The sequence below is a fragment of the Aeromonas sp. FL131 genome, from assembly GCF_049860615.1.
GTDB lineage: Bacteria > Pseudomonadota > Gammaproteobacteria > Enterobacterales > Aeromonadaceae > Aeromonas > Aeromonas hydrophila.
Genome location: NZ_CP187595.1, coordinates 3,964,268 through 4,077,842, shown reverse-complemented (window position 1 = coordinate 4,077,842; position 113,575 = coordinate 3,964,268). Strand labels below are relative to the sequence as shown.

The window sequence follows — 113,575 nt, the reverse complement described above, 5'->3', positions numbered from 1 at the left end:
CACTACCGCGGCCGCTTCTATGTGCGCTCCAACAAGGACGGCAAGAACTTCGGCCTCTACGAGACCAAGGAGAGCCCGGTGGATCGCTGGAAGGCGGTGATCGCCCCCAATCCGGACGTGCTGCTGGAGAGCTATGCCCTGTTCAAGGAGTGGCTGGTGCTGGAGGAGCGCAGTCAGGGGTTGACCCGGCTGCGTCAGGTCAACTGGCAGAGCGGCGAGCAGAAAGAGATCGCCTTCGACGATCCGGCCTATGTCACCTGGCTCGCCTACAACCCGGAGCCGGATACCAGCGCGCTGCGCTATGGTTACTCCTCCATGACCACCCCCTCGTCCACCTACGAGCTCGACCTGGACAGCGGCAAGCGCACCCTGCTCAAGCAGCAGCCGGTGGCGGGCTTCAAGGCCGATCAATATGCCAGCGAGCGGCTCTGGATCACCGCCCGTGACGGTGTGGCCGTGCCGGTGTCGCTGGTCTATCGCAAGGACAAGTTCAAGCAAGAGGGGGCGGGTGCGCACACCAATCCGCTGCTGGTCTACGGCTACGGCTCCTACGGTGCCAGCATGGACCCGGATTTCAGCAGCGCCCGGCTGAGCCTGCTGGACCGCGGCTTCGTCTACGCCATCGCTCACATCCGCGGCGGCGAGGAGTTGGGGCGCCACTGGTATGAAGATGGCAAGCTGCTGAAAAAGCAGAATACCTTCAACGACTTCATCGATGTGACCGAGGCGCTGGTGGCGCAGGGCTACGGCGCCAGGGATCAGGTCTACGCCATGGGCGGCAGCGCCGGTGGCCTGCTGATGGGGGCCATCATCAATCAGGCGCCCCAGCTCTATCGCGGCGTGGTGGCCCAGGTGCCGTTCGTCGACGTGGTCACCACCATGCTGGACGAGTCCATTCCCCTCACCACCGGGGAGTATGACGAGTGGGGCAACCCGAACCAGAAGCGCTACTACGACTACATGAAGGCCTACAGCCCCTACGATCAGGTCAAGGCGCAGGCCTATCCCAACCTGCTGGTGACCACCGGGCTGCACGACTCCCAGGTGCAGTACTGGGAGCCGGCCAAGTGGGTGGCCAAGCTGCGCGAGCTGAAGACGGATGATAACAAGTTGTTGCTGAGCACCGACATGGACGCCGGCCACGGCGGCAAGTCGGGTCGCTTCAAGGCCTACGAGGATATCGCACTGGAGTTCGCGTTTATTCTGGATCTGGCCAAGCCACAAGCATAAGTCACCACAGTTGCAGCCCTTGCCAGTCAAGGGCTGCAAAAGAATCTCCCTCCTCCCACTCTGTCTGCCGACGGGTAGCACATTCAATTAATCCCTGATCAGCAAATTAATGATCGGCTTCAAATTTCTCGTCATCCATATCCATCATTTTGTGTTTTTGTTTGATTTATGTTGGCGCCGTGTGCTTAATCGAAGCCGTTATGACTCTTTAATTGGCCCCCTCGGGGCCAATTATCTTCGGTTGGCATGACGCCGACTGTCTCACCACAGGATGCTGGTGGCTTTTTGGGGAACGTTCGCCGTTCACCCGCTTCCTCATATCGAGGTCATGGGCAACCGCCGACGCAGAACGGTGGTTTGTCCGGCATTCGCCCGTGGAACGGGCGAGCTGAATCAATCAAAAAGGATGAACAACATGAAAGGATTATCCCTGGCGTGTGCCCTGTCGGCTGTGCTGGCCGGCGTCTCGTTCGGTGGCCCGGTGCAGGCGCAGGAGCGCTTCGTGACCATAGGCACCGGCGGTCAGACCGGTGTCTACTACGTGGCGGGCCAGTCCATCTGCCGCTTCCTCAATCGCGGCGCCGCCGATCACCAGATCAAGTGCAACGCCCCGGCCAGTGGTGGCGGGGTGGCCAACGTCAACGGCATCCGCAGCGGTGAATTCAACTTCGGCATCATGCAGTCCGACCATCAGTACAAGGCGATGAAGGGGCTGCCGCCATTCCAGGCCGAGGGGGCCATGGACGACATGCGCGCTGTCTTCTCCCTGCAGAGCGAAGTGTTCACCATCCTGGCCCGCAAGGACGCCAAGATCGCCGGCTTCGACGATCTCAAGGGCAAGCGGGTCAACATCGGTAACCCTGGCTCCGGCCAGCGCGATACCTTTGAAGAGATCATGGCGGTTAAGGGCTGGAAGAAGGGCGACTTCGGCCTGGTCTCCGAGCTCAAGCCGGCCGAGCAGGCCTCAGCATTGGGTGACAACAACATCGACGCCATGAGCTACTTCGTCGGTCATCCCAACGGAGCCATCCAGGAAGCCTCCACCACCACCGACGCCGTGCTGGTCCCGGTCACCGGTGCCGACATCGACAAGTTGCTGGCCGAGAAGAGCTACTACAGCAAGGCCGAGATCCCGGGCGGCATCTACAAGGGCAGCGACCAGCCGACCCCGTCCATCGGCGGCAAGGCAGTGCTCTCCACCAGTGCCAAGGCCGATCCGGAAGTGGTCTATCAGCTGGTCAAATCCGTGTTCGACAACCTGGATCGTTTCAAGCGCCTGCATCCGGCCTTCGCCGACCTCAAAGAGGCCGACATGATCAAGGTGGGTCTCTCCGCCCCGCTGCATGAAGGGGCTGCCCGCTACTACAAAGAGCGCGGCTGGCTCTGATAGCGGGCCCAAGGGCCGCTGTCACTCTCTTCGACACCCGTCTGCCGCAGCCCGTGGTAGCGGGTGTCGTGTCGTTGTACTCGTTGGCACAAGTTAACCCCTATGCAAGATAAACAACTCTCTACCGAGGAACTGATCGCCCAGGATGTGGGGGCGCGTCTGCCGCTCGGCATCATGGGTGGGTGCATCACCACCCTGGCGCTCGCCTGGTCGCTGTTCCAGCTCTGGATCGCCTCGCCCCTGCCCTTCATGCTGGGCTTCGGCGTGCTCAATGACACCGAGACCCGTGCCATTCACCTCACCTTCGCCCTGCTGCTGGCCTATCTGGTGTTCCCGGCCTTTCGCCGCTCGCCGCGCGACCGGGTGCCGCTCGGCGATCTGGCGCTCGGGCTGGTGGCCGCCGGCGCCGCTTCCTATCTGTTCGTGATGTACGAGGCGCTGGCCCAGCGGCCGGGCAACCTCACCACCGCCGATCTGGTGACCGCCTGCATCGGCATCCCGCTGCTGCTGGAAGCGGCCCGCCGTGCGCTGGGGCCGGCCCTGGCGGTGATCGCTCTGGTGTTTCTCGCCTACAGCCTGGCGGGGCCCTGGATGCCGGGCCTGCTGGCCCACCGCGGGGTGAGCTTCACCGCGCTGGCCAACCACCAGTGGATCACCACCGAGGGGGTGTTCGGTATCGCCCTCGGCGTCTCCACCAGCTTCGTGTTCCTGTTCGTGCTGTTCGGTGCCCTGCTGGAGCGGGCCGGTGCAGGCCACTACTTCATCCAGTTGGCCTTCAGCCTGCTTGGCCACCTGCGCGGTGGCCCGGCCAAGGCGGCTGTGGTGGCCTCTGGCCTGACCGGCCTCATCTCCGGTTCCTCCATCGCCAACGTGGTGACCACTGGCACCTTTACCATTCCCATGATGAAGAAGGTGGGGTTCAGCGCCGAGAAGGCGGGGGCGGTGGAAGTGGCCTCCTCGGTCAACGGCCAGATCATGCCGCCGGTGATGGGGGCCGCGGCTTTCCTGATGGTGGAGTACGTGGGCATTCCCTACGTAGAGATCATCAAGCACGCCTTCCTGCCGGCAACCATCTCCTACATAGCGCTGCTCTACATCGTCCATCTGGAGGCGCTCAAGCTCGGCATGCAGCCCATCGGCGACCATCAGCCCAAGCCCTGGCTGCGCCGGTTGACCGGCTTTGCCTTTGGCGCCGCCCTGATCAGCGGGCTGTCGATGGCGGTCTACTACGGCCTGGGCTGGCTCAAGCCGGCGCTGGGCGACTATGCCCTGCCCGGCATCGCCCTGCTGCTGGCCGCCACCTATCTGGGGCTGTTGAAGATTGCCGCCAGCAATGAGCCACTGGCGGCGGAAGATCCGGACAAGCCGCTGACCGAACTGCCCAACACCCGTACCGTACTGCTCTCCGGCCTGCACTTCCTGCTGCCGGTGGTGGTACTGGTGTGGTGCCTGATGGTGGAGCGGCTCTCGCCCGGGCTGTCGGCCTTCTGGGGCACCGTCATGCTGGTGATCATACTGCTGACACAGCGGCCGCTGCTCAACTGGCTGCGCAGCGATGGCCGGCACGATTACGGCTCCCTGCAGGACGGCTTGATCGATCTGCGAGAGGGGCTGGTGGCCGGCGCCCGCAACATGATCGGCATCGGCATCGCCACCGCTACGGCGGGGATCATCGTCGGTGCCGTCTCCCAGACCGGGGTGGGCCTGGTGCTGGCGGATCTGGTGGAGATGCTCTCCATGGGCAACCTGCTGCTGATGTTGCTGCTGACCGCCCTGCTGAGTCTGATCCTCGGCATGGGGCTGCCCACCACCGCCAACTACATAGTGGTCTCCAGCCTGCTGGCGCCGGTGGTGGTGACGCTCGGGCAGCAGAACGGACTGATCGTGCCGCTCATCGCGGTGCATCTGTTCGTGTTCTACTTCGGCATCATGGCCGACGTGACGCCGCCGGTGGGGCTCGCCTCGTTCGCGGCGGCGGCCGTCTCCAAGGGCGATCCCATCAAGACCGGCATCACTGCCTTCTACTACAGCCTGCGCACCGCGGCGCTGCCGTTCCTGTTCATCTTCAACACCGACCTGCTGCTGATCGACGTGGACTTTGCCCACGGGGTGCTGATCTTCATGGTGGCCACCGTTGCCATGCTGATCTTCGCCGCCGCCACCCAGGGTCATTTCCTGGTGAAGAGTCGCTGGTACGAGAGCGTGCTGCTGTTGCTGGTGGCCTTCACCCTGTTCCGCCCCGGTTTCTGGATGGACATGGTGCACGATCCCTATCGCGAGACGCCGCCGGCCCAACTGGCCCAGACCCTGGGCGAGGTGGAGGCGGAGAGCACCCTGCGGCTGCGGATCCAGGGTGAGGATGCGGTGGGCAAGCTGCGTCAGTCGACCGTGCTGCTGGCGGTGCCGGCAGGGGAGGACGGGGAAGCCCGCCTCGCCAGCCTGGGGCTCGCGCTCTATGAGCAGGATGGCAAGACCCTGATCGACAGCGTCACCTTCGGTAGTCCGGCGGCGGCCGCCGGCATGGAGTTTGACCAGGAGATCCTGGTGGTCAAGGCCCCCACCGAACGCTGGCGCAAGGAGCTGATGTGGCTGCCCGGCTTCCTGCTGTTTGCACTGATCGTCTGGCTGCAACGGCGCCGGGTGGTGCGAGCATAACCAGGGTCAATAAAAACGGCGCCATCATGGCGCCGTTTTCATGCTCCCCGCTGGGGGTTTATTCTTGCGGATCCTGTTCCTGCAGCAGGTTCAGGGTCTGTTGTCCCACCTGGCTCAGGCCAAGCTGCTCGCAGGCTTGCTCGACGCTGATGCCTAGGTGGCACACCATGATATCCATCACCGGGAGGGATTATTCCTGCGGATCCTGCTCCTGCAGCAGGCTCAGGGTCTGTTGTTCCACCTGGCTCAGGCCCAGCTGTTCACAGGCTTGCTCGAAGCTGATGCCAAGGTGGCACATCATGATATCGATAGCGGGCAGATAGTTTTTCATTGCGTCTTCCATGGTGATCCTCCGGACCCGTCCCTTATGCCCGAACAGGGTGGGCGGGACAATTAGACTTTAGGCGTAGACTGCTCGTTTGCTGAGCGCCTCTGCCACTGGGCGGGGGAATTTGTTACTCTGCTTGTCAGCAAGAAGATGTTGCCGTATGACTGCGAGCAACACGTGAGGAGCAGGGCATGTTATTGAGTTTCTTGATCATCGCATCGGGCTGGTGGCACATTCGTGCGGCCTATGGCTCAGACTCCCGTCAGTTCTACATCAGCAAGCCGTTGACCATGCTGCTCATCATAGCGCTGGCCTTCGGCTATCAGAGCTATGACCACGACGGTTCCCACGCCTGGATCCTGCTCGGTCTCTGCCTGTCGCTGGCCGGCGACGTGCTGCTGATGTTGCCGAGCGACCGCTTCATCCAGGGGCTGGCTGCGTTTTTTGTCGCGCACCTCTGTTACATCGTCGGCTTCGCCCAGGGGCCGCTGGTGCTGAATCTGGTGGATGGTCTGCTGTTGCTGCTGGTGGCCGGCATGGTGTTCGGCCTGCTGTGGGGCAAGCTCGGGGAGATGAAGGTGCCCGTGTTCTGCTACATGCTGGTGATCATCGGCATGGCCTGGGTTGCCGCCGGCGCCTGGCATGCCTCCCTCACCGCCGGCAGTGCCGCCGCCCTGGTGGGTGCGCTGATGTTCCTCTTCTCCGACAGCATGCTGGCGCTGGACCGCTTCCGCCGCCCCTTCCCCCATGCCACCGCCTGGGTGATGACCAGCTACTTCGCTGCCCAGTTTCTGATTGCCGCCTCGCTGGCGGGGTGACTGTGGCTGAGTTGTCTCCTCGCCAAGGGGAGTGCGCAGACAAAAAAACGGGCCATCAGGCCCGTTTTGCTATGCCATTCCCACCGTTTTTCACGCCTCGAGTGGTTCGGCATCGGCTGCCCTGGGGGCGGGCTGCTTGAGCAGCAGCATCAGGCCGCTGGCGAGCAGCAGGAAGATGCCCATTACGAAGAACACCTGGTTGTAGGCCATGATGGCCGCCTCCCGGCTGATGGTGTTCGACAGCATGGCCTGGGCCTGCTGGCGGGCCAGCTCGGGACCGGAGCCCTGCGCCATCATGGTCTGGGCCAGCTGCAGCAGGTAGCTCTGTCCCTCTATGCTGCTGGCGGCCAGGGTGCTGCTGATCTGGCTGACATGGATGCGGGTGTCGTTGTCGATCAGGGTGGCGATGATGGCGATGCCGAAGGCACCGCCCAGGTTGCGCAGCACGTTGAGCAGGGTCGAGGAGGAGGGGATCTCGTCGTGGGTCAGGCTGGCGGTCGCCACCAGGGAGAGCGGCACCATGATGAAGGGCTGGCCCAGCGCCCGCACGATGAGCGACTGGATCAGCTGGGGCCCGGCGTAATCCGCGCTCATGTTCATGTTCATGAAGCAGCTGACGGCGAACACCAGAAAGCCGAAGCTCACCAGATAGCGCGGATCTATCTTGTGGGTCAGTCTGGGCACCAGCGGCAGTACCAGCAACTGTGGCAGCCCCATCCACATCAGCACCTCACCGATTTCCAGCGCGTTGTAGTTGTGGATCTGGGTCATGTAGAGCGGCAGCACATAGATGGAACCCATCAGCGCCATGCCGAGCACCAGATAGGCGAAGCAGGCCAGCGCGAAGCGCGGGTTGTGCAGCAGCCGCAGGTTGACCAGCGGGTGGCGCCGCAGCAGCTGGCTGATGACGAAAAACACCAGCGCCACCACCGAGATGACGGTGAGCCGCACGATGAAGCTGGAACCGAACCAGTCCTCCCGGTTGCCCTCTTCCAGCACCACTTCCAGCAGGCCCAGTCCCACCGCCATGGTGACGATGCCGATGAGATCCACCCGCTTGATCACCTCCCAGTCCACCGGCTTCTTGTCGAGCCCGTGGGCCAGCATGGCCATCACCAGTAGTCCCGGCGGTACGTTCATGTAGAAGATGTAGTGCCAGGACATCTGCTCGGTCAGCCAGCCGCCCAGGGTCGGCCCGATGGCGGGGGCGAAGGTGGCGCACAGGCCGAACAACGCCATGCCGGTGGCCCGTTTGTGCAACGGCAGCAGGCTGACGATGAGGGAGAAGGCCATCGGGATCAGGGCCCCGCCGGTGAAGCCCTGCAGCGCCCGAAAGACGATCATGCTGGTGAGGTTCCAGCTGAATGAGCAGAGCACGGAGGCGACGATGAAGGCGCCGGTGGTCCACAGCAGGTAGCGCCGCACGCTCAGCCCCCGGCTCAGCCAGCCGCTCAGCGGGATGGCGATCATCTCCGCCACCAGATAGGAGGTGGAGATCCAGGAGCTTTCGCTCAAGGTGGCCGACAGGGCCCCCTGAATGTCCTTCAGGGAGGCGTTGGTGATCTGGATGTCGAGGATGGCCATGAAGGCGCCGATGAGGCCCCCCATGACCGCGATCCAGTTGCGACGCGGGATGGGTTCCATCAGTGGGCCGCAACCACGGGATCAGGACTGCGGGTGTCGACGATCACCTCGGTGGAGAGGCCCGGCAACAGCTTGCCCGCCAGCGGCCCCGGCTCCGGGATGCGGATCTTGACCGGCACCCGTTGCACGATCTTGGTGAAGTTGCCGGTGGCGTTCTCCGGTGGCAGCAGGGCGAACTTGGCGCCGGTGGCGGGGGCCAGGCTGTCGATGATCCCCTCGACCGGCTGATCCGGATAGGCATCCAGGATCACCTCCACCTTCTGGCCGGGCTGCATGTGGAGCAGCTGGGTCTCCTTGAAGTTGGCTTCGACCCACACCTGCTGCAGCGGCACCAGGCTGGCCACCTGCATGCCGGACTGGACGTAGAGCCCCGCCCGCAGACTGCGCTTGCCGATGATGCCGTCGGCCGGAGCCCGCAGCTCGGTATAGGCCAGCTCCAGCTTGGCCTGCTCCAGTTGGGCGGCGCTCAATGCCAGCTTGGCCTGGTTCTGCTTGGCCTCGGCATCCAGCACCAGCAGCCGCTCGCGGGCGGCCTGCAGGGCCGCTTTGGCCTCCTGCTCCTGGGCCTGATTGACCTGCAGACCGGCCCGTACCTCGTCCAGGCTGTCCTGGGAGCTGTAGTGGCGCTGGTTGAGCTGGCTGACGCGGCGCACCTGTTGCTGGGCCCGAACCTGTTCGGCATTGGCCGAGCTGACTTTGGCTTCGGCCTGGCGAATGAGGCTCAGCTGCTGGGTGCGGGTGGCGGCGAGATTCTCCGCCGTCGCCTGATTGAGGCGCAGGTCGGCTTCGGCCTCGGCCACCTTGGTCTTGTACTCCCGGTCGTCGAGGCGGGCGATGAGCTGGCCGGCCTTGACCGGCTGGTTGTCGGTCACCAGCACTTCGCTGATGTAGCCGGACAGCTTGGAACCGATGCCGGTGACCTCGCTCTGCAGGTAGGCGTTGTCGGTGCTCTCGAAATAGCGGCCGTGCAGATACCAGTAACCGGCAAACAGCAGACCGAGCAGGGCCAGGATCATGGCTGCCAGCAGGGGGATCTTCTTGTGTTGACTCATGTGGGGGATTCCTGAACTTAAGAGAGGCAGGCTAACACTGGCCGACTGTTTCGATTAGTATCCATTTATGAGATATACAGTTTCACTGGTGCAACAATGGATCTGAACGCTGCATTGATTCTAGTGCGGATCGTCGACAAGGGTTCCTTCACGGCGGCCGCCCAGGAACTGGGCATGACCAAGGCGACGGTGAGCCGGCGCATCGCCGAGCTGGAGCAGCGCCTCGGCGTGCGGCTGCTCTACCGTTCGACCCGCCAGCTCACCCTGACCGAGGCCGGCGAGCAGTACTATCTGCGCTGCAGCAAGGCGGTGGACGAGCTGGCCCAGGCCGAGCTGATGGTGAGCGCCAGCCAGCAGGAGGTGACCGGCACCCTCAAGCTGGCGGTGCCCATCGAAGCGGGGCAGCTGGTGGTGGGCAGGCTGGTGGCGGAGTTTCTGCAGGCCTATCCCGGCCTGCAGGTGGAGCTGGAGCTGACCAATCGCATCGTGGATCCCATCAACGAGGGGCTGGATGCGATCGTGCGGATCGGCGACATGAGCGACTCGAACCTGGCGGCGCGGCGGCTGTGGAGCAACGCCCGCCTGATCTGTGCCAGCCCGGCATACCTGGCGCGCAGCCCCGCCATCACCCATCCCGAGGATCTGGTGCATCATGAGCGGGTGGCGGTGACCAGCGGCTTTCTGGCGTCGCACTGGTGCTTCGAGCGGGATGACAGGGAGGTGCTGGTTGACCCTCCCTCCCGCTTTCGGGTTAATAATATAACCTGTGCCAGAGAGGCGGCGAAGGCCGGGCTGGGGCTCGCCTCCCTGCCCGCCATGCTCTGCCACGAGGAGCTGGCGAGCGGGACCCTGGTGTCCGTGCTGCCCGAGTGGCAGCAGCCCAGGGTGCCGATTTACCTGCTGTTTCCGGAGCGGCGGCTGATGCCGCGAAAATTGCGGGTGTTCATCGACTTCATCGTGGCCAAGGGGGCCGACTACGGCATCGATACTCTGCTGTAGCCGGTCAGAGGCGGTGCCGTGGTCACGGCATCGTGAGTGAATCTGAGGGGGAAGACATGGATCACTGGATCAATCTGTATCGGGCTTCCCATTCGCTGGAGGCCCATGCCCTGAAAGGGGCGCTGGAAGTGGAGGGGGTGCCGGTGCGGCTCAATGGCGAGGCGCTGTCGGGCGCCCTGGGCGAACTGCCGGTGGACCTGCTGCAGGTGACCCTGATGGTGCGCGAACAGGATCGCAGCAAGGCAGGGCGGGTCATCGAGCGCTATCAGCAGCGCCAGGGCAACGGCTGGCTGTGTGGTCAATGCGGGGAGGAGAACGGCGCCAACTTCGATGTCTGCTGGCGCTGCCACCACGATCCCCACGAAAATTAATCGCTCGCCCTGCCTCAGCGCAGGGTGAAGTCGATGTCCTCGCCCGCGCTGGCGTCGTGATAGGTCGCCAGATCCAGCTCCCGCTCGCTGCGGGCAATCAACACGGATACCAGAATATCGCCGGAGACGTTGACCGTGGTGCGCGCCATGTCGAGGATCCGGTCGATCCCGGCGATCAGTGCCACCCCTTCCAGCGGCAGTCCCACCGCGGTCAGCGTCAGCGTCAACAGCATCAGGCCGGTGCCCGGCGTACCCGCCGTGCCGATGCTGGCCAGGGTGGCGATGCTGATGATGGTCAGGTAATCCACCATGTGCAGATCCACCCCGAAGGCCTGGGCCACGAACAGGGCGGTCACCCCCTGATAGAGCGCGGTGCCGTCCATGTTGATGGTGGCGCCGATGGGCAGCACCTTGGCGGTGATGGCGGGAGAGACCCCGAGCCGGCGCTCGGCGCAGGCCAGGCTGATGGGCAGGGTGCTGTTGCTGGAGCTGCTGGTGAAGGCCACCGCCTGGGCATCGACGATGCTCTTGAAGTAGTGCAGCGGATTGAGGCGGGCCAGCAGGAGCAGCAGGCTGCTGTAGACGCCGAGCACGTGCAGCAGGCAGCCGAGGTAGACGGCGCCGATCACCTTGAGCAGCGGCAGCAGCAGGCTCATGCCGTACTTGCCGGTCATCCAGGCCATCAGGGCGCAGACGCCGTAAGGGGCCAGCGCCATCACCATCTGGGTCAGCTTGAACATCCCCTCCGCCAGCGAGGTGAAGAACAGGATGGCGGGGCGGCCGCGCCGACCGGTGGCGTTGAGGGCGAGGGCGAGGGCCACCGCGAACACGATCACCTGCAGGATCTTGCCGTCCACCATGGCCTGCACCGGGTTGCGCGGCACCAGGTGGCTCAGCACGCTGGCCAGGGTGGGGGACTCCGCCATGCCGACCCGCTCATAGGGCCCCATGTTGGCGCCCATGCCGGGCTCCAGCAGCCAGCCCATCATCAGGCCGATGCAGATGGCGACGGCGGTGGAGCAGAGGTAGAGGCCGATAGCCTTGCCGGCGATCCGATCGAGGGTCTTGCCCTTGAGCAGCGAGGTGAGGCCGGCGATGACCGAACAGAAGATGAGGGGCACCATCAGCATCTGGATGGTGTTGACGAACAGCACGCCGATGGGCTTGAGCAGCAACGCCTGCTCGCTGAAACCGGCGCCGAGCCCGATCCCCGTCAGCATGCCGAGCAGGGTTTTCAACCAGAGCGGGCGGCGGGTCCAGATCCGCCAGGGCTTGAAAGCCAGTCCATGGAACAGCATGACGCCAATGTCCTTATATTCGGTCTGCGGTGGCAAAAAGGGGCGTTAGTGTAGCCATCCCCTGCTCAGGTTGCCACATTATCGACAAAGCCGCGGCCATCACCAGTACGGACGCAGGGAAATCGGCAATTTGTTGGCCTATATCAAGGTCGTCGGCAGTGGGGCAGGATTTAATAGGCATCAAATATGTCTATTCAAGAGGTTTGCAATGACTCAATCGGTACACGGTCACGAAGTGATGGAGATGATGCTGGCGCATGGCGGCCAGTTTACCCGGGCCAGCCTCAAGCAGGCCATCGACGAGCGCTTCGGCGCCGAGGCCCGTTTCCACACCTGCAGCGCCAGCGAGATGGATGCCGAGGCTCTGATCGACTTCCTGGCCAAGCGCGGCAAGTTCATCGAATCGGAGCAGGGTTTCCAGACTCATGTCGACAAGATCTGCAACCACGGTTGATCCCCGCCGGCGAGCGCCCGCCGTGCTCGCCGAATCCCGCCGCCTTTGTTATATTTCGCCCTCTTTCCCCTCCTTTTGTTGAAGGCTTAGCCTGGGCGTTGTATGGACACTTTCTCCGCTGCCGTCATGTTGTTTCTGATCATGGATCCGCTGGGCAACCTGCCGGTCTTCCTGTCGATCCTGCGTCATATCGATCCCAAGCGGCGCCGCAAGGTGATGATGCGGGAGCTGCTGTTTTCACTGGTGATCATGATGGCCTTCCTGTTCGTCGGCCAGCAGATCCTCAATTTCCTCAACCTGCGGCAGGAGGCGGTCAGCATCGCCGGCGGCATCATCCTGTTCCTCATCGCCATCAAGATGATCTTCCCGAGTGAGGGCGGAGTGACCGGGCTGGCCGCGGGTGAGGAGCCCTTCCTGGTGCCCATGGCCATCCCCATGATTGCCGGCCCCTCGATCCTAGCGTCCTTGCTGCTGCTGGCCAACCAGGAGCCGACCCGGATGGCGGACTGGTCGCTGGCGCTGTTGATGGCCTGGGGCGCCAGCGCGGTGATCCTGATGTTCTACGAGGTATTCAACAAGCTGCTGGGTGAGCGAGGACTCACCGCGGTGGAGCGTCTGATGGGCATGCTGCTGGTGATGATCTCGGTGCAGATGCTGCTCGACGGGGTGCACCACTACCTGGCGGTAACCGGTCAGAACTGACCGGCCAACAGAAAAGACACGGGGCTCGACGAGCCCCGTTTTTTTGCCTGTGATCCGGCGTTGTGACCGTCAGGGTCTTTCGGCCCGGTACTGATATCAGGACGGTTCGGCAGCAGTGGGCTCCAGCTTGCCCATGATGAGGGTCAGCAGGGTTTCCCGCAGCCAGCGGTGGCCCGGATCCTCCTCATGGCGCTGATGCCAGATCAGCAGGTGGGAGATGCTGTCGAGGGCGATGGGCAGCGGCAGCGGCACCAGCGGATAGACCTGGGTGGCGTGGCGGGCGTAGAGCCGGGAGAGGGTCACTATCATGTCCGAGTGCATGCCCATCCGCAGCGCCGCCTCGAAGGAGGGCACGGTCGCCTCGATGCGGCGATAGAGATCCTGCTCCGCCAGCTTGTGATCCAGCATCCAGCGATCGCGCCCCTCGCAATAGGTCTGCACGTGGGGATAGGCCAGGTAGCGGGTGAGATCCCACTCGGGTTCGTGCAGGGCGGGGTGGTCGTGCTGCACCAGGCAGGTCAGATCGTCGATGGCGAGCAGCCGCTGGCAGATGGCGTTGGGCAGGGTGTCGAGCCGAAAGTCCGAGTTGATGCAGTTCTCCCGCACCGTGAAGGCGATGTCCACCTGACCCTGGCTCATCTCGGTCAGGCTGTTCTCGGTCCACTCCTCGTAGCGCAGCCGGATGCCGGGGGCCTGCCGTTTCAGCTCGCTCAGGTAGAGCGGGGCGAACAGGGTGAAGGCGCTGTCCATGCTGGCGATGACGAACTCTCGCTCGGTGGTGGTCGGGTCAAAATCCGGTGGCTGGATCAGGTTGTCGAGCGACAGCAGGATGGGCTGCAGTTGCTGCTGCAGGCTGAGGGCGCGAGCGGTGGGTTCCAGCCCGTAGGCCGAGCGCACGAACAGGGGGTCGTCGAAGGTTTCCCGCAGCCGGCCGAGCGCCTTGCTGACGGCAGACTGGCTCAGGTGCAGCCGACGGGCCGCCCGGCTGCCGTTCCGCTCTTCCAGTAATACTTGCAGGATAATCAATAGATTGAGGTCGATGCGCCCCAACTGTTCCAGCAACATGATATGAATCCTCTTCAATTCTTAGATGAATTTATACCATTTGTTTTCATATCTAGGCGAATTTATGCTCGAAACGTCTCTCGCCTTCGATGGCGGCTGGTACAGGATGTAGTGGTTGAGGGGACAAGTAGCATCAAGCAATACGGCGACCCTGGGTCGCCGTATTTTTTGAGTGATTTATTTGCAAACTTGCACCTGTCTTGATTTTGCCCAACAATCTTTGCGCCTTCTTTTGATACAAACAATCGGTATCTATCAGTCAGGAGTATCCCTATGGGACTCGGTGGAATTCATATCTGGCATTTGTTGATCCTGCTCGTCGTCGTGGTCGTGGTGTTTGGCAGCAAACGCCTGGCTGGCGCCGGGGAAGATCTGGGCACCGCCATCAGGGATTTTCGCAAAGCCTTGCGTGACGATGAATCACAGCCGAAATAAGTGGGAGTTGAATGATGTCCGTAGAAGAGAAAGTGGAATTGAACGAGACCTGTGACAGCTGCGGCTGTTTCGCCGAAATTGGTACCATCATCGGCGAAGGTGACGATGTGATGGAGCTGGTGATCGAGGCCGCTGCAGAAGCCGATGCGCGCGCCAAGCTGGCCGCCTACGAGGCGCTGGCCAAGCAGGTCACTGCCGAAGCTACAAGCAGCAGCGAACTCAGTCAGGGCGCCAACGGCGTGATCCTGAAAGCCCGCCTGCAATTCACCTGCACCGCCGAAAAACTCATTTTCGAGATGCGTGCCCGCTCTATCTGAGCCTGCTGATGACACGGCAGGCTTGCCTGCCGTGTTGACCCTTCTGCTGTGGGTCCGCGTTCTATAGTTAGTTATCCCACAGACGGTTTTGCCCGACGCGAGTCGGCCAACAGAAGGCGATCTCATCATGGTTCAGCGCTGGCTCTTCGCCATTTTCCCCACCTTTGTTCGCCATCCGTTTGACGAGCACCCGCTCGCTTCGAAGCAACCGCAGGCGCTTGCATCATGAGACGGCGCTGGCTTTGGGGTCTGCTCGCTCTGTGTGCGCTGCCGCTGCTGGCAGCGGATCTCAAGCCGCAACGGCTACCCCAGCCCGGGGATCTCGCCAGCATATTGCAAAAGAAAGAACTCAGGGCCCTGGTGGTCTATGAGCGGGGTTTCTTCTTCTTCGACAAGGGAGCCCAGCACGGCATCCTGGTCAACCAGCTGCAGGGGTTCGAGCGCTGGCTGAATCAGACCTACCTGGCCAAAGAGAAGATCAAACTCAAGATCATCTACATCCCGGTGCGCCAGGACAAGCTGCTGGACTACCTCACCGAGGGGCGAGGGGATCTGGTGGCCGCCAACATGACGGTGACGCCGACCCGGCGCGAACAGGTGACCTTCTCCAACCCGGTGATCGCCCCCATCGAAGAGTGGGTGGTGAGCCAGCACAGCCTGCCGACCTTCAACCGCATCACCCAGCTCTCCGGTCGGCGGGTCTGGGTGCGGGCCAGCTCCAGCTATTACGAGAGCCTGCGCCAGCTCAACTGGCTGTTTCGCGAGTTGGGGCTGCCGCCCATCTATATCGAGACGGTGCCTGAATATCTGCAGGACGGGGATCTGCTGGAGATGGTGGCGGCCGGCATCATACCGCTCACCGTGACCGACAGCTTCAAGGGGCGGATCTGGCTCGGCATGATCAGCGGGCTGCGGGCCCACAAGCTGATCCCGCTGCGAGACAACGGCCGCAGCGCCTGGGCCCTGCGCAACAACAGTCCCGAACTGCTCAAGGCGGTCAACGACTATCTGGCCGATGCCGGCAAGCGCACCCTTTACAGCGACATGGCTTTGCGCCGTCTGCTGGCGCGCAACGACCAGATGAGCAACATACTGGCGCCGGATCCGCTGGGCAGGCTGTCGACCATCCGCAAGGTGCTGGAGCAGCAGGCCGACAAGTACCGGCTGGACTGGCTGATGCTGGCGGCGCTGGCTTACAAGGAGTCGGGGCTCAATGCCAACATCCGTTCCGAACGGGGGGCGGTGGGGATCATGCAGCTGTTGCCGAGTACCGGTGGCGAGGTGGGCATTCGCGGCGCCCGGCTTGCCAGTCTGGAGGGCAATGTGGAGGCGGCTTGCCGCTATATGCGGCTGATCCTCGACACCTATTTCAATGATCCCAAGCTGGATGTGCTCAACCGCCACCTGTTTGCGCTGGCGGCCTACAATGCCGGCCCGAACCGGGTACAGGCGCTCAGGGCCAAGGCCGAGGCCGCCGGGCTGGATCCCAACGTCTGGTTCGGCAACGTGGAGCAGCTGGTGGCCAATGAGGTGGGCCAGGGGCCCATCAACTATGTCAGCACCATCTACAAGTACTATGTGGCCTACCGTTTCAGCCTGCCCCAGCTGGAGGGCAAGGCGGCCGCCATCGAGGCGGTGGCCCAGCCCTGACGTCCTGCTAGTGTGGTTGGGCGGGCGGGGCGAAGGGCTGCCAGGCCTGATCCCTATGTTGCAGATACCAGGGGGCCAGCTGGCCGCTCGGCGAGGGATTCGGCTCACTGACCTGCGGTCTGTGACTGATGGCGGGGCGATCCGTGAGTTCCATGGTAAATTCCTTCATCCTGTTGCTACGAGGCCCTTAGCCAGCGTTATGCCATTTCCTCATGACAGGCGGATGACGCCATGATCCCCGCTGAATTCGCTCTGATAGACCAGCCCGAGCTGGCGCTCAAGCTGCGCTGTCAGCTGATCCGCGGCGCCAGAAGCCGGATCCAGGCCCAGTACTACAGCTGGGAGGAGGACAGCAGCGGCAAGCTGCTGTTGTCCGAGTTGCTGCATGCCGCCCGGCGCGGGGTGCGGGTACAACTGCTCATCGATGACCTCTATGCCGGCGACAACCGCTTTCTGGAGATGGTGGCCCATCAGCCGGGCATCGAGGTGCGCCTGTTCAATCCCTTCTGGCTGCGCGGCTGGCGACCGCTGACCCTGCTGCTGGAAGGGCTGCTCAGCTTTCGCCGCATCAATCATCGCATGCACAACAAGCTGCTGCTGGTGGATGGCAGTCAGGCGGTGATCGGCGGTCGCAACATCGGGGACCGTTACTTCGGGCTCGGTAGGGCGCCCCAGTTCGTCGATCTGGATCTCGCCTGTCGCGGCCCGCTCTGCCAGCAGGCCGAGCAGGGTTTCGATCAATTCTGGCGCAGCCGCTGGAGCCACCCGATCCGCCGTCTGCTGCGGCGCCCGCTGCAACGGGCCGAGGTGCAAGTGGTGAACGACTTTCTGCTGACGATGAACGAGCCGCAGGTGGCGGCCGTCTATGACCTGCCCGCTAGCCTGTTCGATCCCGAACCCGTCCCTCTGTGCTGGCATGCCGGAGAGGCAGAAGTGTGGTTTGATCGACCCGGCAAGGGGCTGGTGTCTCGACCCACCACCGCACGCCTGCTCTGGCGCAAGCTGGCCGACAACCAAGGCACGCTGAGTCTGGTCACCCCTTATCTCATCCTGACCCGGGGGTTGCGCCGCCGGCTCAGGCAGCAGCGGCAGGCGGGGGTGAACATTGACATCCTGACCAACTCCCTGGCCAGCACGGATGTGCCGCTGGTATACGGCGCCTATCGCCGTCACCGTCCCTGGTTGGTACGGCAGGGCATCGCGCTGTCGGAACTGGAGGGGGAGTCGCTCAGTCTGCACGCCAAGTTGATCCTGGTGGGGGAGGAGGAGGCGCTGCTCGGCAGCTTCAATCTGGATCCGCGCTCTCTGTTGCTCAACACCGAGCTGGTGCTGCATCTGGCTTGTCCCGCATTGTGTGCCGAGTTGCAGCAGTGGCTGGCGACCTGGCAGCAACGCTCTTCCCACTCGGTGGTGGCCCCGCCCTCCACCCTGCGCCGCCTGCTGGCCAGGGTCAGTGACTGGTTGCCGCTGCAGCGCTGGTTGTGAGCGGGCCGAGCGTGTGCGAGATCTCGCAAAGCCTTGTGCGCCTTCGAGGATAACGTTTGCCATCCTATGGCGATAAACTGGTTTATCGTATTGTTTTTAATCGGATTGTTTTCTTACTGAAGTTCCATGAACGGCTGCAGCTTGCATACATGGGCGCATAAAACGGTTTTTTATTTTATTTATCTGCGTAATATTTCAACTGCAAGGACAACACGGTGGCTTGCCGCCGTGCGGAAGAGGGTCGTGAAGGGAACTGGCTGACTGGATTGCTCCAGCAGGCACCTGCTTCAGATGGGTAGCGGAAACTCAGGAAACAGGGGCAGCACCCGACAGGACCGGATTCCAATATGGAACATGCTATTTGCGAGGGGGTGACATGCGAGTGTCACCCCATTTTTTATGGTTCGCTGGCTGAGTCGTGCCCAGAAAAAGACCGCCGATTGGCGGTCTTTTTCTTTGTTCAGCCCGACGTTCCAGGGTCAGGCGATGCCTGCCAGCAGTCGGCTCCAGTTGCGTTTGGCGACGATGAAGGCATCGTGCAGGTTGCGATACTCCAGCTGCAGCTTCAGTTTGTCGTAGCGGGCCAGCGCCTTGCGCTTGCGCTGCTCCAGCAGGCGTTTGCGGCTGGCGTAGTAGTGCTGCAACTGCTGGTTCAGCTTGTCGTACTCCTCCTGCAGCAGGGCCTGCCACAGCTCCCGGTCATCCTGCTTGCGCAGCTTGGCCTGGGCCCGTTTCAGCTGCATCTCCAGCCTGGCCTGTTCGATCCGCTCTTCCGGACAGGCGCGCAGATCCCTGGTCAGCCCGCACCAGGAGGCACTGCGGATCAGCCATTTGGTGGGATCGAACTGCCACCAGTGGATGCCGTTGCGATAGTCGTTCTCGAACAGGTGGTGAAAGTTGTGGTAACCCTCGCCGAAGGTGAAGAAGGCCAGGATGCCGTTGTCCCGTGCGCTGTTGCGGTCGGTGAAGGGCTGGCTGCCCCAGATGTGGGCCAGCGAGTTGATGAAGAAGGTGGTGTGATGAGTCATCACCATGCGCAGCACCCCGGCCAGCAGCAACATGCCGAGCAGATCGCCGTGGACGAGCCCCAGCAGCAGCGGGATGCCGATGTTGGTGGCCAGGGTCAGCGCCAGATAGTGCTTGTGCTGAAAAACGACGATGGGGTTGTTCTGCAGATCCCGCACATTGCTGTAGTCGTGATAGGTGTCACCCTGATACTCGCGCAGCATCCAGCCGATGTGGGAGTACCAGAAACCGCGTCCCGCACTGTAGGGATCCTGCTGGTTGTCATCCACATGGCGATGGTGGCGACGATGGTCGGAAGACCAGTGCAGGGCCGAGTTTTGCAGGGCGAGAGCGCCGCCGATGGCGAAGATCCACTGCAGGATCGGGTGGGCCTTGTAGGCCTTGTGGGACCAGAGCCGGTGGTAGCCGGCGGTGATGGAGATGCCGCAATAGCAGAACAGCAGCAGGAAGCTGCCCCACTGCCAGAGGTCATAGCCATGGGTCATGCCGTACCAGGGCACGGCGATCAGTGCGGTCAGCCCGGAGAGGGCAAACAGCAGGGTGTTGGTCATGATGATCGGGGGGCGTTCCATCTCACTCGGTTCCTTTCAGCGAACAGCTGTGCGCCATTCTCCATGCAGCCAGAATTCGGGTCAATGGTAAAAAAGTAGGAGACAAACCTGATCCTGGCGCAGCCTTCGGGTTATCATTTGGCCTCGATAACCTGAAGGTGACTGTTTTCGTGGGTATTCGCGCGCAACAAAAAGAAAAAACCCGGCGTACTCTGATCGAGGCGGCGTTCAGCCAACTGTGCGCCAACCGCAGTTTTTCCAACCTCAGCCTGCGGGAAGTGGCGCGGGAGGCCGGCATCGCGCCCACCTCCTTCTATCGCCACTTTCGTGACATGGAGGAGCTGGGGCTGACCCTGGTGGATGAAGGCGGTCTGACCCTGCGCCAGCTGATGCGCCAGGCGCGCCAGCGCATCGCCGGGGGCGGCAGCGTCATCAGTACCTCGGTGCAGACCTTCATGGAGTTCGTCGAGAACAATCCGAACATCTTCCGGCTGCTGCTGCGTGAGCGCTCCGGCACCTCAGCGGCATTCCGGCAGGCGGTGGCGCGGGAGATCCAGCACTTCATCGCCGAGCTGACCGATTACCTCGAGGCCACCACGGGGGCGCCGCGGGAAGAGGCCTACATCCAGGCCGAAGCCATGGTGACCATCGTCTTCAGCGCCGGTGCCGATGCCCTCGACATGACCAGCGAGGAGTGCCGGGCCCTGTCCGATCGCACCATCCGTCAGCTGCGCATGATCGCCATGGGTGCCGAGGTCCAGAACCAGAAGCGCCGTGAACCTCTCTCTTAAGTCAAAGGATGGACAGCTCCATGCATGATCAGAACCCGATCCCGAAGAAACCCCTGCTGCTGGCCCTGCTCATCGGCATCTGTGGTGATGCCTCTCTGACGGTCTTGTCGGAGTCGGTGGTGCCCTTCTCCTTCTTCCCGATGATCGCCCTGGTGCTGGCTGCCTATCAGCTCTACCAGCACTATCGTCATGTCTCGCTGGAGGGCAACACACCCGTTTGCATGCTGCTCTGCTTCTTCATCGGCGTGTTCGGCCACTCTGCGCTGGTCAAGGTGCAGTACCCCGAGCTTGGCAGCAACTTCTTCTCGCTGATCATGATGTTGCTGCTGCTGGCCGTGCTCTCCATCAAGCTCGGCATCAGCGTGGGGAAAAAAGAGAAGGAGTGACCAGCACTCCTTCCAGAACCACCATGACAGAGCCGGGATCACCCGGCTTTGTTGTCTGTGCCGCGCTGTTTGGCATCGACGATGGCCTGCAGTCTGGCGCGGATCTCCACCATGCCGAACACCCCGAACACCAACACCTGGGTGAACTCGAGTCGGCTCACCGCGAAGTAGGGCTTGCAGGCCGCCTTGACCATGCTGGCTTGCACCCAGTGCATCAGGGCCACGATCACGCCGCACACCGGCAGAAAGCCGTTGAGCTTGCCCGGCAGTGGGGCGATCAGGCTGACCAGCACGCCAAACCAGAAGAACAGGATGAGGCCCATCGCCAACAGATTAAACACCCGCTTCATCGTTTACCTCCCGCAGATAGAGTTGATAGCAGACTTGGATTTGATCGACCTGCTTGTCCTTGAGCCGTTGTCCAAATTGACGGGGAGGGGCACCGCGCCCATCTCCCCCCTTTAAACCGCAGCGTCATGCTTGGTGTCTCGCAGATAGAGCTGATAGCAGACCTGATTTGATCGACCTGCTTGTCCTTGAGCCGTTGTCCAAATTGACGGGGAGGGGCACCGCGCCCATCTCCTCCCTTTAAACTGCAGCGTCATACTTGGTGTCTCGCAGATAGAGTTGATAGCAGACCTGGCCTGCCTGTTTGTCTTTGAGTAGTTGCCAGCTGGCCGGCAGCGGCAGGTCGGCCATCTCCTTCTCCCGCTCCAGATAGATGAGGGCATCCGGTGCCAGCCAGCCGCGTTGCTCCAGCAGCTCGCACACCTGAGGCAGCAGTTCGCGGCGAAAGGGGGGATCCAGAAACACCAGATCGAACGGCGTGGCCGGCCCCTGCAGCCAGCTGACGGCATCGGACTGGATCACTTGGCCCTGGCCGCTGCCAAGGGTGGTCAGGTTCTTCTTGATCTGGTCGGCGGCACCTTTGTCCATCTCGATCAGGGTGACCTGCTCGGCATAGCGCGACAGCGCCTCCAGCCCCAGGCCGCCGCTGCCGGCAAACAGATCCAGACAGCGGGTGCCACGGACATGCGGAGCCAGCCAGTTGAAGATGGTCTCCTTGACGCGATCCGTGGTGGGTCTGAGTCCTTCCACATCCCTGACCGGCAGTTTGCGGCCTCGCCACTGACCGCTGATGATTCTTACAAAGCCCGATTTCCCCTGCGGGGCTGGGCTCTTGCTCGGGCCGTTACGGCTGGATTTCACTCTGGGCATCGCGTTTCGTCGTCAGAAAATAAAGTGGTAGTATAAGGCGGTTCATTTTTATGCCGACCCGCCGAGGGACGGCTATCTTAGCAGTCAGCCTTTGATGTGAGTATTTTTAGATGGCAAAAGGTTTGTTTTCCTGGCTGGGTTTCGGCCGCAAGAAAGAAGAGGCTGAGGCTGTCCAACCACAGACACCGCAAGCCACCCCGATTACCGCTGAGCCCGAGGTCGCTGCTGCCCCCGCTCCCGTTTCCGATCCTACGCCAGCCGTCGCGGCTGAAGTGCCCGCCAGCGCACAGAATTCCGTTTTGCACGATGATTGCTGCCCACCTGCCGAGCTGGACGACCATGGTCCGCTGGTGGTGGAGGAGTGTGCCTCCGATCTGGAGCCGGTGATCGTCAATGAAGCCCTGCTGGCCGAAGAGGAGCGTGCCGCTGCGAAAGCGCAGGCGCAAGAGGCTGACCGTGTTGCTGCCGAGCTCAAGGCTGCGCAAGAAGTTCGTATTGCTGCCGAGGCCCGTGCCGCAGAAGAGGCGCGTCTTGCTGCCGAAGCCCGCGCCGCAGAAGAGGCTCGCATTGCTGCCGAAGCCCGTGCCGTAGAAGAGGCCCGCATTGCTGCCGAAGCCCGCGCTGTGGAAGAGGCTCGCATTGCTGCTGAAGCCCGTGCCGCAGAAGAGGCTCGCATTGCTGCCGAAGCCCGCGCTGCGGAAGAGGCTCGTATTGCTGCCGAGGCTCGTGCCGCAGAAGAAGCTCGTATTGCTGCTGAAGCTCAGGCTGCAGAGGAGGCGCGTATTGCTGCCGAGGCCCGCGCTGCAGAAGAGGCGCGTATTGCCGCCGAAGCGCAGGCTGCCGAGGAAGCTCGTCTCGCCAAAGAGGCCCAGCGAGCGGAAGATCTGCGCCTGGTCGCCGAGATGGAGGGTGAGGCCGCTGCCCTGGCCGCCCTGCCGCTGGCCGCCAAGGTGGATGACGACACTCAGGACAAACCGCAGCGGGAAGGCTTCTTTGCTCGCCTCAAGCGCAGTCTGGTGCGCACCCGGGAGAATATCGGCTCCGGCTTCTTCGGCCTGTTCCGTGGCAAGAAGATCGACGACGAGCTGTTCGAGGAGCTGGAGACCCAGCTGCTGACCGCCGATCTCGGTGTCGATACCACCAGCCGCATTATCGAAGGGTTGGTGCAGCACGCGGATCGCAAGCAGCTCAAGGATGCCGAGGCGCTCTACGGCCTGCTCAAGCAGGACATGGGTGAAATGCTGGCCAAGGTCGAGCAGCCGCTGGTGATAGACACCAGCAAGAAGCCTTACGTGATCCTGATGGTAGGGGTGAACGGCGTCGGCAAGACCACCACCATCGGCAAGCTGGCCAAGCAGTTCCAGGCCGAAGGCAAGAGCGTGATGCTGGCCGCCGGCGATACCTTCCGTGCCGCCGCCGTCGAGCAACTGCAGGTGTGGGGCCAGCGCAACAACATTCCGGTGATCGCCCAGCACACCGGCGCCGACTCCGCTTCCGTCATCTATGACGCCATCGAGGCTGCCCGTTCCCGCGGCGCCGACGTATTGATCGCCGACACCGCCGGCCGCCTGCAGAACAAGAGCAACCTGATGGAAGAGCTCAAGAAGGTGGTGCGGGTAATGAAGAAGCTGGACGATGCGGCGCCCCACGAGATCATGCTGACTCTGGATGCAGGCACCGGCCAGAACGCCCTGAGCCAGGCCAAGTTGTTCAGCGAAGCGGTGGGCCTGACCGGTATCACCCTGACCAAGCTGGACGGTACTGCCAAGGGCGGCGTCATCTTCGCGGTGGCCGACAAGTTCCAGATCCCGATCCGTTATATCGGGGTGGGCGAGGGGATCGACGATCTGCGTCCGTTCGTCGCCAACGACTTCATCGAGGCGCTTTTCAGTCGCGAGGAGTGATCTCCTTCGCGATGAGCAAGCTCGGGCGCCGCGAGTCGTGCGCCCCCAGCCCCGACCCTGGTCGGGGTTGGTCACTGTCAGGGAACCGTTATGATCCGTTTTGACAAGGTCAGCAAGGTCTACAGCGGCGGCCATCAGGCGCTGCAGAAGGTCAGTTTTCACCTGCGCAAGGGGGAGATGGCCTTCCTGACCGGGCACTCGGGTGCAGGCAAGAGTACCCTCCTCAAGCTCATCAGCGTGATGGAACGGCCCACCGACGGCCGTGTTTTCTTTCATGGCGACGACGTCAGCCATATCAAGCGGGGGGAGATCCCCTACGTGCGCCGCCAGATCGGCATGATCTTCCAGGATCACCGGCTGCTGATGGACCGCACCGTGTTCGACAACGTGGCGTTGCCGCTGGTGATCGACGGCTACAGCCATGCGGACATCAACAAACGGGTGGCGGCGGCGCTCGACAAGGTGGGGCTGCTCGGCAAGGAACGCTACCAGCCGCGCATGCTCTCCGGCGGTGAACAGCAGCGGGTCGGCATCGCCCGCGCCATCGTCAACAAGCCGCCGCTGCTGCTGGCGGATGAGCCGACCGGCAACCTGGATCCCCAGCTCTCCATGGACATCATGCGACTGTTCGAGGAGTTCAACCGCTTCGGCGTCTCCGTGCTGATTGCCACCCACGATCTGGGGCTGATCGCCCGCATGCGTTATCGCACCCTGACCCTCAAGGCGGGTCGCATGTATTCGGCAGGGGAGGAGCTCTGATGGCTATCGTTCGTCATAAACAGCCACCGCTACGGCGCTTCATGATGTACTGGGTCGACCACGCCCGGCAGGCTTTTTCCAGCCTGGGGGAGCTGTGGCGCAACCCGCTCGCCTCGCTGATGACGCTGGCGGTGCTGGGGGTCAGCCTGGCGTTGCCCTCCTGCTTCCACGTGCTGCTGAAAAACGCCGAGGTGGTAGAGGGCAGCTGGCAGACCAGCTCCCAGATCTCCCTCTATCTGCGCAAGGATCTGCCCGAGCAGAACATCCTCGACATGAAACAGCGGATCCTGCTCTACCCGGAGGTAGAGTCGGTCACCTACATGAGCCGGGATGAGGCGCTCAAGGAGTTTCGCGAGATCTCCGGGTTTGGCGATGCGCTCGACTACCTCGACAGCAACCCGCTGCCGCCGGTGCTGAGCGTGATCCCGGATCCGCGCTGGCAGAACCCGGAAGGGGCGGCCGAGCTGCTCAACAAGCTCAACAACGAAGACGGGGTGGAACAGGGCAAGCTGGATCTGCAGTGGTTGACCCGGCTGCAGGGAATCATGAACCTGCTGCGCCACACCATCACCGGCATTGCGGTGCTGCTGCTCTCCGCGGTATTGCTGATCGTCGGCAACACGCTCAGGCTGAATATTCTCAACCAGCGTTCCGAGATCGAAGTGCTCAAGCTGGTGGGGGCGACTGATGCCTTCATCCATCGCCCCTTCCTTTATACCGGCATCTGGTTCGGGGTCATCGGCGGCATGCTGGCCTGGTGGTTGACCGAGGTGATGGTGATCTGGAGCGAAGGGGTGGTGAAGGAGCTGGCCGGTCTCTACAACAGCAACTTCCGGCTGGTGGGGATGGGGGCGGTGGACGGAATCAACCTGATCCTGCTGGGCGCCTTGCTGGGGCTGATCGCCTCCTGGTTTTCGGTCCATCGTCACATTCGCGACATCGAACCGTCCTGATTAATTTATCAGCGTTTTAAAGCGCTGGATTTTGCGACCTGGATCAAGTAAAAGAGTGGCCGTTTCTGGCACGGCCGCCGTTCTGGGAGTAATCTGAACATTGCCGATCTTCGGGATCTTCTCTGGATCCTGTGAACCTTCTGATTTATAAGCAGTCTACAAATGCTGAAGAATTTATACGGGTGTGGCCCCTATGCCTTGCTCGTCTGACTTGGCAAGCATGTGAAGGTTGCGAGCTCCGCAACAATGGACTTAGCATGCTACTTTTCGGGGGTCCTTTATTGTGACCCCCTTTTTTTGACTGTTCATTCATGATTCATCCTGCCGGCCTAAGATAACCCCGGTTCAAACATGTTCAGCATGTTTGATGCAGGCCGCAGAATGGCGTCCGGTCAGTAGACAGGCCCTCTCAGGGTGTTAGACTGATTCGATTGAAAAGTAAGAGGTAGAACATGGGAACTTCATTGCAGCGCACTATGGCTCTGATTCCGCAAGGTAGTCTGGAAGGCTATATCCAGGCAGTAAACTCGATTCCGGTGCTGAGCGCAGAGGAAGAGCGTGAACTGGCTGAGCGTTTGCAGCAGGGTGGCGATCTCGAGGCTGCCCGTCAGCTCGTTATGTCGCACCTGCGCTTTGTCGTTCATGTCGCCAAGAGTTATGCCGGCTACGGTCTGCCCCAGGCCGACCTGGTGCAGGAAGGCAACATCGGCCTGATGAAGGCGGTCAAGCGCTTCGACCCGAGTGTCGGCGTGCGCCTGGTCTCCTTTGCCGTGCACTGGATCAAGGCCGAAATTCACGAATACGTTCTGCGCAACTGGCGCATGGTCAAGGTGGCGACCACCAAGGCCCAGCGCAAGCTGTTCTTCAATCTGCGCAAATCCAAGAAACGTCTGGGCTGGCTGAACCACGAAGAGGTGCAGGCCGTGGCTGCCGACCTCGGCGTCTCCGCCGCCGACGTCACCGAGATGGAAGCGCGCATGAGCAACTACGACCAGGCGTTCGATCTGGTCGGCGATGACGAAGAAGAGGGCGGTTTCGCACCGGTCCACTATCTGGAGGACAAATCCTCCGATCTGGCCGCGACCATCGAGAACGACAACTGGGACGATCACGCGACCCGTCGCCTGAGCTCGGCCCTGGCTACGCTGGACGAGCGCAGCCAGCACATCATCCGTGCCCGCTGGCTCGACGATGACAGCAAGACCACCCTGCAGGAGCTGGCCGATACCTACGGCGTCTCCGCCGAGCGGGTGCGTCAGCTTGAGAAAAACGCCCTCAAGAAGCTGAAGGATGCGATGGAAGCATAAGCCTGTGCGCCGAGCGGGTTCGTCAACTTGAGAAAAATACTCTCAAGAAGCTGAAAGATGCCATGGAAGCCTGATGCTTCCTCCCATAAAAACAGGGCCTGATGGCCCTGTTTTTGTTTGGCGGGGATCTGGTCGGCCTTGCCTTGGTTACCCTTGTGTATGGTATGTTGCCGCCACTGCCACAGTAGGGAGAGCAGATAGTGAAACTCTTGAACGACTTGTTTACCAACAACCGCGAGTGGGCGGAACGGATCAAGGCCGAGGATCCCGAATTCTTTGCTACCCTCTCCGCCCAGCAGGCCCCCGAATACCTCTGGATCGGCTGCTCCGACAGCCGGGTACCCGCCAACCAGCTGATGGGGTTGCTGCCGGGGGACGTGTTCGTCCACCGCAACGTCGCCAACCTGGTGGTACACACCGACTTCAACTGCCTCTCGGTGCTGCAATACGCGGTCGAGGTGCTCAAGGTGAAGCACATCATCGTCTGCGGCCACTACGGTTGTGGCGGCGTCAAGGCGGCGATGCAGAACCAGGAGCTGGGGCTCATCGACAACTGGCTGCGCAACATCAAGGATGTCTACTTCAAGTATCGCGAGCAGCTGGATGCCATCGAGGATGAGCACGAGCGCTTCGACTATCTGTGCGAGCTGAACGTGGCCGAGCAGGTGGCCAACGTCTGCCACACCACCATCATCCAGAACGCCTGGCGCAAGGGGCAGGAGCTGGCGGTACACGGCTGGATCTACGGCATCAAGGACGGTCTGCTGCACGATCTCGATCTCTGCATCAGCGGGCCCGAGCAGATCCCGGACGTCTATCGTGCCTGGCCGGACATGCGTCCGCCCCACCGCCGTCGCTGAGGAGCATTCCGTTGGCACCGGCCCTCTATCTGCAGATCAAGCAGCACATCCTGGACGGGATCCGTGAACGCCATTATCAGGCGGGTGACCGGATCCCGACCGAGGCTGCCCTGTGCGAGCAGTTCGCCGTGAGCCGGATGACGGTCAACAAGGCGCTGCGCGAACTGGTGGCCGAGGGCTGGCTGGTGCGCACCGCCGGCTCCGGCAGCTTCGTGGCGGACAGGCGCACCGAATCGCCGCTGCTGGCCATTCGCAACATCGCCGACGAGATCGCCGAGCGGGGCAGCGAGTACAGCGGCCGGGTGATCCGGCTGCAGCGCCAGGCCGCCGACGAGAAAGTGGCGGTGCAGCTGGGCCTGCGAGTCGGCGCCCCCATCTTCCACAGTCTCATCGTGCATCAGGCCGATGGCGAGCCGCTGCAACTGGAAGAGCGCTTCGTCGATGCCGAACGGCTGCCACAGTACGGCGAGCAGGACTTTGCCAGCCAGACCCCCAACCGTTATCTGATGGAGGTCTGCCCCCTCTCCGAGATGGAGCACGTGGTGGAGGCGGTGCTGCCGAGCGCTGGCGAGGCCGGCTTGTTGCAGGTGCGGGTCGACACCCCCTGCCTGCTGCTGCATCGGCGTACCTGGTCCGACGGTTATCTGGTCTCCTATGCCCGTTTGCTGTCGCCTGGCTCCCGTTACAAGTTGAGCTCCAAGACCAGCCTCAGTTAATTGTATATACATGTTGTTTTTGACAAAGCCCGCCTCTGGCGGGCTTTTTTGTGTTTAAGCTCTAATGAACACGCTGTTATCAAGATGTGAACTTGATCCTTTCTTTCCCGTCAGAGATCGGATATAAGTTAATGTATATACATTTAGAGGTCGGTATGAACAAGGAACTGTTGAACTGCGAGCGGGTCTGGCTCAACGTGACACCCGCCACCCTGCGCTCCGATCTGGTCGACTACGGTCTGCTGGAGCCCCATGCCCTCGGCGTTCACGAGGGGCGGATCCACGCCCTGGTGCCGATGCAGGATCTCAAGGGCCCCTATCCCGCCCATTGGCAGGAGATGAAGGGCAAGCTGGTCACCCCCGGCCTCATCGATTGCCACACCCACCTCATCTTCGCCGGCAGCCGTGCCGAAGAGTTCGAACTGCGCCAGAAAGGGGTGCCCTATGCGGAGATCGCCCGCAAGGGCGGCGGCATCATCAGCACGGTGCGCGCCACCCGCGCGGCCAGCGAGGAACAGCTGTTTGAGCTGGCGCTGCCGAGGGTGAAATCCCTGATCCGGGAAGGGGTCACCACGGTGGAGATCAAGTCCGGTTACGGCCTCACTCTGGAAGACGAGCTCAAGATGCTGCGAGTCGCCCGCCGACTGGGGGAGGCGCTGCCGATCCGGGTCAAGACCACCCTGCTGGCGGCTCATGCGGTGCCGCCGGAGTATCGCGACGATCCCGACTCCTGGGTCGAGACCATCTGTCAGGAGATCATCCCGGCCGCCGCCGAGGCGGGCCTGGCCGATGCGGTGGACGTCTTCTGTGAACACATCGGCTTCTCGCTGGCCCAGACCGAGCAGGTCTATCTGGCGGCGGATCAATACGGTCTGGCGGTGAAAGGGCACATGGATCAGCTCTCCAACCTGGGTGGCAGCACGCTGGCCGCCAACTTCGGCGCCCTCTCGGTGGATCACCTGGAGTACCTGGATCCGGAAGGGATCCAGGCGCTGGCCCACCGCGGCGTGGTCGCCACCCTGCTGCCCACCGCCTTCTACTTCCTCAAGGAGACCAAGCTGCCGCCGGTCGCCGCGCTGCGCAAGGCGGGGGTGCCGATGGCGGTCTCCTCCGACATCAACCCGGGTACGGCCCCGATTGTGTCGCTGCGGATGGCCATGAACATGGCTTGCACCCTGTTCGGCCTGACCCCGGTGGAGGCCATGGCCGGGGTGACCCGCCACGCCGCCCGGGCGCTTGGCGAGCAGGAGCAGCTGGGGCAGCTCAGGGTCGGCATGCTGGCGGACTTTCTGGTCTGGAACTGCGGCCATCCGGCCGAGCTCAGCTACCTCATCGGCGTCGATCAGCTGGTGAGCCGGGTAGTCAACGGCGAGGAGACCCTCCATGGATAAGTTCAACCCGGTCGACATGTCGGTCTGGCAGGGGCGTCAGGATCCGGAAGATGGCGAGCTGGCTCTGCGCTGGCACGACAAGGTACAACCCTGGCCGCAAGCAGGCCACGCCGCCCCGGGCGTTGCCCTGGTGGGCTTTGCCTGTGACGAGGGGGTGCGCCGCAACAAGGGGCGGGTAGGGGCCGCTGGTGCGCCGCTGGCGGTGCGCAAGCTGCTGGCCAACAGCGCCTGGCATCTGGGTCGGCCCGTCTATGACAGCGGTGACGTGAACTGCGAGGATGGCGATCTCGATGCCGCCCACGGCCGCCTGGCCGAACGGGTGGCTCGCTTGCTGGACGAGGGGCACTTCCCGCTGGTATTGGGTGGTGGCCACGAGGTGGCCTTCGGCAGCTGGAGCGGCCTCAACCGCCACCTTCTGCAACAGAACGCTGGCCGTGGCCGGGTCGGCATCATCAACTTCGATGCCCACTTCGACCTGCGCATGAAGCTGGAGCAGGCTAGCTCAGGTACTCCCTTCTTCCAGATTGCCGCGCAGTGCGCCGCCCAGGGCACGCCCTTTACCTACGCCTGCCTCGGGGTGGCCGAGACCGCCAATACCCAGGCGCTGTTCGCCCGCGCCGAGGCGCTGGGGGTGTGGCACGTGCTGGACGAGGCGATGACGCCGGCCGAGCTGCCGGCCTTGCTCAGCGGGCTGGATGCCTTTATCGCCCGCTGCGATCACCTTTATCTGACCATCGATCTCGACGTGCTGCCGGCGGCCGTGATGCCGGGAGTGAGCGCCCCCGCCGCCCGCGGCGTGGAGCTGGCGGTCATCGAACCCCTGATCGCCCATATCCGGGCCAGCGGCAAGCTCAGGCTCGCCGATCTGGCCGAGTACAACCCGAGTCTGGATCAGGACAACCGCAGTGCCCGCGTGGCCGCCCGGCTGGTCCATCAGTTAACCAAGTAGCGGCCTGCCACCGGCCGGCCGCCACCCTGCTGCATCGATAAACAAGGAGTGTATATGTCCCAGCAACACCAGGATCCCCGTCACGATCCCAATCGCGTGATCCGCGCCCCGCGCGGCACCACGCTGACCGCCAAGAGCTGGCTCACCGAAGCGCCGCTGCGGATGCTTATGAACAACCTGGATCCCGAGGTGGCCGAGCATCCCCAGTCGCTGGTGGTGTATGGCGGCATCGGCCGCGCCGCCCGCAACTGGGCCTGCTTCGACAAGATCGTCGAGGTGCTGACTCGGCTCGAGGAAAACGAGACTTTGCTGGTGCAGTCCGGCAAGCCGGTCGGGGTGTTCCAGACCCACAAGGACGCGCCACGGGTGCTGATCGCCAACTCCAACCTGGTGCCGCACTGGGCCAACTGGGAGCACTTCAACGAGCTCGATAAGAAGGGCCTGATGATGTACGGCCAGATGACCGCCGGCTCCTGGATCTACATAGGCACTCAGGGGATCGTGCAGGGCACCTACGAGACCTTCTTCGCGGTGGCCAACCAGCACTTCAACGGCGAACCCAAGGGGCGCTGGATCCTGACCGGCGGGCTCGGTGGCATGGGCGGCGCCCAGCCGCTGGCCGCCACCATGGCCGGCTTCTCGATGATCGCGGTGGAGTGCGACGAGACCCGCATCGATTTTCGTCTGCGTACCCGCTACGTGGACAAGAAGGCCCACAGCCTGGATGAGGCGCTGGCCATGATCGAAGAGGCCAAGCAGAGCGGCAGCGCCGTCTCCGTCGGCCTGCTCGGCAACGCTGCCGACGTGTTCGCCGAACTGGTGGCCCGTGGCATCACCCCGGACGTGGTGACCGACCAGACCTCCGCCCACGACCCGGTGCACGGCTACCTGCCGCAAGGCTGGAGCGTGGCCCAGTGGCGCGCGCTGCAAAAATCCGCGCCCCAGGAGGTGAACCTCGCCGCCCGCCACTCCATGGCCCGTCAGGTGGAAGCCATGCTGACCCTGCAAAGCCGCGGTGCGGCCACCCTGGATTACGGCAACAACATCCGCCAGATGGCGCTGGAAGAGGGGGTGAAAAACGCCTTCGACTTCCCCGGCTTCGTCCCGGCCTACATTCGCCCGCTGTTCTGCGAGGGCATTGGCCCGTTCCGCTGGGTGGCGCTCTCTGGCGATCCGGAAGATATCTACAAGACCGACCAGAAGGTGAAGGAGCTGATCCCCGATGATCCTCACCTACACAACTGGCTCGACATGGCTCGCGAGCGCATCGCCTTCCAGGGCCTGCCGGCGCGGATCTGCTGGGTCGGGGTCAAGGATCGGGTACGCCTCGGCCTGGCCTTCAACGAGATGGTCAAGAATGGCGAGCTGAAAGCCCCCGTCGTCATCGGCCGCGATCACCTGGATTCCGGCTCGGTGGCGAGCCCGAACCGCGAGACCGAGTCGATGATGGATGGCTCCGATGCCGTCTCCGACTGGCCGCTGCTCAACGCCCTGCTCAACACGGCCGGCGGCGCGACCTGGGTCTCTCTGCACCACGGTGGCGGGGTCGGCATGGGCTTCTCCCAGCACTCCGGCGTGGTGATCGTCTGCGACGGCTCCGATGACGCCGCCAAGCGGGTCGGTCGGGTGCTGCGCAACGACCCGGCCACCGGGGTGATGCGTCACGCCGACGCCGGCTACGAGATTGCCATCAACTGCGCCCACGAGGCGAAACTGGATCTGCCGATGATTGACGGCGCCAACGGTGTCAAAGGAAAGGTGTAACACCATGTTTGAATTGACTATTACCCCGGGCGAGCTGGATCTTGCCACCCTGCGCCGCGTCAGCCGCGAGCCGGTACACGTTTCACTGGATCCCGCCGCCCTGGCGGGGATCCACGCCTCCGCCGCCGTGGTCACCAAGGTGATCGAGCAAAACCGGGTGGTGTACGGCATCAACACCGGCTTTGGCTTGCTGGCCAACACCCGCATTCCGGTGGAGCAGCTGGACGAGTTGCAGCGCTCCATCGTGCTCTCTCATGCGGCAGGGATTGGCGAGTACATGGATGATGCCACCGTACGGCTGATGATGGTGCTCAAGCTCAACTCGCTGGCGCGCGGCTTCTCCGGCATCCGGCAGGTGGTGCTGGAGGCCCTGATGCGGCTCATCAACGCCGAAGTCTATCCTGTGGTGCCGAAGAAGGGTTCCGTCGGCGCCTCCGGCGATCTGGCGCCGCTGGCCCACATGAGCTGTCTGCTGATCGGGGAGGGCAAGGCCCGCCACGCTGGCGAGCTGATGGACGCCGCCACGGCCCTGAAGATTGCCGGGCTGGAGCCCATCGCGCTGGCACCGAAAGAGGGGCTGGCCCTGCTCAACGGCACCCAGGCGAGCACCGCCTTCGCGCTGGAAGGCTTGTTCCACGCCGAGGATCTCTACACCGGTGCCATCACCATCGGCGCCATGAGCGTGGAGGCGGCCCTTGGCAGCCGCCGCCCGTTCGATGCCCGCATCCATGCGGTGCGCGGTCAGCGTGGCCAGATCGACGCGGCCGCCTGCTACCGCCACCTGCTGGTGGATGGCAGCGAGATCGGCATGTCCCATCACAACTGCGAGAAGGTGCAGGATCCCTACTCCCTGCGCTGCCAGCCGCAGGTGATGGGCGCCTGCCTGACCCAGATCCGCCAGGCAGCCGAGGTGCTGGTGTGCGAGGCCAACGCGGTCTCCGACAACCCGCTGGTGTTTGCCGAGGATGAAGACATCCTCTCCGGCGGCAACTTCCACGCAGAACCCGTGGCCTTCGCCGCCGACAACCTGGCGCTGGCCATCGCCGAGATAGGGTCGCTGTCCGAGCGGCGCATGGCGCTGCTGATCGACTCGCGGATGTCCGGTCTGCCGGCCTTCCTGGTCAACAACGGCGGCGTCAACTCCGGTTTCATGATCGCCCAGGTCACCTCGGCGGCGCTCGCCTCCGAGAACAAGACGCTGGCCCATCCGGCCTCGGTGGACAGCCTGCCGACGTCTGCCAACCAGGAGGATCATGTCTCCATGGCCACCTTCGCTGGCCGTCGACTGGCGGACATGGCCGAGAACACCCGCGGCATTCTGGCGGTGGAACTGCTGGCGGCAGCGCAAGGGCTGGATTTTCGTGCTCCCCTGCGCAGCACCGAGCTCATCGAGCTGGCCAAGGGCCGGCTGCGGGAAGAGGTCAGCTTCTACGACAAGGACAGGTACTTCGCGCCGGACATCGAGGCCGCCGCCGCCCTGCTGGGCCGCGCCAGCTACAACGACCTGCTCCCGGCCGGCGTGTTGCCGAGCCTCTGAGCGGCCCTCCCGCCCATAACAAAAGACCGCCCAATCGGGCGGTCTTTGCATTTCTGACGTTGGTTGAACGCGGTTATTCGTGTTCGAACATCAGGAACAGGTACACCACGAACAGCACCAGGTGAGTGGCGCCGTGCAGCACATTGGTGCGGCCGCTGCTAAAGGTCACCTTGCACACCATGAGGGTGGTGAACAGTAGCACCATGTCGGCGGCGGAGAGGCCCAGGCGCACCTCTTGCCCCAGCATGGAGCCGATGAACAACACCGCAGGCACGGTGAGGGCGATGGTGGCCAGCACTGAGCCGAAGTAGAGGTTCATGGCCCGCTGCAGCTGATTGTTGAAGGCGGCCTTGATGGCGCCGACCGCCTCGGGGGCCAGCACGATACAGGCGACGATGAAGCCGCCTAGCGCCGGCGGCGCCGCCAGCACCTTGACCCCGTGGTTGATGGGAATGGCGAGGGTCTTGGCCAGCAGGATCACCACCACCAGATAGGCGAGCAGCAACAGGGTGTGGTAGACGTTGCTCTGCAGCGGGCCGTGGTGCTCTTCGTAATCTTCGTGGTCGCTGTCGATGAAGAAGTGGCTGTGGCTGCGGGTCTGGATCAGCAGGAAGACGCCGTAGAGCAGCACCGAGATAATGATGAGCATCCAGGACATGGCGCTCGACATGCTGCCGATGTTGCCCCCTTCGGTGAAGTTGGGCAGCACCAGGCAGAGCAATGCCAGCGGAATGATGGCCACCAGATAGGATTTGACCCCGTCCAGATTGAAGCTCTGGGTGTGGTAGCGCCAGCCGCCGAACAGCAGGGTGAAGCCCACCAGGCCGTTGGTCACCAGCATCACCACGGCAAACATGGTGTCGCGGGCCATCACCGGATTGGGTTCTCCGGTCAGCATGACCGAGGAGATCATCACCACTTCCAGCGAGATGACCGACAGGGTGAGGATCAGGGTGCCAAAAGGCTCGCCAAGCTTGATGGCAAGGGCATCCGAGTGGCGCACCACCGAGAAGATGGCCCAGGTGACGATGGCAAGCAGCACCGCCGAGACAGGAAGATAAATCCCGAGCGGAGTGGCCTCTGTCAGCAGGTCGCTGCCGAGCGTCTTGAAAAAGAGCAGGGTGAGCAGGCCAACGGGCAGGGCAATCTCTTGCCGGATAAATGACTTCATAGGCAATGGTTCTCATCATCAGGGCGGCGTGAGCCGACGGGTAAGGAACAGGGTGGCGGCGCTACACGAGGTGGCGCGCCTGTTCATGATAAGGGGAGTTGTCCGCTCAAGGGAAAATCATTTTGTTGCGAGATATGAGCAGCCGGTCTCGGCAGTGTGGATTACCGCTCGCCCGTGTGGTTCTGATACCAGGCCAGCAGCCAGATCTTCAGCTTGGTCAGCGCCATGGGCGGGGCATAGACATAGCCCTGGATCAGGTGCACGCCGTGCTTTTGCAGATAGTCGACCTGCTCCTGGCGCTCCACTCCTTCGGCGATCATCTCCATGCCCGACTCGCGGCCGAAGGCGATGGTGGCATCCAGCACGCTGCGTTTGAGGTCGTCGGTGCCTATGGTGTCGACGAACATCTTGTCGATCTTGATCTGGCGGATGCCGAGCCGCTGCAGGTAGGCGAAGCCGCCATAACCGGTGCCGAAGTCATCCAGCTTGAAGTGGTAGCCCTGCTGCTGCAATGCGGTGATCTCGATGACGGCCGTCTTGATGTCGGTGATGGGCTTGCGTTCGGTCAGCTCGAAGGTGAGCTGGGCGGGAGAGGGCCAGCCGTGCTGCAACAGCAGGTTGCGCAAATGCGGGTGCTCGAGGTGGGCGGCCACTATGTTGACGCTGACCCACTGACCTGGGGCGAGTCTTGGCAGATCCGCGATGACTCTTTCCAGCAGCTGGCTGGTCATCGGCAGGATCAGCTGCTGCTCCTCTGCATAGTCGATGAAGGCGCCGGGCGGGATCAGGCCGCCGCCCCGCTGCCAGCGCAGCAGCGCCTCGAATCCCACCACCTGCTGGCTGCGACTGTCGATCACGGGTTGATAGAAGGGCACGAACTCGCGCCGTGCCAGCCCGGCCTGCAGCAACCCCTTGAGCGAGCGCCGATAGTTGCGCAGCCCCCAGTAGGCGGCGACCAGCAGGGTGCCCACAGCGGCGCCGAGCCAGAGCCCATCGTGACGGGCCTGCTGCTGGGCGTAGTGTTCGAGCGCTCGGCCTGCCCACAGGGTCTGCCTGATCTCCTGATTGGGGTCGAAAAAGCTCAGGCTCTGGCTGCCCTCCTCCTGCTTGATGCTGCTGTCGCCGCGGGGAAAGATCGGGCTTGATGCCCCTGGCTGTTGCTGGCCGAACTCCAGATAGAAGCAGTTGGAGCAAGGGGTCTGTAACAAGGCATGGCTCCAGCTGTTGTTCAGCACCCAGTAGACGATGTTGCCGCCGGTGCGGTAGTAGGCGACCAGCTCCTGCTCGGTGTGGAAGCGGGCCTGGGTGGCGGCGATCCCGAACTGCTCCTGATTGGCGTAGGGCGGCAGTTCGGCCGGGGTGAAGGGCAGATCCAGTCCCAGACTGGAACAGCCACCACCGGCGGCGAGCAGGATCCCCTGGATGCGGATGTGGCTGTTGTAGTAACGGGGATCCCGCAGCAGGGCCATGTCCTGACGTCCGCAATCAAACTGGAAGCGGGTCAGCTGATGGCGGATGTTGTTGTCCAGCAGACGGTGGCGTTCCGCCAGCGCGGTCTCGACCTCCATCTTCTTGTCTTGCAGCAACTGATGGGCCAACGGGCCGCCGAGCAGCTGACTGATGGGGAGGCTGGCCAGCAGGGGCAGGCAGAACAGCAACAAGGTGAGCCAGAGGGGGGAGATGGGTCGCAAGGGATACCTGCCTGATGAACGAATGGGATGCATATGAGAGGCATCATCATAGTGCATTAGCTGCATCGATTTGAGCGGAGGCGATCACACTTGTGCAGCAGATTTATAATCTGCTGATAAATAATGGTTTTATAAAATGAGTTGCTGAAGATTCAATCGCTGACCTGTCATAAATGACAATTGTCCAGCTTATCTGAAGTGGCTAGAGTAGCCGTGCGGTTTGACTCACCGTGTGTTCAATACTCCTGTATCTGTTTTTTTGTCAGTAGCACAGAGTGTTAGTTTTGATATGAGTGTTTCTTTTGGTCCCCTTTGTGGGACCATTTTTCTGCCCGCCGTTCAGCCAGTGTGCTGAGTTCCCTCCCGTTTCTTCCCATCATCCGTCATTTTTTGGCCGTCACCCCGCCCGGGGCTTGGTGTTCTCGTACCGGTTTGGGTATGCTCGCCCGCTTAATTCCAGAAGCGGGATCTTCGTCCATAGGCGCGCTTCGAGGTTGGCTGATACGATGAAGCCACATGGATGTTGTCGGGCATACGGAAAGGCACATGAAACTGACCACTCAGCTTGTCTCGTTTATTACCCTGTGTGTCATTGCGGCCATGGCCATGGTGCTGCTTGGCGGGGTATTCAGCTTTCGTGAGCTGGGCATGGAGATGCAACAGAAGAAGGTCAACTCGCTGGTCGAGATCATCGACAAGCAGCTGGAAGTGGCCGACGATCATCAGGATCTCACCCGCTGGCTGCCGACCCTGCTGCGCTCTGCCCACGTGGTGGAGCTGGAGATCCGCCAGGACAAGCAGCGGATCTACTGGTTTCGCGACGTGCAGCAGCCGACCGACGAGAGCCTGCTGATCCCCTATCACCAGCCCATGCCCCATCAGCCTGGCATGCAGGCCGACTTCAAGCTGGAGCGGCCGTTCAAGGAGTTCGAGTACTCCATCAAGGCGATGTCCGGCATCTCCCTCGGGGTCTTCATCGTGGTGTTCGGCCTCTGGTACTCCATTCGCTGGCTGCGGCTGCAGTTGCGGGGGGCCGAGCTGCTGGCGGAGCGCGCCCAGCTGATCCTCGACAACAAGCTCACCAAGCTGGCCCATGATCCGGCCGACGAGTGGCCGCAGCCGGCCAGCCAGGCCCTCGACTATCTGTTGGCCGAGCTGGCGGATGCCCGCAAGGAGCGCAGCCGCTTCGACAACTTCATTCGCAGCAACGCCTTCGTCGACAAGATGACCGGCATCGGCAACCGGCTGTTTTTCGACAACCGGCTGGAGAGCGCCATCATGGAGGCGAGCGTGATGAGCGGCGGCGTGCTGCTGATCGAGCTGGCTGGCCTGGAGGAGCTGGATCCCGAGCTGAACGGCCGCCAGAGCCAGGATCTGCTGATGGAGGCGAGCGCCTCCATCGCCGCCTTCGTGCGCAAGCACAACGGTGCCCTGCAGGCCCGCTATGCCGGCCAGGTGTTTGCCGTGCTGCTGCCCAACATGTCGGAAAGCGAGATGGTGGATGGCGCCGGCCAGCTGCACAAGAGCCTGCAGCGACTGCACTGGCCCGAGGCGGTCAATCCAGACACCGCGGTCTATCTCGGCGCGGTCTGTTATCAGGCCGAGGATTCCCTGCTCAAGGTGCAGGAGGAGGCGGAGCTGGCGCTCAAGAGCGCGCGGCTGCAGGGCCACACCGGCTGGTTCCTCTACGAGAAACAGCTGGACGAGGAGCAGAGCAGCAAGGGCACGGTGCGCTGGCGTACCCTGATCGGCTGGCGCATCGAAGAGCACGGCATCGACTTCTACGTGCAACCGGTGCAGCAGGAGCGGGATCAGGTGGTATTGCAGCAGGATCTGCTGATCCGGATCCACGACGAGCAGGGGCGGGAGCTGCAGGCCGGTGTCTTCATGCCGATGGCGGAGAAGGCGGGGCTGTTGCTGCCGCTGGATCGGCTGGTGGCGGAGCAGACCCTCGGCCTGCTGCGCCAGCGCTCCGAACAGAGCTGCCCCATCAGCCTGACCCTCTGCGCCCAGAGCCTGCTGCACCGGGAGTTTCAGCGCTGGCTGTTCTTCGATCTGTTCCAGCTGCCGCGCAGCACCAACGAGCGCTTGATCCTGCAACTCTCCGAGGCTCAGGTCACCCGCCACTACGAGGCGCTCAAGCGGCCGCTGCGGGCGCTGCGCATGCTGGGCTGCCAGCTGGCCATCGATCATGCCGGCCAGGATGTGGTGAGCACCCAGTACATCAAGGAGTTCGAGATCAACTTCCTCAAGCTGCACCCCAGCCTGGTGCGCGAGATCCATACCCGCCAGGTCAACCAGATGGCGGTGCGCAGCTTGGTGGGAGGCTGTGCCAACACCCGCACCCGGGTCATCGCTGTGGGGGTGGAGAGCGGTGACGAGTGGAAGATGCTGCGCCACCTCGGGGTGCACGCCGGGCAGGGCCCCTGGTTCGCCGAGCCGGAACGGCTGGTGCTGGAGCCGGCCGGCGCCTGATGGACAGATGAACAAAAGAGAGGGTCGCCTGGGCGACCCTCTCTTTTTGTGGTTCAGCGTGGTGGTTCAGGGCTTGAGTTGCGCCCGGCACGCTGTCACAGACGCCCCTGCTCCCTCAGCCCCGCCAGCCCCTGCATGCCACCGGTGTGGATGAAGACGATCTTGCTGCCGCGCGGGATGTGGCCTGCCGCCAGCTCGCGAAACAGCCCCCACATCGCCTTGCCGCTGTAGATGGGCTCCAGCGGCAGGCCCGTCTCGGCGCTGAAGGCCTGTACCCACTGCCAGAGTGCCGGACTGAATTTGGCATAGCCGCCGTCGTGGTGATCCAGTGCGATCCGCCAGCCGGGCGTGTCGGCGGCAGCGGGATGGAGGCGGCGCACCTCGTCGGCGATGAAGCTGCCCCCCTTGAGTACCGCGATGGCGAGGATCTGCTGCGGTGCCTGTTTGCCGGCGATGAGCCCGGCCAGGGTGCCGCCGCTGGCGCAGGGTAGCACCCAGAGATCCGGCGAGAAGGGCACTTCATCGACCAGCTCGGCCACCCCGGGAATGGCCAGCGGGCTGCTGCCCCCTTCCGGCACTATCAGGGTCTCTTCATCCTCGAATTGGGCCAGCCAGGCGGGATCCTGCCGCCGCCGGTAGCTTTGGCGGTCAACAAAAACGAGATCCATGCCCCAGCCTTTTGCCGCGCTCAGAGTGCAGTTGCTGACGGCTTCCGGCTCCCCGCGTATGATGCCGGTAGTGCGCAGGCCAGATTGGCACCCCGCTGCCGCCAGGGCATGGATGTGATTGGAGTAGGCGCCGCCAAACGAGAGCAGATGGCGTTTGCCCTGCTCTCTGGCATGCAGCAGGTGGTACTTGAGTTTGCGCCACTTGTTGCCCGAGATGGCGGGGTGGATCAGATCGTCCCGCTTGCACCAGAGCTGGACTCCATGGGCGCTCAGCAGCGGATGCGAGACAGCTTGCAGCGGCGAGGGCAACAGGGCGGGCGGCAGGGGCGGTAGCGCCATCGGGGGCGAGTGGGGTGACAATGAGTAATCGGTCATTTATCTGGAGGCTAATGCTCTGTTTATGCTAAGGTTTAATCCGTTTTGGGCAGCCAGGTGCGGGTTTCAATGAAACAACTTTTCAGACGTTCGACCCCCAGCCGTCAGGTAGGACTCCTGCTGGCCAGCGATCGGATCATGCTGGCTTCGCTCGGCAACCCGCCCATCTTCGCCACCCGCGCCATCAATGGCCCGCAAGAGTGGCCCCAGGCCATGGCCGAGCTGTTCAGCCGCCACGGCCTCGCCAAGTCTAAGGTGCGAGTCGCCCTCGCGGCCAGCCTTTATCAACAGGTCCAGATCGACAAGCCCGCCGTTCCCGATGCCGAAATGGCCGGTGCCCTGCCCTGGGCAATCAAGGATTACGTCAGCGAATCTGTGCTGCAGCTCGCCATGGATTATGTGGATCTGCCCACCCCGCCGGCGGGCCGGCCGCGCATCAACGTGATCTGCGTGCCCAAGGCGCGGGTACAGCAGCTGGCGGATGCGGTCAACGGCATCGCCAGCCTGGACGCCATCGTCAGCGACGAACTGGCGATGACCGCGCTGTACGAGCCGGATCAGACGGTGCGCATGCTGCTGTGGCAGCCGAAGGGGCAGGATCTGCAACTGCTGGTGTTCCATCAGGGGGGGCTCTGCTTCTCCCGCCAGTTGCGCGGTTTCGGTGCCCTCACCGGCGAGCACGAGCCTGACGCCATGCTGCTCGATTCGCTGGCGCTGGAGATCCAGCGCTCCCTCGACTATCTGGTGGGCCAGCTCAAGCTGCCGTAACTCGGCCAGATGCAGCTCGCCATCGCCTCACCCTTCATCGGTACCCTGGTGCGCCACATGGAGCAGACCTTCGGCTTTGCCGTCTCCGCCATGGCCAACAAGGCGATCCTCTCCGGCGTGGAATATCTCTCGGCTTATGCCGCTGCTCTGGGGGAGGATGCCTGATGAAACGCCAGATCAACCTCTACGGCGCCGAGTTTCGGCCCAGACGGCAGTGGGCCAGCCTCAACCAGATGGCGCTGGTATGGGGCGGCAGCGTACTGTTGCTGCTGTGCGCCGCCGGCGTCATCGCCTGGCAGCAGCACGTTGTCGGGCGCGAGCTGGTGCAGGTGCGGGCGGCGCTGGAGATCAAGCGTGGCGAAGCGCAGCGGCTGGATGCCGAGCTGGCCCGTCACCAGGCCGATGGCCTGCTGCAACAGCAGCTCGCCACCAAGCAGGAGGAGCTGACCGCCAAGCAGGGCCTGATGCGGCAGCTGGGCAGCCTGGCGCTGCAAAAATCCCAGGGTTATGCCGGGCTGATGGCCGATCTGTCCCGTATCCGCGCTCCGCAGCTCTCCTTGCAACGGATCGAGATCGCCGACGGCTACGTCAACCTGTCCGGCTTCGCCGGGCGCAGCCAGGATGTGCCGGCCTGGGTCAATCGTTTCAAGCAGACCCCGTCGCTGGCGGGCAAGCAGTTTGGTGAGCTGACGTTAAGCCGTGACAAGGAGGGCCGGCTGGCCTTCCAGCTCAGCGGTATCGAGCGGGAGAAGCCCTGATGAGCCTGAAAGAGCAGTGGCAGGCCTGGGCCGACAAGATCGCCGCCCTCAGCCAGCGCGAGCGAGTACTGATCCTGCTGACCGGGGTGGTCGTGGTTGGCGCCGTTGCCATTTATGGCTGGCTGGATGGGGCCGCAGTGCGGCTGGAGCAGGAGCGGCTGGCGCTGAGCACTGCCCAGCGGGATCTGGAGATCATGGACCTCGAGAACCAGGGCAAGCAGGCCAAACTGACGCGGGATCCGGATCTGCACGTGCGTATCCAGCTGGCACAGCTGGATGGCGAGCTGGGCAAGCTGGACGCCGAACTCAAGGCCCAGACGGTGGATCTGATCCAGGCCCACGAGATGCCGGCCGTGCTGGAGGCCCTGCTGTCGCGCTCCGCCAACCTGCACATGGTGGCACTCACTTCGCTGACGCCGGAGCCGCTGATGGCGGGCGAGCAGCGCATCAATCTGTTCAAGCACGGCATCCGGCTCAAGCTGGAGGGCGGCTATTTCGATGTGTATCAGTATCTCAAGGCGCTGGAGGGGCTGCCGCGCCACTTCTACTGGAAGCAGTTTGACTACCAGGTGCAGGAGTATCCCAAGGCGGTGGTGGAGATGGAGATCTACACCCTCAGCACCAGCAAGGAGTTTATCCGTGGCTAGATGGTTTCCCCTGTGGGCGTGTCTGTTCAGTCTGCTGGCCCAGGCGCAGCCCGAGCTGTTGCAGGACCCCACCGCCCCTTTGAGCGGCGCGACCAGCGGCGCCAGTGCAACCGGCCAGCGCGAGGCCGGTCTGCCCAGGCTGCAGAGCATCATGCTGGGCAACGGCCCGGCACTGGCGGTGCTCAACGGCAGCAGTTATCGGGTCGGCCAGCAGGTCGACGGTTATCGCGTGGTGGCCATAGGTGCAGATGCCGTGGTGCTGGAGAAGGGGGGCAAGCGCCAGTCGCTGACCCTGTTTGCCAGCAAGGTCCGGATCTGAACGCGCTCCACCCGGGATGGGCGGAGCCAGGTTTGTCGAGTTTAATTGCAAGTCAGGGTGCATTTATTACATGAAAAAACATCATCTCTGCCTGATCTCCGCCGCCGTGTTGACGGCAGGCTGTACCAGCTACCGGCACCCCGAACCCGTGCAGGCCAAGGACGCACTCAGGCATGCCATGACCGAGCAGAACAAGGGCGGGGCGCTGACCAGCGTACCCAAGTCGGTACAGAGCGAACTGCTGCAGCTCAATCGTCCACCCCAGGCCATCAGCATGCCGGAACCGCGGCTGCGCATTGCCGCCCACGACGTGGATGCGGTGGAGTTTTTCGGCTCCCTGTTCAAGGGCTCCCGCTACAGCGTGGCGGTGCACCCCGGGGTGGCGGGCCAGATCTCGGTCGAGCTCAAGGATGTGACCCTGACCGAAGTGCTGGCCGTGGTGGGCGACATGTACGGCTTCGACGTGCAGCGCAAGGGCAACGTGTTCCACGTCTATCCGGCCGGTCTGCGCACCGAGACCATCCCGGTCAACTACCTGATGATGTCCCGGCGCGGTCTCTCCCGCACCTCGGTCAGCACCGGCGGGGTGACGGCCAACGACAACAATGGCAACAGCAATAGCTTTGACAATGCCAACGGCAGTAACAACAGCACCAGTAACAGCAACCGCTCCTCCAACGGCAGCTCGAACAGCGACAGCAACGGCACCCGCATCGAGACCGACACCAACAGTGACTACTGGACCGATCTGCGCGACACCCTGCAGACCCTGATCGGCAGCGGCGACGGCCGCGCCGTCATCACCAGCCCACAGGCGGGCCTGGTGACCATTCGGGCCTATCCGAAGGAGCTCAAGGCGGTGCGCGAGTTCCTCAATCAGTCGGAGAGCCACTTGAAGCGCCAAGTGGTGCTGGAGGCGCGGATCCTGGAAGTGGCCCTCAACGAGGGTTACGAGCAGGGGGTAGACTGGAGTGGTCTCTCCGCTAGCTGGGATGGCAACAAGGGCATTACCGGCGGTGGTTCGGCTGCGCCATCCCAACTACCCACCACCCCCAACCAGATCTTCAGCGCCCTGGGCGGCGGGGCCGGCTTCAAGATTTCCGACGGCAACTTCAACGTGGCGGTCAACCTGCTCAAGACCCAGGGGGACGTGAATACCCTCTCCAGCCCGCGGGTGACGGCGACCAACAACCAGAAGGCGGTGATCAAGGTGGGGACCGACGAGTACTTCGTCACCAACGCCTCCACCACCATCACCACCAACTCGTCCGGGGTGTCCGACAAGACCCCCAACGTGGAGCTGACCCCCTTCTTCTCCGGCATCGCGCTGGACGTGACGCCGCAGATCGACGAGGAGGGCAAGGTGCTGCTGCATATCCACCCCTCCGTCATCGACACCGAAGAGCAACAGAAGACCATCGACATGGGCACCTCGGGAGGGACCCTTCAACTGCCGTTGGCCAAAAGCTCGATCCGCGAGTCCGATACCGTGGTGCAGGCCAACAATGGCGACATCATCGTCATCGGCGGCCTGATGAAGACCGACAAGCAGGAGATCGTCAGCAAGGTGCCGTTGCTGGGGGACATTCCCTGGGTCGGCGAGGCTTTCACCAACCGCCGCGAAAGCACCAAGAAGGTGGAGCTGGTGATCCTGCTCAAGCCGACGGTGGTGGAGAAGGACACCTGGCAGAACGAACTGCAGCGCTCCTCCGAGCTGCTCGACAAATGGTATCCGCCCAAGGGCTGAGTCATGATCCTGGACCGGTTTGACCAAGTGCCGGGGACCATCACGGGCTCCCGGGCAGAGATGGCAGGTGATTGCCCATGTACCTGAACCACTTCGGTTTGCAGGAGGCTCCCTTCGGCCTCACCCCCAACACCGGCTTCTATTACGGGCTGCCCCCGCACGAGGAGGCGCTGCAGGTTCTCAACTGGGCGCTGGCGCAGGGGGAGGGCTTCATCAAGGTGACCGGCGAAGTCGGTACCGGCAAGACCCTGCTCTGCCGCAAGCTGCTGAGCGAGCTGGGCTCCGAGGAGCGGCCGGTGCGTCTGGCCTGGTTGCCCAACCCCCACCTCAACCCGGCCGAGCTGCGCATCGCCCTGGCGCTGGAGCTGGGACTGGCGGTGCGGGATCAGAGCGAGCTGGACCTGACCGATCGTATCCATCGCCACCTGATCGCCTTGCATCAGCAGGGGAGCCGGGTGGTGGTGCTGATCGACGAGGCGCAGGCGCTGCCGGACGAGACGCTGGAGGCGATCCGGCTGTTCGGCAACCTGGAGACCGAATCGAGCAAGCTGCTGCAGATCGTGCTGTTTGGCCAGCCGGAGCTGGATGCGAGGCTGGCCAAGCCTCATCTGCGCCAGCTGCGCCAGCGGATCGGTTTCTCCTACTGCCTGCGGCCGCTGCGTTTCGATGAAACCCGGGCCTATCTGGAGCACAGATTGCAGATTTCCGGTTATCGCGGGGCCCCGCTGTTTGGCGGCCGGGCGCTGCGCCAGCTGTGGCGCGCTTCGCGCGGCATTCCGCGACTCATCAACATACTGGCGCAGAAGTGCCTGATGCTGGCCTATGGCCAGGGGGCGCGCCAGATCGATAGTCGGCTGGTGCGGCTGGCCGTACGCGACACCGATGACGCCCGCCGTTTCGTGCCGCGGCGCTGGTGGCCACTCGTGCTGCTGCTGGGCTGCGCCCTCGCCTATGGAGTCTGGCAATGAGCGTGATCAATCAGATGCTCAAGGATCTGGAACAGCGCCAGCAGGGGAGCGAGGGTGCCGTCTATGTGCCGCCCGTGCGCCAGCAGGGCTGGTGGATGCTGCTGCTGACCCTGATCTGCGGGCTGGCCCTTGGCATTCTGGGCTGGCGTACCTGGATCTACTGGCAGCAGAGCCAGCGGGTCGTGGAGGCCCGCCAGCTGCAGGTGGCCGGTGAGCCCAAACCGGACGCCATCGCCCGAGCGGTTCCCGCAGCGGTGCCGGCCAGTGCAGAACAGGAGCCGGTGGATCAGGTGGTGGCGCTGCCAACCCCGCGCCACCTTGCTGCACTGCCTGCCGCCGAGCCGCAGCTGGCGCATGAGCGCGCAGCCGATGACGCCGATGTGGCCGCCATCGATGAGGAGGGGCCGAGCGACGAGGAGCTGCAACCCGATCTCTATGCCGAGCTTGCGGCGGAGCAGGAGGCCCCCGCGGCCGCGCCGCGCAAGCCCGGCGTGCTCAAGATAGAGACGGTCAACCTCTCCGAGGCCGAACTGGCCACCCTGGCCGAGCGCAAGGCCACCACCGCCATGGCCAAGGGGCAGCTGCGCGATGCCCAGGACAACTACTATCAGGTGCTGGCCCACGACCCGCGCAATCAGGGGGCGCGCGAGCAGCTGGCGGGCCTGCTGTACGGCGAGGGGCGGCTGAGCGAAGCGAGCCAGTTGCTGGAAGAGGGGCTCAGATTCGATCCCGAACAGGCCGATTTCCGGCTGCTGCTGGCGCGGCTCGCCATCAGCGGTGGCGATCAGCTCAAGGCGCTCGGCTGGCTGACCGGCCATCGACCGGATCTGGCCAGCAATCTGGATTATTACGCCACCTGGGCCGGGCTCAGCCAGGAGCTGGGTCAACATGCCGAGGCGGCGGATCTTTACGTGAAATTGTTGCGCCAGCAGCCGGATCAGGGCCGCTGGTGGCTCGGGCTCGGCGTGGCCGAAGATGGTCAGGGCCACAGCCAGCGGGCGCTGGATGCCTATCGCAATGCCCAGTTGCACGGCAACCTGGGCGAGGCTTCGACCAGCTGGCTCGAACAGCGGATTGCCCAGCTCGCCCCCTGACGGGCGGCCGGGATCACTTTTTTGGAGTTTGCATGGCACAACCCAGACTGAAAATGCGCCTCGGCGACCTGCTGGTACAAGAGCAGATCATCTCGGATGATCAGCTGCAGCTCGCCCTGCAGCAGCAGCGTCAGACCGGCCGCAAGCTGGGCACCACCCTGATCGATCTCGGCTTCATCAGCGAGGTGCAACTGCTGCAGTTCCTCGCCCGCCAGCTGGATGTGCCCTTCTTCGATCTCAACAACCTCACCATAGATGCGTCGGCGGTGCCGCTGCTGCCGGAAGTGCAGGCGCGCCGCTATCGCGCGCTGGCGGTCAACCTTACCGACAACAAGGTGACGGTGGCCATGTCGGATCCGGCCGATTTGAGCGCCCTCGACGCCATCGCGGCGCTGCTGCGCCCGCGGGAGATGGGACTGGCGGTGGCGCGGGAAGGCCAGCTGCTGGAGTATTTCGACCGCCTCTATCGCCGCACCCGCGAGATCGAGAGCTTCGCCGAACAGCTGCACGAGGAGTATCAGGACGCCGGCTTCGAGCTGGGCTCCAGCAACCTCGGGGCCAGCGACGAGGGGGAGGCGACGGTGGCCAAGCTGTTGCGCTCCCTGTTCGAGGATGCGGTGCAGGTGGGGGCCTCCGATATTCACATCGAGCCGGACGAGAAGGTGCTTCGCATTCGCCAGCGTATCGACGGCATCCTGCACGAGAACATCCTGAGCGAGGTGCGTATCGCCCAGGCGCTGGTGCTGCGCCTCAAGCTGGTGGCCGGCCTCGACATCTCCGAGAAGCGGCTGCCGCAGGATGGCCGCTTCAACATGAAGGTGCGCGGCCGCGACGTGGATGTGCGGATGTCGACCATGCCGGTGCAGTACGGCGAATCCGTGGTGATGCGGCTGCTGGACCAATCCTCCGGCATCCTGTCGCTGACCGAGACCGGCATGCCGCCGGAGATCCTGACCCGCTTCCGGCGCCAGCTCAAGCGACCCCACGGCATGATCCTGGTGACGGGGCCGACCGGCAGCGGCAAGACCACCACCCTCTACGGCGCTCTCTCCGAGCTCAACCAGGCCAGCCAGAAGATCATCACGGTGGAAGATCCGGTGGAATACCGGCTGCCCAGGGTCAATCAGGTACAGGTCAATCCCAAGATCGGGCTCACCTTCTCCCACGTGCTGCGCTCCACCCTGCGTCAGGATCCGGACATCCTGCTGGTGGGCGAGATGCGGGACAACGAAACGGTGGAGATCGGTCTGCGCGGCGCCATCACCGGTCACCTGGTGCTGACCACGCTGCACACCAACGATGCGGTGACCAGCGCCCTGCGCCTCATCGACATGGGGGCTCCCGGCTATCTGGTGGCGAGCGCGCTGCGGGCCGTGGTGGCCCAGCGGTTGGTGCGGCGGGTGTGCGAGCACTGTGTCGAGGAGAAGGCGCCGGATGAAGGCCAGGCCACCTGGCTGACCGTGCTCTCCGGCGAAGCGCCGGGCCAGCACGTCTATCACAAGGGACGCGGCTGCCAGAGCTGCAACTTCACCGGCTATGCCGGCCGGATCGGGGTGTACGAGCTGCTGGAGCTGGATCAGCCCATGATGGACGCCCTGCGCCGCAACGACGCCGAAGGGTTTGCCAAGGCGGCCCGCCAGCACCCGCACTACCGGCCGCTGGCGCTGACCGCGCTCGATTACGCCCGCCAGGGGATCACCTCGGTGGACGAGGTGCTGCGGCTGGCGGAGGACCTGGGGTAAGTGATGACCAACTTCATCGGCAATGAACACGGCCGGCTGGCGCGAGGCACCCCATGAGCAGCTTCGCCTACAAGGGGCGCGACAGCCAGGGCAATGCCGTTAGCGGCGTGGTAGAAGCAGCCACCGAGATGGCTGCGGCCGAGCAGTTGATGCGCCGCGGTGTGATGCCGACCGAGTTGAAGCCCGGCAAGGCGAAGGCGGCCGCCCTCGACTGGTCCCTCTTGCTGGAGCGGGGCGTGCGGCTGGACGAGCTGGTGGTATTCAGCCGCCAGATGTATGCCCTGACCCGGGCCGGCATCCCCATCCTGCGTGCCATCGCCGGGCTGGAGGAGAGTGCCCACAGCAAGCCGCTCAAGCGGGCGCTGCACGCGCTGGGAGAGGATCTGGGCAACGGCCGGCCGCTGTCGAGCTCGATGCAGGCCCACCCCAGGGTGTTCAGCAGCCTGTTCGTGGCCATCATCCACGTGGGGGAGAACACGGGTCAGCTGGAAGAGGCGTTCTTGCAGCTTGCCAACTATTTCGAGCTGGAGCTGGAAACCCGCAAGCGGATCAAGACAGCCATGCGCTACCCCAGCTTCGTGCTGATTGCCATCGGTATCGCCATGGTGATCCTCAACATCATGGTGATCCCGGTCTTTGCCGGCATGTTCGCCAAATTTGGCGTCGAGCTGCCGCTGGCGACCCGGATCCTGCTCGCCACCTCCCACTTCTTCGTGCACTACTGGTGGGTAATGCTCGGCGTGTTGCTGGCCATGGTGTTCGGCTGGCGGCGCTGGGTGAGCACGGTCAAGGGCAAGCTGACCTGGCACAGATGGCAGCTCAAGTTGCCGATCGTCGGCACCATCATAGAGCGCTCCCTGCTGGCCCGCTTCGCCCGCAGCTTCTCCATGATGCTCAAGGCCGGGGTGCCGCTCAACACGGCGCTGAGCCTGGTGGCCGATGCGGTGGACAACGCCTGGATGGCGGGCCGGATCCGCGACATGCGGGCCGGCATCGAGCGGGGCGAGAGCCTGCTGCGCACCGCCGGCAGCAGCGGCCTGTTCACCCCGCTGGTGATGCAGATGATCGCGGTGGGGGAAGAGACCGGCCAGGTCGATGATCTGTTGCACGAGGCAGCAGAGTATTACGAGCGGGAGGTGGACTATGACCTCAAGAGCCTCACCGCCCGGATCGAGCCGATCCTGATCGGGATCGTGGCGGTCATGGTATTGATCCTGGCGCTGGGCATCTTTACGCCGATGTGGGACATGATGCGGGCCGTACGCGGCAAGTAACCGGTATCTTTACCGTCACTGAGGCGGGGCATGATGTGGGCCGTACGCGGCAAGTAACCGGTATCTTTACCGTCACTGAGGCGGGGCATGATGTGGGCCGTGCGCGGCAAGTAACCGGTATCTCTACGGTCACTGAGGCGGGACATGATGTGGGCCGTGCGCGGCAAATAACCGGTCAACGAGGCGGGCGGTATGGGTAAGCGGCAGAGCGTGGAGCGAGATGGGTGAGTCGACAGTCACAACAGGATGATCACTGGCTGGGGAGCTATCGGCGGCTGGCCGTGGGGATCCTGTTGCTGATCATGGTGGCGACCCTGGCCCGGAGCTATCTTGTCCACCGGGAGGAGGCGCTGGCCGTCAGCCTGACCCTGCTGGGGGAACAATTTGCCGAGCGCGCACAAAGGTTGCATGGGCTCTGGCTCGATCAGCGGCGTCCCGCCGTGCTGCATGTCGATGGGATGGCCTGGCAGTTTGATGAGCGGGGCTGGCCACTGGGTGCCGGTACAGTGATGACGCCGTCGGAAAACTGCCGTTGGCTGTGGGAGCAACTCATCGGTACCACTGCGTCGACCCAGCCGCCGGTGCAGGCCTTGGCGAGCCTGGATGGCGAAGGGTGCCAGTTCGGCTGGGAGAATAATTGGCTGATTTATCAATTTTCTGACGGCAGAGTGCAACAAAAGCCCTAAATGAGGCTTGTTTTGAGATTCAGTTAAATGATTTTTTTATATCTGCATGAAATAATGCGGATTATTACGGAGGGTCCATGACAACAACGCGACTGGTACCAAGATATTCTGGTGTGGCGAGTCCCCAACGTGCAGCGGGTTTCTCGTTGATCGAGCTGGTGATCGTCATCGTCATCCTGGGGATCCTGGCGGTCACCGCCTTGCCCCGTTTTCTCGATGTCACGGACGAAGCCAAGAAAGCCAGTGTGGAGGGGGTCTCCGGCGGATTTGCCACCGGCGTGTCGCTGGTGCGGGCTCAATGGGAGGCCGAAGGGCGCGCCAAGCAGGACAGCCTCAATACCGTGCTCTATGACGGTTCACGCTTCTATCTGACTACGCCGACCGACACCCAGGTCAGCAACGGCGAGCTGTCGCCCGGCTATCCCATGGATACCTCGGCCGGTGGCGGCATCGACGTGGATCCGGCCAACCTGACGGCCCCGCGCTGTCTCAAGATTTGGGAGGGTCTGCTGCAGAATCCTCCCAAGGCTACCGCCAGCTTCAGCGAGGTGCGTGGTAGCGGCAATGACCTGAAATACTATGTCAGTGTGACCAATAACGGCCTGGACTCGGTCTGCCGCTACTATCTGGTCAATAGTTTGAGTAAGGGTAGTGATGGCAAGTATCAGGATCCGCAAGGCAGTACTGATGCATTCATGAGTTTCAGTTACCGTCCGGCTTCCGGTCAGGTGACTACCAATATCAATTGACAGAGGAAAGCAATATGAAAAAACAGGCGGGTTTTACCCTGATCGAACTGGTCATCGTGATCATCATTCTGGGTATCCTGGCAGTGACCGCTGCTCCCAAGTTCCTGAATCTGCAGGATGATGCCAGAACATCCACCTTGAAAGGCGTTGCCGGTTCCTTGAACTCGGCCGGTGCAATGGTTTACAGCAAGTCCGTTCTCAAAGGGAAAGACAAAGAGAGCACTGCTTACACTTTGGATCTGGGCAATGGCAAAACAGTTTCTACACTGTTTGGTTACCCGGTCGCGACCTCTGCTGCGCTGTCAACTGTTGTTGAGTTGAATAGTGCTGAATGGGCGTTTGCTGCTCCTACTGGTTCTAATCCTGCCGCCATCAAGATTTTCCCGAATGGAGTATCTACCACTTCGACCACTTGCTTCGTGACTTACACCGAGGCAACGTCGACTTCAGTACCGACAGCGGTGACTACTGACTGCAATTAATACAATGCTCGGGTGAGCAGAGAGAGTTTCTCTCTGCTCATTTTTGATGGGTAAAAATGGTATGCGAACGACCTCCATGAGCAGACTTGGCTTTACCCTGATTGAACTGGTTATCGTGATCCTGTTGCTAGGGATTCTGGCCACCTTTGCCATGCCCAAATTGCTGGGCAAAGGCGGCTTTGAAACCCAAACCCTTCGTGATGAGCTGCTGACCCGGCTGCGGCTGGTGCAGACCATCAACATGCATGAACCCGCCGACCGCTGTACCCAGCTGGTGGTGGAGGCGTCCCGTTTTGCCCATATCACGCTGGCGGTTGCCGGTACGGCATGCCCGGCTCCCGGCCCCATGACCGGCTGGAGCGACAATCAGCGCACCCGTGGCCGCCTTGTGACCCCTTCCACCGGTATGGCGGTCTCCCTCAATAACGTCAGCAGTTTCGTGATCCGCTTTGATCAGATGGGCAGGCCGCTCGGCAGCTGTGCCACGGGTTGTACCCTGCTGGTGAGCGATGGCCGGGAAACGGGTCGCATCACGATCGAATCCGAAGGCTATATCCATGAGAGCCCCTGAGCGCGGTTTTACCCTGATCGAGCTGATCGTCGGCATAGTGCTGCTGGCGGTGGCGCTGACCGGCATCCTGGGGCTGTTGATCAATCAGGCTCCCAAGGCGGTGGATCCGGTGCAGCAGGTGCGGGCCGCCCAGCTGGCCCAGCGCCTGGCGGGCGAGATCCTGCAAAAGTCGTTCGATGAACAGTCGGATCACAACGGTGGCCGCTATCGTTGCGGTGAGGTGGTGGCTGGCGTCACCATCCCCGCCTGCTCGACCCACTATGGCCCGGACGGTGAAGCCACCCCCTACATGTTCAACGATGTGGACGATTTCGATACTGCTGGCAGCTGGAAAGATGCCAGCTTCTACACCCAGAGCGGCGGCATCATCGCCAGCGACGAGTATCGCAATTATCAAGTCAAGATTGCGGTGAACCCGGTCGACTTCAGCGATGGCAACTTCAAGAGCTGTGCGTCGCCCTGCTCGGTGGGCAAGCGCATCGATCTGCAGGTGCGCCTGCCTGACGAGAGCGTGCTCGACTTCTCCTTCTATCGGGGCAACTACTGATGCGGCCGGCGAGCGGTTTTACCCTGATCGAACTGGTGATGGTGATCCTGCTGCTGGGGATCATGGCCACCTTCGCCAGCCAGTTCATCGGCATCGGCACCCAGATCTACGGCGATGCCAGCAGCCGCGAGCAGCTGATGAGCGATGCCCGCTTCGCCATGGAGCGGCTCAATCGCGAGGTGCGCGATGCGCTGCCGGGCTCCGAGCGGATTGAAGCCCTGGATGGCAGCTGGGATGACAGCGGTCCCTGCCTGCGTTTCTGGCCCATCAGCACCTCCAGCCGCTATCTTGCACTCAACCGGGCCCAGTCCGGCAGCACATCCACCCTGGAGCTGGTGATGGCGACCCCAGCTTCGGCCGTCGATCCCATGAGTCCGGATGCCAATGCGGTCAAGGTAGGGGATCTGATGGTGGTCTTCCCGATGCCGACGTCAGCGGCCGGCTCACTGGCCAATGGCTGTGAATATGGCCGCTGTGTCGCCAGGGTCACCGAGGTGCTGGCGCCGGTATTGGGGGCGCAGACCGTTCGCTATACCAGTGGCGAGACCCTGGCCGGGATCTCGCCCGGCAGCCGGGTCTATTTTGCCAATCAGCAGGTACGCTACTGCGTGGAAGGCAGCACGATGACCCGATCCAGCGCCGTGATCGATGCCCCTGTTGCAGCGGGTGTGCTGATGGCTGAGTCGCTTCGTGCCGGCAACTTCTATCGGGAGGTCTCGGCCTTCAACGCCGAAGGGGAATTTGGTCTGCGGCTGGTGTTCGAGCGCAAAGGAGAAGTTGTCACCTTCAACCACAAGCTGGGGGTATTCAATGTTCCCTGAGCGGCGCCAGAGCAAGAAGATGGGGGGCAGTGCCCTGATGATCGCCCTGTTCGTGATCGTGGTGATGGCCATGCTGGCGGCGGCCATGGGGCGCTTTCTGCTCGACAGCAGCGAGAAAAATACGGTGGAAGTGCGCAGCGTGCGTGCCTTGCTGGCGGCCCAGAGCGGGTTGGAAGTGGCGCTCTATCGGCTGTTCCCCAACCGGACGGCGGCCCAGCCTCAGCCACCTGCGGTGTGTGAGTCGAGCAGAACGATCAGCTTTACCGGCAATCCGGGGCTGGTCGACTGTCAGGCGGTGGTGCAGTGCCGCAGTGTCTCGGCGACCTACAACGGCTTGCTCAGCACGGGTTATCGCCTCCAGAGTGTCGGTACCTGCGGTTTGCGCAATGACCTGACCAGTGCCAGTCCAGACTTCAGGGTGAGCCGCACCCTGATGGTCGAAGCGTATGACGGAGGCTGATGATGAAATGGTTGTGGGCGCTGGCCCTCTTCACTAGCCAGGTCTGGGCGTTCGATCCCATCGATACCGGCTCGCTCTTCCCGGCCGTGGTGCAGGGTCATCATGGCCACAACAACGATGCATGCCACCAGATCAACGGATACCAGCTGATCCAGCTCAACAACGCCAAGATCAATGGTAGCGGCGGGCTGCCACTCAACTTCTGCTCCATCCAGCCGGATCAGAACAACACGCGGCGCTGCGACGATGGTGCTGGCGGCTACAAGGTCTGTACCGTCACTGGCAGTGACATTCGCGGGCTGGCGCTGAACGGCAACAACGCCTTCCCCTCCAACAATGTCAATACGACCCAGACCTGCTCGTCCGGCTCGCAGAGTGCTTCCAGCGCGGCTTATGACACCATGACGGTGGAAAGCTGCACCATGACTTTCCCCAGTCGCAGCACCTATCAGTTCAAAACGCTTACGGTGCGCAACAACGCGACCCTGGTGCTGGGCGAGGGGGATTATTTCATCGACCGCCTGAACCTGGACAACGGCACCATCCGTCTCTCCGGCAGCGGGACCACCCGGATCTTCGTCAACCAGGACGTGAAGCTGGTCAATACGGTCAGCATCAACGCCAACAATCAGGGCAGCCTCATCTGGGTGAACTACAACAACATGGTGATCGACAACAGCACCACGTTTTATGGTTACCTCTATACCGACGGGCTGCTCAACATGAACAACAATGCCACCGTCTATGGCAAGGTGACGGCCGGCTACCTGAAGATGGATGCCCAGTCCAGCATCAATACGGCGGTGCTGCCGCCCATGCTGACCTGTTTTGCCGATGGCTTCGACAGCGCCCAGATCAACCCGGACAGCTGGGTGGTCGCCCAGCGCAACAACAGCACCCTGCCATCGGTGCAGAACGGCCGTCTGCGCCTCACCCAGAACGTGACCGATCAGGCCACTTCGGCCACCTTCCAGCGCCTCTTCCCGGGGGCTGGCAACCTGGTGACGGTCGAATTCGATCAATACGCCTACAAGACTTCCGGCACGAGCGGGGCGGACGGCATGGCGGTGGTGCTCTCGGACGCCACCCTGACGCCGCAACCGGGGGCGTTTGGCGGCCCGCTGGGCTATGGCTACAAGACCGGGATCAGCGGCTTTGCCGGCGGCTGGCTCGGGGTGGGGCTCGACGAGTACGGCAACTATGCCAACGAGGGGGGAAGTACCAACCTGGGGTCGCGGCCGCAGGCGGTCTCCATCCGTGGTTCGGGGTCGGGCACCTCGGGTTACCGTTATCTGACGGGGACGGCCAGCAACCTGAATCCGCCCGTCGACAGCGGAACCAATAGCAATCGTCCCCATCGCTATCGCATCACGGTCGACTCCCGCTCCGCAGGCAACTCGCTGGCCACCGTCGAGCGGGATACCGGCTCGGGGTACAGTACCCTGGTCGGCCCCATCAACATGACGAGCCAGAGCGGTCAGGCGGCGGTGCCGGCCAATTTCCTGCTCTCCCTGACCGGCTCCACCGGTTCGGTGACCAACTTCCATGAGATAGACAACGTGCGGATCTGCGCCCTGCGCTCCAACCCGGTGGGTACCCAGATCGATCACTTCGAATTTGACCACAGTGGCAATGCGCTGACCTGCAACCCGGAAACCCTTACCATCCGGGCCTGCGCCAATCCGGATTGCAGCCAGTTGATCACCGATCAGGTCAGTGCCAGCCTGCTTCCTGCCAGCAGTACCAGTGGTGGCTGGATCGGGGGCAATGTGGTCAGCTTCAGCGGCGGCACCACTACGCTGCAGCTCAGAAACAACACGGCCGGATCGGTTACCGTGGGGGTCAGCGGCTCGACGCCCTCGACCAAACCGCTCAGCACCACCCTCTGCCGGTCGGGCGGCGGGGCGCTCAGCAGCGCCGCCTGTACTCTCACCTTTGCCGACAGTGGCTTCGTCTTTGACGTGCCCGACACCTACTCGAACCAGCCGCAGACAGTGGCCATCAAGGCGGTCAAGAAGAGCGACGTGACCAAGCAGTGCGTGCCGGGTTTTGCCAATCAGAGCAAGAGCGTCAAGTTCTGGAGTAGCTACGTTTTGCCGACCAGCAATAACTACAACAGCAAGATAAGCGTCAACAGCAGTGTGATCGGTACCGATCTGGGCAGCGCTACCCTGGTGCCGCTCGCTTTCGACGCGCAAGGCCAGTCGACCATCACGGTCAAGTATCCGGATGCCGGCAAGGTTCAGCTGGATGCCCGCTACGACGGCACGGGCAGTGAGGCGGGGCTGGTGATGCTCGGTTCGGATCAGTTTGTGGCGCGTCCGGTCGGCTTGTGCATTACGCCCCCGCAAGGCGTCTGCACGGCAGGAAACAGCAGTTGTCCGGTGTTCAAGAAGGCGGGAGATACCTTCCAGATAGACATCAAGGCCATGGCCTGGGAATCGGCCAACGATGGGGATATTTGTGCCGGGAACCAGACCACGCCCAACTTCGTCCTGCCCAATATAGCCCTGGGCAGCACCCTGATGGCGCCAAACCCTGGGACCAATGCAGCGGTGGGAATGGCTACCTATAACCATGTTCCCGCGAGCAACAGCCTCAACAGCGTTACCCAGACGGTGAGCGAGGTGGGGGTATTCCGGATGACGGCGACGCCACCGCTGGCAATGCAGCCAGAGGGAAGCACTGTATCTACGGGTTATTTCGGCTACACCATCCCTCCCGCCAGCAGCGTGCCGGTGGGCCGCTTCGTACCCTGGGACTTTAATCTGGTCAGCGGGACCGTGACCCCCGCCTGTGGCGGTTTCAGCTATATGAGTCAGCCGTTTGGCGTGAAGATGCGTTTGCAGGCTCGCAACAAGCAGGGCGGGGTGACCCTCAATTACCGCGACGCCTTTGCCAGAGGGCTGGTCTATCTGGTCGGTGCCGACAACAAGGACGGCATCGATCGAACCGATCGGATCGGCAGCCTGGCGACCAACTGGCAGGCTGGCGAGGTCATTTTCGATGGCAGCAGCCGGTTTGCCCGTCTGGCAGAGCGGACGCCGTCGCTCACCACGCCGGAAGAGCCCTTTTTCAAGCTGCGATTCGGGTTGCGCGTCATCGATGGTGAAAACCCGTCGATCACGACCCTGACCGGAATGAACATGAACACAGGCGTGTCGGGTGACTGCCAGGTCGGTGTGACCTGCAATGCGAAGCAACTGAGCATCCCGGCAGTGATTGATGACACCATGGTTGCCTACTACGGCAGGGTGCTGGCCGGTACGGATCGTGGCGCCGCCAGCGAGCCGCTGTCGCTCTCCTTGCTGATGCAGTACTACCAGAACGGCGCCTGGAGCCGCAATGAGGCAGATGTGTGCAGCACGCTCTCGCTGGCCAATGACGGCGTGCTCTTTACCGATGATACCCAGCACTATGATGTGGCCAGTGGCGATCTGGTGTTGGGAACGGCGACCAGGATCACGGTGGGGCTGGGAGCCCCTTCGCCAGGGGCCGTCGTAGGGAAGGCCGACAAGGGAGAGTTGCTGTTCCACTTTGGCGCTCCTCAGTTCGCTGTCCGCGTGCCATATCGCATCGTGCTGGAAAAACAACCTCAACAGCCGCGTTGGCTGGCCGATCCGGGGAACCCGAACAGCCTGCTGGGTGAGGCCATTTTCGGCTCCAGCCGGGGTAATGACAGAATTATTTATCGGCGCGAAGTGATGCACTGAGCGGGGAGTTGGGGCGGATCTGTCAACTTCGCCCCCCTATCCCCTTGTTTATTAGCGTTTGTCGGCTTGTGCGGGTGAGTGATGACTCGCATTTTTGTCGCGCCTGATGGGTTGGCGACAGTTTGAGCGCTTGCCGATTGGGGTGGGCATTGGTAAAGTTAGCCGGTTTTCTGCACCTCCAAATTCTTAGGATTTCCCGTAGCCATGTTCAAAAAGCTCAGAGGCGTCTTTTCCAACGATCTGTCGATCGACTTGGGAACTGCCAACACCCTGATCTATGTAAAAGATCAAGGGATCGTCCTTAACGAACCCTCAGTTGTCGCCATTCGCCAAGAGCGCGGGAACGCCAAATCGGTCGCTGCCGTCGGTCATGCCGCCAAGCAGATGCTGGGTCGTACCCCTGGTAACATCTCCGCCATTCGCCCGATGAAAGACGGCGTGATCGCCGATTTCTACGTGACCGAGAAGATGCTGCAGCACTTCATCAAGCAGGTTCACGACAACAACTATTTCCGCCCCAGCCCGCGCGTGCTGGTGTGTGTACCGTGTGGCTCCACTCAGGTTGAGCGTCGCGCCATCAAGGAATCCGCTCTGGGTGCCGGTGCCCGCGAGGTCTACCTGATCGATGAACCCATGGCTGCCGCCATCGGTGCCGGCCTGCCGGTCTCCGAAGCGACCGGTTCCATGGTGGTCGATATCGGTGGTGGTACCACCGAAGTGGCCATCATCTCCCTGAACGGTGTGGTTTACTCCCAGTCCGTCCGTATCGGCGGCGACAAGTTCGACGAAGCCATCATCAGCTACGTGCGCCGCAACTACGGCAGCCTGATCGGGGAAGCCACCGCTGAGCGCATCAAGCACGAGATCGGCTCCGCCTATCCGGGCGAAGAGGTGCGCGAGATCGAAGTACGTGGTCGCAACTTGGCTGAAGGGGTGCCGCGCAGCTTCACCCTCAACTCCAACGAGATCCTGGAAGCGCTGCAAGAACCGCTGTCCGGCATCGTCTCCGCCGTCATGGTGGCGCTGGAGCAGTCTCCGCCCGAGCTGGCCTCCGACATCTCCGAGCGCGGCATGGTACTGACCGGTGGTGGTGCCCTGCTCAAAGATATCGACCGTCTGCTGATGGAAGAGACCGGCATCCCGGTGGTGGTGGCCGAAGATCCGCTGACTTGCGTGGCCCGTGGTGGCGGCAAGGCACTGGAGCTGATCGATATGCACGGTGGCGATCTGTTCCACTACGAATAAGACCCAAAGCCGGCCAGCGTGCCGGCTCTTTTTTGACGACCCATGAAACCCATTTTTGGTAGAGGCCCTTCGCTTCAGTTACGGTTGTTTCTCGCCGTCATCATCTCCATTGCTGCCATCGTAGCGGATTCCCGCTTCGGTGTGTTCAGCCACGTCCGCGTCTACCTCAGTTCGCTCGTCAGTCCGCTGCAATACATGGCCAATGCGCCGGGTATCATGCTCGACACCATGTCGACCCAGGTGCAGACCCGGGCCGGCCTCATCGAGCAGACCAAGCAGCAGGAACAACAGCTGTTCACCCTGCGCTCACGCCTGCTCAAGATGGATCATCTGGAGCACGAGAACCAGCGTCTGCGCGAGCTGCTGGGTTCGCCGGTGCACAAGGAGTCCCGCAAGATGGTGGCCGAGCTGCTGTCGGTGGATTCCGACCCCTTCAGCCATCAGGTGCTGATCAACAAGGGGGCGCTGGACGGTGTCTACAACGGCCAGCCGGTGATCAACGATCAGGGGGTGATCGGTCAGGTGCTGCACGTGGGTTCCACCACCAGCCGGGTGCTGCTCATCACCGACTCCAGTCACGGCATCCCGGTGCGGGTGCTGCGCAATGACTTGCGCGCCATTGCCTCCGGCAGCGGCGAGCTCGACAAGCTGGAGCTGCGCAACCTGCCGCGCAACACCGACGTGCAGGTCGGCGATCTGCTGGTCACCTCGGGCCTTGGCGGCCGCTTCCCGGAAGGTTATCCGGTGGCGACCGTGACCCGCTCCGACTACGTGGAGGGCAAGCCCTTCGCCCAGGTCGAGGCCAAGCCGCTGGTGGCGCTGGACCGCTTGCGCTATCTGCTGCTGCTGTGGACCGACAAGAAACCGGAAGTGCATGACGATGAAGAGGCGCCGACCCCTGCGGTAGCCCCGGCTGCGGCGCCTTCGGCTGCGGGAGCGACGCGCTGATGTTGCAACCCGCCAGCGGCAGGATCTGGATCTGGATCTCGATCCTGCTGGCCCTTAGTCTGTCGATCCTGCCGCTTCCTTTCCAACTCGAACCCTTCCGGCCGGACTGGCTCGCCATGGTGCTCATCTACTGGGCGCTGGCGTTGCCACACCGGACCAACGTCGGCACCGCCTGGGTGGCGGGCCTGCTGCTGGACGTGCTGCTCGGCAGTACCCTCGGCGTACGGGCCATGGCGATGGCCATCACCACCTATCTGGCGGCGTTCCAGTTCCAGAAGATCCGCAACTTCTCCCTCTGGCAACAGGCGCTGATCATCGGCTGCCTCTCGCTGGTGGGCAAGGTGACCATCTTCTGGGCCGAGCACCTGTTCAGCCGCGCCAGCCTCAATTTCGCCTACTTTTGGTCGACCCTGAGCACGATGCTAATATGGCCCTGGGTTTTCCTGGTCTTGCGCAAGGTGCGCCGGCGCTTCAATATCAAGTGAATATGAGTAAAAACAACTCATTGTAACCGTACCCTGGCTCGCGAAGTGATTATGAACAAGCACAACGAACTGCAACTCTATCTCGCCTCGGGCTCGCCCCGCCGTCACGAACTGCTGACCCAGCTGGGCTACCGCTTCGAGGTACTCAGGCTGGATGTGCCGGAACAGCGGGAAGAGGGCGAGAAGCCCCAGGACTATGTCTGCCGGCTGGCCCGCGACAAGGCAACGGCCGGCGTGGCCGCCGCGCCCACGGCGCTGCCAGTGCTGGGCGCCGACACCATAGTGGTGCTGGGTGACCGGGTGCTGGAGAAGCCGTCCGACCTGCTCGACGCCAAGGACATGCTGGAGGCGCTCTCCGGCAAGGTGCATCAGGTGATGACGGCGGTGGCGCTGGCCACCCCGGAGCGCTGCGACGTGCGACTGGTCACCACCAACGTGGCGTTTCGCAAGCTGGATGAGGCCGAGATCGAGGCTTACTGGCGTACCGGTGAACCCTGTGACAAGGCCGGTGCCTATGCGATTCAAGGCATTGCCGGCAAGTTCGTCAGCCGTATCGAGGGGAGCTACAGCGCCGTGGTCGGCCTGCCCCTGCTGGAAACAGACCTGCTGATCAAGCATCATCTGGAACAGCCCCGGTAATCCAACCGCTGCCTTGTTGCGCAGGGCCGGTTCCGCGAACCGCTCGCAGCAAGGCGATCAGAATTTGAAGCCATCACAGGCAAGGCATAGGTCGGTGACATGCACCGGCTGTTTCTTACTGCGTTACTCACCGGGCACGTGCCGGTTTGGCTGCCAGAATTTAAAACTAGAAAGGCAAGGTAACTTATGTCGGTAGAACTGCTGGTAAACGTCACCCCCTCCGAAACCCGGGTTGCCCTGGTCGAGAACGGTCTGCTGCAGGAAGTGCACGTGGAGCGTCAGGCCAAGCGCGGCATCGTGGGCAACATCTACAAAGGCAAGATCAGCCGGGTACTGCCCGGCATGCAGGCGGCTTTCGTCGATATCGGCATGGACAAGGCGGCCTTCCTGCACGCCTCCGACATAGTGCCGCACACCGAGTGCGTGGCGGTGAAGGAGAAAGAGCAGTTCCAGGCCGGCAACATCGCCGAGCTGGTGCGCCAGGGGCAGGACATCATGGTGCAGGTGGTGAAAGATCCGCTGGGCACCAAGGGCGCCCGCCTCACCACCGACATCACCCTGCCGTCCCGCTATCTGGTGTTCATGCCGGGCAGTGCCCACGTCGGCGTCTCCCAGCGCATCGAGTCCGAGGCGGAGCGCGAGCGCCTCAAGCGCACCGTGGCCGGCTATGTGGACGAGCTGGGTGGCTACATCATCCGCACCGCCGCCGAAGGTGTGGGCGAGCAGGAGCTGGAGCAGGATGCCGCTTTCTTGAAGCGCCTGTGGCGCAAGATCCTGGAACGCAAGCAGAAGTATCCCCCCTGCAAGATCCTCTACGAGGATCCCAGCCTGGCCTTTCGGGTGGTGCGCGACTTCGTCGGGGCCGAGCTCGACAAGATCCGGGTCGACTCACGCCAGAGCTTCGATCAGCTCAAGCGCTTCACCGAGGAGTACGTGCCTGAGCTGGCCAACAAGCTGGAGTACTACTCCGGCGAGTCGCCCATCTTCGATCTCTATGACGTGGAGAACGAGATCCAGCGCGCGCTGGAGCGCAAGGTGGAGCTCAAATCCGGCGGCTACCTCATCATCGACCAGACCGAAGCCATGACCACGGTGGACATCAACACCGGGGCCTTCGTCGGCCATCGCAACCTGGAAGAGACCATCTTCAACACCAACGTCGAGGCGACGGCGGCCATCGCCCGCCACCTGCGCCTGCGCAACCTTGGCGGCATCATCATCATCGACTTCATCGACATGCAGTCCGAGGATCATCGCCGGCGGGTGCTGCACAGCCTGGAGCAGGCGCTGTCGAAGGACCGCGCCAAGACCAACGTCAACGGCTTCTCCCAGCTCGGCCTGGTGGAGATGACCCGCAAGCGCACCCGCGAGAGCCTGGAGCACGTGCTCTGCTCCGAGTGTCCCGAGTGCAAGGGACGTGGTCGGGTCAAGACGGTGGAGTCGGTCTGCTTCGAGATCCTGCGGGAGATCATCCGGGTCAACCGGGCCTACGATGCGGATCAGTTCACCGTCTACGCCGCCCCGGCGGTGGCCGACTACCTGCGGGGCGAGGAGTCTCACAGCCTGGCCGAACTGGAAGTGTTCATCGGCAAGCAGGTCAGGGTGGTGAGCGAGCCCCTCTGCGGGCAGGAGCAGTTCGACGTGGTGATGATGTAATTGGTCTATCGCTGGCTGAGTCGGGGCTGGTTGGCCCTCGGGGTCTTCTTCGTGCTGCTGGCCATTCTGGTCAGCCTGGTGCGCTTTGGCGGCCCCTTGCTCAATCAGCACCGGCAGGCGCTGCTCAATACCCTGCTGGCCGACAGCAAGCTGGAGGCCAGCGTCGATCGCATCGGGCTGGACTGGACCCAGCGTGGCCCGGCCCTCGAACTGCAGCAACTGGTGATCGCGCCGAACTCGGATCGCTTCGCCCTGCGGCTTGGCAAGGTGTGGGCCCACCTCGACTTCTGGCGCTCCCTCAACGAACTCAAGCCGGTATTTGGCCAGCTGATCCTGAGCGATGGCGACATCGCGCTGGATCTGGGCCAGCCTGCGGAGCCGGAAAGCGGCAACGGCAGCGACCAGCAGCAGGCCCTGCTGCGCTTTCTGCTGACCCAGCTCTCCACCTTCGATATTCACGACACCCGCCTCAGCCTCACCACGGCACTGGGGGAGGTGCGCGCCCTCGACATCGCCCAGCTGCGCTGGCAGAACCGCGGCAAACGCCATCAGGGGGTCGGCAAGGCCTATCTCATCAACGGGGTGGGCGAGAGCACCCTCGATCTCATCGTCGATGTGGATGCCCCCCAGGTGCGGCTCGATAGGCTCAAGGGCCAGCTCTATCTGGGGGCCCGCCAGCTCGACATCAGCCCCATGCTGGCCCGTACCCACTCAGGAGAGCCCAAGGTGAGCGGCCAGCTCGACTTTCAGCTATGGAGCGAGTTCAAGGCCGGCCAGCTGGGGGATTCGCTGCTGGCGTTTGGCGACAACTATCTGATCTGGCAGGATGAAAAACAGGGTGACCTGCACCGGCTCGGGCTGCAGGGGGGCAAGATCCAGCTGCGCCGGGACGGCAAGGAGTGGCAGTTTGCCAGCCACGACGTCACCTTCAAGCTCGACGGCAAGCCCTGGCTGCACAGCCGGTTGCAGCTCGAGCGGGTCGGCGATCGCATCCAGGGTTATGTACCGGCCATCGATCTGGACCAGATCGCCAACCTGAGCCAGCTGGTGTCGGGGATCTATCCCGAGCTGACCGAGACCCTCAAACGCACCCGCCCGACCGGCAAGATCCAGGATCTGATCCTGCAGGCGGATGCCGGCTGGCAGAGGCTCTCCGTCAGCGGCCAGCTGTCCCACATCCGGGTCAACGCCTGGCACGACGTGCCCGGCGTGCGCGACCTCAACGGTGAGTTCTGGCTCACCCCGACCGGCGGCAGCGCCCGGCTGCAACTGGCAAACGATGCCATAGACCCGGCCCGCCACTTCAAGGAGCCGATCCCGATCGATCGTTTCTCGGCGCGGCTCGACTGGTGGCAGGCCCCGCAGGGCTGGGTGCTCTATGGCCAGGATCTGGTGCTGGACAACCCGGACTTGAGCCTCGCCAGCCGTTTTCGGCTCGATCTGTTCGAGCACCCCTTCCTCGCCCTGACCGGTCGCATCGACGTCAAGAATGCGGCCAACGCCGATCGTTACTATCCGCTGCAGGTGATGGACAAGAGCCTGGTGGATTACCTGAGCGGGGCCATCAAGGGGGGCAAGGCCAAGGGAGCTGACCTGCTCTGGTACGGCGAGTTCCGCGACTTCCCCTACCGCAAGGGCGAGGGCATCTTCCAGGTGGCGGTGCCGCTGCAGCAGGCCTCCTACGAATTCTTCCCCGGTTGGCAACCGCTTACCGACCTGCAGATCGATCTGTTGTTCCAGAACGCCAGCCTCGACATGAACAGCCGCGCCACCCAGCTCGGCAAGGCCAGCTCCGACTCGGTGCACGCCTGGATCCCGGACCTCTATCCGGGGGCCCACCTCTACGTGGATGCCAAGGTTGAGGGCGAGGGCAAGGCCATCAGCGACTACCTGCAGGACTCGCCGCTCGGCGGCTCGGTCGGTCAAGCGCTGCGCGAGGTGGAGATCCGCGGCCCCATGAAGGGGTCGGTGAAGCTGGATATTCCGCTGGATGGCGAGAGCGAGGTCAAGGCCAGCGGCGACGCCCTGTTCAGCAACAACAAGGTGCGGGTCACCAGCCTGGATCTGCCGCTGGAGCAGGTGCAAGGGCGGCTCGAGTATGACAACGAGCAGACCCGCTTCAGCAACCTCAAGGCGAGCCTGTGGAACCAGCCGCTCACCCTCGACTATCAGGGTCGCCAGCAGCCCAATCGCTATCAGGTCGATCTCAAGTTCAAGGGGCAGTGGGACAGCCGCCGCCAGCGTCAGGATATCCCGGCACTGGACATACTCAAGGGGCGCGGCAACTGGGCCGGCAACCTGGGGCTGACCCTGCCAAGCGATCAGCCGTTCAGCTTCCAGCTGGCGCTCGACTCCAACCTGCAGGGCATGGAGCTGGATCTGCCAGCGCCGCTCGCCAAGGCGGCCGGCAGCCGGTTGCCGCTCAAGGTGACCGCCCGTGGCCGCGACGGCAGTGCCGACATCCGCGCCGTGCTGGGGGCCGACGTGGATATGCAGAGCCGGCTGGTGTACGGCGACGGCGTACCCTACCTCAGCCGGGTACGGGTGGACGTGGGGCAGCCCGGCGCCCGGGTGATGCGCGACCGGCCCATGCTGCTTGCCATCAACCAGCAGCAGGCCGACGTGGCCGGCTGGCTGGCCCGTCTCAAGCAGTGGCTACCGGCCAGTACGGCGCCGAGCGGCAATGCGGTGGTGGGCCCCTCTTTCTTGCCGCAGGAGTGGTGGGTGGACGGCCGCCTGGCCCGCGCCGACATCGGCAGCGCCAACCTCAAGGCGGTGCACTTCACCGTGGGGCCGGTCAATCAGGCCACCGAGGTGATGATCGACAGCCCGGACGTGATGGGGGTGGTGCGCCTGCCGGTGTCCGAGCGTCAGCCCATCGACGCGAAATTTGCCCGCATCCACTGGTCCGGCAAGAGTTCGGATCTGAGCCCGGATCCCGATGCCAGACAGGACAGAGCCATCATGGATGCCATCCCCTGGCTCACCTTCAGCTGCGTGGACTGCCGCTTCGGCGAATTGCCGCTGGGTGAGGTGAAGGGGGAGCTGATCCCGGGAGCCGACAAGCTGAGCCTCAAGGGGCTGGAGATGCGGCTGGCGGGCAGCCAGCTGAACGGCAGCGCCGAGTGGCTGGCCGGAGCGGACGGCATGCAGACCCGCGCCCGCGCCCACATCAGCAGCAACAACAGCGAGCTGCTGCTCAAGCGGCTCGGCTACACCCCGCCCATCGGCGATGCGCCCGGCAAGATGGCGCTGGATCTGAGCTGGCGCGACGTACCCTACCGGCCCAACGTGCCGACCCTGAGCGGCACCGCCGACTATCAGCTGGAAGGTGGCACCCTGCGCGAGGTCAACGACAAGGGGGCGCGACTGCTCTCCCTGCTCAGCCTGGATTCATTGCTGCGCAAGCTGCGCCTCGATTTTCGCGACGTGTTCGACAAGGGCTTCTACTTCGAATCCATGTCGGCCTCCGCCAAGATCAAGCAGGGGGTGGTGGACAACCGCGACTTCTACATGAAGGGGGCGGCCGGCAACCTGCGCGGCGAGGGCATCGCCGATCTGGTGCGCTGGCGGCTCGACTACGAGCTGAGCTTCTCCCCCAACCTGGGCGGTACCCTGCCGGTGGTGGCCGCTTTCTCGCTGACCCCTATCACCGGGCTCTATGTGCTGGCGCTCTCCAAACTGCTGGAGCCGGTGGTGGACGTGGTCACCCGCATCGATTTCCGGGTCTCCGGCCCGCTCGACGATCCCAAACTGATCGAGGCGGGACGGGATCGGGCCCGTATCAAGCTCAACCAGCAGCAGAAGGAGGCGGTCGATGCGGTGGCCCCCAACCTGCCGACGCAGGAGGTGACCCCCTTCCTGCTGACCCCCAAACACGCGGGGCCCGCCCAGCGCTGAACGAACGGCCCGGCACCATCACAAGGAGTGAGCCATGATCCGACATATCCTGCTGATCGCCTTCAAGCCGGGCACCCAGCCCGCACAGATAGACGCGGTGCGCGCAGCCTTTCTCGCCATCCCCCATCAGGTCAGCGGCGTGCTGGCGGTGGAGTGGGGGCGGGATGACAGCCCGGAGGGACGGGCCGAGGGCTTCACCCACAGCGTGCTGATGACCTTTGCCGACGAGGCGGCCCGCCAGCGCTATCTGCCCCACCCGGATCACGATGCCCTCAAGGCCATCTTCCGCCCGGTGCTGGAACGTATCATAGTGCTGGATTACACCCTGCAGGCCGGCGATGCGGCCAGCATCTGACGGTGGCAACAACGACAAGGAGCGTCTCATGTGGTTAGCCGCAATACAGCTGGTATCGGGCCGTCGTTGGCAGGATAACCGGGAGCAGATCGCCGCCGAGCTGGCCCTGTTGCCGAGTGAGCGGCCACTGCTGGTGCTGCTGCCGGAGAATTTCGCCCTGTTTGGTGAGCGGCAGGGTTATCTGGACGGGGCCGAGAGCATAGGTGAGGGCCCGATCCAGCAGCAACTGGCCGAATGGGCCCGTGACTACGGCATCTGGCTGGTGGCGGGGGCCATGCCGACCACCATCGCCGGTTCCGACCATATCCACACCAGTACCCTGGTGTTCGATCCCAGCGGCGAGCGCAAGGGCCACTACCACAAGATCCACCTGTTCGATGTGGACGTGGCGGACAATCACGGCCGCTACCGGGAGTCGGAAACCTTCAGCCCCGGCGAGGAGCCTGTGCTGGTGGACTCCCCGTTTGGTCCCCTCGGCCTCTCGATCTGTTATGATCTGCGCTTTCCCGAGCTGTACCGCAGGCTGGCCCGCGCCGGCGCCCGCGTGTTGCTGGTGCCTGCCGCCTTCACCGCCGTGACCGGCGAGGCGCACTGGGAGCCGCTGCTGCGGGCCCGCGCCATCGAGAACCAGTGTTACCTGGTGGCCGCCAATCAGGGCGGCACCCATGAGACGGGGCGCCAGACCTGGGGTCACAGCATGGTGATCGACCCCTGGGGTCGGGTGCTGGCCAGCCTGGACAGCGGGCGCGGCACCGTGCTGGCACCGCTGGACCCCGGTCTTGTCGACGAACTGCAACGCACCATGCCGGTGCTGGGCCATGCCCGTCTGCTATGAACATGTGCAGGTTCGATTCGCCCTGTGGCGGGGGAGTCGGACGCTTGCAAACCCGATGGTGGGTTGGACGTCCGCTGACGTTTCGCCAAGCGAACCCACGGTCTGGGATTTAACCGTTACGACATCTCGCATCGAGAGTGGAGAGAAAGATTGAGTCTATTGAGCCAGGTTAGTGCCTCCCTGTTGGCCCCCCACGACCTCGACGAAGGGCGGCTGCAGCAGCTGCTCGGCAGCCTGATGAGCCATCAGGTGGAGTTCGGCGACCTCTATTTCCAGCGCAGCTGGCACGAGTCCTGGATGCTGGAGGACGGCATCGTCAAGGATGGCAGCTACAACATCGATCAGGGGGTGGGGGTGCGCGCCGTCAGCGGCGAGAAGACCGGCTTCGCTTATTCGGACGAGCTGAGCCTGCTGGCGCTGCAACAGTCGGTGACCGCCGCCCGTGGCATCGCGGCTGCCGGTGCGCAGGGCAAGGTGAAGGCGTGGGCTCGCACCGAAGCCAACCTGCTCTACCCGGCGCTGGATCCGCTGCAGACCCTCGACAAGCAGCAGAAGATCGCCCTGCTGGAGCAGATGGACAAGTTCGCCAGAAGTCTGGATCCCGCCATCAATCAGGTGATGGCCTCCATCAGCGGCGTCTATGAAGAGGTGCTGGTGGCCGCGACCGACGGCACCCTGGCCGCCGACGTGCGCCCGCTGGTGCGCCTCTCGGTGACCGTCATCGCCGAAAAAGGCGATCGTCGCGAACGCGGCAGTGCCGGTGGCGGTGGCCGCTTCGGCTACGACTATTTCCTCGAGCTGGACGGACTGGAGAGCCGGGCGTTTGGCTATGTGCGCGAGGCGGTGCGTCAGGCGCTGGTCAACCTCGACGCCATCGACGCGCCGGCCGGCACCATGCCGGTGGTGCTCGGTGCCGGCTGGCCCGGCGTGCTGCTGCACGAGGCGGTGGGCCACGGTCTGGAGGGGGATTTCAACCGCAAGGGCTCCTCTGCCTTTGCCGGTCGCATCGGTGAGCAGGTGGCCTCCAAACACTGCACCATCGTGGATGATGGCACCCTGCCAGGTCGGCGCGGCTCCGTCTCCATCGACGACGAGGGAACACCGGGTGGCTACAACGTGCTGATCGAGAACGGCATCCTCAAGGGTTACCTGCAGGACAAGCAGAATGCCCGTCTGATGGGCGTGCCGCTCACCGGCAATGGCCGCCGCGAATCCTACGCCGCCCTGCCGATGCCGCGCATGACCAACACCTACATGCTGGCGGGTCAGTATGATCCGGCCGAGATCATCGCCTCGGTGAAGAAGGGGATCTACGCCCCCAACTTCGGCGGCGGTCAGGTGGACATCACCTCCGGCAAGTTCGTCTTCTCCGCCTCCGAGGCCTACCTCATCGAGGATGGCAAGATCACCGCGCCCATCAAGGGGGCGACCCTGATCGGCAACGGCCCCGAGGCGATGAGCCAGGTTTCCATGGTGGGCAAGGATCTCGCGCTGGATCGCGGGGTCGGGGTCTGTGGCAAGGAGGGGCAGAGCGTGCCGGTCGGTGTCGGCCAGCCCACCCTCAAGCTGGATCAGCTCACCGTGGGCGGCACCCAGTAAGGGCGCCGCAGAACAAGCAGCAGAGAGAACCCATGCTTACCCTGTCGAAAATTTCCAATATCCGCAGTCAGCTCTCCCCCAGCGAGCTCAAGATCGCCGATTACATCCTGGCGTGCCCGGAGCAGGTGACCCACTTCTCCTCCCAGGAGCTGGCCCAGCAGGCTGACGTCAGCCAGTCGAGCATAGTGAACCTGAGATCGGTTTAAGCCAGCATTATCACGGCTTGCTCTTCGGATGTAAGATTCAAGGCTGGCTTGTTGTCTTTGTGGCAGTACGCGATCAGCCCTCCAAGCAGATTCAACATAAATCCATGCATACTCCTGTGCCGTGAATGCTCTATCTGCGAGATGTTTTTCAGCTGGTCATTGATTGTTTCAATGATGAACCTTTTGGATAGCATTGCCCTGTCAAAAAGCGAATGGACCTTTGGTTTCATATTCTTACGGTGCCCCGTTATCAATGTCACTCCCTTGGCTGCCAGCTCATCTGATAACGCTTGACTGATATATCCTTTATCGCCGTATAACCGGTCCGGTAAACAGGCTGCTAATTCCCTGACCGGTGCCCGGTCATCGACATTTGCTGGTGTCAGCTTGGCGGCAACCAGTCCGCCCATGTGATTCACAATGAGGTGTAATTTGAATCCATAAAACCAGCCCATTGTTCCCTTGCCTCGCTTTGCGACACCATCGAATACCTTGTGCCGGGGAATCCGCAGGTTATGACAGACCTTGATGCTGGTCGAATCAACAAATTCTATCCCGGTTGGGGTTGCCTTCAGCTGGGTGAAATAGGCACAGAGCGGGACCAATACGGATGGCATCATCTCGAGGAACCGGGTGTAACTGAGCAATTGAGGAAAATCCTGCATGTGATAGCGCCGGAGCAAACCGTTGTAGAAGTTTTTGAAATCCCGGTGGTGTGACATGTGGAAAGCAATGATGATGCACATTATCTCACTCGCGCTCATGCGCCCGGTACGCTGGCGTTGACGCTGACCGCTAACCAACAATTGCTGGTGCCATTGAGGCATAAATACGGCACAAAAATCATCAACATCACAGAAGAGTTCCAATAACTTGTCCATGCCCGTTCCTTTGTGGTCAGTGTCTTTGTCACTGCAGGATCAGATCTTGGAACGGGCATTGAGTTCATTTTTTACGCCGTTTTTTATCCCGAGTTCAGGTTAGTGAAGTTCACCCAGAAGATCGGGTTCAAGGGCTTCACCGCCTTCAAGCTGGCGGTCAGCGAGGATCTGGGGCGCAAGCACGCCATCAAGACCGACAACGTAGGGGATCTCTACAACGGCATCGGCCGCGACGACGATCTGGAGACCATGGCCAAGAAGCTGGCCCAGGAGAAGATCAACTCCATCGTGGAGACCACCCAGGCCCTCGACAACGCCACTTTGGCGCGGGTGCTTGACGTCATCAACCAGGCTGGCCGGGTCCAGCTGGTGGGGATCGGCGGCTCGGCGTTGACCGCCAAGGATCTCTGGTACAAGCTGCTCAAGATCGGGGTCACCACCCTGTTCGCCCAGGACAGCCACGTGCAGATCTCCATCGCCCAGACCCTGGGACCGGGGGACGTCCAGCTGGTGGTCTCCTATTCCGGCGCCAGTCGGGACGTGCTGGCGGCGGCCGAGCTGGCCAAGCGCAACGGCGCCACCCTGATCGCGGTCACCTCGTTTCGCAACACCCCTCTGCGGCAGATGGCCGACATGGTGCTGGACACGGTGGCCGACGAGAACGAGCTGCGCATCTCCTCCATCTCGTCGCGCACCGCCCAGAACACCATCACCGATATCCTGTTCCTCGGCCTGGTGCAGCGCCGTGACGAGGCCTGGGCGCTGATCGACGGCACCCGGGGTGCCATCGACCGGCTCAACAAGGAGTGACGCGGGCCCGGCTGCAACAGACGCCAAGACCTGCCGAGAGAAAAAACCACCCGCCTGCGGGTGGTTTTTTTATGGGCCAGTGCCGGCTCAGAGGGCGAGGGCCCAGCGCAGGAAGGCCTTGCGCTGGGCCTCGTCGGCGGCGAGGTAGCGCCGTTGCAGCTCAGGATCGACGGGCACGGCGCCCGGGGTGACTGCGGGCAGCACGGGCGTGACGTCTGGCAGGGCGGTGGCTGCGCTGGCCGACCCGTCGTAACGGGCCAGCAGTGCCTGATAGTCGGTCAGCAGGCTGTCCTGGCTGCGTGGCAGGGCGGTGGCCAGCAAGGGACGGGTACCGTCAACGGTCGCCAGCTGCAGTGCCGGGCTGGCCGCAAAGCGGCGAATGGCCTGCGGCGTGGGCAGCGGCGGGGTGACCAGCCGCAGGGTGCCGCTGGCCGGCAGAGTCAGGGTCAGCAGCAGCGGGGCGGAGCGTACGCGCCCCTGGCTCTCGTTGGTGGAGCCGGGATCGAGCGGGCTGTCGAAGCGTACCAGCAGCCGGGTCTCACCGGCGGGCAGCGTGAGGGCTCGCTCGAAGGGGGAGGCCTTGCCCCGGGATGAGGCCAGCAGGGTGAGGTTGTCTGCCAGCTCCAGCTGGGCTGCCTGGATCGGCAGGGTCAGCAACAGCAGCAGGGTGGTGAGCAGTGGGAGGCGGATCATGGGGGGCTCCAGCAGAAAGCAAAAAGCCGGCCGACTGGCCGGCAGGGGATCAGAACTCGTAGCGCAGGCCGAGGTGGTAGAAATCCTCGCTGTTGCTGCTGCCGCCAAAACTGGTGACCGTGCTGCCGGCCAGCCCGTCTTCACCGCCCCGGAACACGTAGGCGCTGTAGAGGGAGGAGCGCGGAGTGAGCTTGTACTGCAGCTCCAGGGTGGTGTCGCGCAGGCTCATGCCGTCCCCCCCGTCGTTGTCGAGGTGGCGGTAGCCGGCGCGGGCGGCCCACTTCTGGTTGATATCGTAGACGGCGGTCAGCTCCCACACCTTGTCTTCGCTGTCCGCCTGGCCGTTGCGATAGCTCACCTGATCCCTGGCATAGAGGGCGCCCAGCATCAGCGGGCCCAGGGTGTAGCGGGTGCCGATGCCGCTGAAGCGGTACTCGTCGGCGTTGGGGTCGACCTTGCTGGCCCCGGTCTGGGCCGCCTTGCTCCGCTGGTAGGCGATGACCGGCGCCAGCTTGCCCGCCGCCCCGAGATCGAAGGTGTAGCGCAGTGCGCCGTTGTAGCCGTAGTCGAGATCCGAGGTGCCGTTGCCGAGGATGTAGGCCAGCGACAAGTCCAGATTGCCGAGGGTGTTCTGGTATTGCAGGGTGCCGTCCTGACGGAACACCTGTACCGCGGTGGAGTCCACCTTGCTGGCCTGGCGCGCCATGGAGACATCGGAGGCGGCAAACACGTCGCCGATGTCGGTGAACATGATGAGCCCGGAGGAGACCCGGCCACCGGTCAGCTTGCCCCATTGGCCGCCATCGAGCCCGGCCCAGACGTAACGGGCGGTGAGATCGCTGCTGTTCTTCTGCACGTTGTTGGCGTATTCGGCGGCGTTGACCTGGTACTGGGCCATGCCGATCACGGCCACCTGCTCGTTGACGGTCTGGCGGGCGGTGAAGCCGATACGGCCGTCGAAGTCGCCCTGATCGTTGCCGCTCTTCTTGTCCGAGATGTTGAAGCCGAGGCGACCGTAGAGATCGACGTTGGAGCCGTCATCGGCCTGATAGATGACGGCGGCCTGCGCCGTACCGACGGCAAGCAGGGCAGGAATGGCCAGGGCAAGCATGGACTGTTTCATTGTTGTCTTTCCTGTGTGGGCTCTGTGCCAGAGCCGGGGTGAGTTTGGCCGTGACCCCGATTGCTCGGGGCCAGACCTTGGCGATGAATCCGGAGGGGGATTAACTCAGATCGACGTTCTTGCAGCCGAACATCAGGGTGATGAGGTAGCCGCCGAGGTAGGCGACGGCGAGGCCGGCGGCGTAGACCAGCATGCCGGGGAAGATCCCCTGGGCCGAGGTCATCAGCGGCAGCGCGACGATGCCGGAGGGGCCGAACACGGTATTGAGACCGACCGGCAGGCCCAGCCAGGAGATGAGGCCGACCAGGAAGCCGCCGAGGGCGCCGCCGCAGCAGGCGGTGATGAAGGGTTTGACCCGCGGCAGGGTGACGCCGTAGATGAGCGGCTCGCCGACCCCCAGGATGCCGGGAATGATGGTGCCCTTGACCTGGGTGCGCAGCAGGGAGTCCTTGCCGGCGCGGCTGTAGAGCGCCAGGGCGGCGCCGACCTGGCCGGCCCCTGCCAGCGCCAGGATGGGGAACAGGGAGTTGAAGCCCTGGGCATCCATCAGCGCGAAGTAGACGGGCACGAACCCCTGGTGGATGCCGAACATCACCGAGATGAGGAACAGGCCGGCCAGGATGGCGGTGCCGAACGGATTGCCGTTGAGGTGGATGAAGAGCCAGGACATGCCGTTGTAGAGCTGCACGCCGAGGGGCATGATCAGGACGAAGGTGACGGCCCCCATGATCAGCAAGGTGATGCCGGAGGTGAGGATCATGTCGAGGCTGTCGGGTATGAAGCGGCGTACCTGACGCTCCACCGAGGCGCCGATGATACAGGCGATCAGCACCCCGATGATGTTGCCGCGCGGATCTATCTGGTGGCCGAAGAAGTCGCTGACCCCGGCATAGATGCCGCTGGTGGCCTGCGGGTCATAGCCCATGACGAACAGCGAGGCGAGGATGGCACCATTGACCCCGGAGCCACCGAACGCCTTCTGGGCGTTGTAGCCGATGAGGATGCTGAGGAAGCTGAACAAGCCCTTGCTGAACAGCTTCATGTAGCCGACGAATTCGGCCAGCATGCCGCCCGCCTGCTGGCCTTCCAGCAGCAGGGTCTGCTCGATCAGGGTGGCGAAGCCGAGCAGCAGGCCGGCGGCGATGAAGCCGGGGATCAGCGGAGTGAAGATGGTGGCAAACTTGGCCAGGAAGCGGTGGGCCGCACTGGTCTGTTTCTGCTTCAGCGCCTGTTTCTTGGCGGCGGCGATCTCGCCCAGATCGGCGGATTGGGCGGCTGGCGCCTCCAGTGCGCCGAGCCCCGCGCTCAGCATGCCGTTCATCAGCTCGCAGGCGGTCTGGGCCTTGCCCGGCCCCAGCACGATCTGGAACTGGTCGTCGCTCTCGATGACCCCCATCACGCCGGCGATGCGTTTGATGGTATCCCGGTCGGCATGCAGGCTGTCGGCCAGGCTTAGCCGCAGCCGGGTCATGCAGTGGCCGCAGTGGGTGATGTTGTCGCGACCACCGATGGCCTGGATGAGCTGGCCAACCATGGTGTCAGTTATTTTTGCCATAAAGAACCCAGTCAGTCTGTTGTGTCATGAGGGTGCCTGGGCACCCCGTTCTTGTTGTGGTATTGCCGTCCCTGGCCCGGCCAATGTGCGGTTGGCCGATCAGTGGGTGCACTGGCTGATGAAGCCATTGCTGCTCTGCAGACGGGTGCGGGCTTCGTCGGCCGTGAGTCCCGCCAGGATCATCACGATGGCGGTCTTGCAGTGGTTGTCCGCCTGCGCCAGCGCCCGCTCCGCCACGGCGCGCTCACAGTCGGTGGCCTCCATCACGATGCGTTTTTGCCGCTCCACCAGCTTGGCGTTGGTGGCTTCCACGTCCACCATCAGGTTGCCGTAGACCTTGCCGGTGCGGATCATGGCTCCGGTGGAGAGCATGTTGAGGATCAGCTTCTGCGCCGTGCCCGCCTTCATGCGGGAAGAGCCGGTGACGATCTCGGGGCCGACCACCGCCACCATGCTGATGTCGGCCGCCTGGGCCAGCGGGCTGCCCGGGTTGCAGCTGATGCTGCAGACCGTGGCGCCTACCGCTCTGGCGTGGGCCATGGCGCCCAGTACGTAGGGGGTTCTGCCGCTGGCGGCGATGCCTACCAGCACGTCGTTGGCACAGAACTGGATGTTTTTCAGATCCTGGGCGCCGAGTTCGGCGTCATCTTCGGCGTTTTCGACCGCCTGCAAGATGGCCTTGTGGCCGCCGGCAATCAGGCCGACCACCTGCTCGGCAGAGACGCCGTAGGTCGGCGGGCATTCGCTGGCATCCAGGATACCGAGCCGGCCCGAGGTGCCGGCGCCGATGTAGACCAGCCGGCCTCCCTTGCCGAACGCTGCCGCGATGGCATCGACCGCCCGGGTGATCTCGGGCAGCAACTGGCTGACCGCCAGCGCGACCTGCTGATCCTCCTGATTGATGACGCGCAGCATCTCCAGGGTCGGCAACTGGTCGATCTCGACGCTGGCCGGGTTGCGGGTCTCGGTAATCATGCTTGATAGGTCAATGGTCATCGTTTCCTCTGCTTAAGGTCATCGCCACTCCCGGCGTAAAACATCCCTCTTGATGACAGGCATGATTATCGATTTTTGATTTCTATGATGAGATCAATGTCGCATAATTAATTATTCCATTTATTTTTGTTTTTAAGTTATTAAAATTCCTACACGGTGACATTAATGGGGGAGCTGGGTGGTGCCGATTGCGCAAGGGAGGGGAGGCGTGAGCGTCAGCCAATAAAAAGCCCCGGCAAAGGCCGGGGCTGTATGCGGAGCTGACTGGATCAGTTGACCGAGATGGCGCGGGCGTCGATGTAGTAGCGAGCCTTGCCCTGAGGATCGATCAGGATCCTGGCGACCAGCTGCTCTTGCCGCCGGTGTTCCCAGAGTTGCTCTATCCTGGCCAGCACCGGGCCGGGAATGCCGATCATGTTCAGGTACTCTTGAAACAGGCTGTGGCTGCCAATTTCGGTCAGCATTTTGGTCATCTGCATGCTCTTCATGAAGTGGGGGGTATTCGCCGACAAGATAGCCGTCGGCGACTGAATGTCGGCTGTATGAAAAATAAACAGATTGGTGGGGAGGGATGACCGGCAACAAAAAGCCCCGGCAAGGGCCGGGGCTGTAGATACGGGGCTCGGTCAGTTGACCGAAATGGCGCGGGCGTCGATGAAGAAGCGCGCGTTGCCTTGTTGATCGACCCTGATCTGGGCAACCAGACGATCGCTCTGCTTGTACTCCCAGCGGCTCTTGATCCGGGTCAGAGCGGGGCTGGCGGCACCGACCACGTTCAGATATTCATGAAACAGGCTGTAGCTTCCAATCTCGGTCAGCATCTTTTCCATTTGCACATCTCCTGAAGTGAGTGGGTGTCCATCCATAAACCTACCAAGCACTCTCTGAATCGAATCTGTATGAAAAACACACTAACTCATTTATGTGTCAACAACATGATCAGGCGCAAGATCAGCGACGATTCCTGCGCTTTTATGACACCGTTTTCAGTCAGGGCTGGCGCGGGTCCGGCAATTGATCAAGGGCACCGGATACGTGTGGCAACGCGGGTGCTGTTTGTGCCGCCGGCGCACCGTGGAACACAGGATCCTGCGCCACTTCCTTGATGCCGTTGATGCAGAACTGCATACCCATGCAGACCAGCAAGAAGCCCATGATCCGGGTCATGGCGTCGATGCCGGTGGTGCCGAGGATCTTGCAGACCGGATCCGCCAGCTTGAGTACCCCCCAGCTGAGCAGGCTCATCAGGGCGAAGGCGGTGACCATGGCGGCATAGATGGTGAAGCGGTTGTATTCGTCCGGCAGCTCGGCGATCTGGGCGGCGCCGCTGATCACCAGCGCCATGGTGCCCGGCCCGCACATGCTGGGCATGGTGAGCGGCACGAAGGCGATGCTCTGGTTGATGTCGACCCCGGCCGCCTGGCTCGGTGCCGGGAACAGCATGCGAAAGCCGATGAAGGCGATGATGAGGCCGCCGGCCAGGCGCAGGCCGGGAATGGAGATCCCGAACAGATCCAGGATGGAGGAGCCGATGAAGAAGCTGACGCAGAGGGTGCAGAACAGATAGATGGCGGCCAGGTTGATCTGGCGGCGCACGTGCTCGCGCGACATGCCCTTGCTCAGCCCCAGCAACAGGGTGGCGGTGGTGGGCGGGTTGACCATGGGCAGCAGCGCCAGCAAGGCGAGAAATACGACCTGAAAGAACATCATGAACCTCGGATGACTAGGGTGGAGGAGTGTCCCGGGCCGTCGAGGGGCCCGAGAGGGAGGCTATCTTATGTCGGCCGGGCTGAACACCAGCCATATGAAAAAAGCCCCGCACTGGCGGGGCTCGGAATGGTTCAGGCGGCCTGCGGCGCGCTCTGGCGCTGGCTGCGCTGCTGCAGCCAGAGCAGCAGGCCGAGCACGAAGCCGAGCGCAGCCAGGCTGACCACGTAGTGGGAGGGGGCCAGCACGTCCTCCTTCATCCAGAGCGTGACCAGCATGGGCGTCAGGCCGCCGAAGATGGCGTAGGCCACGTTGTAGGAGAACGACAGCCCGGAGAAGCGCACCACCGCCGGGAAGGCGTTGACCATGACGTAGGGCACGGCACCGACGATCCCCACCGAGAAACCGGCCAGCGCATAGAGTGGTACCAGCTGGCTGGTGTCGGTCGCCAGCCCGTGATAGAAGGCGTAGCTGGTGCCGGCCAGCAGCAAGGAGCCCAGCATGAAGGTGGGACCGCTGCCGAGGGCGTCGATCAGCCGGCCATAGACGATGCAGCCGAAGGTGAGCGCCAGAATGGCCAGCGAGTTGGCGGTCAGCGCATCGGCCGGGCTGATGCCGTGCACCTTCTGCAGGTAGGTGGGGGTCATCAGGATCACCACCACTATGCCGGCGGAGAGCAGCCAGGTGAGCAGCATGGAGACCACGACGCTGCCCTTGTGGCTGCGCAGCACCGTCTTGAGCGGCAGCTCTTCCGCCAGCGCCTTGTTGGCCTGCATCTCGGCAAAGACCGGGGTCTCGTGCAGCCAGCGGCGCAGGTACATGGCGACGATGCCGAACGCCCCACCGAGCACGAAGGCCAGCCGCCAACCCCAGCCGCTCACCTCGCTCGGGCTCATGCCGCGGTTGATGGCGGTGGCCACCAGGGAGCCGAGCAGGATGCCGGCCGTCAACCCGGCGGTGAGGGTGCCGCAGGCGACACCGACCCGGCGGGCGGGCACGTGTTCTGCCACGAACACCCAGGCACCGGGCACTTCACCGCCGATGGCGGCTCCCTGCAGGATCCGCAACAGCAGCAACAGCAGGGGCGCGGCGATGCCGAGGGTGGCGTAGGTGGGCAGCAGACCGATCAGCAGGGTCGGCAGCGCCATCAGCAATATGCTGAGGGTGAACATCCGCTTGCGGCCGATGAGATCGCCGAAGTGGGCCATGATGATGCCGCCCAGCGGGCGGGCCAGATAGCCGGCGGCGAAGATGCCGAAGGTCTGGAACTGGCGCAGCCACTCGGGAATGTCGGCCGGGAAGAACAGCTCGCCGATCACCACGGCGAAGAAGACGAAGATGATAAAGTCGTAAAACTCGAGGGCGCCGCCGAGGGCGGCCAGGCTCAGGGTTTTGTAATCCTGTCGGTTGAGGGGACGGCTGTGGTCGTAAGCTGGTGTGACTGTGGTCATATCCTTATGTTTCCCATCGTTTTTTTAGTTATTGTTCCCCCATCCTTGCAGGGGGCACGCTCATTACCGAGGGTATGCTTTTGCATCCCGTGATGTAAATCGCACAATTCGCAACACTGTCTTGCAGCTTTTTGGTGCAGTGAGACGGAGCGACACGCTCAAGCGCCGGGCTCGTCTGCCGGGGCGAATAATCAGGACGATGGCCGGCGCCTTGTCGGCTCCGACCTCAAGATAGCTGGAGAAATCATATGAAGACCAAGGTGCTGCTCTCCTGGAGCAGCGGCAAGGACAGCGCCTGGGCGCTGCACGCACTGCGGCAGGATCCGGCCATCGAGGTGGTGGGACTGTTCACCACCCTCAACCAGGCGTTCGAACGGGTGGCCATGCACGGAGTACGCAAGCAGTTGCTGCTGGCGCAGGCCGAGTGCGTGGGCTTGCCGCTGACCACCATCGACCTGCCCTGGCCTTGCAGCAATGAAGATTACGCCCGCATCATGACCGACTTCATCGCGGACGTGGTGGCGCAGGGGATCCGCCACATGGCGTTTGGCGATCTCTTCCTCGAGGATGTGCGCGCCTATCGGGAGCAGCAGCTGGCGGGGACCGGGATCACGCCCTTGTTTCCGCTGTGGGGCAGCAAGACCGACGAGCTGGCAGGTGAAATGATGGCGGCAGGGCTCAGGGCCAGGATCAGCACCCTGGATCCACGCAAGCTGCCTGCCACCCTCGGCGGGCATGAGTTTGATGCGGCCTTGCTGGCGGCCCTGCCTGACGGAGTGGATCCGTGCGGTGAGAATGGCGAGTTTCATACCCTGGCCTGGGATGGTCCCATGTTCCGCCAACCGCTGACCATTCGGGTGGGGGAAACGGTAGAGCGGGACGGCTTCGTCTTCACCGACCTGCTGCCCGCCACCGCCTAGTTGCGGTTGGGCTCCCGCTCGCCCTTGTCGTCGTTGTAACGTAATGCAATCTCGTTGAACTGCTGGTGGATGCGGGCAAAGGCGTCGGTGATGTCGGGGTCGAAGTGATTGCCCCGCCCCGCCAGTATGATGGGCACCACCTCCTGGTGGGACATGGCGGCCTTGTAGCAGCGCTTGCTGATGAGGGCGTCGTACACGTCGGCCAGCGCCATCAAGCGGGCCGAGAGGGGGATCTCGTCACCGATCAGGCCATAGGGATAGCCGGTGCCGTCCCACTTCTCGTGGTGGTAACAGGCGATCTCCTTGGCCAGCCGCAGAAACTCCACCTCTACCCCCAGTGCCTCCTCGGCATGGACGATGGCCTCCTTGCCGAGAATGGAGTGGTGCTTCATCTGGGCAAACTCGTCCGCATCCAGCTTGCCGGGCTTGAGCAGGATCCGGTCCGGCACACCGACCTTGCCGATGTCGTGCAGCGGGGCCGATTTGAACAGCAGATCGATGGTCTTGGGGGTCAGTTCGGCACGAAAACGGGGATGCTCGCAGAGGGTCTCCGCCAGCAGCCGCACATAGTGCTGGGTGCGCAGGATATGGTTGCCGGTCTCGTTATCGCGGGTTTCGGCAAGCGAGGCGAGGGAGTGAATAGTGATGTTCTGGATCAGTTCGTTCTCCCGGGTGCGCCGCTCTACCTCCTGTTCCAGAAAGGCGTTCTGGTCGTGCAGCAGATCCCGCGCCGCTTTCAGCTCCAGATGGTTTCTGACCCGGGCCAGCACGATGGCGGGGGTGATCGGCTTGTGGATGTAGTCGACGGCCCCCAGCGCCAGGCCGTGCGCCTCCGCACTCTCTTCCACCTTGGCGGTCAGGAAGATCACCGGGATCTCCCGCGCCTGCGGCATCTCCTGCAGCGCCTGCATCACCTGATAACCGTCCATCTGGGGCATCACCACGTCGAGCAGGATCAAGTCCACCCGGGTGCCGGCCGAGAGGATCTCCAGCGCCCGCTGGCCGCTGATGGCGACCTTGACCCGGTAGTGGGGGCTGAGCAGGGCGCTGAGCAGGGAGAGGTTTTCCGGTGTGTCATCGACCACCAGCAGGGTGGGTTTGGTATCGGGATCCAGCAAGTTGAGCATGATGGTGGCCTCACTCTTGGTTGAACAGATCGGGTCTGAGGGCCCGGACTTGTTGCAGATGTGCCAGGGCATCGGCGAAACGAAAACGGGTCATGGCATCGTGCATGGCCGGTGCCGCCTCGCCCAGCAGGGGGGCGAGCCTGGCCTGATTGCGCTGGAACAGGATGAAGGCTTCCGCATCGTCTTCCAGCAGCAGCCCGGTCAGCTGGTGCAGCAGGGGCGCCAGCTCGGCGGGGGTAGCCTCCGGCAAGCCGGGGGCGGCAGGGGCCGGCAGCAGCGTCAGCAGGCCGGCGGCCAGTTGCTGCTGCTGTTGCAGCCCCAGTTCGGCCAGTGGCAGCAGGCTGGCGGTGTCGTCTCCCCGGGCGAGGGCGCTCTCCAGCCGGGCCGAGACCTCTTGCAGCGACCCGGCCCCCAGCGTTGCGGCTATGCCCTTGAGGGTATGAGCCTGTCGATGCGCTTCTTCCCGGTCATTGGTCTGCAGGGCGGCCAGCAGGCTTTCCATCGGCTGGCTACCCTGGCGGGCGAAACGTTGCAGCAGATCCCGATACCACTCCCAGTTGTGCATCAAGCGTTGCAGGGCGGTTTCGGCGTTGAGGCCGAGTGCCCGCAGCTGTGGCAGCAAGGCGGTGGCGGGGGATGCGCGCGAGGCAGTGAGTCTGCTGCTGACCTCGCGGCTGAAGGAGGTTGCCCAGCGCTGCAGGGCCGCATACAGCCTGTCGGGGTCGATGGGCTTGGCGATGTGATCGTCCATCCCGGCCGCGAGGCAGCGTTCGCGATCACCGGCCATGACGTTGGCCGTCATCGCCAGGATCGGGGTGTGTTGTCCGACGTCTTCCCGCTCGCGCAACAGCCGGGTGGCAGCCAGGCCATCCATCACCGGCATCTGCATGTCCATCAGGATCAGGTCGTAGTGGGTCTGGGCCACCATCTCCAGCGCAATGGCACCATTGCCGGCGATGCTGACATCGGCGCCGACCGCCCGCAGCAGCTCCAGCGCCACCTGCTGATTGAGCTCGTTGTCTTCCGCCAGCAGGATCCTGAGCCCGTCGAAGCGGTAGTGATGGGTCGCCTGGGGTGGCTTGAAGGTGAGGGGGCTTGCCTGCTGGCCAAACAGGCCGATGACGGTATCGAACAGCACGGAGGCGCATACCGGCTTGACCAGTACCCGATCAAAGCCGGCGGTATCGGCCTGGCGAAAGACCTCCTCCCGCCCGTAGCCGGTCACCATGACCCGGTAGGGACGCTGGCCCATGCCGCGGGCGATGAGGCGGCGGCCGGTCTCGATGCCATCCAGCCCCGGCATGTGCCAGTCCAGCAATACCACTTCGTAGGGCTGCCCCTCCTGCTCGGCGCCGGCGATCATCTGCAGTGCCTGCTGACCCGATTCGGCGGTGTCCACCACAAAGCTCATGCTGCGCAGCAGGGCGGCCATGATGGTGCGGGCGCTGGCACTGTCGTCGGCCACCAGCATGCGGCGCCCGCGCAGATCCAGGCTCGGCAGATAGCGGGATCTGCGTCTGCCCCGGCCGAGTCGGGCGGTAAACCAGAAGGTGCTGCCCTGGCCCGGTTCGCTCTGTACCCCCACCTCGCCGCCCATCAGCTCCGCCAGCTTGCGGGAGATGGCGAGGCCGAGGCCGGTGCCGCCGTACTTGCGGGTGGTGGAGCTGTCCGCCTGCTGGAATGACTGGAACAGCCGCTGCTGCTGCTCCTGGCTCATGCCGATCCCGGTGTCCTGTACCGAGCAGTGCAGCAACACCTCCTGGGATTGTTTCTCCAGGCAGCTGACCTTGACCAGGATCTCCCCCTGCTCGGTGAACTTGACCGCGTTGTTGGCGTAGTTGATCAGGATCTGGCCGAGGCGAAGGGGATCGCCATAGAGCAGGGTGTCGAGCTGATGGTCGACCTCGAACAGCAGTTCTATGCCCTTGGCCTCCGCCTTTTCGCCCACCAGGGTGGCCAGATTTTCCAGCACATGGTCGAGATCGAATTCGATCCGCTCCAGATCCAGCTTGCCGGCCTCGATCTTGGAGAAGTCGAGGATGTCGTTGATGATGCCGAGCAGATGCTGGGCCGAACGCTGGATCTTGCTGACGTAGTCGAACTGCTGCGGATCGAGCCGGGTCTGCAGGGCGAGATGGGACATGCCAAGGATGGCGTTCATGGGGGTGCGGATCTCGTGGCTCATGTTGGCCAGAAAATCGCTCTTGGCCCGGGTCGCGCCCTCCGCCAGCTCATAGGCGACTTCCAGCTCCTGGTTCTTGGCCTGCATCACCGCAAACAGCTCGTCCCGGGTCGGTTCGGCGAACTGCCGCTGCATCTGTTGCAGCAGCGGTTCATCGGGCCAGCGGGGCAGACGGTAGACCAGGGCGATGGCGTTGTCCGCGTGCGCTACCAGCCGGATACCACGTGAATGGCGGCCGTCCTGCTCGGGGGCAATAGGGGCATCAGCCGAGAGCGAGAGCCACAACTCCTGCCCGTGCGGCTCCAGCCACACCTGCAGTTGCAGCGGCTCAGCGTTCGCCACCAGCTGGCGTACCAGCTCGGAGGTAGTGCCCGCCAGCGGTGCCACGAAGGTGGGGCTTCTGTCGAGGCAGGTGAGTACCTGGATCACCTTGCGCCGGGCGGTGAGTGCCGCCGCAGGGCCTGACAGCAGGGTTTCGCCGATCAGTTGCCGCATCTAGTCCTCCTCCCCTGCCTGCACACGCAGCACGATGCAGCTGGCATCGTCGGTGCTGCGGCCACTGTGGGCGATCACCTGGCGTGCCAGCTGGGCGGGCTCGGTGGCCAGATCCAGCGCACCATCGCGCAGGTTGAGGGATTCGCTGATACCGTCCGAATAGAGCATCACCACGTCCCCCGCGACGAGTGGCTGGCGCTGCAGCAAGGGGGTAGGAAAGCGCTCTCCCAGCACCCCATCGCGGGAGATGCCGCGCCAGGGCTCGTGGCCGCGCAGGCAGATGCGGGTATTGCCGATGCCGGCATAGCTCAGCTCACCCCGTTCGCCGTTGACCAGGGCCACGCCGGCGGCGGCGCCCCGGGTACCGATGCAGTGCTGGTGCAACAGTTGCAACAGGCGGGCTGGTTCTTGCTCGCGGGTCTGCTGCAGCGCTGCCTCCAGCACCTGCACCAGTTTGTTGGCCGAGGCGCCGTGGCCGCTCACGTCGATCAGGATCAGCGATACCCCCTCCGGTCCTGGCCGGATGAAAGCCAGATCGCCGGAGACCCGTTCCGGATAGCAGGGGCGGTTTTCGCTGGCCCATGTTAGTTGCAGGCCGGCGTGCAGCTGGCCGGCACAGGCGAGGGGGGCGATTGGCCTGGATACCAGAGGCGCCGCGCCCAGCCACTTGCGGGCCTGCACCAGAGTCCCCCCTTCCGGCGGGGTGCTGATGGTGAGTTCCGACATCATGCGGCGCACGCCGGGCAGGCCTAGGCCCAGGGTGCCCGAGGTGCTGTAGTGATCCTGCATGGCCTGATGCACGTCCCCAATGCCGGGGCCCTGATCGCGGGCGACGATGTCGATGCAGGGGCGCCCTCTGGGATGGTGGAGGGTGAGGGTGATCTCCCCCCGCTGCGCGTATTTCAGGATGTTGCTGCCAAGCTCGGAGACCACGGTGGAGAGCATGGCACGGTCCACCTCGGACAGGTTGGCGATGAAGGGAAGGCGGCGTACCGCCATCACCGTCAGGTGCAGGTCGATGTCGTGGCGCAGCGGGTAGCTGGCCTCTTGCACGCTCTGTTCCAACTGCATGCTGCGCTACTCCTCATCCTTGAGCGTCGTGCGAACATGGGCGAAGGCATCGTCCATGTCGAGAAAGCAGCGCAGCGGCCCGGGCTCGGCATCGGCCAGCGCCAGAAAGGCGGCGATCCCTGCATTGAGCCCCACCAGCAGGCAGACGGCACCGAGCAGGCGGCACACTTCGGCCAGTTTGCGCACCTGCCTGAATTCGTGGTGATCGAGCAGCATGACCCCGGAGAAGTCGAGCAGTACCGCGTGCTGGCGGCCCAGCATCAGCCGCTGGGAGAGGGCCTGCATCAGTTGCTGCATGCCCTCGTCACCGAGGTCGGGGCGCATGCTGACCACGATGCAGTCGGCCACGTCGGCGATGCCCAGATCATTGTTGAGCAGCATGCATCTCTCCTAGAGGGTGGATCCGACCCGCTTGAGGGCGATCTCGAAGGCATCCCGCAGGGTCGCCGTGGTACGGATGTCGCCGACAGAGACCCCGAGCTCCACCATGGTGCGGGCGATGGCCGGCGAGACGCCGGAGATGATGGCCTCGCACCCCATGAACTGGGTCGCCTTGGTGATCTTGATCAGCTGGTTGGCGACGCCGGTATCCACGGTGGCGACCCCGGCGATGTCCAGCACGAAGACCCGGGCCCGGGTCTCGGCAATCTTGGTGAGCGACTTGTTCATCACGTCGGCGGTGCGCATGGAATCGATGATCCCCACCAGCGGCAGCAGCAGGATCCCGTCCCAGATGGGGGTGACCGGGGTCGACATCTCCTGCAGCGACTTGTGCAGCTCCTCGCGCACTCTGGCGGCCTCTTCGGCCTCCTCCATGGCGCGCTTGAGCTGGCGATGCTGCGCCACCTGGGCCGTGATGTCGGTGGCAAACTTGACGATCTTGCTGGGCTTGCCGGTGAGATCCAGCACCGGGTTGTAGGAGCCCTGGATCCAGATCTCTTCCCCCTGTTTGCCGAGTCGGCAGAACTCTCCTGCCAGGAATTCACCGCGGCGCAGGGTTTCCCAGAAGCTGCGATAGTCGGCCGACTGGGCGTAGTCAGGATCGACCAGCAGCCGGTGGTGCTGACCCTTCAGCTCCTCCAGCTGATAGCCCACAGTCTCCAGGAAGCGGGCATTGGCATCGAGGATGATGCCATCCAGTGAAAACTCCACCTTGCCCATGACCCGGCTCAGAGCGTTGAGCTGCCCCTCGAAGTTGGCGTTCAGCTGCTTCTGCTCGGTCAGATCCATGGTGTATTCGATGACCTGGATCAGCGCGCCCTGTTCATCCAGCTGGGGGCTGCAACTGCCTCGCAGCCAGATGTCCCGTCCCTGCCGATCTAGCCGGTGAAACTCCCCCTCCTGTGCCTGCCCCGCCCGCAGCGCCTGCCAACGGGTGACCTCGTCGGCGGATTCTTCCGCCTCAGCGGGGAGCAGCATGCTGTAGTGCTGACCCTTGAGCTCGGCCAGCTGATATCCCATGATGGCGAGAAAACGGGGGTTGGCATCCAGAATCAAGCCATCTGGCGCGAGCTCGAGCCGTACCATCAGCTGGTCGACGGCCTCCAGTCTGGCCTGGGGTGAAGCGGGAGTGACTGTGTTCGAATGGGCAGCTGCGGTGTGCACGTCCATGGCATCTCCAATAAATGGTGCAATTGATTTGAATGTCATTAGAAGGCGTACAGCAGTTATAGCCCACCGGGGCGAGAGCGGGGGACAAGAAGTGCCGAAAGAGCCTGCTGGTGGGTGGGCCTTGGGCCTGAGGAGTTCGTCATGAAGCTCTTGTATCGCGACTACCCGCAAGGCGCGCTCACCGCCCTCCACTGTCACGGCGGCTCACAGTTTTGCTATCTGCATCGGGGGGGCGGCGTGATCAGCAGTGAGGCGGCAGGCGTGCTGCTGGTGGCGGGCCAGCTCTGCCTGATCCCGGCCGGGCTGGCCCATGAGTTCAGGGTGCTGCGTCACTCCCGGCTCAGTCTGATCTATCTGGATGACCTGGATGGGGGGAGCGAACTGACGACCCGTCAGGTGAGCCCGCTGCTGGCCGGCCTGTTCGAGCGGCTGGCGGACATGGCGGAGTCGGGGCTCAGGGATGCCTATCTGACGGTATTGGTGGCCGAGCTGCGACAGGCGCCGGTGGTGGCTGGATTCATGCTGAGCGCGGCGCTGGACGTGCGGCTGCTGAGGGTGCTGGAGCGGGTCTGCCGGCACCCTTCCATCGAATACGGGTTGGCGGAGCTGGCGGCCGATTCAGGGGCCTCTGTGCGCACCCTCAACCGGCTGTTCAGCCAGCAGCTGGGCTGCAGCTTTCGGCAATGGCGGCAACAGGTGGTGATGGGACGAGCCCGCCAGTTGCAGCAACAGGGCCAGCCGCTGTCGCGGATAGCCCTCGAACTGGGTTACGGGGATTTCAGCGCCTTTTCTCACGCCTTCAATCGCTTCTTGCGGGAGCCGGCGGGGCCGTGAGGCGGGAGCCGAGATCCCGGTCGGTTGGCTCCCCCGCCAGCAGACAGGTCAGCTCATCGGTGTGACTCAGGCGTTCGCCCTGAAAGGTGAACAGGGCGCTCACCTTGCACTCGATCTGGGCGCCGTCGTGACGCCAGGCCCGCACCCGATGCAGGGAGTGGACCCGGTTTCCCTCGGCCAGCAGCGAGACAAAGCGGATCTCGCAGCGGGCCAGGCTCTGGCGCAGGGCCAGCAGGTGTTGCTCGAAGGCGGCGCGATCCAGCCGCTGGTCATCCACCAGCTGGACATAGTCCGGGCAGAACCAGTGATCGAGCTCGGCCGGGGTGAAATCGGGGTCGCAGATGAGCCGGTTGAGGCAGGCTTGCAGCCGTTGCTTGTAATCCATGATGGGCTCCTGAGTGGATGGGAGTGGCCAGTATGGGGCGCAGCGTCGGCTCCGGCCTTGGTGCCCACGCCATCCTGTTTGGCGATTGCGCCAAGATGGGGGCTTGCCGTGGCGATGCGTGCCACTTGGCCCTGTTTTGTGGCGGATTTCACGGTTTCCGGTGCCGGCATGGGGCAGGATCGGCCCTCTGTTTCCTTCATGTCACGAGCCGTATCATGTCCTTATCTCCCCGTTTTGCCCTGCTTGCTTCTCTGGTCGCCACCAGCCTGACCCTGCCCGCCGTGGCGGTGGAAGCCCCGGCCAGCCCCGCCGGTGTCACTGCGGTGACCCTGGCCCAGCAGGCCCCCATTCACTGGGTGTCGGTGACGCAGATTGCCAGGAGCCTGGATGGGTTGCCGCCGATGGCGGTAGGTTTCGACATCGACGACACCCTGCTCTTCTCCAGCCCGGGGTTCTATCGTGGCAAGCAGGAGTTCTCCCCCAACGACGAGAGCTACCTGAAGAACCCGGCCTTCTGGGAGAAGATGAACAACGGTTGGGACGCGTTCAGCGTGCCGAAAGAGGCGGGCAAGGCGCTCATCGCCATGCACCTTGAGCGCGGCGATCACATCTACTTCGTCACCGGCCGCTCGGCCACCAAGACCGAAACCGTGAGCAAGACTCTGCAGCAGACCATGAATATTCCGGCCGACCAGCTCAACCCGGTGATCTTCGCCGGCGATCAGCCGGGCCAGAACACCAAGGTGCAGTGGCTCAAGGAGAAGCAGATGAAGATCTTCTACGGCGATGCCGATGGCGACATCAAGGCGGCGCAGGAGCTCGGCATTCGCGGCATCCGGTTGCTGCGCTCGGCCAACTCCACCTACCGGCCGCTGCCGCTGGCAGGGGCGTTGGGGGAGGAGGTGATCGTCAACTCCCAGTACTGACGTCCCCATGAATGGAAAAAGGGCCGGATCCTGTCAGGATCCGGCCCTTCTTTTGGGCGTCTAGCGGGCGGCGAAGGTGTTGCAGCTGGCGGGTTTGCCGCTGTCGAAGCCGCGCTTGAACCAGTCGTAGCGCTGGGCCGAACTGCCGTGGGTGAAGCTGTCCGGGATCACCCGGCCCTGGCTCTGCTGCTGCAGACGATCGTCGCCGATGGCCTGGGCGGCGTTGAGCGCCTCTTCCAGATCGCCATGCTCCAGCACCTGCTCCCGCTGCATGTAGTGGCCCCAGACGCCGGCAAAGCAGTCAGCCTGCAACTCGAGTTTGACCGACAGCTTGTTCTGCTCGGCCCGGCTCAATCCCTGCTGCTGTTCACGCATCTTGCGCTCGATGCCGAGCAGGTTCTGCACGTGGTGGCCCACCTCGTGTGCCACCACGTAGCCCTGGGCGAAGTCGCCATCGGCCCCCAGCTTGTCGCGCATCTCCTGATAGAAGGAGAGATCGATGTAGACGGTGCGATCCGCCGGGCAGTAGAAGGGGCCCATCACCGACTGGCCCTGGCCGCAGCCGGTACGGGTTGAACCGCGATAGAGCACCAGTTTGGGGGCCTGATAGCGGCTGCCGCTCTGCTGGAAGATTTCGCTCCAGGCATCCTCGGTAGAGGCGAGCATCACCGAGGTGAACCTGGCGAGGGGATCCTTGGCCGGCTGAGACATCTCCTGACGCTGGGGCTGGCTCTGGGTAGTCGGCTCGCTGAGCAGGGGGGAGAGGTCCACCCCGTAGTAGCCGGCCACCATGACCACCACCAGCAGGATCAGACGCCCCTTGCCGCCGATGGGGATACCGCCCCCGCCGCCCTGCTGGCGCCTGTCTTCCACATTGTTGCTCTCACGGCGATCTTGCCAGCGCATATGCTTGCTCCCCTGCTGTCCGGTGGCAGTAATGATAATGGCTGGCGGGGTGGCTTGCCTAACGGGGGCAGGCCGGCGACCGGGTCGCCGGCGGCCGGAGTTTATTCGGCCCAGGGCATCTCGGGCAGGGAGTCCAGAAACTGGCCGTAACGCTCGAGGTTGAAGGGGCCCTGATCCGCTTCCATCGCCATCAGCTCGGCCCCCAGGGCACAGGCGATATATTGCAGCGCCTCTTCACGGGGGGTGCCCTTCATCACCAGCCGCATCAGGGTCGCCTTGACCTGCAGCGGGTGGCCGTCGCTCAGCTGGTTGTCGACCATCTCCAGCAGGGTTTGTTCGTCGAAGAACTCGGTGGGTTCGCTCATGTGCTGTGCCTCGTCATGTCATAAAGGATGCCAGTATAGCGAGATAGCTATTAACGTATTGAAATATTTCGATAAAAACATTTCGGTAGGGGCGGTTTTTGTTACCCATAATTAATGTGGGTTTGCTGTCGGCAAACAACAACCATCATAAAATCGCATGGACGGATATCAATATGCCCACCATAGACTCGCTGTTATCCAAGCCCCAGAACCTGCCCAACGTGCCGGAAGTCATGCGCGAACTGGTGCAGACCTTCAACGAGAAAGAGCCGGATATCCTGCTGATTGCCAAGAAGATCAACAAGGATCCGGTGATCTCTGCCAAGCTGCTGCGGCTGGCCAACTCTGCCAAGTTTGGCGGCAGTCGCCAGGTCGCCACCGTCAACGAGGCCGTGGTACGGCTCGGGGTCGACGTGGTGCGCAACATGGTGCTCGCCTGCGGCCTGACCGGCTCCATCAATGCGGTGCCCGGCATCGATCTCAAGCATTTCTGGGGCAAGGTATTCGACGTGGCCGAATTGGCCAGACGGTTGGCCAAGCTCAAGGGCATGAAGGGGGAGGAGGTGTTCACCTGCGCCCTGCTCTACGACATGGGGCGGCTCATCATGCACGTGGGGCTGCCGGAGAACATGGTGAACCACATCAAGGATCTGGAGCCCAGCAAGGGGCGCGCCAAGGCCGAGGAGCTGGTGGTCGGCTTCAACTATGCCCAGACCGGGGCCGAGATGGCCAGGCGCTGGCAATTCCCGTTGAGCATCTGCCATGCGGTGGAGTATCACTACAACCCCTTGCTGGCCAAGGAGTTCTCTGTCGAGGCTGCCCTCATCCATCTGGCCATCGCCCTGGCGGCGCAGTCCGACGTGGGGGATGAGGCACCGCCCGAGTGGCCCGCCCAGGTGGCCGAGCGGCTCGGTCTTTCCTGGCCCGACTGCGCGGCGGTGTTCGTGGCGCTGCGCGAGCAGGGCAACGGTTACGCCGGGCTGCTGGCGGCCTGACACGGCTGATTTCATTGACCGGGGCCGCACTGCGGCCCTTTTTCATGGTGACAGCCTTGCCAATAGCCGGAGGTGGGGGCAGTCTTGGGGCCTGTCTCTTCTATGCGAGCCCTTGTCATGATCCTCTCCGAGCGCCTGGAACTGCGCGAACTGGCCGTTGCCGATGCCCCCTTCATTGTCGAACTGCTCAACGACCCCGACTTTCACCGCTACATCGGCGATCGGGGCATCCGCACTCTGCAGGATGCCGAAAACTACATCCAGCAGGGGCCGGCGGTCAGCTATGCCCGCCACGGCCATGGCCTCTATCTGGTGGCCCGGCGCAGCGACGGCGCCAAGCTCGGCATCTGCGGGCTGATCAAGCGCGATACCCTGCCTTGTGAAGACATCGGCTACGCTTTCCTGCCCGCCTATCGCGGTCAGGGTTATGGCATCGAAGCGGCGCAGGCAGCGCTGCAGGATGGTCGGGAGCGGCTCGGCATCAAGCGGGTGGTCGCCATCGTCACCCCGGGCAATGAGCGTTCGGTGGCGCTGCTGGCCAAGCTGGGGCTGGTGCAGAGCAGGCTGGTCAAACTGGCCGAGGATGCGGATGAGTGTCTACTGCTGGAGGCGGAAGGAGCGCAGGCCTGCCGGGTCTGAGAGTATGGGGCTTGCCGGCCAAGAGTTAGAGTGCTGGCTAGGCTATGCCTAAAAAATTTGCGGGAGTGAGACAAAGAGGCCGCCGTGAGTTGCGGCCTGTCTGCATCGGGCGCTGCCGTTGGGCAGGCAGGATCAGTTGAGGTCTTCGATTGAAAACTCGCCAGCGATGCCGTCACAGGAGATGGCAAAACCGCCGCTGAAGCGGGTGCTGAACTGGATCAGGAACCCGTCGTCATCGTGCTCTTGCACGGGCAGGTTGATGGGTTTGCTGCGACGCAGGGGTTTGTGTGTTTGTACTGCTTTCATCATGGTATTTCTCTATATCAATTAGGTGTTTGCTCCTTGTATTGGCAAATGTCAGGTCAATGGGCGCGGTCAGCACGATTGCGGACGAGCGCGCAGGAATACCCAGCCCGGTTCAGGGGCGTCTGCACTTTCAAGGAATGCGCCAAGGACCACGCGGATGCATGATGCTACTTGGGAGTGGGCAGATCGGGTCTGCACCGTGAGAGCCGGGCAACGCAGGCAGACAGCCTGAACGGTTCTCAAGGCGAGTAAATCAGAAGAAGGTTATGCGGGTACTGGCAGGATTCATCGTGAGGTGAAGCATTTCAGGGTAAACATAATCAGGGCTGATTAACTAGCCGGCGCGCATTCTCTCCTCGACATGAGTAAAAAGCAAACAATTATTTGCAGTTTTTCCTTGAGGGTCGTCTGTCGGCCACAAAAAGGGCTCCCGAGGGAGCCCTTTTTCATCACCAGGTGACGTCAGCCGGTGACTCAATAGTGGCCGCTGGCCTTCTTGGCGGCGGTGATCATCGGAGTGATGGTCATGCCTTGTACCACGATGGAGAACATCACCACCGAGTAGGTCATCACCAGGATCACTTCCCGCAGGTCGACGCCGTGTTCCGGCAGCATCATGACGCCGGAGGGGAGCGCCAGCGCCATGGCCATGGCCAGACCGCCGCGCAGGCCGCCCCAGGTGAGGATCCGCACCGAGAACTTGTTGTAGCTGCGATAGCGGCGGAAAGCCATGTAGGGCAGCGACACGCTGATGAAGCGGGCGGCGAGGCAGAGCGGTACCGCGATGACCAGCAGGATCCAGTCACGCCAGGCCAGATCCAGCAGCACCAGCGCCAGACCGATCAGCAGGAACAGCAGGGCGTTGAGGAACTGGTCCATCAACTCCCAGAAGTGATCCAGGTGATGGCTGCTCTGCTCGGAGAAGCCGGAGTGACGGGTCCAGTTGCCGATCATGATGCCGGTCACCACCATGGCCAGGGCGCCAGAGACGCCGATCATGTTGGCGAAGGCGAAGCCGGCGGTGGGGATGCAGAGGGTCAGCAGCAGCTCCAGCGAACCATCGTCGGTGGCGCTGATCATCACGTGGGCGATGAGGCCCAGCACGGCGCCGAACAGGATGCCGCCGAGGGCCTCATGCAGGAACAGGCCGGCCACGCTGCCGAAGGTGGGCTCGACGCCGCCGAACGCCACGGCGAACACGGTGGCGAAGATCACCAGGCCGACACCGTCGTTGAACAGCGACTCCCCTTCGATCTGGATGGCGATCTGGGGCGGCGCCTTCATCTTCTTGACGATGGCCAGTACGGCGATGGGGTCGGTGGGGGAGATCAGGGCACCGAACAGCATGCAATAGACCAGCGGCAGCTCCCAGCCCAGCAGCTTGGCGATGAACCAGAAGCCGTAGCCGACCATGAAGGTGGAGAGCAGGGTCGCCACGATGGAGAGAATGGTGATCTCCCACTTCTGGCTGCGCAGGGCTTTCAGATTGATCCCGAGACCGCCGGCGAACAGCAGGAAGCCCAGGATCCCCTTCAGCAGGAAATTCTGGAAGTCGATGCTCTCCATGGTCTTGACGGCCAGGGGTTCCAGATTGAACCAGCCCAGCTTACCGAACAGCACCAGCAGCGCGGAGATCAGCATGGAGCCCGCGGTGATGGCGATGGTGGTCTGGATCTTCACAACATACTGATTGGCAAAGGCGATAAAGATCGCCAACGCTGCCAGGAAGCAGAGTGTGTAGTAGACGCTCATAGTTATTTTTCTCTTTAGTAAACAGCAAGCACGTGTCCGGATTGAGGACGGGCATAGGGTACTCTTGGGTCACATGTTACTCATTACCTATTTATGAGTATATAGGTCACTGGTATAGACAGATAGACGGCTAGATTTCCATTTGATTTGTTTGCTGTTAGGATGCTGTTTACGCAGTTGCATGGATGTAAGAGGAACGAGCGGTGTCGAACAAAAAGTCGGATGTGACAAACAAACTGGAAGCCTGTCTCAAGGAGCGGATCCTGATCATCGATGGCGCCATGGGCACCATGATCCAGGGCTACAAGCTCGGTGAGGCCGATTATCGCGGCGCGCGTTTTGCCGACTGGCACACCGACATCAAGGGCAACAATGACCTGCTGGTGCTGACCCGTCCCGCCGTGATTCGCGAGATCCACGAGCAGTACTGCGCCGCCGGTGCCGACATCCTCGAGACCAACACCTTCAACGCCACCCGCATCGCCATGGCCGACTACGAGATGGAAGAGTTCTCGGCCGAGATCAACCGCGAGGCTGCCCGGCTGGCACGTGCGGTGGCAGACGAGTGGACGGCGAAAGAGCCCCACAAGCCGCGCTTCGTGGCCGGGGTCTTGGGCCCGACCAACCGCACCGCCTCCATCTCGCCGGACGTCAACGATCCCGGCAAGCGCAACGTCACCTATGACCAGCTGGTGGCCGCCTACACCGAATCGACCCACGCCCTGATCGAGGGTGGCGCCGACATCATTCTGATCGAGACCATCTTCGATACCCTCAACGCCAAGGCCGCCGCCTTCGCGGTGGAAGGGGTGTTCGAGGCGCTGGGCTACAGCCTGCCGGTGATGATCTCCGGAACCATCACGGATGCCTCGGGCCGTACCCTCTCCGGCCAGACCACCGAAGCCTTCTATCACTCGCTGCGCCACGTGAAACCCGTCTCGTTCGGTCTCAACTGCGCGCTGGGGCCGGATGAGCTGCGCCAGTACGTGGAGGAGCTGTCGCGCATCAGCGAGACCCATGTCAGCGCCCACCCCAACGCCGGGTTGCCCAATGCGTTCGGCGAGTACGATCTGGACGCGCACGAGATGGCCGAGCATATCCGCGAGTGGGCTGCGAGCGGCTTTCTCAATCTGGTGGGCGGCTGCTGCGGCACCACCCCGACCCATATTCGCGCCATGGCGGACGCCGTGGCGGGCATCAAGCCGCGCGCCCTGCCCGAGCTGCCGGTAGCCTGCCGCCTGTCGGGCCTGGAGCCCCTCATCATCACCCCCGAATCCATGTTCGTGAACGTGGGGGAGCGCACCAACGTCACCGGCTCGGCCAAGTTCAAGCGGCTGATCAAGGAGGGGCTCTACGACGAGGCCCTCGACGTCGCCAAGCAGCAGGTGGAGAGCGGCGCCCAGATCATCGACATCAACATGGACGAGGGGATGCTGGACGCCGAGGCGGCCATGGTGCGCTTCCTGAACCTGATTGCCGGCGAGCCGGACATCGCCCGGGTGCCCGTGATGATCGACTCCTCCAAGTGGGAGGTGCTGGAAGCCGGCCTCAAGTGCGTGCAGGGCAAGCCGGTGGTCAACTCCATCTCAATGAAGGAGGGGGAGGAGAAATTCATCCAGCAGGCCAGATTGCTGCGCCGCTACGGCGCCGCCGTCATCGTGATGGCGTTCGACGAGGTGGGCCAGGCCGATACCCGGGAGCGCAAGTTCGAGATCTGCCAGCGCGCCTACCGCATTCTGGTGGATCGGGTGGGCTTCCCGCCGGAAGACATCATCTTCGACCCCAACATCTTCGCGGTGGCGACCGGCATCGACGAGCACAACAACTACGCGGTGGACTTCATCGATGCGGTGAAGGACATCAAGCAGAACCTGCCCCATGCCATGATCTCCGGCGGCGTCTCCAACGTCTCGTTTTCGTTCCGCGGCAACGAGCCGGTGCGCGAGGCGATCCACGCGGTGTTCCTCTATCACGCCATCCAGAACGGCATGGACATGGGGATCGTCAACGCCGGTCAGCTGGCCATCTATGAAGACATCCCCGCCGAGCTGAAGGAGAAGGTCGAGGCGGTGGTGCTGAACCTCAATCCAGACGCTACCGAGGCGCTGCTGGCCATCGCCGAGCGCTATCGTGGTGGTGGTGCCCAGGCGGAGGATCCGCGGGATCAGGCGTGGCGCAGCTGGCCGGTGGGCAAGCGGCTGGAGCACGCGCTGGTCAAGGGGATCACCGATTTCATCGAGGAGGATACCGAAGAGGCACGCAGCCAGGCCGAGAAGCCGCTGCACGTGATCGAGGGGCCGCTGATGGACGGCATGAACGTGGTGGGCGATCTGTTTGGCGCCGGCAAGATGTTCCTGCCCCAGGTGGTGAAGTCGGCGCGGGTGATGAAGCGAGCGGTCGCCTACCTGCAGCCCTATATCGAGGCGGAGAAGTCCGGCGGTTCCAGCAACGGCAAAATCGTGATGGCCACCGTGAAGGGGGACGTGCACGACATCGGCAAGAACATCGTCGGGGTGGTGCTGCAGTGCAACAACTACGAGATCGTCGATCTCGGGGTCATGGTCTCCTGCGAGACGATCCTCAAGACGGCGCGGGAGGTCAATGCCGACATCATCGGCCTGTCGGGCCTGATCACCCCGTCGCTGGACGAGATGGTGCACGTGGCCAAAGAGATGGAGCGCCAGGGCTTCAAGTTGCCGCTGCTCATCGGCGGCGCCACCACCTCCAAGGCCCACACCGCGGTGAAGATAGAGCAGAACTACTCGGAGCCGGTGGTCTATGTCTCCAACGCGTCCCGCGCGGTGGGGGTGGCCCAGAGTCTGCTGAGCCCGGAGCTCAAGCCCGCCTTCGTGGCCCGCATCGACAAGGAGTACGAGATTGCCCGCGAGCAGCACGCCCGCAAACAGCCGCGTTCCAAGCCGGTCAGTCTGGCCCACGCCCGTGCCAACCGCCATCAGCTGGACTGGGTCGGCTATGAGCCACCCAAGCCCCGGGAGCCCGGCGTGCAGACCTTCGAGGATGTGCCGGTCTCGGTGCTGCGCCCCTACATCGACTGGACCCCGTTCTTCCTGAGCTGGGAGCTGGCGGGCAAGTTCCCCCGCATCCTGGAAGATGAGGTGGTGGGGGAGGAGGCCACGCGCCTCTACGCCGATGCCAACGCCATGCTGGATCAGCTGGAGCAAGATCGGAGCGTGCGCTGCGCTGGCATCATCGGCCTGTTCCCCGCCAACGCCGTGGGCGACAGCATCGAGCTCTACACCGACGAGTCGCGCCACGAGGTACGCAAGGTGTTGCATCATCTGCGCCAGCAGAGCGAGAAGCAGGGCTTCCCCAACTACTGTCTGGCAGACTATGTGGCGCCGAAGGAGAGCGGCAAGCCCGACTGGATCGGCGCCTTCGCGGTGACCGGCGGCATCGGCGAGGAGGCTATCGCCAAGGCCTACAAGGCGGAGCACGACGACTACAACGCCATCCTCATTCAGGCGGTGTGCGATCGCCTCGCCGAGGCCTTCGCCGAGTACCTGCACGAGCAGGTGCGCAAAGTGCACTGGGGCTATGCCCCCAACGAAGCGCTCAGCAACGAAGAGCTGATCCGCGAGAACTATCGCGGCATCCGCCCGGCGCCGGGCTACCCGGCTTGCCCGGAGCACACCGAGAAGGGCAGCATCTGGGAACTGCTGGGGGTGGAGCAGGCCATCGGCATGAAGCTCACCGAATCCTACGCCATGTGGCCGGGGGCGGCGGTGTCGGGCTGGTACTTCTCTCATCCCGACAGCAAGTACTTCGCGGTGGCGCAGATCCAGCAGGATCAGGTGGAAGATTATGCCCAGCGCAAGGGGATGACGCTGCTAGAAGCCGAGCGCTGGCTAGGGCCGAACCTGCATTAAAGGGGTGGCAACCGGGTCAATCCCGATTGATCCTGGATGAACAACGGCGGCATCCTGTACTGGGGGACAGACCAGTCTGGTGCCGCCGTTTGACAATCTAGTGACGGCGGGATGGCAGCGCAGATTTCTGTGTGGTTTGTCTTGTTGTCAGGAGAAACAATTGGCGTTGTCTTGGCGCTGTGGCACCTTATACTCTCCCGCCCCATCCTGCCCAGGCACTGCCTTCTAGCGGAATTGTCATGAAGATCGCCATTTTATCCCGTGAGCCCAACAACTACTCCACCCGCCGTCTGGTCGAGGTGGCGCAGGCACGCGGTCATCAGGTCGAGGTGCTCGACACCCTGCGCTGTTACATGAACATCGCCTCCCACAATCCCTCCATCCACTACGAAGGGCGGGAACTGGAGAGCTATGATGCGGTGATCCCGCGCATCGGGGCCAGCATCACCTTCTACGGCACCGCCGTGCTGCGCCAGTTCGAGATGATGAACACCATGGCGCTCAACAGCTCGGTGGCCATCTCCCGCTCCCGCGACAAGCTGCGGGCCATGCAGCTGCTCTCCCGCCACGGCATCGGCCTGCCGGTGACCGGCTATGCCCACAGCACCCACGACGTGCCCGATCTCATCACCATGGTGGGCGGCGCGCCGCTGGTAGTGAAGCTGCTGGAGGGAACCCAGGGTATCGGCGTGGTGCTGTGCGAGACCCAGAAGGCTGCCGAGAGCGTGATCGAGGCCTTCATCCAGACCAACAACAACATCCTGGTGCAGGAGTACATCCGCGAGGCCAACGGCGCCGACATCCGCTGTCTGGTGGTCAACGGCAAGGTGGTGGCCGCCATGCGCCGCCAGGCCCAGCCGGGGGAGTTTCGCTCCAACCTGCATCGTGGCGGCACCGCCGAGGCGATCAAGATAAGCCCGGAAGAGCGGGCCACCGCGGTACAGGCCGCCAAGATCATGGGGCTGGACGTGGCCGGGGTGGATATCCTGCGCAGTGCCCGCGGCCCGCTGGTGCTGGAGGTCAACTCCTCCCCCGGCCTGCAAGGGGTGGAAGCGGCCTCCGGCAAGGACGTGGCCGGCAAGATCATCGAGTTTCTCGAGCTCAAGGCGAGTCGCAAGCACAAGCCGGCGGAGTGACGCCGGGCTTGCCGCCACTCCATCACACAGGGCGCCTTCGGGCGCCCTGTTGTTTTTGGGCTGATCGCTCGGCTGGGCGTGTGGTCAGCAGGAGACTTGAACCTGCGGATGCAGCGAACGGCAAGACAGGTAACAAATGACGCTGGCTGCGGCGTTATCATCTGTTGCAAAATTGCACCACACCAATATCAAACACCATTGCTTAATTATTTTCTGGATGAAGTGACTGGATTGCCGTGCCGCACTTGCCTCCAGTTGGCACAAACGCTCTACTTGTCGCCCTTCGCAGGTCGCGAACCATAAAAATTTAATAAAACTACCTGCGGATTTTTTGCACGAATAAACCATTCGTGCCGACTTCCGTCATGATTTGACATTGTCATAGGCAGATTACGCAGCATGAATAACCAAAAATTAACATCCAGAGACATAGTCGCGTTGGGTTTCATGACCTTCGCGCTCTTCGTCGGTGCCGGCAACATCATCTTCCCGCCCATGGTGGGGTTACAGGCCGGTGAACAGGTGTGGGGCGCCGCCGCCGGCTTCCTGCTGACGGCGGTCGGCCTGCCGGTGCTCACCGTGGTGGCGCTGGCCAAGGTCGGGGGCGGTGTGGATGCCCTGAGTGCGCCCATCGGCCGCAAGGCCGGGCTGCTGCTGGCCACCGTCTGCTATCTGGCCGTGGGACCGCTGTTTGCCACCCCGCGTACGGCGACCGTCTCCTACGAGGTGGGACTGGCGCCGCTGTTTGGTGACGATGGCTCGGCCCTGCTGATCTACAGCCTGGTCTACTTCAGCCTGGTGATCGGCATCTCCCTCTATCCGGGCCGACTGCTCGACACCGTGGGCCACGTGCTGGCGCCGATCAAGATCCTGGCGCTGGCGGCGCTGGGTCTCGCCGTTCTGCTGTGGCCTGCCGGTTCTGCCATCCCTGCCGTCGAAAGCTACCAGCATCAGCCTTTCTCCAACGGTTTCGTCAATGGCTACCTCACCATGGACACGCTGGGTGCCATGGTGTTTGGCATCGTCATCGTCAATGCCGCCCGCTCGCGCGGGGTGAGCAGTGCCAAGTTGCTGACCCGTTACACCGTACTGGCCGGCCTTATCGCCGGGATGGGTCTGACGCTGGTCTATCTCAGCCTGTTCCGCTTGGGCTCGGTGAGCGGTGAACTGGTGCCCCACGCCCAGAATGGCGCCGAGATCCTGCACGCCTACGTCCAGCACACCTTCGGCAGCATGGGCAGCGGCTTCCTGGCACTGCTCATCTTCATCGCCTGTCTGGTGACGGCCGTCGGCCTGACCTGTGCCTGTGCCGAGTTCTTCGCCCAGTATTTGCCGCTCTCCTACCGCACTCTGGTGCTGCTGCTGGGCGGCTTCTCCATGCTGGTTTCGAACCTGGGACTGAGCCACCTGATCCAGCTCTCGGTGCCGGTACTGACCGCCATCTACCCCCCCTGCATCGTGCTGGTGGTGCTGAGCTTCACCCTGCGCTGGTGGGGCAACGGCACCCGGGTGGTGGGGCCTGTCATGCTGATCAGCCTGCTGTTCGGTCTGATCGACGGGCTCAAGGCCTCGGCCCTGGCCGGCCTGCTGCCGGCATGGAGCCTCGCCCTGCCCCTGAACGAGCAGGGGCTGGCCTGGCTGCCGCCCTCGCTGTGTGCCCTGCTGCTGGCGGCCCTCTGGGATCGCCTGCAGGGTCGTCCACAGGTGGCGTCTGTCAGCAAGAGCGCGGCCTGAATGCAAAACCGGCCTTTTGGCCGGTTTTGGTGGTTGAAACAATGAACAAGGCGCCCTCGGGCGCCTTGTTGTTTTTACTCCCGCATCGCCAGTCTGGCACTGAAGATGCCGCCCTCCAGCCGGGTCTCTATCTGCCAGCCCAGCTTCTCGCAGATGCGCTGGATGATGGTGAGGCCGCAGCCGTAACCGAGGATCTGGTCCGGCGCGGCGGCGGTGGGGTTGCTGATGGTGAGTACGGGGCCGGCCAGCTCGATGTCGATGTGTCCATCGGCGTAGCTGAGGGCATTCTTCAGCAGGTTGCCGAGCGCAATGGCGAGCAGGGAGAGGGGGGCCAGCGCCTCGCTCTCATCGTCCAGCTGCAACCGGATATCCAGCTCCTCCCGCTGCAGCAGCGGGGCGAGGCGGGCCAGCTCCTGACGAATGAGCGGCGCCACCTGCTGGGGCGGTCGCTCCACCGGCTCCTTGCGACCCAGCAGCAGAAAGGTTTCGGTGAGCAGCGCCATCTCGTCGGCGGCGGCGCGGATGCGGGTAGTGGCACGGGCAGCGGGCGCCGGCAGATCGCTCACCTTGCCGAGCAGGGCGGCCGAGCCCTGGATCACCATGTTGGGGGTGCGCAGCTCGTGACTGGCGAAGCGGCTGAACTCCTGCTCGCGGGCAAACACGGCGGCCACCTCCTGCTTGCCGGCCAGCAGCGCCAGCTCTATGTCCCTGAGCTCCTGCCAGGGGGCGTCGGGTACGAAGTCGGCCTGATCCGGGGTGAGGTGGGCGACCCGCTGCTGCAGCCGCTGCAGCGGCCGGGTGATGTGGCGCACCAGCCAGATGCCGAAGCCGATGCAGCCGAGCAGCAGGGTCAGTCCGATCAGCCGGGTCGCCAGGTGCAGCTGATCCTCGTAAGGATCCAGGTAGTCGTCGGCATCGTCGTTGAACACCAGATAGAGCAGCCCCTCACCGGACGGATGGGGCCGCACCAGGAAGTGCTTGTCCTCGTCCCCCAGCACGTGTTCGTAGAAGCCCGGGCTCTGGTAGGGCTTGAGCCAGACCGGCAGGCGGCCGGCCTCGGTCCAGTAGCTGGAAAACTGACGCGGGCTGGGGGCGGGGGCCGCCATGCCGAGCCGCAGCCAGTCGTCGCTGTAGCGGGTCACCTCTGCCTCCAGCCAGTGGCGCAGGCTGAGCTCCTCCATCTTGTCCTCGGCCACCACCATCAGCAGGCTGATGATGACCAGCAGCAGCAGGCCGGCGCCGCTCAGGGTGAGGATCAGGCGACGGCGCAGGCTGGGCAGGCTCATGACGGCCTCCCTGCGGGCAGGTCCAGGCAGCGCTGGCGGTTCATCATGGGGTCACCAGCCGATAGCCCTGACCGTGCAGGGTTTCCAGCATGGGGGCGGGGAAGGGCTTGTCGAGCGCGTTGCGCAGGGCATAGATGTGACTGCGCAGGGCGTCGGAATCCGGCTCCTCGTCGCCCCAGACGGTGTCGAGCACCTCCTGGCGGGTAACCAGCGCGGGAGCCCGGCGGGCCAGCAGGGTGAGGATCTGGAACGGGATCTTGCCGAGCTTGAGTTCGACCCCTGCCCGGGTGGCGCGGCCGCTGGCGGGATCCAGGGTCAGCTCGCCCACGCACAGCGCCCCCATGTCGCTGCGCGGGCCGCGCAGGGCCAGTGCCTGCAGCCGCACTTCCAGCTCCTCCATGGCGAACGGCTTGACCAGATAGTCATCGCCGCCGGCCTTGAAGCCTGCCAGCTTGTCGTCCAGGCTGTCGCGGGCGGTGAGAAACAGCACGGGGGTCGGGATCCCCTGCTCCCGCAGGCGGGCCACCGTGCTGAGGCCGTCGAGGCGCGGCATCATGACGTCCATGATGATGACGTCGAAGCGCTGCTCGGCCAGCAACTGCAGGGCCGCCTGGCCGTGATAGGCGCAGTCCAGCCGGTGACCCGCCAGCTCCAGATAATCCATGATGGTTTCCGCGACCTGGGGATTGTCTTCCACCACCAGTATTTTCATGCTTTGATCTCCTGGTCTTGACCGGCATTTCACGGTCATCTCACACCGGATAAGGCATCCTGTGTGGCAGTGTAACCCCGAGGATCCCCGATGAAGAAGTCTCTCTGCACTCTCCTGCTGCTGATCTTGCTGCCATTCGGCGCTGCGCAGTCGGCGGAGTTCAAATTGACCGGCCGCACCACCTGGCAGCTGGGCCAGCTGATGGTCAACGGCATTCCCTTTGTGCTCGACGAGCAGACCCGCTTCAAGGACGGGCTGAGAGAGGACGATCTCGGCGGCACCTGGGTTGACCTGGAAGGGGTGGTCGAGGGCGAGCTGCGGCTTATTCGGGAGGTCGAGAAGCTGGAGGAGGATGACGAGATGGATCTGGAAGGGCCGGTGGAGCAGGGGCGGATCTGGGGTTATGTCACTTCGGATGACAGCCTGGCCCCGTTCGAAGGACGCTGGCTGGAGCTGGAGTGCAAGTTTGACGGCATGCGCCTGAGCCGCTGCCGCGAGGATGACTGAGCCAGGCCGGCGTGGCGTTGGCGGAAAAATGGTACAGCTGGGTCCATAGTTAAACCTCGCACGGTTTGACCATGGGCCTTTTGCTATGACACGTACTTCCCTGCTGCTGCTGACACTGCCGCTCTGCGCTCTGGCCGCCGATGGCGAGCTCTGGCTGGTGGAGCTGGAACACAACGATGGCCTGCGCCTGCAGTTTCAGGGCGCCGAACTCGAACTCGGCAACGCCGCGCTGAGCGGGGTGGCAGGCAACGATGAGCTCAGACCCGGCATGCGTCTGGCCATCCTCAGCCGTGACGGGGTCGCCGAGCGGATCGGCATGGCCGATGCCATCGCCGGATTTTTGCCGACCAGCCAGTGGCGCCGGGCCGAAGCCTCGCTGCTGGCCGTCACGGGCCGCGCCCTGCGGCTGCAGGGGCTCGGCGTGCTGGCCTTCGATGACGACACCCGCTGGCTGAACGGCAGCCCGGCCGACCTGCAACCAGGCCGCAAGCTGGTACTCAGTCGTAACGAGCAGGGCCGCCTGACCGAGATCCTGATTGCCAATCCGGAAGATGAACCAGAATAAGAACCGTGTCATCCCATGACTTAATATATATTTTGCTAAATTAGAAATATCTTTTTATCTATATTCAAAAAATGATTAAGTGATGAATAAAATAATAAAGTGAACGCTCTGATATTGTTTTTGTTAATATTGAAAATGCTCAATTTATTATTTTATTAATATTATACATGCATTGAAATGTGGTCTGGATCGCATATTGAAGCCAATGTGACTGATATTGTCGTACTCACATGTCACCTGCTGATATATAAGCGCTGGTGAATGTATGTCAATGTTCAACCTGATTACCCATGACCCTCAGCCAGCTTCAAGAGCCGATATGGCATCGGAGGGCTTGCCACGACTGCATGCCCCAATTCAACCAACATGCTCTTGAGGTCAAAACGATGATTAAACCGGAAGCAGTATTCCGCAAGATGCCTTGGTAAATGCTTCGCTCCGAGCGTATGGCAACTGCCCCGCAGCGAGTTCTTCACATTCCCTATCATCGTGTTTACCCAGTTGAATGCCGGATGATCCAGCAAATCAAGGTTGCCCCCGGTGACAACACCCAGGTGCTCACAATTGGCCTCCTTGACCGCTTTGAAACAGGCCAATCCATCGGATATCACCGCGCTACCACTAGCAAGATGCCGTTTTGCCCAATCAGCAATGACGTTGGTTTTGAAACCATCGACCACCGTCATCCGCATCTTGATTGGATGCCCTTCCTTGTTCAGGGCTACTGCTGCCACAAACGGCGTCTTGCCTGCCGCGCCGCGACCTCGTTTGCCACCACGGCGCTCTCCACCCCAGTAGACATCATCGAGCTGAATGATGCCGCTGATGGGCTGCTTGTCATCGGACTCTTTCATGGCTTGCAGCAGCTTGTGCTTGAGCATCCAGGCGGTGTCATATTTGACGTCCAACTGGCGCTTTAGCTCCATCGCTGACAAGCCAGTTTTGGTCTGTGACAGCAGCTGCATCGCCAGAAACCACTTGGTCAGTGGGAGTTTGGTGTTTGCAAAAATCGTGTTTCCAGTCAATGACATCTGGTGACGGCAGTTATTGCATTGCAGCACGCGTGGCCGACTTTTCAGGCGACAGCAGGTCTTGTTGGCGCACTCAGGACAGATGAAACCGTTCGGAAAACGCCAAGCAAGCAGCGCGTTTTCGCACTGCGCTTCAGTGCCATAGTCCTTGAAAAAATCAAACAGGCTGTAGCCTTTCTGGAATTGGACTTTGCTTTTGGCCATGATCTCGCACCTCGATAACTGTACGTAAGATCAGTATAGTTCGTGGTAACTGACTGCTAATCATGGGTAATCAGGATGTTCAATATATTGGGGTTGCTATGCAAAAACTAAAAATAACTGGCTTGTCATTGATCATATCCGGCCTGCTGATGGCACAGGCTCACGCGGCAGAACCCGTCTACCCAGACCAGCTGCGCCTGTTCTCACTGGGCCAGGAGGTTTGTGGCGACAAGTATCGCCCTATTACTCGAGAAGAAGCCCAGAGCGTTAAAAGCAATATTGTCAATATGATGGGGCAGTGGCAAATAAGCGGTCTGGCCAACGGCTGGGTAATAATGGGGCCGGGTTATAATGGTGAAATTAAACCGGGCTCGGCGTCCAATACTTGGTGTTACCCGGTCAATCCTGTTACCGGAGAAATACCAACCTTGTCTGCCCTGGATATTCCAGACGGTGACGAGGTGGACGTGCAGTGGCGACTGGTACACGACAGCGCGAATTTCATCAAGCCAACCAGCTATCTGGCGCATTATCTCGGTTATGCCTGGGTGGGTGGCAATCACAGCCAATATGTCGGTGAAGACATGGACGTGACCCGTGATGGCGATGGCTGGGTGATCCGTGGCAACAATGACGGCGGTTGCGAGGGGTATCGTTGTGGCGAGAAGACGGCCATCAAGGTCAGCAATTTTGCGTACAACCTGGACCCTGACAGCTTCAAACATGGTGATGTAACCCAGTCTGATCGCCAGCTGGTCAAGACGGTGGTGGGCTGGGCGATCAACGACAGCGACACCCCGCAATCCGGTTATGATGTCACCCTGCGTTACGATACCGCCACCAACTGGTCCAAGACCAATACCTATGGCCTGAGCGAGAAGGTGACCACCAAGAACAAGTTCAAGTGGCCACTGGTAGGGGAAACCGAACTCTCCATCGAGATTGCGGCCAACCAGTCCTGGGCATCCCAGAACGGGGGCTCTACCACCACCTCCCTGTCGCAATCCGTGCGGCCGACGGTGCCGGCCCGTTCCAAGATCCCGGTGAAGATCGAGCTCTACAAGGCTGACATCTCCTATCCCTATGAATTCAAAGCTGATGTCAGCTATGACCTGACCCTGAGCGGTTTCCTGCGCTGGGGCGGTAATGCCTGGTATACCCATCCGGACAACCGCCCGAACTGGAATCACACCTTTGTCATCGGGCCGTACAAGGACAAGGCGAGCAGCATTCGCTACCAGTGGGACAAGCGGTACATCCCGGGTGAAGTGAAGTGGTGGGACTGGAACTGGACCATCCAGCAGAACGGCCTGTCTACCATGCAGAACAACCTGGCCAGAGTGCTGCGCCCGGTGCGGGCGGGGATCACCGGCGATTTCAGTGCCGAGAGCCAGTTTGCCGGCAACATCGAAATCGGTGCTCCGGTGCCGCTCGCGGCAGACAGCAAGGTGCGTCGTACCCGCAGCGTGGATGGCGCTGGGCAGGGTCTGAGGCTGGAGATTCCGCTCGATGCGCAAGAGCTCTCCGGGCTTGGCTTCAGCAACGTCAGCCTGAGCGTGACACCAGCTGCCAATCAATAACGACTGCGTGTTGTGGCAATAGAACCGGGCCTCTGGCCCGGTTGTTGTTTGTACTGGTCAGGCTTGTTAAAGGCTTGTACTTTCCATTTCCCCACTTATACTGGCGCCATCTTGTCGGAGTGCTGACCGTCGAACGACGCTAAGCTGAGACCGTTAATTCGGGATCCGTGGAACCTGATCAGGTTAAGACCTGCGAAGGGAAACAAGGGTAACTTGCGGGTTACCGCGCCGGGGCAAACCCTCGCTCATCAGGAGCAGAGCCCCACCCATCAAGGGCTCCGCCCGCGATGGTTCAGGCGCACAGAGGGGGAGGCTGTCCCGTCCGGTTGTCCATAGGGCGCCGGGTTTCCAGACTAGGGAAACACCGGGATGGCAGAGCAGGGAAGATCCATGTCCGACTCACTCCCCCGAGCATACCCCGCCGCAAGTTCATCTTCTCCTCGAACTCCAGACAAGCAAATACCCATAACTTCAACCAGTTAATGTGAGTTTTGCTATGTCTACTTCTGTATCTGATACCGCCAAATCCAGCCGCCGCGAGCAGCGCTCCAGCGCTCAGACCTTTATCGACAACCTCAAGGGGATGGCTCACCCCAACTCCCGCCGCATCTTTATCCAGGGTTCTCGCCCCGATATCCGGGTGCCCCTGCGTGAAATCCAGCTGGCCGACACCTTCGTCGGCGGCACCAAGGAGGCTCCCCAGTTCGAGCCCAACGAGCCGGTGCCGGTCTATGACACCTCGGGCCGTTACGGGGAGGAGGGGGTCGCCATCGATGTGCGCCGCGGCCTGCCGCGCCTGCGGGAGAACTGGGTGCTGGAGCGGGATGACACCGATGAGCTGCCGGGGCTCAGCTCCACCTTCACTCAGGAGCGGCTGGCCGACGAGGGGCTGGATCACCTGCGCTTCGAGCATCTGCCGAAACCGCGCCGTGCCAAGCCGGGCCGCCGGGTGACCCAGCTCCACTACGCCCGCGCCGGTATCGTCACTCCCGAGATGGAATTTATCGCCATTCGCGAGAACATGGGTCGCGAGCGGGTGCGCTCCGAGCTGTTGCGCACCCAGCATCCGGGCCGCGATTTCGGTGCCCGTTTGCCCCAGAACATCACCCCCGAGTTCGTACGCGATGAGGTGGCCGCCGGTCGCGCCATCATCCCCAGCAACATCAACCACCCGGAAGCGGAGCCGATGATCATCGGACGCAATTTTCTGGTGAAGATCAACGCCAACATCGGCAACTCGGCGGTCACCTCCAGCATCGAAGAGGAAGTCGAAAAGCTGGTCTGGTCGACCCGCTGGGGCGCCGACACCGTGATGGATCTCTCCACCGGTCGCTATATCCACGAGACCCGCGAGTGGATCCTGCGCAACAGCCCGGTGCCCATCGGTACTGTGCCCATCTATCAGGCGCTGGAGAAGACCAACGGCATCGCCGAAGACCTCACCTGGGAGCTGTTCCGCGACACCCTGCTGGAGCAGGCCGAGCAGGGGGTGGACTACTTCACCATCCACGCCGGCGTCCTGCTGCGTTTCGTGCCGATGACCGCCAAGCGCCTCACCGGCATCGTCTCCCGCGGTGGCAGCATCATGGCCAAGTGGTGCCTGTCCCATCACAAGGAGAACTTCCTCTACCAGCACTTCCGCGAGATCTGCGAGATCTGCGCCGCCTATGATGTGGCCCTGTCGCTGGGCGACGGTCTGCGCCCGGGCTCCGTCTATGACGCCAACGACGAGGCCCAGTTCGCCGAGCTGCGCACCCTGGGCGAGCTCACCAAGATCGCCTGGGAGTACGACGTGCAGGTGATGATCGAAGGGCCGGGTCACGTGCCGATGCACATGATCGAGCGCAACATGACCGAGCAGTTGGAGCACTGCCACGAGGCACCGTTCTACACCCTGGGCCCGCTCACCACCGATATCGCGCCGGGTTACGATCATTTCACCTCCGGCATCGGTGCCGCCATGATCGGCTGGTACGGCTGCGCCATGCTCTGCTATGTCACCCCCAAGGAGCACCTGGGGCTGCCGAACAAGGAGGACGTGAAGCAGGGGCTGATCACCTACAAGATTGCCGCTCACGCCGCCGATCTGGCCAAGGGCCATCCGGGCGCCCAGATCCGCGACAACGCCATGTCCAAGGCGCGTTTCGAGTTCCGCTGGGAGGATCAGTTCAACCTGGCGCTGGATCCCGACACCGCCCGAGCCTACCACGACGAAACCCTGCCTCAGGAGTCCGGCAAGGTGGCTCACTTCTGCTCCATGTGCGGGCCCAAGTTCTGCTCCATGAAGATCACCCAGGACGTACGTGACTACGCGGCGAAACTCGAGGCAGTCGAAATCAAGCTGGTCGGCATGGATGGCCAGCAGGAGCAGGTGGTGGCTCAGGTGGAGAGCGGCATGGCCCGCATGGCTGAGACTTTCAAGGAGACTGGCGGCGAGATCTACCATCAGGCGGCGGCGCTGAAACAGGCCGCAGGGGAGGAGGCGTGAGCAGCGCAAGCGGGGCTGTCAGCTCCGCCGACCTGTCGCCCGTGACGGACTCGCTACCTGTGGTCTGGACCATCGCCGGTTCAGACTCCGGCGGCGGTGCCGGCATTCAGGCCGACTTGCACACGATGCACGACCTCGGCGTGCATGGCTGTTCTGTCATCTCCGCCATCACGGCCCAGAACTCGGTGGCGGTGAAGATGGTCGACCCCGTGCTGATGCAGACCTTCACCGCCCAGATCGACGCCCTCGGCGTCGATCTGCCACCTGCCGCCATCAAGATCGGCCTGCTGCCGACCCGGCTCCACGTAGAGGTGCTGGCCCGCCGGCTGGCAGCCACCCCGGCCCCCTTCGTGGTCTACGACCCGGTAGCCATCGCCAGCACCGGTACTCCGATGGCGGAGCCCAATATGCTGGCGGCGGTGCGCGAACAGCTGCTGCCACGTCTGTCGCTCATCACCCCCAACGGCCCCGAGCTGGAGGCCCTGACCGGCTTGCCGGTCAGCAGCCCCGAACTGGTGCGCCTCGCCGCCCGGCGGCTGCGCGAACTCGGCGCCCGCGCCGTGCTGGTCAAGGGCGGCCATCTGGGCTGGAGCGGCGATCTCTGCCTCGACTACTACCAGGACGAGACCCGCGAATTCTGGTTGGCGGCGCCACGCCTCGATACACGCCACGGTCACGGTACCGGCTGCTGCTACGCCAGCGCCATCGCCGCCGTGGTGGCGCAGGATTATCCGGTGGAAGACGCCATCACTCTGGCGCGTGCCTACCTGCAACAGGGGTTGGCGGCGGCGCAGGGAGTGGGGGCTGGCCCGGGCCCCATCGCCCATCTTGGCTGGCCAGCCGATCTTGCCCACTTCCCCCGCTCCGTGCTGGCGGGATCACCGCTCGATCGCCGCTTCGGATTGTATGAGACAAGCAGTGCCCGCCTGCCGGATGGCCCCTTCGCGCCGACCGAACACAACCTCGGCCTCTATCCAGTGGTGGATTCGGTCAAGTGGCTGCGCCGCCTGCTGGGGCAGGGGGTCAAGACCATCCAGCTGCGGATCAAGGATCTGCCCGCCGCTCAGGTGGCACCGGCCATTCGCGATGCGGTAGCGCTCGGTCGCCGTCATGGGGCGCGGCTCTTTATCAACGACTACTGGCAGCAGGCCATCGAGGCGGGCGCCTGGGGCGTGCATCTGGGGCAGGAGGATATGGAGACCGCCGATCTCGCCGCCATTCAGGCGGCGGGGCTGCGCCTTGGCATCTCCACCCACGGCTACTTCGAGCTGATGCGGGCGCGCGAGCTGGCCCCCTCCTATATGGCGCTGGGTCATATCTTCCCGACCAATACCAAGGCGATGCCTTCGCGCCCGCAGGGGCTGGTGCGGCTGCATCGCTACCGCGCCCTGATGGCAGAGTGGCCGACGGTCGCCATCGGCGGCATCAGCGAGGAGCGGGTGGCGGCGGTCAAGGCGAGCGGGGTCGGCAGCATTGCGCTGGTCTCGGCCATCACTGCCAGTGACGACTGGCAGGGGGCGACCGAACGGCTGCTCGCCGCCGTGGGGGCGGGGGATGAGCCACGCTCGGCACAGCTCATGACCGACATGCAGGAGGCTGTCCATGCTCTCTGATGCTGAGTATTTGCGCGATTCAGTCCGCCAGCTTACCTCGCTGGCTGTATGGGGAGGCACTGATGTTGGCTGATGCTGAATACCTGAGATACGGCCGCCAGCTGATGCTGACGGAAGTGGGGGAGGCGGGGCAGGCGCGACTGAAAGATAAGTCTGTGCTGATCGTCGGCCTCGGCGGGCTTGGCTCGCCGCTCGCCCTCTATCTGGCCGGGGCCGGGGTGGGCACCTTGTGGCTAGCCGATGGCGATACGGTCGATTCCAGCAATCTGCCGCGCCAGATCCTGTTCGATGTTGATGCGGTCAACCACTCCAAGGCGGAGCTGGCCCGCGAGCGTTTGGCGGCCCACAACCCGCTGGTGGAGCTGATCGCCATCAACCAGCGGCTCGATGCCGCCAGCCTGCCGGAGTTTGTAGCCGAGGTGGATCTGGTGATCGACTGCTGCGACAACCTCGCCACCCGGCAGGCCATCAACGCCGCCTGCGTGGCTCAGGGCAAGCCCTGGATCTCTGCCGCGGCGGTGGGTTGGCAGGGGCAGCTGATGGCGCGTACCAGCAGCGATCATGCCTGCTACGCCTGCCTCTATCCGCTCGATACCAAGATCAAGGAGAGCTGCCAGACCAGCGGCGTCACCGGCCCGCTGGTGGGGGTGATGGGCTCTTTGCAGGCGCTGGAGGCGCTGAAACTGCTGCTCGGGATGCCAAGCCCGGTCGCAGGCACATTGCGCCGTTTCGATGCTCTGACCCATCAGTGGCAGACCCTCACTCTGGCTCCCGACCCCGATTGCCCGGTTTGCGGGCAGTGCCGATGCCCGACACACGATAAGGAGATCACCCCATGACCCTCACCATTCGACTCAATGATAAAGCCCAGCCGCTGGCGACAGGGCAGAGCGTGGCCGACCTGCTGGCGGCGCAAGAGGTTAATCCCCAAGGGGTAGCGGTGGCCCTTAACGGTGCCGTGCTGCCCCGTGGCCGCTGGGCCGAGACCCGTCTCAATGATGGGGACGAACTTCACCTCTTCACCGCCATTGCGGGAGGCTGACCCATGATGCTCGCAGTCCCATCTTTGAGTGCTCTGCCTTGCGGCGGGGCCTCATTCCTTCTTATCGCAGTGGCCGGAGGCTGACATGCTCAAGATTGTCGATCACACCTTTTCTTCGCGCCTCTTTACCGGCACCGGCAAGTTTGCCCGCCCGGATCTGATGGCTGCCGCCATCGAGGCGAGCGGCTCCCAGCTGGTCACCATGGCCATCAAGCGGCTTGAACCGGGCAAGGCCCATGACGATATCCTGAGCCCCTTGCTGCAACTCGGGGTCAAGCTGCTGCCCAACACCTCCGGCGCCAAGACCGCCGCCGAGGCGGTGTTTGCCGCCCACCTCGCCCGTGAGGCGCTGGGAACGAACTGGCTCAAACTGGAGATCCACCCCGATCCGCGCTATCTGCTGCCCGATCCCATTGAGACGCTGAAAGCCGCCGAGCAGCTGGTGAAAGAGGGCTTTGTGGTGCTGCCCTACTGCGGCGCCGACCCCGTGCTGTGCAAGCGGCTGGAAGAGGTGGGCTGCGCCGCCGTGATGCCGCTCGGCGCCCCCATCGGTTCCAATCAGGGGCTGGTGACCCGGGAGTTTCTCGCCATCATCGTCGAGCAGGCCAATGTGCCCGTGGTGGTGGATGCAGGCATCGGTGCGCCGAGTCACGCGGCGGCCGCCTTTGAGCTGGGCGCCGATGCCGTGCTGGTCAACACCGCCATCGCGGTGAGCGGCGACCCGGTCGCCATGGGCCGCGCCTTTGCACTGGCCTGCAGCGCCGGTCGCAGCGCCTATGAGGCAGGCCTTGGCGCCCGCGCCCTGCAGGCGCAAGCCTCCAGCCCGCTCACCGATTTTCTGGGGGCGTTATGAGTCAGGGATTTGCTATCACTGGGGGAGATTCTTCCTCCCCTCTCCCTCTGGGAGAGGGGCTGGGGGTGAGGGCTCCGGGGGTGAGGGATCTGGAATCACAGGATGCCGCTCCCTCCTTTCTCGACCGTTGGCAGGAGCTGGAGTGGGACGATATCGGCATGCAGATCCGCGCCAAGACCGCCGCCGATGTAGAGCGGGCGCTGGGTTCACCCCGCCGCACCCTGAGCGATTTTATGGCGCTGATCTCCCCGGCCGCCGAGGCGTTTTTACCGCAGATGGCTGCCGAAGCTGAGCGGCTGACCCGCCAGCGTTTTGGCAACACCATCGGCTTCTATGTGCCGCTCTATCTGTCGAACCTCTGCGCCAACGACTGCACCTACTGCGGCTTCTCCATGAGCAACCGCCTCAAGCGCAAGACCTTGAATACAGAGGAGATTGAGCGCGAATGTCTGGCCATCAAGGCGCGCGGTTTTGACAGCGTGCTGCTGGTGACCGGCGAGCACGAGCACAAGGTGGGGCTCGCCTATTTTCGCGAGGTGATGCCCATCATCCGCCGCCACTTCAGCACGGTGGGGATGGAGGTACAGCCCCTCTCGCAGGCCGAATATGCCGAGCTGAAAAGCCTCGGCCTCGATGCCGTCATGGTCTACCAGGAGACCTACCACGCCCCCACCTACGCCCGCCACCACCTGCGCGGCAACAAGCAGGACATAGGGTGGCGCCTCGCCACGCCGGATCGGCTCGGCCGCGCCGGTATCGACAAAATCGGCTTGGGGGCGCTCATCGGTCTCTCCTCGGACTGGCGCGCTGACAGCTACTTTGTCGCCGAGCACCTGAGCTGGCTTGAGCGCCACCACTGGCAGAGCCGCTATTCGCTCTCCTTCCCGCGCCTGCGCCCCTGCACCGGTGGGCTGGAGCCTGCCGTGGTCATGTCGGATCGGCAGCTGGCCCAGCTGATCTGCGCCTGGCGCCTCTTCTCGCCCACCCTGGACCTGTCCCTCTCGACCCGCGAGTCGGCCACCTTTCGCAACGGCGCGGTGCGCCTTGGCATCACCCAGATGTCGGCCGAGTCGCGCACCCAGCCGGGGGGCTATGCCGAAGGGGATGCAGAGGAGCTGGAACAGTTTGCCATCCACGACGACCGTCCGGTGGGGGAAGTGGCCGCCGCCGTACGGCAGGCGGGGTTGCAACCGGTGTTCAAGGACTGGGAACCTTTCCTGGGCCGATAGGGGCGGCCATGCCCCCCCTTTGCCGGTGGCATCCGGGCGTTCAGCGAGACTCCGTGCCTGTGGCAAGCAGGCACGGCTTTGCCGTGCAGGACGCGAGGCCGCTGGCCTCGAAAGGGTTTCGCCCGCCCTTCGGGCCGGGGCGAGTAACTTTTCTTTGCGTGGCCAAAGAAAAGTCACCAAAAGAAAGGCCACCCCCTCGGCGGATTGGAGGGGGAGCCAAAACCGTGCCCGCCATAACCTCAGGGAGTTGTCGTAGGGTGCAATAAGCGGAGCGCATTGCACTGCTATTGTGATGAGAGGTGCAATTCACTTCGTTCATTGCACCCTACGTTTTGCTTCGTTTGAACCACATTTAACAACATGGTTGATTGTGGGTTGGGCA

Annotated in this window: 103 protein-coding genes, 1 pseudogene and 1 riboswitch (1 of these 105 only partly in view); of the genes and pseudogenes, 70 read left to right on the top strand and 34 right to left on the bottom strand. The window is 63.1% G+C overall.

Going from position 1 to position 113,575, the window contains the following annotated elements; genetic code table 11:
- From ACPW75_RS18890 to ACPW75_RS18880, 3 genes are all read left to right on the top strand, one after another.
- Positions 1–1,230 carry the 3' portion of a S9 family peptidase gene (locus ACPW75_RS18890; RefSeq protein WP_179101362.1) on the top strand. 924 nt of this gene lie to the left of the window's left edge, so the window shows 1,230 of its 2,154 coding nt (coding positions 925–2,154); its start codon lies beyond the left edge, outside the window; its stop codon occupies positions 1,228–1,230.
- 415 nt (positions 1,231–1,645) lie between these two features.
- Positions 1,646–2,617, top strand: a complete 972-nt coding sequence (locus ACPW75_RS18885) for a TAXI family TRAP transporter solute-binding subunit (protein ID WP_016349123.1) — start codon at positions 1,646–1,648, stop codon at positions 2,615–2,617.
- A 102-nt stretch (positions 2,618–2,719) separates the two neighbouring features.
- Entirely contained in the window at positions 2,720–5,272 is a 2,553-nt protein-coding gene (locus tag ACPW75_RS18880) for a TRAP transporter permease (protein ID WP_044798929.1), read from the top strand.
- A 190-nt stretch (positions 5,273–5,462) separates the two neighbouring features.
- Here ACPW75_RS18880 and ACPW75_RS18875 read toward each other — a convergent pair whose 3' ends face one another.
- Positions 5,463–5,603 carry a hypothetical protein gene (locus tag ACPW75_RS18875; RefSeq protein ID WP_016349126.1) on the bottom strand — a complete coding sequence of 47 codons (141 nt, stop codon included), beginning with the start codon at positions 5,601–5,603 and terminating at the stop codon, positions 5,463–5,465.
- A 188-nt stretch (positions 5,604–5,791) separates the two neighbouring features.
- Between ACPW75_RS18875 and ACPW75_RS18870 the strand changes: the two genes are divergently transcribed.
- Positions 5,792–6,418: a lysoplasmalogenase gene (locus ACPW75_RS18870; RefSeq protein ID WP_011704333.1), complete on the top strand. Its 627-nt coding sequence runs from the start codon at positions 5,792–5,794 to the stop codon at positions 6,416–6,418.
- A 90-nt stretch (positions 6,419–6,508) separates the two neighbouring features.
- Here ACPW75_RS18870 and ACPW75_RS18865 read toward each other — a convergent pair whose 3' ends face one another.
- A complete protein-coding gene (locus ACPW75_RS18865; protein ID WP_011704334.1) occupies positions 6,509–8,062 on the bottom strand; it encodes a DHA2 family efflux MFS transporter permease subunit in 1,554 nt (517 codons plus the stop codon).
- Positions 8,062–9,114 (bottom strand): HlyD family secretion protein, encoded by a 1,053-nt coding sequence (locus ACPW75_RS18860; protein WP_011704335.1) that lies wholly within the window; start codon positions 9,112–9,114, stop codon positions 8,062–8,064. Before ACPW75_RS18860 ends, ACPW75_RS18865 begins: the two co-directional genes overlap by 1 nt.
- A gap of 96 nt (positions 9,115–9,210) precedes the next feature.
- On the opposite strand from ACPW75_RS18860, the gene ACPW75_RS18855 reads away from it, so the two are divergent.
- Both ACPW75_RS18855 and ACPW75_RS18850 read left to right on the top strand, forming a co-directional pair.
- Positions 9,211–10,113 carry a LysR family transcriptional regulator gene (locus tag ACPW75_RS18855; RefSeq protein ID WP_024946229.1) on the top strand — a complete coding sequence of 301 codons (903 nt, stop codon included), beginning with the start codon at positions 9,211–9,213 and terminating at the stop codon, positions 10,111–10,113.
- A 56-nt stretch (positions 10,114–10,169) separates the two neighbouring features.
- Positions 10,170–10,484: a DUF2007 domain-containing protein gene (locus ACPW75_RS18850; RefSeq protein WP_011704337.1), complete on the top strand. Its 315-nt coding sequence runs from the start codon at positions 10,170–10,172 to the stop codon at positions 10,482–10,484.
- A gap of 14 nt (positions 10,485–10,498) precedes the next feature.
- Here the strand turns inward: ACPW75_RS18850 and ACPW75_RS18845 are convergent, their stop codons facing one another.
- Positions 10,499–11,782: a dicarboxylate/amino acid:cation symporter gene (locus ACPW75_RS18845; RefSeq protein ID WP_179101361.1), complete on the bottom strand. Its 1,284-nt coding sequence runs from the start codon at positions 11,780–11,782 to the stop codon at positions 10,499–10,501.
- Between the two features lie 208 nt (positions 11,783–11,990).
- Here ACPW75_RS18845 and ACPW75_RS18840 point away from each other — a divergent pair, with 208 nt between their 5' ends.
- A complete protein-coding gene (locus ACPW75_RS18840; protein ID WP_143238964.1) occupies positions 11,991–12,236 on the top strand; it encodes a YecH family metal-binding protein in 246 nt (81 codons plus the stop codon).
- 102 nt (positions 12,237–12,338) lie between these two features.
- On the top strand, positions 12,339–12,938 hold the full coding sequence (locus ACPW75_RS18835; RefSeq protein ID WP_010635400.1) for a YhgN family NAAT transporter: 600 nt from the start codon (positions 12,339–12,341) through the stop codon (positions 12,936–12,938).
- A 96-nt stretch (positions 12,939–13,034) separates the two neighbouring features.
- On the opposite strand, the gene ACPW75_RS18830 is transcribed toward ACPW75_RS18835, so the two are convergent.
- Complete coding sequence (locus ACPW75_RS18830; protein WP_011704340.1) at positions 13,035–14,003, bottom strand: LysR substrate-binding domain-containing protein; 969 nt, start codon at positions 14,001–14,003, stop codon at positions 13,035–13,037.
- Positions 14,004–14,276: 273 nt separating this feature from the next.
- On the opposite strand from ACPW75_RS18830, the gene tatA reads away from it, so the two are divergent.
- From tatA to ACPW75_RS18815, 3 genes are all read left to right on the top strand, one after another.
- On the top strand, positions 14,277–14,438 hold the full coding sequence (gene tatA, locus ACPW75_RS18825; protein ID WP_005308036.1) for a twin-arginine translocase TatA/TatE family subunit: 162 nt from the start codon (positions 14,277–14,279) through the stop codon (positions 14,436–14,438).
- Positions 14,439–14,452: 14 nt separating this feature from the next.
- Positions 14,453–14,755 carry a YfcZ/YiiS family protein gene (locus tag ACPW75_RS18820; protein WP_011704341.1) on the top strand — a complete coding sequence of 101 codons (303 nt, stop codon included), beginning with the start codon at positions 14,453–14,455 and terminating at the stop codon, positions 14,753–14,755.
- A gap of 225 nt (positions 14,756–14,980) precedes the next feature.
- On the top strand, positions 14,981–16,405 hold the full coding sequence (locus ACPW75_RS18815; RefSeq protein WP_045528755.1) for a lytic transglycosylase F: 1,425 nt from the start codon (positions 14,981–14,983) through the stop codon (positions 16,403–16,405).
- Between the two features lie 7 nt (positions 16,406–16,412).
- On the opposite strand, the gene ACPW75_RS18810 is transcribed toward ACPW75_RS18815, so the two are convergent.
- Positions 16,413–16,559, bottom strand: a complete 147-nt coding sequence (locus ACPW75_RS18810; protein WP_179101360.1) for a hypothetical protein — start codon at positions 16,557–16,559, stop codon at positions 16,413–16,415.
- Positions 16,560–16,636: 77 nt separating this feature from the next.
- Here ACPW75_RS18810 and ACPW75_RS18805 point away from each other — a divergent pair, with 77 nt between their 5' ends.
- Positions 16,637–17,890, top strand: a complete 1,254-nt coding sequence (locus ACPW75_RS18805; RefSeq protein WP_077095804.1) for a phospholipase D family protein — start codon at positions 16,637–16,639, stop codon at positions 17,888–17,890.
- 479 nt (positions 17,891–18,369) lie between these two features.
- Here ACPW75_RS18805 and ACPW75_RS18800 read toward each other — a convergent pair whose 3' ends face one another.
- Positions 18,370–19,488, bottom strand: a complete 1,119-nt coding sequence (locus ACPW75_RS18800) for a fatty acid desaturase (protein WP_043125818.1) — start codon at positions 19,486–19,488, stop codon at positions 18,370–18,372.
- A gap of 149 nt (positions 19,489–19,637) precedes the next feature.
- Here ACPW75_RS18800 and fabR point away from each other — a divergent pair, with 149 nt between their 5' ends.
- Entirely contained in the window at positions 19,638–20,258 is a 621-nt protein-coding gene (gene fabR / locus ACPW75_RS18795) for an HTH-type transcriptional repressor FabR (protein WP_005308043.1), read from the top strand.
- Positions 20,259–20,278: 20 nt separating this feature from the next.
- A complete protein-coding gene (locus ACPW75_RS18790) occupies positions 20,279–20,644 on the top strand; it encodes a YijD family membrane protein (protein WP_113995426.1) in 366 nt (121 codons plus the stop codon).
- 38 nt (positions 20,645–20,682) lie between these two features.
- Here the strand turns inward: ACPW75_RS18790 and ACPW75_RS18785 are convergent, their stop codons facing one another.
- Positions 20,683–20,994: a DUF1145 domain-containing protein gene (locus tag ACPW75_RS18785; RefSeq protein WP_016349137.1), complete on the bottom strand. Its 312-nt coding sequence runs from the start codon at positions 20,992–20,994 to the stop codon at positions 20,683–20,685.
- 238 nt (positions 20,995–21,232) lie between these two features.
- On the bottom strand, positions 21,233–21,862 hold the full coding sequence (gene rsmD / locus ACPW75_RS18780; protein WP_077095803.1) for a 16S rRNA (guanine(966)-N(2))-methyltransferase RsmD: 630 nt from the start codon (positions 21,860–21,862) through the stop codon (positions 21,233–21,235).
- 110 nt (positions 21,863–21,972) lie between these two features.
- Here rsmD and ftsY point away from each other — a divergent pair, with 110 nt between their 5' ends.
- From ftsY to hutH, 10 genes are all read left to right on the top strand, one after another.
- A complete protein-coding gene (ftsY, locus tag ACPW75_RS18775) occupies positions 21,973–23,766 on the top strand; it encodes a signal recognition particle-docking protein FtsY (RefSeq protein WP_077095802.1) in 1,794 nt (597 codons plus the stop codon).
- A gap of 90 nt (positions 23,767–23,856) precedes the next feature.
- A complete protein-coding gene (gene ftsE, locus ACPW75_RS18770) occupies positions 23,857–24,525 on the top strand; it encodes a cell division ATP-binding protein FtsE (protein ID WP_011704349.1) in 669 nt (222 codons plus the stop codon).
- A complete protein-coding gene (ftsX, locus tag ACPW75_RS18765; RefSeq protein ID WP_011704350.1) occupies positions 24,525–25,478 on the top strand; it encodes a permease-like cell division protein FtsX in 954 nt (317 codons plus the stop codon). Before ftsE ends, ftsX begins: the two co-directional genes overlap by 1 nt.
- A gap of 452 nt (positions 25,479–25,930) precedes the next feature.
- Positions 25,931–26,785, top strand: a complete 855-nt coding sequence (gene rpoH, locus ACPW75_RS18760) for an RNA polymerase sigma factor RpoH (RefSeq protein ID WP_016349143.1) — start codon at positions 25,931–25,933, stop codon at positions 26,783–26,785.
- Positions 26,786–26,985: 200 nt separating this feature from the next.
- Complete coding sequence (can, locus tag ACPW75_RS18755) at positions 26,986–27,645, top strand: carbonate dehydratase (protein WP_005308055.1); 660 nt, start codon at positions 26,986–26,988, stop codon at positions 27,643–27,645.
- Positions 27,646–27,656: 11 nt separating this feature from the next.
- A complete protein-coding gene (gene hutC / locus ACPW75_RS18750) occupies positions 27,657–28,361 on the top strand; it encodes a histidine utilization repressor (protein WP_011704352.1) in 705 nt (234 codons plus the stop codon).
- A 155-nt stretch (positions 28,362–28,516) separates the two neighbouring features.
- Positions 28,517–29,752: an imidazolonepropionase gene (gene hutI / locus ACPW75_RS18745; protein ID WP_179101359.1), complete on the top strand. Its 1,236-nt coding sequence runs from the start codon at positions 28,517–28,519 to the stop codon at positions 29,750–29,752.
- Positions 29,745–30,701 carry a formimidoylglutamase gene (gene hutG, locus ACPW75_RS18740; RefSeq protein ID WP_077095800.1) on the top strand — a complete coding sequence of 319 codons (957 nt, stop codon included), beginning with the start codon at positions 29,745–29,747 and terminating at the stop codon, positions 30,699–30,701. The genes hutI and hutG overlap by 8 nt, the downstream gene beginning before the upstream one ends.
- Positions 30,702–30,755: 54 nt before the next feature.
- Complete coding sequence (hutU, locus tag ACPW75_RS18735) at positions 30,756–32,465, top strand: urocanate hydratase (protein ID WP_077095799.1); 1,710 nt, start codon at positions 30,756–30,758, stop codon at positions 32,463–32,465.
- 4 nt (positions 32,466–32,469) lie between these two features.
- Complete coding sequence (gene hutH / locus ACPW75_RS18730; RefSeq protein WP_077095798.1) at positions 32,470–34,002, top strand: histidine ammonia-lyase; 1,533 nt, start codon at positions 32,470–32,472, stop codon at positions 34,000–34,002.
- Between the two features lie 73 nt (positions 34,003–34,075).
- Here hutH and ACPW75_RS18725 read toward each other — a convergent pair whose 3' ends face one another.
- Together ACPW75_RS18725 and ACPW75_RS18720 are read right to left on the bottom strand one after the other, a co-directional pair.
- A complete protein-coding gene (locus tag ACPW75_RS18725) occupies positions 34,076–35,173 on the bottom strand; it encodes a calcium:proton antiporter (protein ID WP_077095797.1) in 1,098 nt (365 codons plus the stop codon).
- A gap of 161 nt (positions 35,174–35,334) precedes the next feature.
- Positions 35,335–36,864: an EAL domain-containing protein gene (locus tag ACPW75_RS18720; protein WP_179101358.1), complete on the bottom strand. Its 1,530-nt coding sequence runs from the start codon at positions 36,862–36,864 to the stop codon at positions 35,335–35,337.
- A gap of 546 nt (positions 36,865–37,410) precedes the next feature.
- Between ACPW75_RS18720 and ACPW75_RS18715 the strand changes: the two genes are divergently transcribed.
- On the top strand, positions 37,411–39,339 hold the full coding sequence (locus ACPW75_RS18715) for an RNase E specificity factor CsrD (protein WP_179101357.1): 1,929 nt from the start codon (positions 37,411–37,413) through the stop codon (positions 39,337–39,339).
- 95 nt (positions 39,340–39,434) lie between these two features.
- Here ACPW75_RS18715 and ACPW75_RS18710 read toward each other — a convergent pair whose 3' ends face one another.
- Complete coding sequence (locus ACPW75_RS18710; RefSeq protein WP_077095795.1) at positions 39,435–40,382, bottom strand: 1-aminocyclopropane-1-carboxylate deaminase/D-cysteine desulfhydrase; 948 nt, start codon at positions 40,380–40,382, stop codon at positions 39,435–39,437.
- 69 nt (positions 40,383–40,451) lie between these two features.
- Between ACPW75_RS18710 and mshI the strand changes: the two are divergent.
- From mshI to ACPW75_RS18575, 27 genes and pseudogenes are all read left to right on the top strand, one after another.
- Positions 40,452–41,315, top strand: a pseudogene (gene mshI / locus ACPW75_RS18705) (MSHA fimbrial biogenesis protein MshI).
- A complete protein-coding gene (gene mshI1 / locus ACPW75_RS18700; RefSeq protein ID WP_077095794.1) occupies positions 41,315–41,908 on the top strand; it encodes an MSHA fimbrial biogenesis protein MshI1 in 594 nt (197 codons plus the stop codon). The pseudogene mshI and the gene mshI1 overlap by 1 nt, the downstream one beginning before the upstream one ends.
- Positions 41,908–42,555, top strand: a complete 648-nt coding sequence (gene mshJ, locus ACPW75_RS18695; RefSeq protein ID WP_077095793.1) for an MSHA fimbrial biogenesis protein MshJ — start codon at positions 41,908–41,910, stop codon at positions 42,553–42,555. The genes mshI1 and mshJ overlap by 1 nt, the downstream gene beginning before the upstream one ends.
- A complete protein-coding gene (gene mshK / locus ACPW75_RS18690; RefSeq protein ID WP_016349155.1) occupies positions 42,548–42,874 on the top strand; it encodes an MSHA fimbrial biogenesis protein MshK in 327 nt (108 codons plus the stop codon). Before mshJ ends, mshK begins: the two co-directional genes overlap by 8 nt.
- 70 nt (positions 42,875–42,944) lie before the next feature.
- A complete protein-coding gene (gene mshL / locus ACPW75_RS18685; protein ID WP_077095792.1) occupies positions 42,945–44,621 on the top strand; it encodes a pilus (MSHA type) biogenesis protein MshL in 1,677 nt (558 codons plus the stop codon).
- Between the two features lie 77 nt (positions 44,622–44,698).
- Positions 44,699–45,589 carry an MSHA fimbrial biogenesis protein MshM gene (gene mshM, locus ACPW75_RS18680; RefSeq protein WP_041216125.1) on the top strand — a complete coding sequence of 297 codons (891 nt, stop codon included), beginning with the start codon at positions 44,699–44,701 and terminating at the stop codon, positions 45,587–45,589.
- Complete coding sequence (gene mshN, locus ACPW75_RS18675) at positions 45,586–46,683, top strand: MSHA fimbrial biogenesis protein MshN (protein ID WP_179101356.1); 1,098 nt, start codon at positions 45,586–45,588, stop codon at positions 46,681–46,683. The genes mshM and mshN overlap by 4 nt, the downstream gene beginning before the upstream one ends.
- Positions 46,684–46,715: 32 nt before the next feature.
- Positions 46,716–48,425 carry an MSHA fimbrial ATPase MshE gene (mshE, locus tag ACPW75_RS18670; RefSeq protein ID WP_077095791.1) on the top strand — a complete coding sequence of 570 codons (1,710 nt, stop codon included), beginning with the start codon at positions 46,716–46,718 and terminating at the stop codon, positions 48,423–48,425.
- A gap of 53 nt (positions 48,426–48,478) precedes the next feature.
- The gene (gene mshG / locus ACPW75_RS18665) at positions 48,479–49,699 is read left to right on the top strand and encodes an MSHA fimbrial biogenesis protein MshG (protein ID WP_039212863.1); all 1,221 of its coding nucleotides are present in this window, start codon (positions 48,479–48,481) and stop codon (positions 49,697–49,699) included.
- A 224-nt stretch (positions 49,700–49,923) separates the two neighbouring features.
- The gene (locus ACPW75_RS18660; protein WP_077095789.1) at positions 49,924–50,385 is read left to right on the top strand and encodes a hypothetical protein; all 462 of its coding nucleotides are present in this window, start codon (positions 49,924–49,926) and stop codon (positions 50,383–50,385) included.
- 77 nt (positions 50,386–50,462) lie between these two features.
- Positions 50,463–51,134, top strand: coding sequence for an MSHA fimbrial major subunit MshB (gene mshB, locus ACPW75_RS18655; RefSeq protein ID WP_039212865.1), 672 nt, complete (start codon positions 50,463–50,465; stop codon positions 51,132–51,134).
- Positions 51,135–51,148: 14 nt separating this feature from the next.
- Positions 51,149–51,616: a prepilin-type N-terminal cleavage/methylation domain-containing protein gene (locus ACPW75_RS18650; protein WP_041216130.1), complete on the top strand. Its 468-nt coding sequence runs from the start codon at positions 51,149–51,151 to the stop codon at positions 51,614–51,616.
- Between the two features lie 76 nt (positions 51,617–51,692).
- Complete coding sequence (locus ACPW75_RS18645; RefSeq protein WP_077095788.1) at positions 51,693–52,187, top strand: type II secretion system protein; 495 nt, start codon at positions 51,693–51,695, stop codon at positions 52,185–52,187.
- The gene (locus tag ACPW75_RS18640; RefSeq protein ID WP_077095787.1) at positions 52,174–52,734 is read left to right on the top strand and encodes a type IV pilus modification PilV family protein; all 561 of its coding nucleotides are present in this window, start codon (positions 52,174–52,176) and stop codon (positions 52,732–52,734) included. Before ACPW75_RS18645 ends, ACPW75_RS18640 begins: the two co-directional genes overlap by 14 nt.
- The gene (gene mshO, locus ACPW75_RS18635) at positions 52,734–53,555 is read left to right on the top strand and encodes an MSHA fimbrial biogenesis protein MshO (protein WP_077095786.1); all 822 of its coding nucleotides are present in this window, start codon (positions 52,734–52,736) and stop codon (positions 53,553–53,555) included. Before ACPW75_RS18640 ends, mshO begins: the two co-directional genes overlap by 1 nt.
- Positions 53,545–54,015 (top strand): MSHA biogenesis protein MshP, encoded by a 471-nt coding sequence (locus ACPW75_RS18630; protein ID WP_077095785.1) that lies wholly within the window; start codon positions 53,545–53,547, stop codon positions 54,013–54,015. The genes mshO and ACPW75_RS18630 overlap by 11 nt, the downstream gene beginning before the upstream one ends.
- A gap of 2 nt (positions 54,016–54,017) precedes the next feature.
- Positions 54,018–57,728 carry a DUF6701 domain-containing protein gene (locus tag ACPW75_RS18625; protein WP_077095784.1) on the top strand — a complete coding sequence of 1,237 codons (3,711 nt, stop codon included), beginning with the start codon at positions 54,018–54,020 and terminating at the stop codon, positions 57,726–57,728.
- Positions 57,729–57,932: 204 nt separating this feature from the next.
- Positions 57,933–58,973, top strand: coding sequence for a rod shape-determining protein (locus ACPW75_RS18620; RefSeq protein ID WP_005308111.1), 1,041 nt, complete (start codon positions 57,933–57,935; stop codon positions 58,971–58,973).
- A 42-nt stretch (positions 58,974–59,015) separates the two neighbouring features.
- The gene (mreC, locus tag ACPW75_RS18615) at positions 59,016–59,921 is read left to right on the top strand and encodes a rod shape-determining protein MreC (protein ID WP_077095783.1); all 906 of its coding nucleotides are present in this window, start codon (positions 59,016–59,018) and stop codon (positions 59,919–59,921) included.
- Positions 59,921–60,406: a rod shape-determining protein MreD gene (gene mreD / locus ACPW75_RS18610; protein ID WP_005308115.1), complete on the top strand. Its 486-nt coding sequence runs from the start codon at positions 59,921–59,923 to the stop codon at positions 60,404–60,406. The genes mreC and mreD overlap by 1 nt, the downstream gene beginning before the upstream one ends.
- 51 nt (positions 60,407–60,457) lie before the next feature.
- Positions 60,458–61,045, top strand: coding sequence for a Maf family protein (locus tag ACPW75_RS18605; RefSeq protein WP_077095782.1), 588 nt, complete (start codon positions 60,458–60,460; stop codon positions 61,043–61,045).
- A 186-nt stretch (positions 61,046–61,231) separates the two neighbouring features.
- On the top strand, positions 61,232–62,701 hold the full coding sequence (rng, locus tag ACPW75_RS18600; RefSeq protein WP_011704378.1) for a ribonuclease G: 1,470 nt from the start codon (positions 61,232–61,234) through the stop codon (positions 62,699–62,701).
- On the top strand, positions 62,702–66,601 hold the full coding sequence (locus ACPW75_RS18595; protein ID WP_179101355.1) for a YhdP family protein: 3,900 nt from the start codon (positions 62,702–62,704) through the stop codon (positions 66,599–66,601).
- Between the two features lie 34 nt (positions 66,602–66,635).
- On the top strand, positions 66,636–66,956 hold the full coding sequence (locus ACPW75_RS18590; protein ID WP_073348704.1) for a Dabb family protein: 321 nt from the start codon (positions 66,636–66,638) through the stop codon (positions 66,954–66,956).
- Positions 66,957–66,984: 28 nt separating this feature from the next.
- Positions 66,985–67,791, top strand: a complete 807-nt coding sequence (locus tag ACPW75_RS18585; protein ID WP_077095781.1) for a carbon-nitrogen hydrolase family protein — start codon at positions 66,985–66,987, stop codon at positions 67,789–67,791.
- A gap of 150 nt (positions 67,792–67,941) precedes the next feature.
- Positions 67,942–69,390: a metalloprotease TldD gene (gene tldD, locus ACPW75_RS18580; protein ID WP_016349174.1), complete on the top strand. Its 1,449-nt coding sequence runs from the start codon at positions 67,942–67,944 to the stop codon at positions 69,388–69,390.
- Between the two features lie 32 nt (positions 69,391–69,422).
- Positions 69,423–69,596, top strand: a complete 174-nt coding sequence (locus tag ACPW75_RS18575; RefSeq protein ID WP_425904338.1) for a hypothetical protein — start codon at positions 69,423–69,425, stop codon at positions 69,594–69,596.
- Here the strand turns inward: ACPW75_RS18575 and ACPW75_RS18570 are convergent.
- Positions 69,593–70,477 carry an IS982 family transposase gene (locus ACPW75_RS18570; protein ID WP_077097209.1) on the bottom strand — a complete coding sequence of 295 codons (885 nt, stop codon included), beginning with the start codon at positions 70,475–70,477 and terminating at the stop codon, positions 69,593–69,595. The two genes, ACPW75_RS18575 and ACPW75_RS18570, sit on opposite strands and share 4 nt — an antisense overlap.
- Positions 70,478–70,579: 102 nt before the next feature.
- Between ACPW75_RS18570 and ACPW75_RS18565 the strand changes: the two genes are divergently transcribed.
- Positions 70,580–71,287 (top strand): SIS domain-containing protein, encoded by a 708-nt coding sequence (locus ACPW75_RS18565; protein ID WP_425904337.1) that lies wholly within the window; start codon positions 70,580–70,582, stop codon positions 71,285–71,287.
- A gap of 87 nt (positions 71,288–71,374) precedes the next feature.
- On the opposite strand, the gene ACPW75_RS18560 is transcribed toward ACPW75_RS18565, so the two are convergent.
- From ACPW75_RS18560 to ACPW75_RS18525, 8 genes are all read right to left on the bottom strand, one after another.
- Positions 71,375–71,980: a DUF2057 domain-containing protein gene (locus ACPW75_RS18560; RefSeq protein WP_077095780.1), complete on the bottom strand. Its 606-nt coding sequence runs from the start codon at positions 71,978–71,980 to the stop codon at positions 71,375–71,377.
- 49 nt (positions 71,981–72,029) lie between these two features.
- Entirely contained in the window at positions 72,030–73,103 is a 1,074-nt protein-coding gene (locus tag ACPW75_RS18555; RefSeq protein ID WP_077095779.1) for a porin, read from the bottom strand.
- Between the two features lie 100 nt (positions 73,104–73,203).
- Positions 73,204–74,658 carry a PTS N-acetylmuramic acid transporter subunit IIBC gene (gene murP / locus ACPW75_RS18550; protein WP_042066887.1) on the bottom strand — a complete coding sequence of 485 codons (1,455 nt, stop codon included), beginning with the start codon at positions 74,656–74,658 and terminating at the stop codon, positions 73,204–73,206.
- Between the two features lie 99 nt (positions 74,659–74,757).
- Positions 74,758–75,654, bottom strand: a complete 897-nt coding sequence (gene murQ, locus ACPW75_RS18545) for an N-acetylmuramic acid 6-phosphate etherase (RefSeq protein WP_011704387.1) — start codon at positions 75,652–75,654, stop codon at positions 74,758–74,760.
- 269 nt (positions 75,655–75,923) lie between these two features.
- Positions 75,924–76,127, bottom strand: a complete 204-nt coding sequence (locus ACPW75_RS18540; protein WP_039212888.1) for a hypothetical protein — start codon at positions 76,125–76,127, stop codon at positions 75,924–75,926.
- Between the two features lie 153 nt (positions 76,128–76,280).
- Positions 76,281–76,484: a hypothetical protein gene (locus ACPW75_RS18535; RefSeq protein WP_005308127.1), complete on the bottom strand. Its 204-nt coding sequence runs from the start codon at positions 76,482–76,484 to the stop codon at positions 76,281–76,283.
- Positions 76,485–76,644: 160 nt separating this feature from the next.
- Positions 76,645–77,361: a MarC family NAAT transporter gene (locus ACPW75_RS18530; protein WP_042066888.1), complete on the bottom strand. Its 717-nt coding sequence runs from the start codon at positions 77,359–77,361 to the stop codon at positions 76,645–76,647.
- Between the two features lie 134 nt (positions 77,362–77,495).
- The gene (locus ACPW75_RS18525) at positions 77,496–78,812 is read right to left on the bottom strand and encodes an MFS transporter (RefSeq protein ID WP_077095776.1); all 1,317 of its coding nucleotides are present in this window, start codon (positions 78,810–78,812) and stop codon (positions 77,496–77,498) included.
- 248 nt (positions 78,813–79,060) lie between these two features.
- Between ACPW75_RS18525 and ACPW75_RS18520 the strand changes: the two genes are divergently transcribed.
- Positions 79,061–79,732 carry an ATP-binding protein gene (locus ACPW75_RS18520; RefSeq protein WP_077095775.1) on the top strand — a complete coding sequence of 224 codons (672 nt, stop codon included), beginning with the start codon at positions 79,061–79,063 and terminating at the stop codon, positions 79,730–79,732.
- On the opposite strand, the gene ACPW75_RS18515 is transcribed toward ACPW75_RS18520, so the two are convergent.
- Genes ACPW75_RS18515 through ACPW75_RS18495 form a run of 5 tightly spaced genes read right to left on the bottom strand, consistent with a single transcriptional unit; the run spans position 79,729 to position 86,218 of the window.
- The gene (locus ACPW75_RS18515) at positions 79,729–80,931 is read right to left on the bottom strand and encodes an HD-GYP domain-containing protein (RefSeq protein ID WP_077095774.1); all 1,203 of its coding nucleotides are present in this window, start codon (positions 80,929–80,931) and stop codon (positions 79,729–79,731) included. The two genes, ACPW75_RS18520 and ACPW75_RS18515, sit on opposite strands and share 4 nt — an antisense overlap.
- On the bottom strand, positions 80,870–83,536 hold the full coding sequence (locus ACPW75_RS18510; protein WP_077095773.1) for a response regulator: 2,667 nt from the start codon (positions 83,534–83,536) through the stop codon (positions 80,870–80,872). Before ACPW75_RS18510 ends, ACPW75_RS18515 begins: the two co-directional genes overlap by 62 nt.
- Positions 83,537–84,607, bottom strand: a complete 1,071-nt coding sequence (locus tag ACPW75_RS18505; protein WP_077095772.1) for an ATP-binding SpoIIE family protein phosphatase — start codon at positions 84,605–84,607, stop codon at positions 83,537–83,539.
- A gap of 6 nt (positions 84,608–84,613) precedes the next feature.
- A complete protein-coding gene (locus ACPW75_RS18500; protein WP_011704395.1) occupies positions 84,614–84,988 on the bottom strand; it encodes a sigma-B regulator RsbS in 375 nt (124 codons plus the stop codon).
- A gap of 9 nt (positions 84,989–84,997) precedes the next feature.
- The gene (locus ACPW75_RS18495; RefSeq protein ID WP_179101354.1) at positions 84,998–86,218 is read right to left on the bottom strand and encodes a PAS domain S-box protein; all 1,221 of its coding nucleotides are present in this window, start codon (positions 86,216–86,218) and stop codon (positions 84,998–85,000) included.
- Positions 86,219–86,359: 141 nt separating this feature from the next.
- On the opposite strand from ACPW75_RS18495, the gene ACPW75_RS18490 reads away from it, so the two are divergent.
- Positions 86,360–87,052: an AraC family transcriptional regulator gene (locus ACPW75_RS18490; RefSeq protein ID WP_077095770.1), complete on the top strand. Its 693-nt coding sequence runs from the start codon at positions 86,360–86,362 to the stop codon at positions 87,050–87,052.
- On the opposite strand, the gene ACPW75_RS18485 is transcribed toward ACPW75_RS18490, so the two are convergent.
- Entirely contained in the window at positions 87,018–87,437 is a 420-nt protein-coding gene (locus tag ACPW75_RS18485) for a hypothetical protein (RefSeq protein ID WP_077095769.1), read from the bottom strand. The genes ACPW75_RS18490 and ACPW75_RS18485 overlap by 35 nt on opposite strands.
- 215 nt (positions 87,438–87,652) lie before the next feature.
- Here ACPW75_RS18485 and aphA point away from each other — a divergent pair, with 215 nt between their 5' ends.
- Positions 87,653–88,363 (top strand): acid phosphatase AphA, encoded by a 711-nt coding sequence (gene aphA / locus ACPW75_RS18480; protein ID WP_179101353.1) that lies wholly within the window; start codon positions 87,653–87,655, stop codon positions 88,361–88,363.
- A 60-nt stretch (positions 88,364–88,423) separates the two neighbouring features.
- On the opposite strand, the gene ypfJ is transcribed toward aphA, so the two are convergent.
- Complete coding sequence (gene ypfJ / locus ACPW75_RS18475) at positions 88,424–89,269, bottom strand: KPN_02809 family neutral zinc metallopeptidase (protein WP_077095767.1); 846 nt, start codon at positions 89,267–89,269, stop codon at positions 88,424–88,426.
- A 101-nt stretch (positions 89,270–89,370) separates the two neighbouring features.
- A complete protein-coding gene (locus ACPW75_RS18470) occupies positions 89,371–89,634 on the bottom strand; it encodes a hypothetical protein (protein WP_005308154.1) in 264 nt (87 codons plus the stop codon).
- Between the two features lie 173 nt (positions 89,635–89,807).
- Here ACPW75_RS18470 and ACPW75_RS18465 point away from each other — a divergent pair, with 173 nt between their 5' ends.
- Positions 89,808–90,629: an HDOD domain-containing protein gene (locus tag ACPW75_RS18465; RefSeq protein ID WP_043168746.1), complete on the top strand. Its 822-nt coding sequence runs from the start codon at positions 89,808–89,810 to the stop codon at positions 90,627–90,629.
- A gap of 117 nt (positions 90,630–90,746) precedes the next feature.
- Positions 90,747–91,268, top strand: a complete 522-nt coding sequence (locus ACPW75_RS18460; RefSeq protein ID WP_077095815.1) for a GNAT family N-acetyltransferase — start codon at positions 90,747–90,749, stop codon at positions 91,266–91,268.
- A 132-nt stretch (positions 91,269–91,400) separates the two neighbouring features.
- On the opposite strand, the gene ACPW75_RS18455 is transcribed toward ACPW75_RS18460, so the two are convergent.
- Positions 91,401–91,577 (bottom strand): hypothetical protein, encoded by a 177-nt coding sequence (locus ACPW75_RS18455; RefSeq protein WP_017408838.1) that lies wholly within the window; start codon positions 91,575–91,577, stop codon positions 91,401–91,403.
- Between the two features lie 471 nt (positions 91,578–92,048).
- The gene (locus ACPW75_RS18450) at positions 92,049–93,326 is read right to left on the bottom strand and encodes a cation:proton antiporter (protein ID WP_024942695.1); all 1,278 of its coding nucleotides are present in this window, start codon (positions 93,324–93,326) and stop codon (positions 92,049–92,051) included.
- Positions 93,327–93,529: 203 nt separating this feature from the next.
- Between ACPW75_RS18450 and metH the strand changes: the two genes are divergently transcribed.
- From metH to brnQ, 3 genes are all read left to right on the top strand, one after another.
- A complete protein-coding gene (gene metH, locus ACPW75_RS18445) occupies positions 93,530–97,213 on the top strand; it encodes a methionine synthase (RefSeq protein ID WP_077095765.1) in 3,684 nt (1,227 codons plus the stop codon).
- Between the two features lie 239 nt (positions 97,214–97,452).
- Positions 97,453–98,349, top strand: coding sequence for a 30S ribosomal protein S6--L-glutamate ligase (gene rimK, locus ACPW75_RS18440; protein ID WP_016349212.1), 897 nt, complete (start codon positions 97,453–97,455; stop codon positions 98,347–98,349).
- A 399-nt stretch (positions 98,350–98,748) separates the two neighbouring features.
- Entirely contained in the window at positions 98,749–100,083 is a 1,335-nt protein-coding gene (brnQ, locus tag ACPW75_RS18435) for a branched-chain amino acid transport system II carrier protein (protein ID WP_077095764.1), read from the top strand.
- 74 nt (positions 100,084–100,157) lie between these two features.
- On the opposite strand, the gene ACPW75_RS18430 is transcribed toward brnQ, so the two are convergent.
- On the bottom strand, positions 100,158–101,369 hold the full coding sequence (locus tag ACPW75_RS18430; RefSeq protein WP_077095763.1) for a sensor histidine kinase: 1,212 nt from the start codon (positions 101,367–101,369) through the stop codon (positions 100,158–100,160).
- Between the two features lie 43 nt (positions 101,370–101,412).
- Positions 101,413–102,081 (bottom strand): response regulator transcription factor, encoded by a 669-nt coding sequence (locus ACPW75_RS18425; protein WP_010635346.1) that lies wholly within the window; start codon positions 102,079–102,081, stop codon positions 101,413–101,415.
- A gap of 90 nt (positions 102,082–102,171) precedes the next feature.
- On the opposite strand from ACPW75_RS18425, the gene ACPW75_RS18420 reads away from it, so the two are divergent.
- Positions 102,172–102,588: a hypothetical protein gene (locus ACPW75_RS18420; protein WP_010635345.1), complete on the top strand. Its 417-nt coding sequence runs from the start codon at positions 102,172–102,174 to the stop codon at positions 102,586–102,588.
- Positions 102,589–102,673: 85 nt separating this feature from the next.
- Complete coding sequence (locus ACPW75_RS18415) at positions 102,674–103,153, top strand: hypothetical protein (RefSeq protein ID WP_016349216.1); 480 nt, start codon at positions 102,674–102,676, stop codon at positions 103,151–103,153.
- Positions 103,154–103,437: 284 nt separating this feature from the next.
- Here ACPW75_RS18415 and ACPW75_RS18410 read toward each other — a convergent pair whose 3' ends face one another.
- A complete protein-coding gene (locus ACPW75_RS18410; protein ID WP_279962591.1) occupies positions 103,438–104,388 on the bottom strand; it encodes an IS1595-like element ISAeca5 family transposase in 951 nt (316 codons plus the stop codon).
- Positions 104,389–104,486: 98 nt separating this feature from the next.
- Here ACPW75_RS18410 and aerA point away from each other — a divergent pair, with 98 nt between their 5' ends.
- The 7 genes from aerA (at position 104,487) to thiH (ending at position 113,193) form a co-directional block, all read left to right on the top strand.
- Positions 104,487–105,968: a beta-barrel pore-forming toxin aerolysin gene (gene aerA / locus ACPW75_RS18405; protein ID WP_024945663.1), complete on the top strand. Its 1,482-nt coding sequence runs from the start codon at positions 104,487–104,489 to the stop codon at positions 105,966–105,968.
- 105 nt (positions 105,969–106,073) lie between these two features.
- Positions 106,074–106,187: riboswitch (TPP riboswitch) on the top strand.
- A 277-nt stretch (positions 106,188–106,464) separates the two neighbouring features.
- Positions 106,465–108,456: a phosphomethylpyrimidine synthase ThiC gene (gene thiC / locus ACPW75_RS18400; protein ID WP_077095762.1), complete on the top strand. Its 1,992-nt coding sequence runs from the start codon at positions 106,465–106,467 to the stop codon at positions 108,454–108,456.
- On the top strand, positions 108,453–110,069 hold the full coding sequence (gene thiE / locus ACPW75_RS18395) for a thiamine phosphate synthase (RefSeq protein ID WP_077095761.1): 1,617 nt from the start codon (positions 108,453–108,455) through the stop codon (positions 110,067–110,069). The genes thiC and thiE overlap by 4 nt, the downstream gene beginning before the upstream one ends.
- A gap of 62 nt (positions 110,070–110,131) precedes the next feature.
- Entirely contained in the window at positions 110,132–110,908 is a 777-nt protein-coding gene (locus ACPW75_RS18390; protein ID WP_077095813.1) for a HesA/MoeB/ThiF family protein, read from the top strand.
- A complete protein-coding gene (thiS, locus tag ACPW75_RS18385; protein WP_077095760.1) occupies positions 110,905–111,111 on the top strand; it encodes a sulfur carrier protein ThiS in 207 nt (68 codons plus the stop codon). Before ACPW75_RS18390 ends, thiS begins: the two co-directional genes overlap by 4 nt.
- Before the next feature lie 85 nt (positions 111,112–111,196).
- Positions 111,197–111,964, top strand: a complete 768-nt coding sequence (locus ACPW75_RS18380) for a thiazole synthase (RefSeq protein WP_077095759.1) — start codon at positions 111,197–111,199, stop codon at positions 111,962–111,964.
- Positions 111,961–113,193, top strand: coding sequence for a 2-iminoacetate synthase ThiH (thiH, locus tag ACPW75_RS18375; RefSeq protein ID WP_077095758.1), 1,233 nt, complete (start codon positions 111,961–111,963; stop codon positions 113,191–113,193). Before ACPW75_RS18380 ends, thiH begins: the two co-directional genes overlap by 4 nt.
- The last annotated feature ends 382 nt before the right edge of the window (positions 113,194–113,575 follow it).

Bases quoted from the DNA above. Each gene is read 5' to 3' on its own strand.
- ACPW75_RS18650 (WP_041216130.1), top strand. From the start codon at position 51,149: ATGAAAAAACAGGCGGGTTTTACCCTGATCGAACTGGTCATCGTGATC.
- ACPW75_RS18845 (WP_179101361.1), bottom strand. From the start codon at position 11,782: ATGCTGTTCCATGGACTGGCTTTCAAGCCCTGGCGGATCTGGACCCGC.
- ftsY (WP_077095802.1), top strand. From the start codon at position 21,973: ATGGCAAAAGGTTTGTTTTCCTGGCTGGGTTTCGGCCGCAAGAAAGAA.
- ACPW75_RS18380 (WP_077095759.1), top strand. From the start codon at position 111,197: ATGCTCAAGATTGTCGATCACACCTTTTCTTCGCGCCTCTTTACCGGC.
- ACPW75_RS18390 (WP_077095813.1), top strand. From the start codon at position 110,132: ATGTTGGCTGATGCTGAATACCTGAGATACGGCCGCCAGCTGATGCTG.
- thiH (WP_077095758.1), top strand. From the start codon at position 111,961: ATGAGTCAGGGATTTGCTATCACTGGGGGAGATTCTTCCTCCCCTCTC.
- ACPW75_RS18425 (WP_010635346.1), bottom strand. From the start codon at position 102,081: ATGAAAATACTGGTGGTGGAAGACAATCCCCAGGTCGCGGAAACCATC.
- ACPW75_RS18805 (WP_077095804.1), top strand. From the start codon at position 16,637: ATGATCCCCGCTGAATTCGCTCTGATAGACCAGCCCGAGCTGGCGCTC.
- ACPW75_RS18450 (WP_024942695.1), bottom strand. From the start codon at position 93,326: ATGAGCGTCTACTACACACTCTGCTTCCTGGCAGCGTTGGCGATCTTT.
- ACPW75_RS18605 (WP_077095782.1), top strand. From the start codon at position 60,458: ATGAACAAGCACAACGAACTGCAACTCTATCTCGCCTCGGGCTCGCCC.
- ACPW75_RS18850 (WP_011704337.1), top strand. From the start codon at position 10,170: ATGGATCACTGGATCAATCTGTATCGGGCTTCCCATTCGCTGGAGGCC.
- hutH (WP_077095798.1), top strand. From the start codon at position 32,470: ATGTTTGAATTGACTATTACCCCGGGCGAGCTGGATCTTGCCACCCTG.
- mshJ (WP_077095793.1), top strand. From the start codon at position 41,908: ATGAGCCTGAAAGAGCAGTGGCAGGCCTGGGCCGACAAGATCGCCGCC.
- mshB (WP_039212865.1), top strand. From the start codon at position 50,463: ATGACAACAACGCGACTGGTACCAAGATATTCTGGTGTGGCGAGTCCC.
- hutU (WP_077095799.1), top strand. From the start codon at position 30,756: ATGTCCCAGCAACACCAGGATCCCCGTCACGATCCCAATCGCGTGATC.
- mshN (WP_179101356.1), top strand. From the start codon at position 45,586: ATGAGCGTGATCAATCAGATGCTCAAGGATCTGGAACAGCGCCAGCAG.
- ACPW75_RS18585 (WP_077095781.1), top strand. From the start codon at position 66,985: ATGTGGTTAGCCGCAATACAGCTGGTATCGGGCCGTCGTTGGCAGGAT.
- ACPW75_RS18875 (WP_016349126.1), bottom strand. From the start codon at position 5,603: ATGAAAAACTATCTGCCCGCTATCGATATCATGATGTGCCACCTTGGC.
- ACPW75_RS18885 (WP_016349123.1), top strand. From the start codon at position 1,646: ATGAAAGGATTATCCCTGGCGTGTGCCCTGTCGGCTGTGCTGGCCGGC.
- hutG (WP_077095800.1), top strand. From the start codon at position 29,745: ATGGATAAGTTCAACCCGGTCGACATGTCGGTCTGGCAGGGGCGTCAG.
- ACPW75_RS18785 (WP_016349137.1), bottom strand. From the start codon at position 20,994: ATGAAGCGGGTGTTTAATCTGTTGGCGATGGGCCTCATCCTGTTCTTC.
- tatA (WP_005308036.1), top strand. From the start codon at position 14,277: ATGGGACTCGGTGGAATTCATATCTGGCATTTGTTGATCCTGCTCGTC.
- ACPW75_RS18575 (WP_425904338.1), top strand. From the start codon at position 69,423: ATGCTTACCCTGTCGAAAATTTCCAATATCCGCAGTCAGCTCTCCCCC.
- mshL (WP_077095792.1), top strand. From the start codon at position 42,945: ATGAAAAAACATCATCTCTGCCTGATCTCCGCCGCCGTGTTGACGGCA.
- rsmD (WP_077095803.1), bottom strand. From the start codon at position 21,862: ATGCCCAGAGTGAAATCCAGCCGTAACGGCCCGAGCAAGAGCCCAGCC.
- aphA (WP_179101353.1), top strand. From the start codon at position 87,653: ATGTCCTTATCTCCCCGTTTTGCCCTGCTTGCTTCTCTGGTCGCCACC.
- ypfJ (WP_077095767.1), bottom strand. From the start codon at position 89,269: ATGCGCTGGCAAGATCGCCGTGAGAGCAACAATGTGGAAGACAGGCGC.
- ACPW75_RS18830 (WP_011704340.1), bottom strand. From the start codon at position 14,003: ATGTTGCTGGAACAGTTGGGGCGCATCGACCTCAATCTATTGATTATC.
- aerA (WP_024945663.1), top strand. From the start codon at position 104,487: ATGCAAAAACTAAAAATAACTGGCTTGTCATTGATCATATCCGGCCTG.
- ACPW75_RS18410 (WP_279962591.1), bottom strand. From the start codon at position 104,388: ATGGCCAAAAGCAAAGTCCAATTCCAGAAAGGCTACAGCCTGTTTGAT.
- ACPW75_RS18495 (WP_179101354.1), bottom strand. From the start codon at position 86,218: ATGGACGTGCACACCGCAGCTGCCCATTCGAACACAGTCACTCCCGCT.
- ACPW75_RS18810 (WP_179101360.1), bottom strand. From the start codon at position 16,559: ATGGAACTCACGGATCGCCCCGCCATCAGTCACAGACCGCAGGTCAGT.
- rng (WP_011704378.1), top strand. From the start codon at position 61,232: ATGTCGGTAGAACTGCTGGTAAACGTCACCCCCTCCGAAACCCGGGTT.
- ACPW75_RS18625 (WP_077095784.1), top strand. From the start codon at position 54,018: ATGAAATGGTTGTGGGCGCTGGCCCTCTTCACTAGCCAGGTCTGGGCG.
- ACPW75_RS18840 (WP_143238964.1), top strand. From the start codon at position 11,991: ATGACTCAATCGGTACACGGTCACGAAGTGATGGAGATGATGCTGGCG.
- ACPW75_RS18430 (WP_077095763.1), bottom strand. From the start codon at position 101,369: ATGAGCCTGCCCAGCCTGCGCCGTCGCCTGATCCTCACCCTGAGCGGC.
- ACPW75_RS18485 (WP_077095769.1), bottom strand. From the start codon at position 87,437: ATGGATTACAAGCAACGGCTGCAAGCCTGCCTCAACCGGCTCATCTGC.
- brnQ (WP_077095764.1), top strand. From the start codon at position 98,749: ATGAATAACCAAAAATTAACATCCAGAGACATAGTCGCGTTGGGTTTC.
- ACPW75_RS18860 (WP_011704335.1), bottom strand. From the start codon at position 9,114: ATGAGTCAACACAAGAAGATCCCCCTGCTGGCAGCCATGATCCTGGCC.
- ACPW75_RS18710 (WP_077095795.1), bottom strand. From the start codon at position 40,382: ATGACCGATTACTCATTGTCACCCCACTCGCCCCCGATGGCGCTACCG.
- ACPW75_RS18855 (WP_024946229.1), top strand. From the start codon at position 9,211: ATGGATCTGAACGCTGCATTGATTCTAGTGCGGATCGTCGACAAGGGT.
- ACPW75_RS18460 (WP_077095815.1), top strand. From the start codon at position 90,747: ATGATCCTCTCCGAGCGCCTGGAACTGCGCGAACTGGCCGTTGCCGAT.
- ACPW75_RS18835 (WP_010635400.1), top strand. From the start codon at position 12,339: ATGGACACTTTCTCCGCTGCCGTCATGTTGTTTCTGATCATGGATCCG.
- ACPW75_RS18520 (WP_077095775.1), top strand. From the start codon at position 79,061: ATGAAGACCAAGGTGCTGCTCTCCTGGAGCAGCGGCAAGGACAGCGCC.
- ACPW75_RS18620 (WP_005308111.1), top strand. From the start codon at position 57,933: ATGTTCAAAAAGCTCAGAGGCGTCTTTTCCAACGATCTGTCGATCGAC.
- ACPW75_RS18555 (WP_077095779.1), bottom strand. From the start codon at position 73,103: ATGAAACAGTCCATGCTTGCCCTGGCCATTCCTGCCCTGCTTGCCGTC.
- ACPW75_RS18630 (WP_077095785.1), top strand. From the start codon at position 53,545: ATGTTCCCTGAGCGGCGCCAGAGCAAGAAGATGGGGGGCAGTGCCCTG.
- murP (WP_042066887.1), bottom strand. From the start codon at position 74,658: ATGGCAAAAATAACTGACACCATGGTTGGCCAGCTCATCCAGGCCATC.
- rimK (WP_016349212.1), top strand. From the start codon at position 97,453: ATGAAGATCGCCATTTTATCCCGTGAGCCCAACAACTACTCCACCCGC.
- ACPW75_RS18455 (WP_017408838.1), bottom strand. From the start codon at position 91,577: ATGATGAAAGCAGTACAAACACACAAACCCCTGCGTCGCAGCAAACCC.
- mreD (WP_005308115.1), top strand. From the start codon at position 59,921: ATGTTGCAACCCGCCAGCGGCAGGATCTGGATCTGGATCTCGATCCTG.
- ftsE (WP_011704349.1), top strand. From the start codon at position 23,857: ATGATCCGTTTTGACAAGGTCAGCAAGGTCTACAGCGGCGGCCATCAG.
- ACPW75_RS18465 (WP_043168746.1), top strand. From the start codon at position 89,808: ATGCCCACCATAGACTCGCTGTTATCCAAGCCCCAGAACCTGCCCAAC.
- ACPW75_RS18570 (WP_077097209.1), bottom strand. From the start codon at position 70,477: ATGGACAAGTTATTGGAACTCTTCTGTGATGTTGATGATTTTTGTGCC.
- thiC (WP_077095762.1), top strand. From the start codon at position 106,465: ATGTCTACTTCTGTATCTGATACCGCCAAATCCAGCCGCCGCGAGCAG.
- murQ (WP_011704387.1), bottom strand. From the start codon at position 75,654: ATGACCATTGACCTATCAAGCATGATTACCGAGACCCGCAACCCGGCC.
- ACPW75_RS18470 (WP_005308154.1), bottom strand. From the start codon at position 89,634: ATGAGCGAACCCACCGAGTTCTTCGACGAACAAACCCTGCTGGAGATG.
- ACPW75_RS18820 (WP_011704341.1), top strand. From the start codon at position 14,453: ATGTCCGTAGAAGAGAAAGTGGAATTGAACGAGACCTGTGACAGCTGC.
- ACPW75_RS18815 (WP_045528755.1), top strand. From the start codon at position 14,981: ATGAGACGGCGCTGGCTTTGGGGTCTGCTCGCTCTGTGTGCGCTGCCG.
- ACPW75_RS18645 (WP_077095788.1), top strand. From the start codon at position 51,693: ATGAGCAGACTTGGCTTTACCCTGATTGAACTGGTTATCGTGATCCTG.
- mreC (WP_077095783.1), top strand. From the start codon at position 59,016: ATGAAACCCATTTTTGGTAGAGGCCCTTCGCTTCAGTTACGGTTGTTT.
- mshI1 (WP_077095794.1), top strand. From the start codon at position 41,315: ATGAAACGCCAGATCAACCTCTACGGCGCCGAGTTTCGGCCCAGACGG.
- rpoH (WP_016349143.1), top strand. From the start codon at position 25,931: ATGGGAACTTCATTGCAGCGCACTATGGCTCTGATTCCGCAAGGTAGT.
- ACPW75_RS18525 (WP_077095776.1), bottom strand. From the start codon at position 78,812: ATGACCACAGTCACACCAGCTTACGACCACAGCCGTCCCCTCAACCGA.
- ACPW75_RS18880 (WP_044798929.1), top strand. From the start codon at position 2,720: ATGCAAGATAAACAACTCTCTACCGAGGAACTGATCGCCCAGGATGTG.
- ACPW75_RS18500 (WP_011704395.1), bottom strand. From the start codon at position 84,988: ATGCTGCTCAACAATGATCTGGGCATCGCCGACGTGGCCGACTGCATC.
- ACPW75_RS18515 (WP_077095774.1), bottom strand. From the start codon at position 80,931: ATGCCCTGGCACATCTGCAACAAGTCCGGGCCCTCAGACCCGATCTGT.
- ACPW75_RS18560 (WP_077095780.1), bottom strand. From the start codon at position 71,980: ATGATCCGCCTCCCACTGCTCACCACCCTGCTGCTGTTGCTGACCCTG.
- ACPW75_RS18715 (WP_179101357.1), top strand. From the start codon at position 37,411: ATGAAACTGACCACTCAGCTTGTCTCGTTTATTACCCTGTGTGTCATT.
- mshM (WP_041216125.1), top strand. From the start codon at position 44,699: ATGTACCTGAACCACTTCGGTTTGCAGGAGGCTCCCTTCGGCCTCACC.
- ACPW75_RS18725 (WP_077095797.1), bottom strand. From the start codon at position 35,173: ATGAAGTCATTTATCCGGCAAGAGATTGCCCTGCCCGTTGGCCTGCTC.
- mshE (WP_077095791.1), top strand. From the start codon at position 46,716: ATGGCACAACCCAGACTGAAAATGCGCCTCGGCGACCTGCTGGTACAA.
- ACPW75_RS18870 (WP_011704333.1), top strand. From the start codon at position 5,792: ATGTTATTGAGTTTCTTGATCATCGCATCGGGCTGGTGGCACATTCGT.
- ACPW75_RS18530 (WP_042066888.1), bottom strand. From the start codon at position 77,361: ATGTTCTTTCAGGTCGTATTTCTCGCCTTGCTGGCGCTGCTGCCCATG.
- hutI (WP_179101359.1), top strand. From the start codon at position 28,517: ATGAACAAGGAACTGTTGAACTGCGAGCGGGTCTGGCTCAACGTGACA.
- ftsX (WP_011704350.1), top strand. From the start codon at position 24,525: ATGGCTATCGTTCGTCATAAACAGCCACCGCTACGGCGCTTCATGATG.
- mshO (WP_077095786.1), top strand. From the start codon at position 52,734: ATGCGGCCGGCGAGCGGTTTTACCCTGATCGAACTGGTGATGGTGATC.
- ACPW75_RS18490 (WP_077095770.1), top strand. From the start codon at position 86,360: ATGAAGCTCTTGTATCGCGACTACCCGCAAGGCGCGCTCACCGCCCTC.
- ACPW75_RS18415 (WP_016349216.1), top strand. From the start codon at position 102,674: ATGACACGTACTTCCCTGCTGCTGCTGACACTGCCGCTCTGCGCTCTG.
- ACPW75_RS18420 (WP_010635345.1), top strand. From the start codon at position 102,172: ATGAAGAAGTCTCTCTGCACTCTCCTGCTGCTGATCTTGCTGCCATTC.
- ACPW75_RS18590 (WP_073348704.1), top strand. From the start codon at position 66,636: ATGATCCGACATATCCTGCTGATCGCCTTCAAGCCGGGCACCCAGCCC.
- ACPW75_RS18865 (WP_011704334.1), bottom strand. From the start codon at position 8,062: ATGGAACCCATCCCGCGTCGCAACTGGATCGCGGTCATGGGGGGCCTC.
- thiS (WP_077095760.1), top strand. From the start codon at position 110,905: ATGACCCTCACCATTCGACTCAATGATAAAGCCCAGCCGCTGGCGACA.
- ACPW75_RS18535 (WP_005308127.1), bottom strand. From the start codon at position 76,484: ATGGAAAAGATGCTGACCGAGATTGGAAGCTACAGCCTGTTTCATGAA.
- mshG (WP_039212863.1), top strand. From the start codon at position 48,479: ATGAGCAGCTTCGCCTACAAGGGGCGCGACAGCCAGGGCAATGCCGTT.
- ACPW75_RS18540 (WP_039212888.1), bottom strand. From the start codon at position 76,127: ATGACCAAAATGCTGACCGAAATTGGCAGCCACAGCCTGTTTCAAGAG.
- ACPW75_RS18640 (WP_077095787.1), top strand. From the start codon at position 52,174: ATGAGAGCCCCTGAGCGCGGTTTTACCCTGATCGAGCTGATCGTCGGC.
- ACPW75_RS18790 (WP_113995426.1), top strand. From the start codon at position 20,279: ATGCATGATCAGAACCCGATCCCGAAGAAACCCCTGCTGCTGGCCCTG.
- ACPW75_RS18505 (WP_077095772.1), bottom strand. From the start codon at position 84,607: ATGCAGTTGGAACAGAGCGTGCAAGAGGCCAGCTACCCGCTGCGCCAC.
- ACPW75_RS18800 (WP_043125818.1), bottom strand. From the start codon at position 19,488: ATGGAACGCCCCCCGATCATCATGACCAACACCCTGCTGTTTGCCCTC.
- ACPW75_RS18510 (WP_077095773.1), bottom strand. From the start codon at position 83,536: ATGCGGCAACTGATCGGCGAAACCCTGCTGTCAGGCCCTGCGGCGGCA.